This is a genomic window from Methylobacterium currus (genome assembly GCF_003058325.1).
Lineage (GTDB): Bacteria > Pseudomonadota > Alphaproteobacteria > Rhizobiales > Beijerinckiaceae > Methylobacterium > Methylobacterium currus.
In genome coordinates this window covers 3407501-3522158 of the sequence record NZ_CP028843.1, presented here as the reverse complement: position 1 = coordinate 3522158, position 114658 = coordinate 3407501, and the positions used below count along the sequence as shown (strand labels likewise).

At 71.3% G+C, this 114658-nt stretch carries 94 protein-coding genes, 2 tRNA genes, 1 rRNA gene, 1 pseudogene and 1 riboswitch (2 of these 99 cut by a window edge); of the genes and pseudogenes, 48 read left to right on the top strand and 50 right to left on the bottom strand.

What is annotated here, in order from left to right; all coding sequences use genetic code 11:
- Positions 1 to 1337, top strand: the 3' portion of a protein-coding gene (gene mqo, locus DA075_RS16420; RefSeq protein ID WP_099954142.1) for a malate dehydrogenase (quinone). Its footprint begins 379 nt before the window's first position; only the last 1337 of its 1716 coding nucleotides appear in the window; its start codon lies beyond the left edge, outside the window; its stop codon occupies positions 1335 to 1337.
- A 116-nt stretch (positions 1338 to 1453) separates the two neighbouring features.
- On the opposite strand, the gene DA075_RS16415 is transcribed toward mqo, so the two are convergent.
- Positions 1454 to 2305 carry a LysR substrate-binding domain-containing protein gene (locus DA075_RS16415; RefSeq protein ID WP_099954141.1) on the bottom strand — a complete coding sequence of 284 codons (852 nt, stop codon included), beginning with the start codon at positions 2303 to 2305 and terminating at the stop codon, positions 1454 to 1456.
- A gap of 136 nt (positions 2306 to 2441) precedes the next feature.
- Here DA075_RS16415 and DA075_RS16410 point away from each other — a divergent pair, with 136 nt between their 5' ends.
- From DA075_RS16410 to hisG, 6 genes are all read left to right on the top strand, one after another.
- Complete coding sequence (locus tag DA075_RS16410; protein WP_099954140.1) at positions 2442 to 3479, top strand: bile acid:sodium symporter family protein; 1038 nt, start codon at positions 2442 to 2444, stop codon at positions 3477 to 3479.
- A 356-nt stretch (positions 3480 to 3835) separates the two neighbouring features.
- Positions 3836 to 5071, top strand: a complete 1236-nt coding sequence (locus tag DA075_RS16405) for an O-antigen ligase family protein (protein WP_099954139.1) — start codon at positions 3836 to 3838, stop codon at positions 5069 to 5071.
- 131 nt (positions 5072 to 5202) lie between these two features.
- The gene (gene hisS, locus DA075_RS16400; RefSeq protein WP_099954138.1) at positions 5203 to 6738 is read left to right on the top strand and encodes a histidine--tRNA ligase; all 1536 of its coding nucleotides are present in this window, start codon (positions 5203 to 5205) and stop codon (positions 6736 to 6738) included.
- 417 nt (positions 6739 to 7155) lie between these two features.
- Positions 7156 to 7485 (top strand): helix-turn-helix domain-containing protein, encoded by a 330-nt coding sequence (locus DA075_RS16390; RefSeq protein WP_244936154.1) that lies wholly within the window; start codon positions 7156 to 7158, stop codon positions 7483 to 7485.
- A gap of 203 nt (positions 7486 to 7688) precedes the next feature.
- A complete protein-coding gene (locus DA075_RS16385) occupies positions 7689 to 8819 on the top strand; it encodes an ATP phosphoribosyltransferase regulatory subunit (RefSeq protein WP_099954137.1) in 1131 nt (376 codons plus the stop codon).
- A gap of 11 nt (positions 8820 to 8830) precedes the next feature.
- Positions 8831 to 9817 carry an ATP phosphoribosyltransferase gene (gene hisG / locus DA075_RS16380; RefSeq protein ID WP_099956633.1) on the top strand — a complete coding sequence of 329 codons (987 nt, stop codon included), beginning with the start codon at positions 8831 to 8833 and terminating at the stop codon, positions 9815 to 9817.
- A gap of 167 nt (positions 9818 to 9984) precedes the next feature.
- Here hisG and DA075_RS16375 read toward each other — a convergent pair whose 3' ends face one another.
- The 4 genes from DA075_RS16375 to hemA all read right to left on the bottom strand — a co-directional run bounded on the left by DA075_RS16375 (position 9985) and on the right by hemA (position 14928).
- Complete coding sequence (locus tag DA075_RS16375) at positions 9985 to 11691, bottom strand: TadE/TadG family type IV pilus assembly protein (RefSeq protein WP_099954136.1); 1707 nt, start codon at positions 11689 to 11691, stop codon at positions 9985 to 9987.
- Complete coding sequence (locus DA075_RS16370; RefSeq protein WP_244936152.1) at positions 11675 to 12301, bottom strand: TadE/TadG family type IV pilus assembly protein; 627 nt, start codon at positions 12299 to 12301, stop codon at positions 11675 to 11677. The genes DA075_RS16375 and DA075_RS16370 overlap by 17 nt, the downstream gene beginning before the upstream one ends.
- Entirely contained in the window at positions 12295 to 12951 is a 657-nt protein-coding gene (locus tag DA075_RS16365) for a TadE/TadG family type IV pilus assembly protein (RefSeq protein ID WP_099954135.1), read from the bottom strand. The genes DA075_RS16370 and DA075_RS16365 overlap by 7 nt, the downstream gene beginning before the upstream one ends.
- A gap of 705 nt (positions 12952 to 13656) precedes the next feature.
- Entirely contained in the window at positions 13657 to 14928 is a 1272-nt protein-coding gene (gene hemA / locus DA075_RS16360; protein ID WP_099954134.1) for a 5-aminolevulinate synthase, read from the bottom strand.
- A 510-nt stretch (positions 14929 to 15438) separates the two neighbouring features.
- Between hemA and murA the strand changes: the two genes are divergently transcribed.
- Positions 15439 to 16728 carry a UDP-N-acetylglucosamine 1-carboxyvinyltransferase gene (gene murA, locus DA075_RS16355; RefSeq protein WP_099954133.1) on the top strand — a complete coding sequence of 430 codons (1290 nt, stop codon included), beginning with the start codon at positions 15439 to 15441 and terminating at the stop codon, positions 16726 to 16728.
- 179 nt (positions 16729 to 16907) lie between these two features.
- Here the strand turns inward: murA and DA075_RS16350 are convergent, their stop codons facing one another.
- From DA075_RS16350 to DA075_RS16335, 4 genes are all read right to left on the bottom strand, one after another.
- Complete coding sequence (locus DA075_RS16350) at positions 16908 to 17951, bottom strand: PAS domain-containing protein (RefSeq protein ID WP_099954132.1); 1044 nt, start codon at positions 17949 to 17951, stop codon at positions 16908 to 16910.
- A 140-nt stretch (positions 17952 to 18091) separates the two neighbouring features.
- A complete protein-coding gene (locus DA075_RS16345) occupies positions 18092 to 21511 on the bottom strand; it encodes an acyl-[ACP]--phospholipid O-acyltransferase (protein WP_099954131.1) in 3420 nt (1139 codons plus the stop codon).
- A gap of 168 nt (positions 21512 to 21679) precedes the next feature.
- Complete coding sequence (locus DA075_RS16340) at positions 21680 to 21952, bottom strand: YiaA/YiaB family inner membrane protein (protein WP_099954130.1); 273 nt, start codon at positions 21950 to 21952, stop codon at positions 21680 to 21682.
- 41 nt (positions 21953 to 21993) lie between these two features.
- On the bottom strand, positions 21994 to 22707 hold the full coding sequence (locus DA075_RS16335; RefSeq protein WP_099956631.1) for a PspA/IM30 family protein: 714 nt from the start codon (positions 22705 to 22707) through the stop codon (positions 21994 to 21996).
- 116 nt (positions 22708 to 22823) lie between these two features.
- Here DA075_RS16335 and DA075_RS16330 point away from each other — a divergent pair, with 116 nt between their 5' ends.
- On the top strand, positions 22824 to 23447 hold the full coding sequence (locus tag DA075_RS16330) for a TetR/AcrR family transcriptional regulator (RefSeq protein WP_099954129.1): 624 nt from the start codon (positions 22824 to 22826) through the stop codon (positions 23445 to 23447).
- Positions 23448 to 23684: 237 nt separating this feature from the next.
- Here the strand turns inward: DA075_RS16330 and DA075_RS16325 are convergent, their stop codons facing one another.
- The 3 genes from DA075_RS16325 to DA075_RS16315 form a co-directional block, all read right to left on the bottom strand.
- Complete coding sequence (locus DA075_RS16325) at positions 23685 to 24371, bottom strand: SDR family NAD(P)-dependent oxidoreductase (RefSeq protein ID WP_099954128.1); 687 nt, start codon at positions 24369 to 24371, stop codon at positions 23685 to 23687.
- 79 nt (positions 24372 to 24450) lie between these two features.
- Positions 24451 to 27558, bottom strand: a complete 3108-nt coding sequence (locus DA075_RS16320; RefSeq protein ID WP_099954127.1) for a PAS-domain containing protein — start codon at positions 27556 to 27558, stop codon at positions 24451 to 24453.
- Between the two features lie 307 nt (positions 27559 to 27865).
- Positions 27866 to 28444 (bottom strand): MarR family winged helix-turn-helix transcriptional regulator, encoded by a 579-nt coding sequence (locus DA075_RS16315; protein WP_099954126.1) that lies wholly within the window; start codon positions 28442 to 28444, stop codon positions 27866 to 27868.
- A gap of 194 nt (positions 28445 to 28638) precedes the next feature.
- Between DA075_RS16315 and DA075_RS16310 the strand changes: the two genes are divergently transcribed.
- From DA075_RS16310 to DA075_RS16300, 3 genes are all read left to right on the top strand, one after another.
- Complete coding sequence (locus tag DA075_RS16310) at positions 28639 to 29442, top strand: creatininase family protein (RefSeq protein WP_099954125.1); 804 nt, start codon at positions 28639 to 28641, stop codon at positions 29440 to 29442.
- Positions 29443 to 29506: 64 nt separating this feature from the next.
- Positions 29507 to 30469 carry a CobW family GTP-binding protein gene (locus DA075_RS16305; RefSeq protein ID WP_099954124.1) on the top strand — a complete coding sequence of 321 codons (963 nt, stop codon included), beginning with the start codon at positions 29507 to 29509 and terminating at the stop codon, positions 30467 to 30469.
- A gap of 88 nt (positions 30470 to 30557) precedes the next feature.
- Positions 30558 to 30663: riboswitch (glycine riboswitch) on the top strand.
- A gap of 132 nt (positions 30664 to 30795) precedes the next feature.
- Positions 30796 to 32073, top strand: coding sequence for a D-amino acid dehydrogenase (locus DA075_RS16300; protein WP_210206986.1), 1278 nt, complete (start codon positions 30796 to 30798; stop codon positions 32071 to 32073).
- A gap of 87 nt (positions 32074 to 32160) precedes the next feature.
- Here the strand turns inward: DA075_RS16300 and DA075_RS16295 are convergent, their stop codons facing one another.
- From DA075_RS16295 to DA075_RS16280, 4 genes are read right to left on the bottom strand one after another with little or no spacing between them, the layout of a single operon-like run.
- A complete protein-coding gene (locus DA075_RS16295) occupies positions 32161 to 33360 on the bottom strand; it encodes an MFS transporter (RefSeq protein ID WP_099954122.1) in 1200 nt (399 codons plus the stop codon).
- Positions 33350 to 34417 carry an ACR3 family arsenite efflux transporter gene (arsB, locus tag DA075_RS16290; protein WP_099954121.1) on the bottom strand — a complete coding sequence of 356 codons (1068 nt, stop codon included), beginning with the start codon at positions 34415 to 34417 and terminating at the stop codon, positions 33350 to 33352. Before arsB ends, DA075_RS16295 begins: the two co-directional genes overlap by 11 nt.
- A gap of 11 nt (positions 34418 to 34428) precedes the next feature.
- A complete protein-coding gene (gene arsC, locus DA075_RS16285) occupies positions 34429 to 35265 on the bottom strand; it encodes an arsenate reductase (glutaredoxin) (RefSeq protein WP_099954120.1) in 837 nt (278 codons plus the stop codon).
- On the bottom strand, positions 35262 to 35618 hold the full coding sequence (locus DA075_RS16280) for an ArsR/SmtB family transcription factor (protein WP_099954119.1): 357 nt from the start codon (positions 35616 to 35618) through the stop codon (positions 35262 to 35264). Before DA075_RS16280 ends, arsC begins: the two co-directional genes overlap by 4 nt.
- 60 nt (positions 35619 to 35678) lie before the next feature.
- Between DA075_RS16280 and DA075_RS16275 the strand changes: the two genes are divergently transcribed.
- A complete protein-coding gene (locus DA075_RS16275; RefSeq protein WP_099956630.1) occupies positions 35679 to 36197 on the top strand; it encodes a DUF6428 family protein in 519 nt (172 codons plus the stop codon).
- 60 nt (positions 36198 to 36257) lie between these two features.
- Here DA075_RS16275 and DA075_RS16270 read toward each other — a convergent pair whose 3' ends face one another.
- Both DA075_RS16270 and DA075_RS16265 read right to left on the bottom strand, forming a co-directional pair.
- Positions 36258 to 36845: a helix-hairpin-helix domain-containing protein gene (locus DA075_RS16270; RefSeq protein WP_099954118.1), complete on the bottom strand. Its 588-nt coding sequence runs from the start codon at positions 36843 to 36845 to the stop codon at positions 36258 to 36260.
- Positions 36846 to 37063: 218 nt separating this feature from the next.
- Entirely contained in the window at positions 37064 to 37954 is an 891-nt protein-coding gene (locus DA075_RS16265) for a C40 family peptidase (RefSeq protein WP_099954117.1), read from the bottom strand.
- 354 nt (positions 37955 to 38308) lie between these two features.
- Here DA075_RS16265 and DA075_RS16260 point away from each other — a divergent pair, with 354 nt between their 5' ends.
- The 4 genes and pseudogenes from DA075_RS16260 (at position 38309) to DA075_RS16245 (ending at position 41076) form a co-directional block, all read left to right on the top strand.
- Positions 38309 to 38656 carry a hypothetical protein gene (locus tag DA075_RS16260; RefSeq protein ID WP_414468121.1) on the top strand — a complete coding sequence of 116 codons (348 nt, stop codon included), beginning with the start codon at positions 38309 to 38311 and terminating at the stop codon, positions 38654 to 38656.
- Positions 38657 to 38842: 186 nt separating this feature from the next.
- Positions 38843 to 39304 carry a MarR family winged helix-turn-helix transcriptional regulator gene (locus tag DA075_RS16255; RefSeq protein ID WP_099954116.1) on the top strand — a complete coding sequence of 154 codons (462 nt, stop codon included), beginning with the start codon at positions 38843 to 38845 and terminating at the stop codon, positions 39302 to 39304.
- A 320-nt stretch (positions 39305 to 39624) separates the two neighbouring features.
- Positions 39625 to 40104 (top strand): annotated as a pseudogene (locus DA075_RS16250) (NUDIX hydrolase); the annotation flags it as partial.
- A gap of 255 nt (positions 40105 to 40359) precedes the next feature.
- Positions 40360 to 41076, top strand: a complete 717-nt coding sequence (locus DA075_RS16245; RefSeq protein ID WP_099954114.1) for an MgtC/SapB family protein — start codon at positions 40360 to 40362, stop codon at positions 41074 to 41076.
- A 214-nt stretch (positions 41077 to 41290) separates the two neighbouring features.
- Here the strand turns inward: DA075_RS16245 and DA075_RS16240 are convergent, their stop codons facing one another.
- A complete protein-coding gene (locus DA075_RS16240; RefSeq protein WP_099954113.1) occupies positions 41291 to 42250 on the bottom strand; it encodes a LysR family transcriptional regulator in 960 nt (319 codons plus the stop codon).
- A 106-nt stretch (positions 42251 to 42356) separates the two neighbouring features.
- On the opposite strand from DA075_RS16240, the gene DA075_RS16235 reads away from it, so the two are divergent.
- Entirely contained in the window at positions 42357 to 43079 is a 723-nt protein-coding gene (locus DA075_RS16235; protein ID WP_099954112.1) for an SDR family oxidoreductase, read from the top strand.
- A 93-nt stretch (positions 43080 to 43172) separates the two neighbouring features.
- Positions 43173 to 43574, top strand: coding sequence for a nuclear transport factor 2 family protein (locus tag DA075_RS16230; RefSeq protein WP_099954111.1), 402 nt, complete (start codon positions 43173 to 43175; stop codon positions 43572 to 43574).
- A gap of 42 nt (positions 43575 to 43616) precedes the next feature.
- Here the strand turns inward: DA075_RS16230 and DA075_RS16225 are convergent, their stop codons facing one another.
- From DA075_RS16225 to DA075_RS16190, 8 genes are all read right to left on the bottom strand, one after another.
- Positions 43617 to 45563, bottom strand: a complete 1947-nt coding sequence (locus tag DA075_RS16225) for a glycosyltransferase family 2 protein (RefSeq protein ID WP_099954110.1) — start codon at positions 45561 to 45563, stop codon at positions 43617 to 43619.
- A gap of 10 nt (positions 45564 to 45573) precedes the next feature.
- Positions 45574 to 46749 (bottom strand): hypothetical protein, encoded by a 1176-nt coding sequence (locus tag DA075_RS16220; protein WP_099956628.1) that lies wholly within the window; start codon positions 46747 to 46749, stop codon positions 45574 to 45576.
- 62 nt (positions 46750 to 46811) lie between these two features.
- Entirely contained in the window at positions 46812 to 48464 is a 1653-nt protein-coding gene (locus DA075_RS16215) for an HlyD family secretion protein (protein WP_099954109.1), read from the bottom strand.
- Positions 48465 to 49030: 566 nt separating this feature from the next.
- Positions 49031 to 50701, bottom strand: coding sequence for a porin (locus tag DA075_RS16210; RefSeq protein WP_099954108.1), 1671 nt, complete (start codon positions 50699 to 50701; stop codon positions 49031 to 49033).
- 150 nt (positions 50702 to 50851) lie between these two features.
- A complete protein-coding gene (locus DA075_RS16205) occupies positions 50852 to 51748 on the bottom strand; it encodes an ABC transporter permease (protein ID WP_099954107.1) in 897 nt (298 codons plus the stop codon).
- A 4-nt stretch (positions 51749 to 51752) separates the two neighbouring features.
- Positions 51753 to 52706 carry an ABC transporter permease gene (locus DA075_RS16200; RefSeq protein ID WP_099954106.1) on the bottom strand — a complete coding sequence of 318 codons (954 nt, stop codon included), beginning with the start codon at positions 52704 to 52706 and terminating at the stop codon, positions 51753 to 51755.
- Positions 52703 to 53986 carry an ABC transporter substrate-binding protein gene (locus tag DA075_RS16195; protein ID WP_099954105.1) on the bottom strand — a complete coding sequence of 428 codons (1284 nt, stop codon included), beginning with the start codon at positions 53984 to 53986 and terminating at the stop codon, positions 52703 to 52705. The genes DA075_RS16200 and DA075_RS16195 overlap by 4 nt, the downstream gene beginning before the upstream one ends.
- 27 nt (positions 53987 to 54013) lie before the next feature.
- Positions 54014 to 55003, bottom strand: a complete 990-nt coding sequence (locus DA075_RS16190; protein WP_099954104.1) for an ABC transporter ATP-binding protein — start codon at positions 55001 to 55003, stop codon at positions 54014 to 54016.
- Positions 55004 to 55210: 207 nt separating this feature from the next.
- Between DA075_RS16190 and DA075_RS16185 the strand changes: the two genes are divergently transcribed.
- Both DA075_RS16185 and DA075_RS16180 read left to right on the top strand, forming a co-directional pair.
- Positions 55211 to 55285 (top strand) — tRNA-Thr (locus DA075_RS16185).
- A gap of 85 nt (positions 55286 to 55370) precedes the next feature.
- Positions 55371 to 55445, top strand: a tRNA-Thr gene (locus tag DA075_RS16180).
- A gap of 123 nt (positions 55446 to 55568) precedes the next feature.
- Here DA075_RS16180 and DA075_RS16175 read toward each other — a convergent pair.
- Positions 55569 to 55766 carry a DUF2283 domain-containing protein gene (locus DA075_RS16175; protein ID WP_099954103.1) on the bottom strand — a complete coding sequence of 66 codons (198 nt, stop codon included), beginning with the start codon at positions 55764 to 55766 and terminating at the stop codon, positions 55569 to 55571.
- Positions 55767 to 56055: 289 nt separating this feature from the next.
- Between DA075_RS16175 and DA075_RS36620 the strand changes: the two genes are divergently transcribed.
- The 3 genes from DA075_RS36620 to DA075_RS16165 all read left to right on the top strand — a co-directional run bounded on the left by DA075_RS36620 (position 56056) and on the right by DA075_RS16165 (position 57587).
- Complete coding sequence (locus DA075_RS36620; protein WP_164712354.1) at positions 56056 to 56214, top strand: hypothetical protein; 159 nt, start codon at positions 56056 to 56058, stop codon at positions 56212 to 56214.
- Positions 56215 to 56739: 525 nt separating this feature from the next.
- Complete coding sequence (locus DA075_RS16170) at positions 56740 to 56970, top strand: hypothetical protein (RefSeq protein ID WP_099954102.1); 231 nt, start codon at positions 56740 to 56742, stop codon at positions 56968 to 56970.
- A gap of 209 nt (positions 56971 to 57179) precedes the next feature.
- Positions 57180 to 57587 (top strand): hypothetical protein, encoded by a 408-nt coding sequence (locus tag DA075_RS16165; RefSeq protein WP_099954101.1) that lies wholly within the window; start codon positions 57180 to 57182, stop codon positions 57585 to 57587.
- Between the two features lie 133 nt (positions 57588 to 57720).
- Here DA075_RS16165 and DA075_RS16160 read toward each other — a convergent pair whose 3' ends face one another.
- Positions 57721 to 59457 (bottom strand): sensor histidine kinase, encoded by a 1737-nt coding sequence (locus tag DA075_RS16160; protein ID WP_099954100.1) that lies wholly within the window; start codon positions 59455 to 59457, stop codon positions 57721 to 57723.
- 112 nt (positions 59458 to 59569) lie between these two features.
- Positions 59570 to 62065 (bottom strand): PAS domain-containing protein, encoded by a 2496-nt coding sequence (locus DA075_RS16155; protein ID WP_099954099.1) that lies wholly within the window; start codon positions 62063 to 62065, stop codon positions 59570 to 59572.
- Positions 62066 to 62348: 283 nt separating this feature from the next.
- On the opposite strand from DA075_RS16155, the gene DA075_RS16150 reads away from it, so the two are divergent.
- Entirely contained in the window at positions 62349 to 62594 is a 246-nt protein-coding gene (locus tag DA075_RS16150) for a (2Fe-2S)-binding protein (RefSeq protein WP_099954098.1), read from the top strand.
- A gap of 138 nt (positions 62595 to 62732) precedes the next feature.
- On the opposite strand, the gene bfr is transcribed toward DA075_RS16150, so the two are convergent.
- Positions 62733 to 63230 carry a bacterioferritin gene (gene bfr / locus DA075_RS16145; RefSeq protein WP_099954097.1) on the bottom strand — a complete coding sequence of 166 codons (498 nt, stop codon included), beginning with the start codon at positions 63228 to 63230 and terminating at the stop codon, positions 62733 to 62735.
- 132 nt (positions 63231 to 63362) lie between these two features.
- Positions 63363 to 64481, bottom strand: a complete 1119-nt coding sequence (ribA, locus tag DA075_RS16140; protein ID WP_244936145.1) for a GTP cyclohydrolase II RibA — start codon at positions 64479 to 64481, stop codon at positions 63363 to 63365.
- A gap of 197 nt (positions 64482 to 64678) precedes the next feature.
- Here ribA and DA075_RS16135 point away from each other — a divergent pair, with 197 nt between their 5' ends.
- Both DA075_RS16135 and DA075_RS16130 read left to right on the top strand, forming a co-directional pair.
- Complete coding sequence (locus DA075_RS16135; RefSeq protein ID WP_099954096.1) at positions 64679 to 65215, top strand: cytochrome b; 537 nt, start codon at positions 64679 to 64681, stop codon at positions 65213 to 65215.
- 732 nt (positions 65216 to 65947) lie between these two features.
- Positions 65948 to 67378, top strand: coding sequence for a mannose-1-phosphate guanylyltransferase/mannose-6-phosphate isomerase (locus DA075_RS16130; protein WP_099956626.1), 1431 nt, complete (start codon positions 65948 to 65950; stop codon positions 67376 to 67378).
- 560 nt (positions 67379 to 67938) lie between these two features.
- Here the strand turns inward: DA075_RS16130 and DA075_RS16125 are convergent.
- Genes DA075_RS16125 through DA075_RS16110 form a run of 4 tightly spaced genes read right to left on the bottom strand, consistent with a single transcriptional unit; the run spans position 67939 to position 71246 of the window.
- Positions 67939 to 68799 carry an SAM-dependent methyltransferase gene (locus DA075_RS16125; protein WP_099954095.1) on the bottom strand — a complete coding sequence of 287 codons (861 nt, stop codon included), beginning with the start codon at positions 68797 to 68799 and terminating at the stop codon, positions 67939 to 67941.
- Positions 68800 to 68806: 7 nt separating this feature from the next.
- Positions 68807 to 69850, bottom strand: coding sequence for a glycosyltransferase family 4 protein (locus DA075_RS16120; protein ID WP_099954094.1), 1044 nt, complete (start codon positions 69848 to 69850; stop codon positions 68807 to 68809).
- Positions 69850 to 70251, bottom strand: coding sequence for a 6-pyruvoyl trahydropterin synthase family protein (locus tag DA075_RS16115; protein WP_099954093.1), 402 nt, complete (start codon positions 70249 to 70251; stop codon positions 69850 to 69852). Before DA075_RS16115 ends, DA075_RS16120 begins: the two co-directional genes overlap by 1 nt.
- Before the next feature lie 11 nt (positions 70252 to 70262).
- Entirely contained in the window at positions 70263 to 71246 is a 984-nt protein-coding gene (locus tag DA075_RS16110) for a zinc-dependent alcohol dehydrogenase (protein WP_244936144.1), read from the bottom strand.
- On the opposite strand from DA075_RS16110, the gene mdoH reads away from it, so the two are divergent.
- Positions 71238 to 73034, top strand: coding sequence for a glucans biosynthesis glucosyltransferase MdoH (gene mdoH, locus DA075_RS16105; RefSeq protein WP_099954092.1), 1797 nt, complete (start codon positions 71238 to 71240; stop codon positions 73032 to 73034). The genes DA075_RS16110 and mdoH overlap by 9 nt on opposite strands.
- A 208-nt stretch (positions 73035 to 73242) precedes the next feature.
- Here mdoH and DA075_RS16100 read toward each other — a convergent pair whose 3' ends face one another.
- The 3 genes from DA075_RS16100 to DA075_RS16090 form a co-directional block, all read right to left on the bottom strand.
- Positions 73243 to 74739 carry a PAS domain-containing protein gene (locus DA075_RS16100; RefSeq protein ID WP_099954091.1) on the bottom strand — a complete coding sequence of 499 codons (1497 nt, stop codon included), beginning with the start codon at positions 74737 to 74739 and terminating at the stop codon, positions 73243 to 73245.
- Between the two features lie 339 nt (positions 74740 to 75078).
- Entirely contained in the window at positions 75079 to 76194 is a 1116-nt protein-coding gene (locus tag DA075_RS16095; RefSeq protein ID WP_099954090.1) for a D-alanine--D-alanine ligase family protein, read from the bottom strand.
- 111 nt (positions 76195 to 76305) lie between these two features.
- Positions 76306 to 77208, bottom strand: a complete 903-nt coding sequence (locus DA075_RS16090) for a LysR family transcriptional regulator (RefSeq protein ID WP_099954089.1) — start codon at positions 77206 to 77208, stop codon at positions 76306 to 76308.
- A 280-nt stretch (positions 77209 to 77488) separates the two neighbouring features.
- Between DA075_RS16090 and DA075_RS16085 the strand changes: the two genes are divergently transcribed.
- The 5 genes from DA075_RS16085 to DA075_RS16065 all read left to right on the top strand — a co-directional run bounded on the left by DA075_RS16085 (position 77489) and on the right by DA075_RS16065 (position 86225).
- Positions 77489 to 78805 (top strand): allantoate amidohydrolase, encoded by a 1317-nt coding sequence (locus tag DA075_RS16085; RefSeq protein ID WP_099954088.1) that lies wholly within the window; start codon positions 77489 to 77491, stop codon positions 78803 to 78805.
- Between the two features lie 40 nt (positions 78806 to 78845).
- Complete coding sequence (locus DA075_RS16080; RefSeq protein WP_048450618.1) at positions 78846 to 79259, top strand: DUF3830 family protein; 414 nt, start codon at positions 78846 to 78848, stop codon at positions 79257 to 79259.
- A gap of 166 nt (positions 79260 to 79425) precedes the next feature.
- Positions 79426 to 82260, top strand: coding sequence for an ATP-binding protein (locus tag DA075_RS16075; RefSeq protein WP_099954087.1), 2835 nt, complete (start codon positions 79426 to 79428; stop codon positions 82258 to 82260).
- 390 nt (positions 82261 to 82650) lie between these two features.
- Positions 82651 to 83712 (top strand): SDR family oxidoreductase, encoded by a 1062-nt coding sequence (locus DA075_RS16070; RefSeq protein ID WP_099954086.1) that lies wholly within the window; start codon positions 82651 to 82653, stop codon positions 83710 to 83712.
- Between the two features lie 131 nt (positions 83713 to 83843).
- Positions 83844 to 86225 (top strand): methyl-accepting chemotaxis protein, encoded by a 2382-nt coding sequence (locus DA075_RS16065; protein WP_099954085.1) that lies wholly within the window; start codon positions 83844 to 83846, stop codon positions 86223 to 86225.
- Between the two features lie 165 nt (positions 86226 to 86390).
- Here DA075_RS16065 and DA075_RS16060 read toward each other — a convergent pair whose 3' ends face one another.
- The gene (locus DA075_RS16060; protein ID WP_420813053.1) at positions 86391 to 87185 is read right to left on the bottom strand and encodes a 2-keto-4-pentenoate hydratase; all 795 of its coding nucleotides are present in this window, start codon (positions 87183 to 87185) and stop codon (positions 86391 to 86393) included.
- A complete protein-coding gene (locus DA075_RS16055) occupies positions 87182 to 88000 on the bottom strand; it encodes an SDR family NAD(P)-dependent oxidoreductase (RefSeq protein WP_099954084.1) in 819 nt (272 codons plus the stop codon). Before DA075_RS16055 ends, DA075_RS16060 begins: the two co-directional genes overlap by 4 nt.
- 128 nt (positions 88001 to 88128) lie before the next feature.
- On the opposite strand from DA075_RS16055, the gene DA075_RS16050 reads away from it, so the two are divergent.
- Positions 88129 to 88800, top strand: a complete 672-nt coding sequence (locus DA075_RS16050) for an RraA family protein (RefSeq protein ID WP_099954083.1) — start codon at positions 88129 to 88131, stop codon at positions 88798 to 88800.
- Positions 88801 to 88887: 87 nt separating this feature from the next.
- Here DA075_RS16050 and DA075_RS16045 read toward each other — a convergent pair whose 3' ends face one another.
- Both DA075_RS16045 and DA075_RS16040 read right to left on the bottom strand, forming a co-directional pair.
- Positions 88888 to 89511 (bottom strand): flavin reductase family protein, encoded by a 624-nt coding sequence (locus tag DA075_RS16045; RefSeq protein WP_099954082.1) that lies wholly within the window; start codon positions 89509 to 89511, stop codon positions 88888 to 88890.
- Between the two features lie 4 nt (positions 89512 to 89515).
- The gene (locus DA075_RS16040) at positions 89516 to 90466 is read right to left on the bottom strand and encodes an acetamidase/formamidase family protein (protein WP_099954081.1); all 951 of its coding nucleotides are present in this window, start codon (positions 90464 to 90466) and stop codon (positions 89516 to 89518) included.
- A 110-nt stretch (positions 90467 to 90576) separates the two neighbouring features.
- Between DA075_RS16040 and DA075_RS16035 the strand changes: the two genes are divergently transcribed.
- Both DA075_RS16035 and DA075_RS16030 read left to right on the top strand, forming a co-directional pair.
- Positions 90577 to 91479, top strand: coding sequence for a beta-keto acid cleavage family enzyme (locus DA075_RS16035; protein ID WP_099954080.1), 903 nt, complete (start codon positions 90577 to 90579; stop codon positions 91477 to 91479).
- 224 nt (positions 91480 to 91703) lie between these two features.
- Positions 91704 to 93617: a potassium transporter Kup gene (locus DA075_RS16030; RefSeq protein WP_232388584.1), complete on the top strand. Its 1914-nt coding sequence runs from the start codon at positions 91704 to 91706 to the stop codon at positions 93615 to 93617.
- Between the two features lie 259 nt (positions 93618 to 93876).
- On the opposite strand, the gene DA075_RS16025 is transcribed toward DA075_RS16030, so the two are convergent.
- Positions 93877 to 94317: a bleomycin resistance protein gene (locus DA075_RS16025; RefSeq protein WP_099954078.1), complete on the bottom strand. Its 441-nt coding sequence runs from the start codon at positions 94315 to 94317 to the stop codon at positions 93877 to 93879.
- A gap of 122 nt (positions 94318 to 94439) precedes the next feature.
- On the opposite strand from DA075_RS16025, the gene DA075_RS16020 reads away from it, so the two are divergent.
- Positions 94440 to 95789 (top strand): NAD(P)H-dependent oxidoreductase, encoded by a 1350-nt coding sequence (locus DA075_RS16020; RefSeq protein ID WP_099954077.1) that lies wholly within the window; start codon positions 94440 to 94442, stop codon positions 95787 to 95789.
- Between the two features lie 18 nt (positions 95790 to 95807).
- Here the strand turns inward: DA075_RS16020 and DA075_RS16015 are convergent, their stop codons facing one another.
- Entirely contained in the window at positions 95808 to 98219 is a 2412-nt protein-coding gene (locus tag DA075_RS16015) for an EAL domain-containing protein (RefSeq protein WP_099954076.1), read from the bottom strand.
- Between the two features lie 323 nt (positions 98220 to 98542).
- Between DA075_RS16015 and DA075_RS16010 the strand changes: the two genes are divergently transcribed.
- The 7 genes from DA075_RS16010 to DA075_RS15980 all read left to right on the top strand — a co-directional run bounded on the left by DA075_RS16010 (position 98543) and on the right by DA075_RS15980 (position 105079).
- The gene (locus DA075_RS16010) at positions 98543 to 99754 is read left to right on the top strand and encodes an ABC transporter substrate-binding protein (RefSeq protein WP_099954075.1); all 1212 of its coding nucleotides are present in this window, start codon (positions 98543 to 98545) and stop codon (positions 99752 to 99754) included.
- A complete protein-coding gene (locus DA075_RS16005) occupies positions 99751 to 101013 on the top strand; it encodes a cytochrome P450 (RefSeq protein ID WP_099954074.1) in 1263 nt (420 codons plus the stop codon). The genes DA075_RS16010 and DA075_RS16005 overlap by 4 nt, the downstream gene beginning before the upstream one ends.
- A gap of 111 nt (positions 101014 to 101124) precedes the next feature.
- A complete protein-coding gene (locus tag DA075_RS16000) occupies positions 101125 to 102051 on the top strand; it encodes an aldo/keto reductase (RefSeq protein WP_099954073.1) in 927 nt (308 codons plus the stop codon).
- Positions 102041 to 102784, top strand: coding sequence for an NADPH-dependent F420 reductase (locus DA075_RS15995; protein WP_099954072.1), 744 nt, complete (start codon positions 102041 to 102043; stop codon positions 102782 to 102784). Before DA075_RS16000 ends, DA075_RS15995 begins: the two co-directional genes overlap by 11 nt.
- Positions 102781 to 104142 (top strand): NTP/NDP exchange transporter, encoded by a 1362-nt coding sequence (locus DA075_RS15990; RefSeq protein WP_099954071.1) that lies wholly within the window; start codon positions 102781 to 102783, stop codon positions 104140 to 104142. The genes DA075_RS15995 and DA075_RS15990 overlap by 4 nt, the downstream gene beginning before the upstream one ends.
- Positions 104135 to 104788, top strand: coding sequence for a class II aldolase/adducin family protein (locus tag DA075_RS15985; RefSeq protein WP_099954070.1), 654 nt, complete (start codon positions 104135 to 104137; stop codon positions 104786 to 104788). Before DA075_RS15990 ends, DA075_RS15985 begins: the two co-directional genes overlap by 8 nt.
- A 48-nt stretch (positions 104789 to 104836) precedes the next feature.
- Positions 104837 to 105079, top strand: coding sequence for a DUF4926 domain-containing protein (locus tag DA075_RS15980; protein ID WP_099954069.1), 243 nt, complete (start codon positions 104837 to 104839; stop codon positions 105077 to 105079).
- A gap of 247 nt (positions 105080 to 105326) precedes the next feature.
- Here the strand turns inward: DA075_RS15980 and DA075_RS15975 are convergent, their stop codons facing one another.
- Positions 105327 to 106310 carry an MBL fold metallo-hydrolase gene (locus tag DA075_RS15975; protein WP_232388084.1) on the bottom strand — a complete coding sequence of 328 codons (984 nt, stop codon included), beginning with the start codon at positions 106308 to 106310 and terminating at the stop codon, positions 105327 to 105329.
- Between the two features lie 413 nt (positions 106311 to 106723).
- Here DA075_RS15975 and hydA point away from each other — a divergent pair, with 413 nt between their 5' ends.
- Complete coding sequence (gene hydA / locus DA075_RS15970) at positions 106724 to 108223, top strand: dihydropyrimidinase (protein ID WP_099954068.1); 1500 nt, start codon at positions 106724 to 106726, stop codon at positions 108221 to 108223.
- A gap of 58 nt (positions 108224 to 108281) precedes the next feature.
- Entirely contained in the window at positions 108282 to 108686 is a 405-nt protein-coding gene (locus tag DA075_RS15965) for a carboxymuconolactone decarboxylase family protein (protein WP_099954067.1), read from the top strand.
- Between the two features lie 50 nt (positions 108687 to 108736).
- Here the strand turns inward: DA075_RS15965 and DA075_RS15960 are convergent, their stop codons facing one another.
- The gene (locus DA075_RS15960) at positions 108737 to 109489 is read right to left on the bottom strand and encodes a 2-keto-4-pentenoate hydratase (RefSeq protein ID WP_099954066.1); all 753 of its coding nucleotides are present in this window, start codon (positions 109487 to 109489) and stop codon (positions 108737 to 108739) included.
- 10 nt (positions 109490 to 109499) lie between these two features.
- Positions 109500 to 111077 carry a gamma-glutamyltransferase family protein gene (locus tag DA075_RS15955; RefSeq protein WP_099954065.1) on the bottom strand — a complete coding sequence of 526 codons (1578 nt, stop codon included), beginning with the start codon at positions 111075 to 111077 and terminating at the stop codon, positions 109500 to 109502.
- Positions 111078 to 111404: 327 nt separating this feature from the next.
- Here DA075_RS15955 and DA075_RS15950 point away from each other — a divergent pair, with 327 nt between their 5' ends.
- On the top strand, positions 111405 to 111647 hold the full coding sequence (locus DA075_RS15950) for a hypothetical protein (RefSeq protein ID WP_099954064.1): 243 nt from the start codon (positions 111405 to 111407) through the stop codon (positions 111645 to 111647).
- A 31-nt stretch (positions 111648 to 111678) separates the two neighbouring features.
- Here the strand turns inward: DA075_RS15950 and DA075_RS15945 are convergent, their stop codons facing one another.
- Together DA075_RS15945 and cysC are read right to left on the bottom strand one after the other, a co-directional pair.
- Positions 111679 to 111894 (bottom strand): hypothetical protein, encoded by a 216-nt coding sequence (locus DA075_RS15945; RefSeq protein ID WP_099954063.1) that lies wholly within the window; start codon positions 111892 to 111894, stop codon positions 111679 to 111681.
- A gap of 105 nt (positions 111895 to 111999) precedes the next feature.
- Positions 112000 to 112548: an adenylyl-sulfate kinase gene (gene cysC / locus DA075_RS15940; RefSeq protein ID WP_420813050.1), complete on the bottom strand. Its 549-nt coding sequence runs from the start codon at positions 112546 to 112548 to the stop codon at positions 112000 to 112002.
- A 672-nt stretch (positions 112549 to 113220) separates the two neighbouring features.
- Between cysC and DA075_RS15935 the strand changes: the two genes are divergently transcribed.
- A 16S ribosomal RNA gene (locus DA075_RS15935) occupies positions 113221 to 114658 on the top strand (it continues 46 nt past the right edge of the window).

The window sequence follows — 114658 nt, the reverse complement described above, 5'->3', positions numbered from 1 at the left end:
CGTTCCAAGTCACCCGCCAGTTCCTCGCCTGGCAGGTGAAGAACGGCGTCTTGAGGGACCCCAAGACCTTCATCAACTACACGCCCCACATGAGCTTCGTCTGGGGTGATGACAACATCGACTTTCTCAAGCGGCGCTACGAGGCGCTGAAGGCGAGCCCGCTCTTCGCCGGGATGGAGTTCTCGACCGATCCCGGGCAGCTGAAAAAGTGGGTGCCCCTGATGATGGAGGGGCGCGACCCGAACCAGAAGGTCGCCGCCACCTGGTCGCCGCTCGGCACCGACGTCGAGTGGGGCGAGGTCACCCGCCAATACGTCGCCCACCTGCGCCGCCAGCCGACCTTCCGCCTCGACGTCTCGACCGAGGTCCAGGGCATCGCCAAGAACGCCGACGGCTCCTGGCGCGTGACCTCGCGCAACCTCAGGGACGGGTCGCGCCAGGCGGTCGACGCCAAGTTCGTGTTCATCGGCGCCGGCGGCGGCGCCCTGCACCTGCTCCAGGCCTCCGGCATCCCGGAGGGCCAGGACTATGCCGGCTTCCCGGTCGGCGGCTCGTTCCTGATCAACGAGAACCCGGACGTCGCCACGCTCCACCTCGCCAAGGCCTACGGCAAGGCCTCGGTCGGCTCGCCGCCGATGTCGGTGCCCCATCTCGACACCCGCGTGCTCGGCGGCAAGCGCGTCCTCCTGTTCGGGCCGTTCGCGACCTTCTCGACCAAATTCCTGAAGGAGGGCTCGTATCTCGACCTGCTGACCTCGACCACGACCAGCAACGTCTGGCCGATGATGCGGGTCGGCCTCGACGAGTTCCCGCTGGTGGAATACCTCGCCGGCCAGCTGATGCTCTCCGACGACGACCGGCACGCGGCGCTGAAGGAATACTTCCCGGACGCCAGGAAGGGCGAGTGGCGCCTGTGGCAGGCCGGCCAGCGCGTGCAGATCATCAAGCGCGACAAGGACAAGGGCGGGGTGCTGAAGCTCGGCACCGAGATCGTCAACGCGCAGGACGGCAGCATCGCGGCGCTGCTCGGCGCCTCGCCGGGCGCCTCCACGGCGGCGCCGATCATGCTGCAGGTGCTCGAGAAGGTCTTTGCCAAGAACGTCGCCACGCCCGAATGGCAGGCGAAGATCCGCCAGATCGTCCCGAGCTACGGCCAGCGCCTGAACGACGATCCGGAGAAGGTCGCTCAAGGCTGGGCCTATACCAGCGAGCAGTTGCAGCTACCGGCCCCGCCGGCGATCGACCGCGCTCCGCTGAAGCCGGTTCCGGTGAGCGACACGGTGCTCAGCAGCAGCGACATCCCGGTCAAGGCCCCGGTCCACGACCTGGCGCCGTAAGGGCGCGCGTCCCGTCCCCGGGATCGCGCGGGCCGTCCCGGGCGGCAGGGCTGCCCGGGGAAATCAAGGCTGCCCAGAGGGCCCACCGGAGCCGCGCACGAGGCCGGGAGACCGGATCAGTCCCAGATATCCGCGTTCAGGATCTCGTGTGCCAGCGCCCGGCTCGGCTCGCGGTGGAGGCCGGGGCCGGACAGGACGAACTCGACGTCGGCGAGGCGCGGCAGGTCGGCGTGGGAGAGTTCCTGCAACCCGTCGGGGATCAGGCTGCGGGGCTGCGCCATCAGGCCGACGCCGGCGAGCGCCGCGGCGCGCAAGCCGCTGAGGCTGGCGCAGGTGCAGGTGATGCGGAAGGCCCGGCCCTCCTGCGTGAGAGCCGCGAGCGCCACCGCCCGGGTGATGCTGGGGGCCGGGAAGCTCGCGAGCGCCACCGGCTCGCCCCGCTCCGGCAGGGCGGTGGGCAACCCGACCCAGACCAGCCGGTCGCGCCGGACCAGCATCCCTTGCGTCTCGCCGACATGGCGCTTGCCCAGCACGAGGTCGAGCTCGCCCCTCGCCAGCGCGTCGTGGAGGAAGCCGGTCAACGCCACGCTTAGTTCGAGGTCCACCGACGGGTAGGCCTCGCGGAAATCGCGAAGCACCTCCGACAGCCGGCTCTGCACGAAATCCTCCGAGGCGCCGAAGCGGACCTTGCCCCGCACGGGACCTCCGGCCAGCGCCCGCTCCAGCCGCTCGTGGGCATCGAGCACCGTGCGGGCGAAGCCCAGCACCGTCTCGCCCTCCGGGGTCAGGGCCACCGAATGGGTGTCCCGGGCCACCAGCCGGCGCCCGATCTGGGCCTCCAGGCGCTGGACGTGCTGGCTCACCGTCGACTGGCCGAGGCCGAGCTGCTCGGCCGCCCGGCTGAAGCTGCGGCTGCGCACCACCGCCGCCAGGGTGCGCAGCAGCACGGGATCGATCAGGCGGGTCACGTCGGCTCTCCGCATCCTGCATGAGCGAAGCCTACGCTATCGCATTTCACGATAACTGTAATCCTGCGCTCCCGCGTACCCATCCGGGGCCTGTCCGATTAGGTAGGCGAGGTTCCTTCCAGACGCTCGGCCCGCCATGCTCTCGCGCTTTCGCCCCGATACCTTCACGCTGATGATCGTCGGCGCCCTGATCCTCGGCAGCCTGCTGCCGGTTCAGGACCGGCCGGCCGAGTGGCTCGGCGTCTTCGCCAACGGCATGATCGCGCTCCTCTTCTTCCTGCACGGGGCGCGCATCGACCGTCAGACGGCGCTCGCCGGGCTGGTGCATTGGCGGCTGCACCTCGTGGTCTTCGCCTCGACCTTCGTGCTGTTCCCGATCCTCGGCCTCGCCGCCGGCCTGCTCAGCCCGACCCTGCTGACCCCGGCGCTGGCCGCGGGCGTGCTCTTCCTCTGCGTGCTGCCCTCCACCGTGCAATCCTCCATCGCCTTCACGTCGGTGGCGGGCGGCAACGTGCCGGCGGCGATCTGCTCGGCCTCGGCCTCGAACATCCTCGGCATGTTCATCACCCCGCTCCTCGTCGCGGTGCTGCTCAACACGCAAGGCAGCCACCACGGCTTCGATTGGGGGGCGGTCGGCAAGATCATGGCCCAGCTGCTCCTGCCCTTCGCGCTCGGCCAGCTGCTGCAGCCGCGCCTCGGCCCGTGGCTGACCCGGCACAAGCCGCTGACCATGGTGGTCGATCGCGGCTCGATCCTGCTCATCGTCTACATCGCCTTCAGCCACGCGGTGGTGACCGGCCTGTGGAGCCGCACGCCCCTGCCGGCGCTGGCCACCATGCTGGTCGTCGACCTGGTTCTGCTCGCCGCGGTGCTGGCGATCACGACCGCCGCGAGCCGCCTCCTCGGCTTCTCGAAGGAGGACGAGATCACCATCGTGTTCTGCGGCTCGAAGAAGAGCCTGGCTTCCGGCGTGCCGATGGCGAACGTGATCTTCGCCGGTCAGGATGTCGGCGGCATCATGCTGCCCCTGATGCTCTTCCATCAGGTCCAGCTCATGGCTTGCGCCGCGCTCGCCCGCCGCTACGCCGCGCGCACGCAAGACGCGCTCGCCGCCGAGGAGGGCCCGGCCCGGGCCGGCGTCGCGCCGGCCGCCGCGAAGCTCGCGGCGCGCTGATCCAAGCTCGCGGCGCGCCGATCCAAGCTCGCGGCGCGCCGATCCAAGCGGCGCTGATCCAAGCGGCGCCGACCCGACTGGCGCTGATCTGGCGGCGTTGACGAAAGATTCACGTCGTCGCGCCATTCTCATGGGGAGCCAAGTTGCGTACCGGCTCTCCCGAATGTCCGGCCCCGTCGCGCGTTCCGCGGCGGGGCCGCGCCGTTTCTTCGGGGCTCTACGACGGGATGACGGTCGGAGAACGTCCGGGAATCGACCGTCGATCGTTTTAAGCCTTCATTCACCTTGTCGCTTCAGCCGGCGCACACCATCCCGCCTCTAGTTTTACCGGGTGCCGTCACCCGAGGAGGCGCCCGATGACCACGTTCGTCCTGCCGCGCCGCGACCTCGCCGCGGTGCCGGTCCTGTCGCTGCTGCGCGGCTTCGGCCACGTCCTGATGGCGGCGTTCATCTTCTTCGCCTGCTTCGCCTTCTCGGACACATCGCCCTACGACATCGTGGCAATCCCGACCATCGTGCTCTGGGTCCTGCTCGGCGTGCGGCTCTACCGCGGGGCGGTGCCCGTCGTCATGGTGCTCCTCGTCTTCGTGGGCGCGACGGTCGTCGCCCTGATGCCCTATCTCGACGAGGACCTCTCGGCGATCTGGACGCTGCAGCTCTGCTACCTCGCCGTCACCGGCATCTTCTTCACGATGTTCTTCTCGGACGGCAGCGACCGCCGGATCGAGGCCGCCCTCAAGGTCTACACCGCCAGCACGCTGTTCAGCGCCGTCCTCGGCATCGGCGGCTATCTCGAGCTGATCGGCAACGAGGAGCTGTTTTCCAAGTACGGCCGGGCCTCCGGCACCTTCCAGGACCCGAACGTGTTCGGCTCGTTCCTGACCCTCGGCGCGCTCTACCTGATGCACAACCTGCTCACCGGCCGCGCCCGGCATCCGCTGCTCTCGGGCCTCGGCCTCGGGATCCTGCTCACCGGCGTGTTCCTGTCCTTCTCCCGCGGCTCCTGGGGCGGAACCCTGGCGATGAGCGGGCTGATGGTCCTGATGCTCCACCAGACCAGCGCTCCGTTCTTGCGCCGCCGCATCGTGCTGCTCGCCGCCCTCACGGCGGGGTTCGGGGCGGTCGCCCTCGTGGGCCTGCTCTCGGTGGGCAATGTTGGCGAGACCTTCGCCAAGCGTGCCGCCGTTACCCAGGATTACGACGAGGGCGAGACCGGCCGCTTCGGCAACCAGCTGCGCGGCATCGGCATGCTGATCGAGGACCCGCTCGGCATGGGCCCGCTGCGCTGGCGCCGCACCTTCAACCTCGAGCCGCACAATTCCTATATCGGCGCCTTCTCCAACGGCGGCTGGGTCGGCGGCGTCGCCTTCGTGTTCCTGGTGCTGATGACCACCCGGGTGGGGCTGCGGCTGATGAGCCAGGACACGCCTTACCGGCGCCACGCCCAGATCGTGGTGCCGGCCCTCCTGATGTTCTTCCTCCAGGCGATGCAGATCGACATGGAGAAGTGGCGCCACGTCTACATGATGCTCGGCATGGTCTGGGGCTTGGAGGCGGCGCGGGTGCGCTGGCTCGCCGGCGGGGAGGCGTGAGGGCAGCATCGGTTTGCAGGCGCCGGCAAATGGGCTAGAGCCCGGCGGACCCCGCGCCCGCCCCTTGCCGGGCCCGTCCCCCGCGACGGGCGCCCGAGGCCGCGCCGCCGAACGCTGCTCTGCGAGACCCGATGTCCAAGCCCGCGAAGGCCGAGAAGGCCGCCACCCTCAAGCCCCGCCTGCCGCGCGGCCTCGTCGACCGCGGGCCGGCCGAGATCGCCGCCACCAACCGGATGCTGGAGAAGATCCGCGAGAGCTTCGAGCTCTACGGCTTCGAGGCGGTGGAGACCCCCTTCATCGAGTACACCGAGGCGCTCGGCAAGTTCCTGCCTGACCTCGACCGGCCGAACGAGGGCGTGTTCTCGTTCCAGGACGACGACGAATCCTGGCTATCCCTGCGCTACGACCTGACGGCGCCGCTCGCCCGCTACGTCGCCGAGCATTTCGACGCCCTGCCCAAGCCCTATCGCAGCTACCGCGCCGGCTACGTCTTCCGCAACGAGAAGCCGGGCCCGGGCCGCTTCCGCCAGTTCATGCAGTTCGACGCCGACATCGTCGGGGCGCCAACCGTCGCGGCGGATGCCGAGATCTGCATGATGGCCGCCGACACGCTGGAGAAGGTCGGCATCGGCCGCGGCGACTACGTGGTGAAGGTCAACAACCGCAAGGTCCTCGACGGCGTGATGGAGGCGATCGGGCTCGGCGGCGACGACCAGGCCGGCCGGCGCCTCACCGTGCTGCGGGCGATCGACAAGCTCGACCGCCTCGGGCCCGACGGCGTGCGCCTGCTGCTCGGCCCCGGCCGCAAGGACGAGAGCGGCGACTTCACCAAGGGCGCCGGCCTCTCGGACGATGCGATCGAGCGCATCCTGCGCTACGTCTCGTTCCAGGCCGCCCCGACCGACGGCGGCGACCGCCTCGCCTTCTGGGAAAGCTTCTTCGGCGGCTGGGGCGAGGTCGTCGGCTCCTCCGAGACCGGGCGCCAGGGCATCGCCGAGCTGCACGCCATCATGAAGCTGTGCGAGGCGGCGGGCTACGGCCACGACCGCGTGCGGGCCGACCCGTCCGTGGTGCGGGGCCTCGAATACTACACCGGCCCGGTCTTCGAGGCCGAGCTGACCTTCCCGGTCGTCAACGAGGACGGCCAGACCGTACGCTTCGGCTCGGTGGCGGGCGGCGGGCGCTATGACGGCCTCGTCGGCCGCTTCCGCTCCGAGCCGGTGCCGGCGACCGGATTCTCGGTCGGCGTCTCGCGCCTGTTCTCCGCCCTCCAGCTGGTCCGCAGCCCGATCGTGTCGGGTCAGGCCGCGCCCGGCCCGGTGGTGGTACTGGTGCTCGACCGCGAGGAGACCGCCGCCTACCAGGCGCTCGTCGCGGCCTTGCGCCAGGCCGGCATCCGCTCCGAGCTCTATCTCGGCGCCTCCGGCATGAAGGCCCAGATGAAGTACGCCGACCGCCGCGGCGCCCCCTGCGTCGTCATCCAGGGCAGCGACGAGCGGGCGAAGGGCGAGGTCCAGATCAAGGACCTGATCGAGGGCGCGAAGGCGGCCGCGGCAATCGACAGCAACGCCGAGTGGAAGGCCGCCCGGCCGGCTCAGTTCTCCGTGCCGGCGGACGAGATGGTCGCGCGGGTGCGCGAGGTGCTGGGGCGGCATTACGGGAGGTGAGACGGGTTCGCCCTCCGGAGACTACGTCATTGACATAGCTTGCCGCCAGGCTCAGCTATGAGTGGCGGATCTCCGTTGCATACGGTCGCAGAGACCTCGGAATTCGTCAGGGACGCCGAGGCCGAGCGCATGCCGCGAGCGAGCCGGCTCGCGCTCAAGCCCATGCTCGCGGCCGATCCGGAGGCGGGCGATCTCATCGTTGGCTCCGGTGGGCATCCGTAAGGTGCGGGTTGCTGGTCGCGGAAAGGGGAAGAGCGGAGGATATCGTGTGCTGACGGCCTCTGTCGGACCTGATGCCCCGGTCTACCTGTTGGCCGTGCTGAGCAAGAGCGACCGGGATACCTCCAGCGATGCCGAGGTGCTGCAGCTTGCCAAGCTGACATCTTCGATCAGAGCGTATTGGCAGCATCGGCGGCAATGATCCGCCTCAGCACCGGGTTCGAGCGCGTGGCCAGAGACATATTCGAGAGGACTTTGCCGGCCTTGAAGGAAGCCGAGGCTCACGCACAGGGTGAAACGCCTCCAGGCCTGATCATCCGTGTTCCCGATGCGATTGACGTCGCCGAAATCCGTCGTCAGACCGGAAAGGCACAGACGGCCTTCGCGGCAAGCATCGGGGTTCCGGTCGCGACGCTTCGGCAGGGGGAGCACCATCGGCGGCAGCCGCAGGGCCCTGCGCGCGTGCTGCTGGCCCTCATCGAGAAAAATCCGAGGTTGGTGGAGGACATGCTCGGCCAGCCGGAGTGAGCGGTTCATCATTCGTGATGCGCTCACTCGAGCGGAGTTGAGATGGCTCTAGGGTTCCACGGAGGGAGCAGGTTGCGAGCGGATACCGTATCCGGCACGTCCTGGCCGGCTGTCATCTGCGCACATGTCCCCAACAGCGATCGGTCGCCAAGCCCGTCTGGTGCTGCTACACGGCCGTCCAAGAAATTTGGATATTGTGACCAATGACGGGTAACGGAGCCGCGGCCCCCCGGCCGGCGGCGGCGCACGAGGCGCTCCTGGCGCTGTTCGAGGACCGGGGCTACGCGCGGGTCGAGCCGCCGGTGCTGCAGCCGGTCGAGCCCTTCCTGGAGCTGTCCGGCGAGGACATCCGCCGCCGCATCTTCATCACCCAGGACGGCGCCGGGGCGGAACTCTGCCTGCGGCCCGAATACACGATCCCGGTCGGGCGCCACCACCGTGCCGTCGCCGACGGGCAGGCGGCCGATTACAGCTATCTCGGCCCGGTCTTCCGCCTGCGGGCCGCGGAGCCCGACGAGTTCCACCAGGCCGGCATCGAATCGATCGGCCGGGCCGACGTGCCGGCGGCCGATGCCGAGATCCTCGGCCTCGCCCTCGACGGGCTCGACCGGCTCGGGCGCCGCGACGGCCAGGTGCGCCTCGGCGATATGGGGCTGATCACCGCGCTCCTCGACGCGCTGAACGTCCAGCCGGCGGCCAAGCGCCGGACGCTGCGGGCAGTGGCCGCCGGCCGCTCCCTCGACGAGATCGCCACCCCCGTGGCGGTCGACGCGGCCCATGCGGGCCTTCTCTCCGCCATCCAGGGCCAGGACCCGCAAGGCGTCCGCGCCTTCGTCGAGGACGTGCTCGCCATCGCCGGCATCAGCCGGGTCGGCGGCCGCACCGCCGGGGAGATCGCCGAGCGCTTCCTCGCCAAGGCGGCGGCCCATGCCGAGGGCGGCGCCGGGCTCGGCGGACGTGCCCGCGAGGTGCTCGATTCCTATCTCGCCCTCACGGGTGACCCCGACGCCGCGGCGGCGGCCGCCCGCGACCTCGCCCGCCGGGCCGGCCTCGACGATCCGCGGCTGGAGGCGGCGCTCGCCCTGTTCGAGGAGCGCAACGGCTTCATCGCCGCCCGCGGCCTGCCGCTCGAGCGCTTCGTGTTCACCGGCAGCTTCGCCCGCAACCTCGACTATTATACCGGCTTCATCTTCGAGGTCGCGGAGGCGGCGGGGGACAAGCCCCTCGTCGGCGGCGGGCGCTACGACGGCCTGCTCCAGCATCTCGGCAGCCGGGACGCCCTGCCCGCCGTGGGCTGCTCGTTCTGGCTCGAACGCTTAGGGGGCGCGTGCTGATGAGCGACACGATGACCGCAAGCCCCCTCGACGGCCCTCTGGTCCTGGCGGTGCCCTCGAAGGGCCGCCTGCAGGAGAACGCCGCCGCCTTCTTCGGCCGCGCCGGCCTGACGCTCGCCCAGACCAGCGGCGCCCGCGACTATCGCGGCCGGCTGAAAGGCGTGGACGGGGTCGAGGTGCGCTTCCTCTCGGCCTCCGAGATCGCCGGCCAGCTCGCGAGCGGGGCAGCCCATCTCGGCATCACCGGCGAGGACCTGATCCGCGAGACCCTGCCGGACGCCGCCGGCCAGGTCGAGCTCCTGACGCCGCTCGGCTTCGGCCAGGCCACCGTGGTGGTGGCGGTGCCCCAGGCCTGGATCGACGTGCGCTCGATGAGCGACCTCGACGAGGTGGCGAGCGACATGCGGGTGCGCCATGGCAAGCGCCTGCGCATCGCCACCAAGTACGTCAACCTGACCCGGCGCTTCTTCTACGAGCACGGCATCGCCGATTACCGCATCGTCGAGAGCTTAGGGGCCACGGAAGGCGCGCCCGCCTCCGGCAGCGCCGAGATCATCGTCGACATCACCACCACGGGCGCCACGCTCGCCGCCAACGCGCTGAAGATCCTCGACGACGGGGTGATCCTGCGCTCGGAGGCGAACCTCGTCGCCTCGCTCGCTGCCTCCTGGAGCGAGACCCCGCGCCGCGCCGTGCAGGCGGTGCTCGGCCGCATCAGCGCCGAGGAGCGGGCCCGCACCACCCGCGAGGTCCGGGCCGGGATGCCGGCCTCCGGCGAGATCGACCTCGCGGCGCTGGCCGCCCTGCACGAGGCCGAATTGCCCTACGGGGCCCCGGAAGGACGGGGTGAGATCGTGCTGCGCTGCCCCGCCGACGCAGTGTTCGGCCTCGCCGACGCGCTGGTGCAGGCCGGGGCCCAGGCGGTCAGCGTGCGCCGCATCGACTACGCCTTCGCGGCGGAGAACCCGCTGGTGGAGCGGCTGCTCGGGCGGCTCTGACGGCCTGCTCGCAGCGGGAGGCCGCTCTCCCGCTGCGGATCGGCGGCGTTATACCGCCGCGCCTCCGAACGGACTTGTTCCAAGGCGCTGGCCAAGCCCCAACGGGCGCCGGCGCTGATGCGCCGGACGCCTTCGCATCGACACGTCGAGGCGAAGGCGCGATGGTCTTACTGCGTCAGCCGCAGCTTGCCGATGCTCGCCGCGATCGCGTTGAAGGCCCCGATGAGGCTGCTCGAATCGTTGGCCTGGAAGTACTGGTTCTGTGATGCGCAGGTCTTGAGCAGGTCGATGCCCTGCGAGTCGATCGGATCCGACGAGACGCTGAAGCCGATCGTGTAGATCGCGATGTTGGCCGGATCCGCCTTCGCGTTGGCGCAGGCGAGCTTCGTCAGGGCGTCGAGGGCGGTGCGCGCCTGCGCGCTGGTCGACACGTTCTGGTTCGCGGGCGGGAAGTGGATGTCGGGATCGCTCCCGTCCGCATTGATGAAGTACCCGTTCGAGGAAATCAACGACTTGCTGGAGGAGGAGCCGTTCGCCAGCCACGTGTTCGCGCCATCGGTCATCAGGACGATGATCTTGTTGACGGTGTTGCCACCATAGGCGGCGCCGTCGGCGAAGACGCTCTTGGGGGAGATGGTGCGCCAGCCCCACATCAGCCCTTCGTGAATGTTCGTCGTGCCGCCGGCGACCATGTTATCGATCAGTCCCGTGAGCACGGCCGCGTTTCGCGTCAAGCGCTGCAGCGGCTGGGTCGTGCAACCGAAGTTGGGGCCGTTCGCGCCGAGTTCGCCCAGGCTGCCTGGCCGCGCATTGCGGGGGGCGCTGTACTTGCAGGCGCGGCTCAGCGCCGTCGGGTACCCGTCGGTGCTGGATAGCTTGGGGCAGGTGCCGGTGGTCGTCCCATCGTCGTCGTCGATATAGCTATTGACGCTGTAGTTGCCGTTCCAGACCGCGTAATAGCCGGCCGGCGTCCCCGCGCCGCCCTCATCGGGCGCGAGGTAGGGCATGTAGAGCGAGGCGTTGCCGTTCGTCGCCATGTCGCTCACGTTCTGCGGATAGGGCAGCGACTCGAAGCAGCCGGCCCATTTCCAGCTCGGCACCACCCCTTGCAGCTTCGCGAAGAGGTCGAACCGGCTCTGGAATCCGGCGGCGGCGGTCCCGGAGAAATTCGTCCAGTGATAGGGGGACTTGCCCTGCGTATCGACCCAGCTCGCATTCCTGTACGTGGCGGCATCGACCGCGACCGCGGAGGAGAACGGGACGATCGCGATTCTAGTATCCGCGGCGAAGCTCTTGTTGTTGAGCACGTAGGTGACGAATTGCTTGGCCGCCGAGCGGAGCGCGGAGATCTTCGAGACGCCGTCGTTGCCGGAGTTGCTCATCGATCCGGTATTGTCGAGGACGAGGGCGATCTCGAAGGTCCGCGGCATCGGCGTGGCGCAGCGCGCCTGGGCGCCTGGATTGATGCTGCGCGTGCCGGTGATCCGACCGAAGAACACCGTCGAGAGCTTGTGCGTCGTCAGCGTGATCTGGCGCGGGTTGCTGGTGATCGACAGCGGATCCACCACGAGGCCGTCCGCCCCCATCTGCCCGGTCATGGTCGTGCGGGCGAGCGCGTCGAGGTCGTCGTTCGTCGTGGTCAGCGGCGTCTGGCACAGGAGAAGCGCGGTCGCGTCGGTCGCGGCCTGCAGCTTGGTCTCCATCCGCATCGCCGCGCCGTAATCGATCGCCGCGCCGGCGAAGATCAGCATCGGCAGCAGGAGGACGCTGAACAGGATCGTGAGGTTGCCTCCGCGATCGCCGGGAAAGCCGCGCGCAGGATGCCGGACGCGCCGCCACGCCGCCCGGGCCGCGGCCTCAAGGCGCGGAGCCATCGCAGGCTTTCGGGTTCGTGCCGGGCAGGACGACTTCCGTGAAGGTGTTCGTTCCATAGATCTGGCCGCCTCGAACGGGCCATGGGACACTGGCGGAGAGCGTGATCTCGCTGCTGACGCCGTTGACGAGCTTGACCAGGGCGCCGCCGATCATCGGGGCGTAGGTGCCCTTCACCTCGACGAGGACGTAGCGCATGCCCGGCGTCTGGTAGCCGGGCGGCACGGTCAGGTCCTTGGCGGGACCGAGCGCGCGCGCCGCGGTTCCGGAGGCCGTGGCCGAGCAGACCTGCGGCACGAGCTGGAACTTGGCGGGGTCGACGCCGAGCGCGCTCACGGCGATCTGCACGCCGGAGGCGCCGAACGGGCGCAGCACCCGCGGGGCGACGGCGAGGATGTCGGTCATCGCCGCCGTGGCGAACGGGTTCTGCGAATCGCCCTGGGACACGAGGTCGGCGACGGTCCGGGCGAGCAGCGTGAGCTTGCGCCAGTGGTCGAACGCGCGGGACAGCTCCGACATGCCGGCGAGCAGGGCCAGCATGACCGGCAGCAGCAGGGCGAATTCGGTCATGGCGGTGCCGCGCCGGTCGCGCAGGAAGGCGGATCTCAGCACGCGCCCGCCCCGGTCACCTGGTATGGCTCGGTGCGAAGCACGGCCGTCGCGGTCAGGAGGCCCGATCCGTTGTCGGCGCCGCTGGTGAACTGCCGGGTGACCAGGCCGAGCAGGTTGAAGAAGGCTGGGAACGGGACGGCCGCCGTGACGACGACGATGGTCCCGGGCTTGGCGCAGGCGTAGTTCGTTCCGAAGCTCGTGCTCCAGGAGCCGGTGCTGGTATCGATCGGCTGGACCGGTGCCGCGCCGGCGAACGTGCCCGCCGTCGCCACCTCGATCCTCACCTTGCTGCAGTCGAAGACGGTCACGATGTTGGCCGACGCCGATCCGCACATCGTCGCCCTGAGATTGGCGAGCAGCGTCGGCGCATCGGTCTTCCCGGCATTGGCGAGCTGGAACTGGCCGGTGAGGACCGTCCGGACGCCGTTCTGGACCGCGCGATCGAAGTTCTGGGCGGCCCAGATCTGGAACGCGACCTGGATGATCGCCCCGACGAGGGCGAGGAAGGGCATGGCCACGAGGGCGAACTCGACCGCGGCGCTGCCTCGCCCATCGGCGGCGAGGCAGCGGACCCGTCGCCATGCCCGAGCCGTTCGGCGGCTCTCCCGGAGTCTGCCTGCGAAAAGAGATGCGATCGCGTGTTGCGGCATCCGGATCCACTGCCGTGGTTGCCATGTCTGCTTGGGGACAAATCCAGCCGGTCTCGCTGGGCGATTGAGACAGCGAGCCCTTTCGGCTCGGCATCGATATCCTCTAGGCGGGTACAATTGCCCGCAATTCTAAATGAAACGATAAATTTCCTAGTGATTTTCAGTTGTATGTGAATTATTTATGCAATCTAAAGGCGATTAATCACGCGATGCAATGTATAGGGACCCGACATCGCAAAAGTCCGATTGCCGTCCGCCCCGGATATACGATGCTCCGTGTCAGACCTAGCGGGAGGGGCGCCGGGCCGGACTCCTGCGGCCTTCTACTCCCAGACGCGCCGTGCGCGAGACGGGGGCGATGCGAACACCCGCCCTGCGCCGCGCCAAGCCTGCGCCGCGTCGAGCCTGCGCCGCGTCGAGCCTGCGCCAGCGTCCAACGCGGCTGCCGCCGACTCGCGGCCGGTGGTTCGATCGGGATTGTCGGAGGTGCCGACCGCACGGTCGACGGCCGCGAGGTGCGGACGCGGCGACTCTTCGACCAAGCGGCCGGGCGCCGATCCGCTCCCGGGTTCGGATCCGTCCCGGATGCGTGCCGCCGTATCGGTCTCGGGACGCGATCCGGCCGCTCACGCGCCAGCCGGGCGCATCCGCCGCTGGATCGGGTCTCCGGTGCCTCGCCGGCCGAAGCCGCGCGGCGGAGGAAGCCTACTCCGCCGCCTCGACGAACACCGTCCCGGCCCGCGGAAGGGAGAGCGCGTCCCACACCTCCACCAGCGCCTCGGTCAGCGCCGCGATCTGCGCCTCGCCGTGGAACGGGGAGGGGGTGATGCGCAGGCGCTCGGTGCCGCGGGGCACGGTCGGATAGTTGATCGGCTGGATGTAGATGCCGTGGCGCTCCAGCAGCCGGTCGGCCGCCGCCTTGCAGGCTTCCGCATCGCCCACCATCACCGGCACGATGTGGGTGTCGGTGGCGAGCACCGGCAGGCCGGCGTCGAGAAGCGCCGCCTTGGTGCGGGCGGCCTGGCGCTGGTGCGCCTCGCGCTCGGTGCCGGATTGCTTCAGGTGGCGGATCGACGCGATGGCGGCGGCGGCGATGGCCGGGGGCAGGGCGGTGGTGAAGATGAAGCCGGGGGCATGGCTGCGCACCGCGTCGCAGAGCGCCGCCGAGCCGGTGATGTAGCCGCCGACGCAGCCGAAGCCCTTGGCGAGCGTGCCCTCGATCACGTCGACCCGGTGCATCACCCGGTCGCGCTCGGCGATGCCGGCGCCCCGCGGCCCGTAGAGGCCGACCGCGTGGACCTCGTCGAGGTAGGTCATGGCGCCGTAGCGTTCCGCGAGGTCGCAGATCCTGCCGATCGGCGCCACGTCGCCGTCCATCGAGTAGACGCTCTCGAAGGCGATCAGCTTCGGCCGGTCGCCGGCCGCGATCAGCAGCTCTTCGAGGTGGGCGAGGTCGTTATGGCGAAAGATCTGCTTGTCGCAGCCGGACTGGCGCACGCCCTCGATCATCGAGTTGTGGTTGAAGGCGTCCGACAGGATCAGGCAGTCCGGGATCAGCTTGGCGATCGTCGAGATGCCGGCCTGGTTCGAGACGTAGCCGGAGGTGAAGACGAGGCCCGACTCCTTGCCGTGAAGGTCGGCGAGCTCGCGCTCGAGGTCGACGAGCGGCGAGTTGTTGCCGGCGATGTTGCGGGTGCCGCCGGCGCCGACGCCGCAGCGCCGCGCCGTCTCGGTGAGCGCGCTCACCACGGCCGGGTGCTGGCCCATGCCCAGATAATCGTTCGAGCACCACACGGTGATCTCGCGGGTGGAGGCGTCCGGCCGGCGCCACAGGGCGGTGGGGAAGCGGCCGTTGATGCGCTCGATATCGGCGAAGACGCGGTAGCGGCGCTCGCCGTGCAGGCGCGCGAGGGCGCCGCGGAAGAGGGCCTGGTAGTCGGTCGCGCTCTGACGGGTCTCGGGCCGGGTCTCGGGCATCGTGGTCCTTCGCGGGGCTGGCCGGACGGTCGTCCGGGGCGGGACCGGGCGAGGCCCCGGGGAGGAGCCCGTCCGCGCGGCGGGGCACGGATCACCGATCCACCGCTGGTCGCGCCTTGATCTCGCTCAAATGCGACGGCTTTGTCTTTTGAAAAAGTCGAGGGCGAGACCGGCGTTCTGCCGCCTCCCGCACGGGCACGGAAGCTGGAAATTGGTCATGGCGACGAAGGGTCGCGCGCGATGAGCGGGCAGGGCGAAGGAAGCCGGCAAGGAACCCGAGAGGAGCGGCTGAAGGCGGCGCTCCGGGAGAATCTGCGGCGGCGCAAGGTGCGGGGGCGCGAGGCGGCGGAGCCGGAACCGGAACCGCCCGCGGATCGAAAGGCCGGGGATGAGCGTTGACGCCCAAGCGTAGCGGTTGCATCGCTGCGGTGCAATAAACAGGTTTCGGAACCGAAAGCGCGTCAGTCGGGCGCGGGGAACGCGCCACGTTGCGCGAGGGACGTTGTCACCATGGATCGCATCCACATCGTCGGCGGCCAGCCGCTTCACGGCATCATCCCGATCTCGGGCGCCAAGAACGCGGCCCTGCCGCTGATGATCGCCAGCCTGCTCACCGGCGAGACGCTGGAACTGTCGAACGTGCCCCGGCTCGCCGACGTCGCCTCGCTCCTGCGCATCCTCGGCAATCACGGCGTCGACCACATGGTGGTCGGCAAGCGCCCGGGCCAGACCACCGAGGCCGGCCAGACGATCCGGCTCACCGCCTCGAACGTCATCGACACCACGGCGCCCTACGACCTGGTCTCGACCATGCGGGCGAGCTTCTGGGTGATCGCGCCGCTGCTCGCCCGCTTCGGCGAGGCGCGGGTGTCGCTGCCGGGCGGCTGCGCCATCGGCACGCGCCCGGTCGACCTCCTGCTGATGGCCCTGGAGACGCTCGGCGCCACGATCGAGATCGACGGCGGCTACGCGGTGGCGCGCACGAAGAACGGCCTGCGCGGCGGCGAGATCATTTTTCCGAAGGTCACGGTCGGCGGCACCCACGTCGCCCTGATGGCGGCGGTGCTGGCCCACGGCACCACGGTGATCGAGAACGCCGCCCGCGAGCCGGAGGTGGTGGACCTCGCCGCCTGCCTCTCCCGGATGGGCGCCCGGATCGAGGGCGCCGGCACGCCCCGCATCGTGATCGAGGGCGTGTCGCGCCTCTCGGGCGCCCGCCACGCGGTGCTGCCCGACCGGATCGAGACCGGCACCTACGCCATGGCGGTGGCGATGACCGGCGGCGACGTGACGCTCGAGAACACCCGCGCCGACCTCCTGCACAGCGCCCTCGACATCCTGGCCACCACCGGCACCGAGGTGACGCCGCTCGATCACGGCATCCGGGTGCGGCGCAACGGCCACGGCGTGGCGGCGGTCGACGTCACCACCGATCCGTTCCCGGGCTTCCCGACCGATCTCCAGGCCCAGTTCATGGCCCTGATGACCAAGGCGAAGGGCCAGTCGCGCATCCGCGAGACGATCTTCGAGAACCGCTTCATGCACGTGCAGGAGCTGGCGCGCCTCGGCGCCAGGATCCGGCTCGAGGGCGACGTCGCGGTGGTCGAGGGCGTCGAGCGCCTGAAGGGCGCCCCCGTGATGGCGACCGACCTGCGCGCCTCGGTGTCGCTGGTGATCGCCGGCCTCGCCGCCGAGGGCGAGACCCAGATCAACCGGGTCTACCATCTCGACCGCGGCTTCGAGGCGCTGGAGGCCAAGCTCGTGCGCTGCGGCGCCGAGATCCGGCGCGAGCGGGTGTAATACCGCAGCGCCTTCGAACGGACTCGTTCGAAGGCGCTGGCTAAGCCCGAATGGGCGCCGGCGCTGATGCGCCGGAGTCTTTCGCATCGACGCGTCGATGCGAAAGCGCGATGGTATAACGACCACGCTCGACGGTCCGGCGCCATCCCGGGACGGCGTCGGACCGCCTGCGGATCCGGCTACTTCCGGTACACAGCCACCGCGTTGCCGTCCGTCAGCATGAACACGATCCCGGCCTTCCGGAGCGCCGCGATGGCGGCGCAGCGCGTGCGGGTGGTCAGGGCCTCGCCGTCGTCCTCCAGGCGGCGGACCGAGGAGAGCGACAGGCCGCTGAAGGCGGCGAGATCCTGCATCGACCAGCCGAGCAGGCCCCGGGCGGCGCAGAGATGCCGGCCGCCGATCCCGCTCTCGAATCCCTGCTGCACCGGCTCGTCCATCGCCGCATTCATCGGGCCGTCGAGGCGCGAGGCCATGATGGTCCAGTTCTGGATCGTGCCCCGCTCGTCCCGCATCGGCGCGTAGGCGAAGCGGAAGCGGCCCTGTCCGCCCTCGGCGAGGAGCAGCATCTTGCTCATCGCGAAGGGCCGGCCGGCCTGCAGGAGCGTGCGGACCTGCTCCCGGGCCCGGGCCCGGTCGTCGGGGGCGATCACCCGGCAGCAATCCTCGCGATACTCCTCCTGGGTGAGGCCGGTCAGGGCCAGCACCTCCTGCGACCCGACCCGCTGCGCCGGGTCGTCGATGGCGGCGTGGGTCCAGGACTGGGTCTGCTCGAACAGCGCCCGCCGGCGGCGGCGCTCCTCCGCCTGCAGGGCGACCAGGCGCTCGCGGTCGGTCACGTCCAGCACGCTGCCGGCGGCGGCCCGCGGGCGTCCGTCCGGGTCGTGGTAGACCTCGCCGCGGAAGGACAGGATGCGCAGCGACCCGTCCGGCCGGATCACGCGGACCGTCTGGTCGCGCAGGGTTCCGCCCTGGATCATCTGCGCGGCGGTAGCGAGGTCGAAGCGGTCCTCGGGATGAACCATCGCCAGGAGGTTGGCGTAGCTCGGCCGGACCACGCCCATGTCGAGGCCCAGCAGGCGGTACAGGCCGGGCGACCAGACGTGCTCGTCGGTGGCGAAGGTCCAGCCCCAGCTGCCGGTCAGCCCGCGGCTCTCGAGCAGCCGCAAAAATTCGCGCGAGGAGAAGACGGGCCCGTCCGGTGCGCTGGGAACAGGGATGGACATGCAGCGATCCTGACAGCCGGGTGGTGCCGGACGGAGCTTAGTCAACTCCTAGACAAATCGATGCCTGGATCGAACCAGTCAGCGACGACCCACCGTCGATGCGAGACTGGCGAATACGCTGCATGTCCATTGTCGCCGGGTCAAGCCGCCGCCTCCGCCGGCCGCGTCCGCTCGGCGGCGAGCCGCGTCACCGCCGCGGCATCGACCTTGCCGGAGCCGAGCTGCGGCAGCTTGTCCACCGTCACGATCTCGGCCGGCACCGCCAGCTCGCTCATGCCGCTGGCGCGGGCCTTCGCCTGGAAGGCGCTGCGCGTCGCATCGGCCTGCTCGGTCACCAGCACCAGGCGCTCGCCCTTGCGCGCATCGGGCAGGGCCGCGACGGCGCTGGCGGCATTCGGGTAGAGCTCGGCGGCCAGGGCCTCGATTGCGGCGAGCGAGATCATCTCGCCGCCGACCTTGGCGAAGCGCTTGGCCCGGCCGCGGATGGTGACGAAGCCGTCCGGATCGATCGTCACGATGTCGCCGGTATCGTGCCAGCCTTCCGCCGGCGCCTCCAGCACCCCGGGGTTTTCGGCCCGCAGGTAGCCCAGCATCACATTGGGGCCGCGCACGAACAGGCGCCCGCCCTCGCTCACCCCCGGCACCGGCTCCAGCCGCGCCTCCATGCCGGGCATGATCCGCCCGACCGTGCCGAAGCGGTTGAACATCGGCGTGTTGAGGGCGAGCACCGGCGCCGTCTCGGTGACGCCGTAGCCCTCGAGGATGCGCAGGCCGAACTTTTCCGCGTAGGCCTTGCGGGTCGCCGGCTTCACCGGCTCGGCCCCGGCCAGGATGTAGCGCAGCGACCGGAAATCGTAGGCGTGGGCGGCCCGCGCGTAGCCGGCCAGGAACGTGTCGGTGCCGAACAGGATGGTGCTGTTCGAGCCGTAGACCAGCTCCGGCACCACCCGGTAATGCAGCGGCGAGGGGTAGAGGTAGACCGGCACGCCGGAGACCAGCGGCAGCACCAGCCCGACGGTGAGCCCGAAGGAGTGGAACACCGGCAGGACGTTGAACACCTTGTCGGTGCGGCCGAAATCGATCCGCGCCTGGGCCTGGGCGGCGTTGGCCAGCATGTTGCGGTGGGAGAGCACCACGCCCTTCGGCGTGCCTTCGCTGCCCGAGGTGAACAGGATCGCCGCCGGGTCGTCGGGCTTCCGGGGATGCAGCGCCTGCCGCCAGCCCAGGAGGCCGCGGAGCTTGTCGAGCCGGCCGACCTGCTGGCGGACATCCTCCAGGTAGACGATGGTCAGGCTCCGGCTCAACGCCTCCAGAAGGGTGTCGAGGCGGCCCTTCTGCACGAAGGCCCGGGAGGTGACGATCGTGTCGACCTCCGCCGCCTTGCAGGCGTTGAGGATGTTGGCCGGGCCGGCCGTGAAGTTGATCATCGCCGGCACCCGTCCCGCCGACATCACGCCGAGCACCGTGACGGCGGCGGCGTTGGCGTTCGGCAGCATCACGCCGATGGCCCGGCCCTGCGGCGCGAGCGGCCCGAGCTTGCCCCCCAGCACCCGGGCGCCCATCAGCAGGCGGCGGTAGGTGAGCCTGCCGGAGACCGGATCCTCGACCGCGACGCGGGCCGCGCCCTCGCGCTCGGCCGCCTCGACCACGGCGTCGAACACCGTGCGGTCGATCGGCGCGGTGCGGAAGATCAGGTCCGACATCACGCCGTAGAGCGCCGCCCCCGCGGCCTGCCGGCGGGCCTTGCCCTTGAGCGCCGGATCGACTTCGAGCCGCACCGGCTCCAGCACCGTCACGGTGAATTTCGGCCACCAGCGCCGGCGCACCTGGGCGCGGGACAGGCGCGAGAACACCGTCTGCTCCGGCCCCTCGATCTTCACCGGCACCACCGGCACCCCGGACTTGTCGGCGATGAGGCCGGCGCCGTCATAGACCTTCATCAGGCTGCCGGTGACGGTGAGCCGCCCCTCGGGGAAGATGATCAGCGTCTCGCCCGCCTTGACGGCGTTGATGAGCGTGCGCGTCGCCATCGGCTTCGTCGGGTCGAGGGGGAGCGCCCGGGTCAGCCACAGGAACGGCTTCACCCACCATTTCTGCGCGATGGCGTGGTCGATCGCGAAGGTCGGGTCGCGCTCGGTCAGCGACAGGGCGAGGCCGGCATCCAGGAAGCTGACATGGTTGAGGGCGATGATGGCGTTCGGCCCCGCCTTCTCGACGTTCTCGATCCCGCGCACCTCCAGCCTGTAGAAGGCCCGGAACAGGATCGACAGGAAGTCGCGGAATCCGCTGGTCGGCAACACCGCCAGGATCGCGAGTCCGGCCAGGATGTTGGCGATGCCGACGATCAGGAACTGCCCCGCCGAGGACAGGCCCGCCTTCTGCAGCACCGCCAGGCCGACGGCGCCGAGCACGATGAGGGCGGCGGCGAGCACGTTCGAGGCGGCGATGACGCGGGCGCGGCGCTCCTTCGGGGTCCAGGCCTGGAGCGCGGCGAAGGACGGCACGATGAACAGGCCGGCGGCGGCGGCGAGCAGCACGAAGTCGAGGGCGATCCGGGCGCCGCGCCAGGAACTCAGGAAATCGAGGGCGCCGATCGCGGAGGGGGGCGGCACGCTGGTGGCAGCGACATGGGCCAGATCCAGCGAGACGAGGCCCATGATGAGCGCCGCGATCGGCGTCGGCAGCATCACGATCCGCCCGGCGCAGAGCCAGGAGGCGAGGCCGGAGCCGAGCGCCACGCCGACCGAGAACATCGCGAGGAGCGCCGTCACCACGGTCTCGTCGCCCCCGAAGGTGCCCTTCACGAGCGCCGGCAGCAGGGCCAGCACCACGGCGCCGACGAGCCAGAACCAGCTGGTGATGACGCCGGTGCGCCACAGCCGCGTGTCCTCGTAGAGGTCGCGCATCAGGCTGCCCGTGGAGCGCAGCACGTTGCGGTCGATGGTGAGGGAGGGCGCCGCCTCGCCGGTCTTCGGGATCAGGAGGCTGGCGAGCCAGCACAGGAATGCGAAGCCCATCACCAGGAGCCCGAAGGCGTGGGCGCCGCCATGGGTGACGGCGAGCCCGCCCGCGATGGTGCCGGTGAGGATGGCGAGGAAGGTCGCGGCCTCGATGAGCGCGTTGCCGGCCGGCAGCTCGGCGCGCGCCAGGTGATCGGGCAGGATGCCGTACTTGATCGGCCCGAACAGGGCCGCCACGATCCCGAACAGGATCAGGGCCACGAACAGGACCGGCACCGAGGCGAGCCAGAAGCCGAGCACCGCGACCCCCGCCGCCACGATCTCCCCCGCCTTGAGGCGGCGCGCGATCAACGCCTTGTCGTAGCGGTCGGCGAGTTCGCCGCCGAGGCCCGAGAGCAAGAAGAACGGCGCGATGAAGGCCGCGCCCGCCAAGGTCACCAGGGCCGCCGAGCCGCCATCCGCCCCGCCGCCGACCCCGCCCGCCCCGAACATGATCAGGAACACCAGGGCGTTCTTGAGGAAGTTGTCGTTGAAGGCGGAGAAGAACTGGCACCAGAACAGGGGCGCGAAGCGCCGGCTGGCCATCAGCGATCCGGACATGGAAGGCGTTCCTCGCTCGGTGACGGGTGTGCGGAATGGCCGGGCGCCGCCGCGGCAGGAGACGGATGCTTAGCCGGTAAACCCTAACCGGCTTTGTTGCCGTGGTCTTGTGGCGATCCGATGTCTGGCGATCCGATGTCGAGGAGCGGCCATCCCGGTGGAGACGGGCTACTCCTTGCCCATCTCCATCAGCAGGCGCTCGGCCCGGGCATCCTCGATGCGGTTGACGAGGCGCTTGCCCTCGTGGACGTCCCGCACGGTCTTGACCAGGGTGATGCAGGATTGGACCAGCATCGTCACCCCCATGGCGAGGTAGCCCTTGGTCCAGAGGTCGAGGGGCAGGAACAGGATGCCGCCCGCCACCATGGTGGCGGCGCCGATGAAGGAGGCGTAGGTGAACGCCACCCAGGCGGAGGTGTGCTGCGGGGTCTGCGGGGTCATGGATGGGGTTTCCTCGGGATTCCGATGCGGGTCCGGTGCGCTCAGGCGGCGCTGGTCTCGGCTTGGTGCCGGGCCTCGGCGGCCTTGGCGCGCAGGCGCTCCATCACGCTGCCGGCGCTCGGCCGGGCGCGCGGGCCGAAGCCGGCCTCCTCCAGGCGCTCGCACAGGGATGCGGGCGCCGCCGCCTCGATGATCGCCAGGGCCTCGTCGGAGGCCGCCTCCGCGGCCTGGGCCTCCCGCAGGCGCCGCAGGTTGGCCTGCGCCTCGGCCAGAGCCGCCGGGCTTCCCAGCCCCTGCCCGCGCCGGGCCCGCAGGCGGTGCACCGCCTCCGCCGCCCGGGCGATGCGCTGGCCGCGCTCCAGCTCGGCGAATTGCCGGGTGCCCTTGCGGACCGCCCGGCGCAGGGCCGCGACCTCCGCCCCATAGGCCGCGCGGGTCACTTCCAGGGCCTGCGCCTCCTCCTCCATCTCGGCCAGGGCCTCGGCGGCCTCCTGCGCCAGGTCCTCGCGCCCGCCGGCCAAAGCCGCGACGGCGCTTCCCTCCAGCTCGGCGATCCGGGCGGCGAGGGCCGCCTGCCGTTTCGCGTCGGCGGCCTCCTGCGCGAGGGCGCGCGCCAGCGTCCGGCGGCTGTCGTCGAGGGCGGCGGCCGCGTCGCGCAGCTGCTGCTCCAGGATCAGGAAGGCGTGCCGGTCGTGAAGGTCCTCGGCGGCCCTGGCGGCGGCGCCCCGGACGAGGGTGGAGATCAGGTTGAGCATCATCCGCTCCGTTGGCGTGAACGTTGTTCACAATCGCATCCTTCCACAGCTTTGAACGTTGTTCAAGCGCAAATCTGAACATTGTTCAGCGATCAGTTCAGGGAGAGGCCGGACGCATGCGGAACGAGGAGCGACGGGAGCGGCTGAAGGCGGCCCTGCTCGATGCCGCCGAGCGCACGATCGCGGAGAGCGGCCTCTCGGCGCTGAAGGCCCGCGACCTCGCGAAGGACGTCGGCTGCGCGCTCGGCGCGATCTACACGGTGTTTCCCGATCTCGACGCGCTGATCCTGGCGGTGAACCTGCGCACGCTCGCCCTGTTCGACCGGGCGATCACCGCCGTGCGCATCGAGCCGGAGCCGGAGGGCGCGGCGTCGCCGGCCGAGCGGGACGCGGCGGTGGAGACCCTGGTCCGGCTGGCGGTAGCCTACCTGCACTTCGCCGCAGGCAATCCGGCGCGCTGGCGCGCCCTGTTCCAGCACCGGGTCACGCACGCGCTGCCCGGTTGGTACCTCGTCGAGCAGGTGCGCCTGTTCCGCTACATCGAGGCGCCGCTGCGGGTCCTGCGGCCGGACCTCGCGGAGGGGGAGCGGGCGCTGCTCGCCCGTTCGCTGTTCTCCGCCACCCACGGCCTCGTCAGCCTCGGCCTCGACGAGAAGCTGATGGTGCTGAGCGAGCCGGTCCTGCGCGGGCAGATCGAGATCGTGGTGGGGGCGCTGGGGCGGGGATTGGCGGGGGAGTGAGGCGGGCCATCCATCCCGCGAACCGGCCGGATAGGCACGATTGTCCGCTTCGGAGGGTCATCCCGGGGCTCGCCGACGGCGAGAGCCCGGGATCCAGAAACTCTGATCGTCCAGGAGAAGCGGAGCGCCGTCCTGGTTCCTTTTCCCCTGGTGTCTGGATTCCGGGCTCCGGTTTCACAGCCCCGGAACGACCCCGCGGATATCAGGATCGCCGCGTCGATCGACGGTGCCGCTGTCCTACCACGGCACCGTCTCGCCCCGATAATCCAGGTACGCGCAGCCCCGCTGCCCGAGCCGCCCCTCCACCACCTCCGCCATCCCCTCGGCGCTGGTGGCGACGTCGATGTCGGCCTCCGGGCCGCCCATGTCGGTGCGCACCCAGCCCGGATGCATCAGCACCGTGCCGAAGGGCGCGTCGCGGTGGCGGGCGGAGAAGGAGCGGGCGAGGGTGTTGAGGGCGGCCTTGCTCGCCCGGTAGCTCTCCCAGGTGCCGCCCTCGTTGAGCGAGACGCTGCCGAGGATCGAGCTCATCAGCACCATCAGGCCGCCGGGGGCGATCCGGTCGGCGAAGGCCTCGGCGAAGCGGATCGGGCTCACCGCGTTGGTCTCGTAGACCTTGAGCGCCGTCGCCCGGTCGCCCTGCGGCAGCGGCACATGGGCGCCGTCGGCGATGCCCGCCACCACGAACACCACGTCGAAGCTTCTCTCCACGAGGTCGTCGTGCAGGCGCGCCACGCCCGCGTCGTCGTCGATGTCGACCCGCCGGATCTCGGGCGCGACGGGGCTCAGGGCGGCGAGCGCCGGCGCCTCGCCCCGGGCGGTGGCGGTGACGGCCCAGCCGCGGGCGAGGAAGGCCCGTACGAGCCCGAGCCCCAACCCCCGCGAGGCCCCGACGATCAGCACGCTGCGGTCCTGCTTGGCCATGACGGCGTTCTCCGTGTCGGTTTCGGCGCAAGACATGGAGGGCTCATGCTGCCGCGGCAAGCGGCCGGTCCCCATGCTTTCAAGCCGCGTCGGCCGTCCGCGGCACGCTCCAGCGCTCCACCGTCGCCAGGAACTCGTCGGGACGGAACGGCTTGCCGACATGGTCGTCCATGCCGGCGGCGCGGAACTGGGCGATCTGCTGCGGCAGCACGTTGGCGGTGAGCGCCACGATCGGCAGGCGGCTCGCCGGACGGTCGAGCGCGCGGATGTGGCGCGTCGCGGTCAGCCCGTCCATGCCGGGCATCTGCACGTCCATCAGCACCACGTCGTACCCGCCCGCCTGCACGGCCAGGATCGCCTCGGCGCCGTCGCCCGCCACCGTCACCTGGTGGCCGCGGCGCTCCAGGATGGCGCGGGCGATGTCCTGGTTGACCGGGCTGTCCTCGACGAGGAGGATCCGGGCCGGCCGCGCGAGCGGCGCGAGCGGGGGCCGCTCCCGGGCCGCCTCTCCCTCCGCCGCCGCCGGCAGCGGGACGGCGAACCAGAAGGTCGAGCCCGCGCCCGGCCGGCTCTCGACCCCGATCTCGCCGCCCATGGCCTCGATCAGCTGCCGGCTGATCGCCAGCCCGAGGCCGGTGCCGCCGAAGCGGCGCTGGATCGAGCCGTCGACCTGGCTGAAGCGCTGGAAGAGCTGGCCGAGCCGGTCGGCCGGGATGCCGATCCCGGTATCGCTGACCGCGACCCGCAGGGCGTGACGCCCGCACGCGAGCGGCGCGCTCGACAGGTGCAGGGTGACGCGGCCCGCCGGCGTGAACTTGATCGCGTTGTTGACGAGGTTGAGCAGCACCTGGCGCAGCCGGTCCGGGTCGCCCACCAGGCGCGAGGCGAGGCCCGGCGCCGTCTCCACGCTCAGGGCCAGGCGCTTGGCGTCGGCCGCGGTCCGGACGATCGAGACCGCGCTGTCGGCGAGCGCCGCCGGCCCGAAGGGCTGCGGGTCGAGGTCGATCTGCCCGGCCTCGATCTTCGAGAAGTCGAGCACGTCGTTGACCACCGTCAGCAGGGCCTGGCCCGCCTCCTGGATCCGCTCGGCGCTGCGGCGCTGCTCCGGCGACAGGTCGCCCTCCCGGACGAGGAGCTCGGCGTAGCCGATCACGCCGTTGAGGGGCGTGCGGATCTCGTGCGACATCGTGGCGAGGAATTCGGTCTTGGCCGCGCTCGCCGACTCGGCTTGGCGCCGCGCGGCTTCGGCCTGCAGCCGCGCCGCCTCGGCGACGCGGTTGGCCTCCAGCACGGCGAGCTCGCGCCGCTTGCGCTCGGTCACGTCCGAGAAGGTGCGGATCGCCCCGCCCTCGGCGAGGCGCACGGTGCGCACCTCGAGCACGGTGCCGTCCGGGCGGGTGCGCTCGTAGACCGGCGGGGCGGCGAGGAGGTCGCCCCTGAGCTTGAGCCACGATTCGCGCTCCACCCGGGCCCCGGCGAACTCGCCGCTCGCGCTCTGCCAGGCCACGAGGTCGGCGAAGGCCGGGTGGTCGTGTCGGTAGTCCGGCGGCAGGCCGAGCAGGTCGATCGCCCGCTCGTTGCAGAGCTGGACGAGGCCGGCGGCGTCGATCACCAGCACCCCCTGGTCCATGTTGGCGAGGGTCGCGTCGAGTAGGGCCTTCTTGCGCTGCAAGGCCGCTTCGGCGGTGCGGCGCGCCGTGATGTCGGTGACCGTGCGCAGCACGCCCCCGTCGGCGGTCGGCGCGTTGTGGACCTCCAGGATGGTGCCGTTCGGCCGCGTGCGCTCGTAGCGGTCGCCGATGACCGCGAGGTCGCCCATCGCGATCGCGCGCTCGAAGGCCGAATCGAGCCCCGCATATTCGCCGGCCGCCGTCAGGACCTGCCGCATCTCCTGCCGCGACGGACGCGAGGCCAGGAAGGCCGGGTCGAGGTCGAGGAGCTCGGCGAGCCGGCGGTTGGTGACCGCGACCCGCCCTTGCGCATCGACCATGATCAGGCCCTGGTCCATCGCGTCCAGGGTCATCTTGAGGACCGCCTCCTTCTCGACGAGCTCCCGGGTGCGCTCGGCGATGCGGTCCTCGAGGTCGGCGTTGCTCTTGCGCAGGGCGTCCGCCTGCCGCTGCAGGATCGCCGAGGTCTGCGCCAGCACCGCCCCGACCTCGTTCACCTCCCGGATCGGCGTCACCGGCATCCGCAAGCTGACGCCCCGGCTGAGGTCGTCCGCCGCCTGGGACAGCAGGGCCTTGGCGAGCAGGATCCGGCGGCCGACGAGCAGCGAGGCGACCAGCGCGATCAAGAGGAGGCCGAGGACCACCGGCGCCAGCACCAGGACCGAGGTGACGAAGGGCGCCCGCAGGGCCGCCTGCTCGATGCCGATCGTCACCACCCAGCCCGAGAGGCCGGAGCGGTGATGGGTGCCGAAGACCGGGATGCCGCTGAGGTTGCGGCCCCACCACTGCCCCGTCGTCCCGCCGACCGAGCGGAAGCCCGGGAGCGGCCGGCCGGCCGCCGCCTCGGTGTCGACGGACCGGCCGATGATGAGGCCCTGCCGGTCGGCGACCGAGCCGGAATAGGGGGCGGAGACACCGGCGGCCCGCAGGATCTCGCCGAAGAGCGGGGCCGGCAGGGTGGCGTTCAGGAAGTAGGCCAGCGCACCGCCGCGCCGCACCGGCACGGTGACGACGACGATCGGCTTGCCGGTGACGGTGCCGGGAAACAGGTCGGAGATCGCCGGCGCGCCGGTCTCCTCCACGGCCTGGTCGTTGCCGAGCACCGCCAGGGGCAGGGGCGTTCCCCAGGGCAGCCGGGTGTTGACGCGCTGCTGCCCGTCGCGGTCGCGCAGCACGATGTTGATGCCCTGCAGGCGCACCACCTCCCGCGCCTGGCGGTCGAACCGGGCGAAATCCTCCGTCTCCAGGGCCGGCGAGGTGGCGAGCGCCTGCAGCATCGCGATCTGGCCGCTGAGGAAGCGGTCGATCTGCTCCACCGCATGGGCGTTGAGGGTCGCGGTCCGCTCCTCCATCCGCGTCTGCTCGGCCTGGACCCAGCGTTGCGCGATCAGCCCGATGATGAGGAGCGCCGGCACCAGCAGCGCGGCCGCCAGGGCCGTGACATGGGTCCGGAGCGGACGCGCGCGGAAGCCGGACGGCCCCGCCACGCTCGCCTTGTCATGGTCGTGATCGGACACTCGTCTGCACCGGCCCAACGGCCTTGCGCCCGTCGCAAGCCGATTGTCTGCAAGGCAGATGAATGAGGAACGATGTCCTTGATAAGGAAATAACTGTTACGCGATGCCTGATCTTTCACGTTAGGTCGTATGGCGTCGGAACTAATCCATCCGGCGGATCGGGATAGGCTGTGCGTCGATCCCGCGCGTCATACCATCGCGCTTTCGCATCGACGCGTCGATGCGAAAGCGTCCGGCGCATCAGCGCCGGCGCCCGTCCGGGCTGAGCCAGCGCCTTCGAACGAGTCCGTTCGAAGGCGCGGCGGTATCAATCCATGTCCCGGCCGGCATCGGCGCCGTCGAGCCCGCCGTCGAGATCGTCCTCCGCCTCGGCGTCGGACTCGTGCGCCTCGAGGCCGGCGGCCTCGGCGAGGTTGCGGGCGGCGCGGCGCAGGAGCTTGCGCAGGCGCCGGCGCTCCTTGTTGTCGAAGCCTTCCAGCATCTCGGCCTCGACCTCGTCCCAGATGCCCTCGATCGCCGCGGCCTTGGCCAGGCCCGACTCGGTCAGGCGCACCCGGACGATGCGGCCGTCCCCGGCCTCGGTCCGGCGCTCGACCACCCCCATGGCGGCGAGCCGCGTGATGGTCTTCGAGGCGGTGGGCGGGCGCACCCGCAGGGTGGCGGCGAGATCGCCCATGGTCATGGTGCCGGCGGCGGCCAGCGCCTGCACCACCTGCTCCTGGCCGGCGAAGAGATCGAGTTCCGCCAGGCGGTCGCCGATGCGGCCGCGATGGAGGCGCGCCGCCTGCATCAGGGCCCAGCCGACGCTCTTGGCGCCGGGGGGCCGGAGGCGCTTGGCCGCCCGGCGCGGCGCGTCCACGGCCAAAGCCTGCTCGCCCGTTGCCATGGCACCCGCCCCTGTTCTCGAGACAAATCCTGCCGCGCCTGCACCGTGAGCGCAAGGGCGGCCGGCGGGGCGCCGCATGGTGCCCTTGAGGGCGCACATGCCAGCCGGCCTGTGACGACTGGATGACGCGAGGCCGGTTCCGGCCCGTCCGTCCGCGGCTTATGGTCGGCCGCGCGAGAGACGGAGGATGCGCGATGCCGGCCCGGCCCTGGGGCGACCTGACCACCGAGGAATGCCGCGACGGCGCGCTCGCAGCCACCGTGGCGGTGCTGCCGGTCGCGGCCGTGGAGCAGCACGGCCCGCACCTGCCGCTCGCCACCGACGTCGTCATCGCGGAGGGCTACCTGGCGCGGGTCGCGGACCTCGTGCCCGGCGACCTCGACGTGCGGGTTCTGCCGGTGCAGACCGTCGGCCTGTCGCCCGAGCACACGGATTTTCCCGGCACCCTGACGCTGACGCCCGAGACGGCGCTCAGGGCCTGGACCGAGATCGGCGACGGCGTGGTGCGGGCCGGCTGCACCCGGCTCGTCATCGTCTCCTCGCATGGCGGCAACAGCGCGCTCATGGACCTCGTGGCCCTGTCGCTGCGCGGCCGGCACGGGATGGTGGCGGTCACCACCGCCTGGAGCCGCTTCGGCACGCCGCCGGGGCTGTTTCCGGACGGTGAGGTGCGCCACGGCATCCATGGCGGCGGGATCGAGACCGCCCTGATGCTGGCGCTCCGGCCCGACCTGGTGCGCCGCGCGGCGATCCGCGACTTCGTGCCGGCAAGCCGCGCGATGGAGCGCACCTACACCCACCTGCGCGCCGGCCGCCCGGCCGCCCTTGCCTGGCACGCGCAGGACCTCAACGCGGCCGGCGCCATCGGCGATGCGAGCCTCGGGACGGCGGAGGCCGGCCGCGCCCTCCTCGATCACGGCGCCCGGGCCTTCGTCGACCTTTTGCGCGACGTCGCCCGCTTCAGCTTGGACGGACCGGTCTCGCGCCGGGCGGAGTGACACACTATATCACCCGTCGCGGCGCCCCCCGGCGCCCCGCTCACCTGCGAACAGACGGCCCCGCATGTCCGACAAGATCCCCGTCACGGTGCTCACCGGCTATCTCGGCGCCGGCAAGACCACGCTCCTCAACCGCATCCTCACCGAGCCGCACGGCAAGCGCTACGCCGTGATCGTCAACGAGTTCGGCGAGATCGGCATCGACAACGACCTCGTCGTGGGTGCCGACGAGGAAGTGTTCGAGATGAACAACGGCTGCATCTGCTGCACCGTGCGCGGCGACCTGATCCGCATCATGGACGGGCTGATGAAGCGCAAGGGCAAGTTCGACGCGATCATCGTCGAGACCACCGGCCTCGCCGACCCGGCGCCGGTCGCCCAGACCTTCTTCGTCGACCAGGATGTCGGCGAGGCCGCCACCCTCGACGCGGTGGTGACGGTGGTGGACGCCAAGTGGCTGTCCGAGCGCCTGAAGGACGCGCCCGAGGCCAAGAACCAGGTCGCCTTTGCGGACGTGATCCTCCTGAACAAGGCCGACCTCGTCGACGAGGCCGGCCTCGACGCGGTGGAGCGCCAGATCCGCGCCATCAACCCCTCGGCCGAGATCCACCGCACGCAGCATTGCGCCGTGCCGCTCGACAAGGTCCTCGGCCGCAGCGCCTTCGACCTCGCCCGCATCGTCGAGATCGAGCCTGAATTCCTCGAGGAGGGGCACCATCACCACCATTCCGACGAGATCCAGTCGATCTCGGCCCGGCTCCCCGGCGCGGTCGATCCCAACAAGTTCATGCCGTGGATCTCCGACCTGACCCAGGTCCAGGGGCCCGACATCCTGCGCTGCAAGGGCATCGTGAGCTTCCCCGACGAGCCGCGCCGCTTCGTCTTCCAGGGCGTGCACATGATCCTCGACGGCGATTTGCAGGACGAGTGGAAGCCGGGCGACCCGCGGGAATCCCGCGTCGTGTTCATCGGCCGCCACCTCGATCCGGAAGCCATCCGCAAGGGCTTCGAGGCCTGCCGCGCGTGAGCGTGAGCGGCCGATCCTGCCTGCGCGGGGACGACCGATCTTTGCGCTTTTGCGCCCCGTACGGCCGTGCTACAGGCTCGGCCGTCCGTTGACGATCGCGGGAGAGACCGGCCTTAGGGTCGGCACCGAAGGGGAAAGGCGTGCCAGCCGTGCTGCGCGCCGAAGCTCTCAGGTAGAAGGACCGCGACCGAGAGGGCACTCTGGAGAGGGCGCATGTCGCCCGCCGATGGAGCAAGCCGGGTGCGAGCCCGGCGAATCTCTCAGGCCACCCGAACAGAGTTCCAACTCCTGCGACCTGCCCTGAACCGGCGGGAAGGATGGAACGCGTGTCGGGACAACAGACCTCCTTCGATCTCATCGTGCTCGGCGCCGGCGTCGTCGGCACCGCCACTGCCTACTGGGCGGCGCGTGCCGGCCTGTCGGTCTGCGTGATCGACCGCCAGGGCGGGGCGGGGCTCGAGACCAGCTACGCCAATGGCGGCCAGATCTCGGTGAGCCACGCCGAGCCCTGGGCGAATCCGAGCGCCCCCCTCAAGGTGATGAAGTGGCTGTTCGACGCGAAGGCGCCGCTGCTGTTCACGCCCCGCCTCGACCGGCATCAATGGTCGTGGATCGCCGGCTTCCTGCGCAACTGCACCCCGGAGCGGGCGCGCCGCAACACCGTCGAGATCGTGCGGCTCGGCGCCTATAGCCGGGCGAAGCTCCAGGAGATCCGCGCCGCCGAGAACCTGGCCTACGCCGAGAAGACCCTCGGCATCCTGCATTTCTACCGTGACGCCAAGGAGTTCGAGGCGGCCAAGCCCGTCGCCGAGCTGATGCGCCAGCACGGCTGCGAGCGCCGGGTGGTCTCGCGCGACGAGGTGCTGGCCCTCGAGCCGGCCTTCGCCCACGCCATCGACGACGTGGTCGGCGCCACCTACACCGCCGAGGACGAGAGCGGCGACGCCCGCGCCTTCACCCAGGCGCTCGCCGCCCGCACCGCCGCGATGGGCGCGACCTTCCTGTACGGGTCCGAGGCGACGCGCCTGCTGCTCTCAGCCAACGGCGATCGCATCACCGGCGTCGAGGCGATGGTGGCGGGCGGGCACCAGCGGCTCACCGCCCCGAACGTCGTCGTCTCGCTCGGCGCGTGGTCGGCGCCGTTCCTGCGCCGCTACGGCGTGAACCTCGCGATCTACCCGGCCAAGGGCTACTCGGTCTCGATCCCGATCGAGGGCCATAACGGTGCGCCGCAGGTCAGCCTCACCGACGACGAGTACAAGCTGGTCTATTCGAACCTCGGCACCCACCTGCGGGTCGCCGGCACCGCCGAATTGTCGGGCTATACCCGCCACCTCGACGCAGAGCGGGTCGCGGCGATCCTGGAGAACGCCCGGCGCACCTTCCCGAATGCCGGCAATTTTTCCGCCGCCACCGCCTGGAGCGGCCTGCGCCCGACCACGCCCTCGAACGTGCCCTATCTCGGCCGCACCCGGATCCGCGGCCTGGTGCTCAATACCGGCCACGGCACGCTGGGCTGGACCATGGCGGCGGGCTCCGGCCGCATCGCCGCCGACCTGGTGACCGAGCGCGAGACCGAGATCCCGGCGCCGATGGCGGCGTGACCGGCGGGTCCTCGTCGGTCCGGCCCCTGGTGCGGTGCGCCGGGGGCCGAGACTCCGGGGCGTGATCCCGGCGGCCCGGCCGGAACGTCACGCGCCGAGCGGTGCGGTCGAGGGCGATCGGGTCCGCCACAGCGCCCCGATCAGGCCGAGATTGACGAGGGCGCAGGCGAGCAGCAGCCCCCATAACGGGCCGGCGCCGGCCTGGGTGAGCACGAACGCCCCGGCCGGCGGGGCCAGGGCCTGGGCGATCAGCCCCGGCCGCGCCAGGCGGCCGGCGAGCAGCGGGTAACGGTCCGGGCCGAACAGGGCCAGCGGCACCGTGCCCCGGGCGATCGAATAGATCCCGTTGCCGCCGCCATAGAGCACCAGCCAGAGCCCGGGGCCGGGCACGCCGCCGGCGAGCAGCGCGAGGCCGAGGGCGACCAGGCCGAAGGCCGCCGTCAGCGTCCAGAGCGGGTGGTGGCGGCCCTTGAGCGCCATCTCCACGATCCGCGCGCCGACCTGCGCCGGCCCGATCAGCGCCCCGTAGGACACCGCCGAGGCGAGGGCGACGCCGCGCGTCTGCAGCAGGGCGATGAGGTGCACCGACACCAGGGACATGATCGCCCCCCCGAGCACCAGCACCCCGGCGAACAGCAGGAACACCCGCCGCTCGCGCGCCGAGAGCGGCCTGTCCGCCCGATGGGCGTCGGTCGTCGTCGCTAGTGCCGGGGCGGGCGGGACGAAGAGGAGTGCCAGCGGCAGCGTGACCAGCAGATGCAGGGCGGCATAGGCGAGGCACGCGCCCCGCCACCCGGTCTGCGCGACCAGGAAGGCCGAGAGCGGCCAGCATACCGTGCTGGCGAACCCGCCCCACAGGGTCAGCGTGGTGATCGCCGGCCGCGCCGCCGCGCCGTAGAGGCGGGCGAGCGTGGCGAAGGCGGGGTCGTAGAGGCCGCAGGCCATGCCGAGGCCGAGGAGCAGCCAGCCGGCCAGGTAGACCGGCAGGACAGGCGCGAGCGCCAGGGTGACGAGGCCGGCCGCCAGCAGGCAAGCCGCCAGGGCGAGGACCGGCCGGCCGCCATGGCGCTGGATCGCCGCGCCGACATGCGGCGAGGCGAAGGCGGCGACCAGGAGGCCGAGGGTCAGGCCGCCGACGATCCCGGCGAGCGGCCACCCGGTGCTGTCCGCGACCGGGCCGGCGAGGATCGCCGGCAGGTAGAAGGACGAGCCCCAGGCGAGGATCTCGACGACGCCCAGGGCGGAGACGACGGCGAGGCGGCTGCGCCCGCCCGGCTCAGGCGTCACGGGAGGCGGGCTCGAGCGCCGCGCCCCTGCGCAGGGCGCCGCGTTCGTACCAGCCCTGGCTGCGGTTCACGATCCACACCACCGTCAGCATCACCGGGACCTCGATCAGCACGCCCACGACCGTGGCGAGGGCCGCGCCCGAGTGGAAGCCGAACAGGCTGATCGCCGCGGCCACCGCCAGCTCGAAGAAGTTGCTGGCCCCGATCAGCGCCGAGGGGCCGGCGACGCAGTGCTGTTCCCCGGCCAGGCGGTTGAGCAGGTAGGCCAGCCCGGCATTGAGGTAGACCTGGATGAGGATCGGCACGGCCAGGAGGGCGATGATCAGCGGCTGCGCCAGGATCTGCTCGCCCTGGAAGCCGAACAGCAGCACCAGCGTGGCGAGCAGGGCGACGAGCGAGACCGGGCCGAGGGTGTTCAGCAGCCGGTCGAGGGCCGCCTGCCCGCCGGAGGCCAACAGGCTGCGCCGCACGAGTTGCGCCACGATCACCGGAACGACGATGTAGAGCACCACCGAGAGCACCAGGGTGGACCACGGGACGGTGATCGAGGACAGGCCGAGCAGCAGGCCGACGATGGGGGCGAAGGCCACCACCATGATGCTGTCGTTGAGCGCGACCTGGCTCAGCGTGAAATGCGGCTCGCCCCGGGTCAGGTTCGACCAGACGAACACCATGGCGGTGCAGGGCGCGGCGGCCAGGATGATGAGGCCGGCGATGTAGCTGTCGATCTGGTCCGCCGGCAGGAGGGGCTTGAACAGCCAGCCGACGAACAGCCAGCCGAGCAGCGCCATCGAGAACGGCTTGACCGCCCAGTTGACCAGGAGGGTGATCCCGATCCCGCGCCAGTGCCGGCCGACCTGGCCGAGCGCGGCGAAATCGATCCTGAGCAGCATCGGGACGACCATCAGCCAGATCAGCACAGCCACCGGCAGGTTGACCTTGGCGATCTCGGCCGCGCCGACCAGGTGGAAGAATCCCGGCATCGCATGGCCGAGCGCGACGCCGGCGACGATGCAGAGGGCGACCCACAGGGTCAAGTAGCGCTCGAAGGTGGACATGGGCCGGGCTTTCAGAAGGTGATGCGCTTGGTCAGCAGCGTGGCCGAGGCCGGGCACAGCCCGCTCGCCTGGCGCGTGGTCCGGATGGCGGCCGGGGCCGCCGCGCGGTCGCAGGCCGAGAAGCCCAGCCGTTCGAAGAAGGCGCGGGCTTCCGGGCCACCGGTCAGCGCGTAGGCCTGGCGTGCGCCCTGATCGTAGGCCCGCCGCATCAGCAGGGCGGCCAGGTTGCGCCCGCCGCCCTGCCGGCGACACCAGGGCATCACCATCATGGAGCGCAGCAGCACGTCGGCGCCGTAGCGCTCGAACCCGCCCCAGCCGACGTCCTGGCGGTCGAGCGTGGTGTAGCGGAAGACGATGCGGCCGGGATCGGTGAGGTCGGCCGTGGGCAGGCCGGCCGCCGCCAGGGCCTCCACCAGGTCGGGGTCGTCGCCGCGGGCCCGATGGTCCCGGAGAAAGGCCGTGCCGTCGTCGCGGGCCGCGGCCATGGCGGGCCGCCGTCCCGGGAGGAGGTCCAGCACCACCTCCGAGGGACGGCAGAGCTTCGCACCCGCCGCCGTGACCACGATCGGTCGGTTGAGCAGGATCGGGTGCGCCTGGATCGCGGCGTGCAGCGCGGCGTCGGTCCTGGCCGGATCGCCCAGGCCCATGGCCGCGTAGGGCGTGTCCTTCTGGCGGAGGATCTCGCGCACCGGCACGCCCATGCGGTCGAGCAGGGCGACCAGCTCCGGCGTGGAGGGCGGCGTGCGAAGGTACTCGATGACCGCCGGCTCGACGCCGCAGGCCCGCAGGAGCGCGAGGGTGCTGCGCGAGGTGCCGCAATCCGGGTTGTGGTAGAGGGTGACCGTCACGCGCAGGCTCCTGCCTGGGTGCCGCAGCCGGACGTGAGGGCCGTGACCGCCGGCGTGCAGACCTCCGGCCGCCCCTGGCAGCAATCCTTCAACAGGAAGGCGATCAGGCCGGACAACGCCGGATAGGCGGCCTTGTAGATGATCGAGCGCCCCTCCCGCCGCGAGGCGACGAGGCCGGCCTGTTCCAGCTCCTTCAGGTGGAACGACACGTTGGAGGCGGACACGCCGGCCTCGCTCGCGAGCGTGCCGGCCGCCACCCCCTCCGGGCCGGCGGTCACGAGATGGCGCAGGAGGCGCAGACGGGTTTCCTGCGCCAGGGCCGCGAAGGCCAGGAGGGCTTGACGTTCGTCCATGCTTCGACAATCCTAAAATTATCGAAATATGAGGTAGCAAAGATGCTCGACGTTGCCAAGATGGACGCGACCCTGCCGCCGCCGGTCGCCGTCGAGGATGTTTCGCTCGGCACGCTGCTGGCCGCCTGCGACGCCCAGACGGCCGCGCCCCTGGTGTTCTCGTACGAGGGCCGGACGATCCGCCCCGGCTACCACGTCACCGAGGTGAAGGCCGGGCAGTTCGCCGCCCTCGATTGCGGCGGCAATCCCGAGGCCTGGTCGGAGATCTTCGTGCAGCTCTGGGACGTGATCGACGGCGACCGCACGCATATGAACGCGGGCAAGTTCGCCGCGATCATCCGCAAGGTGTCCGAGCATGTCGGCCTGGACCTGAGCGCCCGCCTGACCTTCGAGGTGAGCGACGGGGTGGCTCCGATGCAGCTCCACTGCGCCGGCCACCCGCGGATGGCGGAGGGGAGGCTGGCCGTCGACCTGTCACCGCGTGCGGCGAGCTGCAAGCCGCGCGACCGCTGGCTCGAGGAGCAGAAGGCGAGCGCCTGCTGCGGCCCCTCGACCAGCAAGCAGCCTTGCTGCGGCTGAACGGCTGTTCGCGGCCCCAGGCCGACGCGGAGAGGCGGGGCCGATCGGCCCGATCGCGCCCTACCGCACCGTGATCTGATCCTTGATCCTCTCGTAGGTCGCCCGGCTCAGCACCCGCTTCGACAGGAGGTCGCCCGGCGAGGCATAGGGCCGCTTGGCGATGATCGCCTTGCCGATCATGCCGCCGCCGCGCAGGCCGTTCAGCTCCGCGAGGCTCGCGGTGTTGAGGTCGACGGTGCCGGCCGTGGGCTGCGCGGGTGGCTCGGCGGGCTCTGTCGTCTCGACCGGCGGGGTGAAGGCCGGCGGGCTGAAGACCGGGGGAGGGGAGGGCGTCGGGACCGGTGCCGGCGCTGGCGCCGGAGCCGGCACCGGGGCGGGGCTCGTGACGGGAGGCGCCTCCGCCACCGGCGCTGCGCGCGACGCCGGCGGATCGGCCGGGCGCGGGCCCGGATAGACCGAGCGCACCTGGTCCCCGGTCTCGCTCGTCGGCGCGGGCGGCGCCACGCTGCGGCCGGCCTCGGTGCGCTTGGGCGGCTCCGACAGGTTGGGCCCGGTGGCCCGCGGCATCAGGAACTGCCACAGCCCGGCGAGGCCCGCCGCCAGCACGACGATGACGAGGGCGCGGGTGATGGCCGAACCGGTCAGCATCGCGGGCTTGTGTCCTCAGGGTTCGAGACGGGGCCGCCGGCGGCGGCCGTCATGCGCATTCTACCGCGGGTTATGGCCGGCGCGAGGCACGACCGGTCGCGCACCGCCAAGATCCTGCCAGATGTCCACGGATTTGCGCGCGGAATCCCCGTCCCACAGGGCAGGATTGCCGCAGGGTTATCGGAACTGTCCTCGCGCCGAACCGCCGGGGAGCATCGTCAGGCGGCGGGCTTCAGGCGCCGGATCGTGCGGATCGCCCCGTCCCCCGTGCCCGGTCCGGTCCAGCCGGCGCGGATGCGCGCCTCGGCCTCGGCCAGGGGCTCGACCGCCACCGCCATGTGATGCCCGTTGGCGTGGATCAGGCGGGTCTCGTCCAACATCATCCCGACATGGCCGCGCCAGAACACGAGGTCGCCCCGCCGCAGGCCGGCGAGATCGGGGGAGAGCGCCACCGCCCCGCCGAGGGCGGCCTCCTGCTGGTCGCTGTCGCGGGGGGCGGGGATGCCGGCCGCGGCGAGCGCCGTCTGCACCAGCCCGGAGCAGTCGAGCCCGAGGCTGCTGCGCCCGCCCCAGAGATACGGCGTCCCGAGGAAGCGCAGGGCCGTCGCGGCGACGTCCGGCTCGATCGCCTCGACGGGCGCGAGGTGCCCGGCCCAGACGAAGCGCCCGTCGGCGAGGCGCGCATAGGCGCCCTCCCGGGCCGCCACCGCCACCCGGGCGCCGAGGCTGAGCGCGCCGAGGACCGGGCGCTTCAGGTCGGCGGCGGGGTAGAGGAAGGTGCGCAAGGCCGAGACCCGGTGCGTCGGGGCCGGATCGACGGGGCCGAGCGCCTCGGCCGGGAGGTAGCCGACATAGCCGTCGGCCGCGAGCTGCGCGAAGGCCCAGCCGTCGCGCACGTCGTAGACCGTGGCGGCCTCGCCGAGCAGGGCCTCGCTGTCGAGGGCGGCGGCCGGATCGGGCGCGCGTCGCAGGGGCGCGACGGGCCGGGCGATCCGGCACGGCCGGCCGGGGACGTAGCGCGCCGCCTCGACACGGCCGCGCAGGCGCTCGTCGGCGAGGTCGGGCCGGGCGGGGGTCAGGCGCGGGTCGAGGCGGGGGAGATCGGTCATGACCGCGCCACTGTCTCAGGCCCGCCGGGTCCGGGCAAGCCGGCCGTCCGGGCCGGCCTGATTCAGGCAAGCCGACCGGTCCTGGCAAGCCGGCCGTCGGGCCGGCCTGATCCAGGCAAGCAGGCCGTCGAGGCCGGCCGGGCCCGTGTCGGGGCGGCCGCTGCCTCGTGGTGCGACCTTATGCCCGACCTCATGCCGTAACGTCAGAATGTGCCGGATTTCCTTTCCGCGAGCGGGTCCTAACCGTGAGGCCGGCGCAACCATTCCAGCGGTGCCGGGTTGGACATGCGCGTGTTGCACTGCAACAATCGCGGCGCCTGCGCTATGCTCAGCCTCATGATGATGAGCCGCCCCGTGAAGAAGCCGACCGACAAGCCCCGCAACCTGCCGCCGATCCGGGTGCGCAAGGAGCCCCCCACCGTCTCCGAGGCGGTGGCCGCTGCGCAGGATCTCGCCGACGACATCGAGCAGCAGGTCGAGATCGCCGCTGGCCTGATCGGCCTGCCCCCCGAGGAGGTGCGCCCGCACGTGCTCCAGGCGGCCCAGGTCCAGGCGGCCAAGCCGAGGACCGAGCGCGCGCCGGAGCGGATCATCAGCACCGGCAGCGGCCTGCGCGGCCCGCGCACGGTGATCGTCGAGCGCCGGGCCGGCCGGCCCCTGGTCGAGCGCCGCACCCGCCCGCCGCTCGACGGCCGGCGCTGAGGTTTCGGACGGCCGCGATCCAGTCGCCCATCTTATGCTGTTGCGGATAGATCCCTATCCGAGAGATGATCGTTCACCATCGAACGCATCCGCCTGGATTTCGGTGGTCCGCCCGGCGTGCTAGGCTGGCGGCATGAGGATCCTGCGGCGAGGGCGGCGCCCGGGTGCCGTCGGTATGGTGTGCATATGAACTCTCTCAAGCCTGTCCCGTCAGGTGTGGAAGCGCTGCGGCTCGACAACCAGCTCTGCTATGCGCTCTACGCGGCCTCCCACCGCATGACGAAGTGCTACCGGCCCCTGCTCGAGCGGCTGGGCCTCACCTATCCGCAGTACCTCGTGCTGATCGTGCTGTGGGAGCATGACGGGCTGACGGTCTCCGATATCGGCCGCCGCCTGCGCCTCGATTCCGGCACGCTGACCCCGGTGCTCAAGCGGCTCGAGGCCGCCGGCTTCGTGCGCCGCACCCGGCGGCAGGCCGACGAGCGCGAGGTCGAGATCAGCCTGACCGAGGAGGGCCAGGCCCTGCAGGACGAGGCGGTCGCGGTGCGCCGCTCCGTGGTCGACACCCTGAAGATGTCCGAGGGCGAGATCGCGGAGCTGCGCGGGCGCCTCGACGCGCTCATCGCCACCCTCGGCAGCGAGGCCTGACGGCGGCAGCCGGCGTGGAAGTTGTTTGCCGGTTAACAAATCGCGCTTGAGTGCCACGGCCCACCCCGCTTAAAGGGACGGGAGAGGTGCGTCGTCCGCCGCGAGGGAGTCCGGACCGCGGAGCGTGCCCGAAGGATCTTTCCCGAGGCAGAAGACCTCTCGCAAGAGAGCTTTGCACAAGGGATTTCTCCCAGGGGATGATCTCGGGCACGGTGCTCGGGACCGGACCAGCGAGTGCGCCGCGACGTGACATCCGTGACCTGCCCCGAGCTTCGCCCGAGCCGCGCCCTCTGCCGTTCCGCCGCGGACCGCGCCGGATCATGAAGAGCCTGAGGTCCCTGGCGGGTCTCCTGACCGGCTGGTCGGAGCGGGGCGGCGAGCCGCGCCGGCAGGTCGCCGTGCTGCCGGTCCGGCCCGGGCCGGGCGGCAGCCTCCAGGTCATGCTCATCACCTCCCGGGAGACCCGGCGCTGGGTGCTGCCCAAGGGCTGGCCGATGAAGGGCCTGAAGAACTACGAGGCCGCCGCCCGCGAGGCCTACGAGGAGGCGGGCCTGATCGGCCGGGTCGGCCGGCGGGCCCTCGGCAGCTATTTCTACCACAAGCGCCTGAAGAGCCGCGACGCGGTGCTGTGCCAGGTCCAGGTCTTCCGCCTGGAGGTGCGCAAGCAGCTCAAGACCTGGCCCGAGCAGCACGAGCGCGAGTGCCGCTGGTTCAGCGTGCCGGAGGCGGCCGAAGCGGTGACGGAGGCCGGGCTCGCCGCCCTGATCCGCGCCGCCGGGGCCGAGGGCGCGAAGGCCCGCAAAGCCAAGGCGAAGGTGGGCAAGGCTCCGGATCCCAAGGCTCCGGATCCCAAGGCGCCCGACTCCAAGGCGCCCGACGCCAAAAATCCTGCCTCGAAGAGTCCTGCGTCCAAAAATCCCGCGTCGAAGAACCCGGCATCCAAGGCCGTGCCCTGACTCCTCCGCTATCCGGCCGTCACACGGCCCCGCTATAGGCTCGGGGTTTCGGCGCGGGCTGCCACGGCCCGCGCCTTCCCTCACGAGCGGCGCGACGCGATGGCGATCATCCAGGCCTTCCAGCCCGGCGAATTCCTGAACTCGGCCTTGAGCCTCCTCTGCGCCTTCGTGCTCGGCACCCTGATCGGGGCGGAGCGCCAGTACCGGCAGCGGACCGCGGGCCTGCGCACCAACGTGCTGGTGGCGGTGGGGGCGGCGGCCTTCGCCGATCTCGGCATGCGCATCGGCCACGCCGACGGCGCGATCCGCATCGTCGCCTACGTGGTCTCGGGCGTCGGCTTCCTGGGGGCCGGCGTGATCATGAAGGAGGGCATGAACGTCCGCGGCCTCAACACCGCCGCGACGCTCTGGTGCTCGGCGGCCGTCGGCGCCCTGTCGGGCGTCGATCTGGCGGCGGAAGCCACCCTCGTCACCGCCGCGGTCCTCGCCGGCAACACGCTGCTGCGGCCCCTCGTCAACGCCATCAACCGCATCCCGATCGACGAGCGCGACGCGGAAGCGACCTACGAGGTCCGCGCCACCACCGACACCGACCGGCTCTCGGAGGTGCGCGACCTCCTGGTCGAGCGCCTGGAGGCGGCCCATTACCCGGTGAGCGAGGTCGATGTCGAGGAACGCGGCGAGGACGACGTCGAGGTGGTCGCCACCCTGGTCAGCACGTCGATCGAGCCGGAGGAGATCGACGCGGTGATCGCCCGGCTCGGCGCCGCCGAGGGCATCCGCCGGGCGACCTGGACGGTGCGGACGACGGATTGATACCGCAGCGCCTTCGAACGCACTCGTTCGAAGGCGCTGGCTCAGCCCGAATGGGCGCCGGCGCTGATGCGCCGGACCTTTCGCATCGACGCGTCGATGCGAAAGCGCGATGGTATGACGGGTGGCCGACGCTCACTCCGCGTGATCGTGCGCGCGCCGGTTTCCCGCCTCGTCCACCGTCCCGGACCGGGGGCCCAGGGACGGGGCTCCGCGCTCAACCGGCGGGTGAGGCGGGCATCCCATCCCCGATCACCCGGTCCCACGGGGCCGGCGAAGCAAAAATCTCGTCGAGGAAGGCGAGGAAGGCCTTCACGTTCGGGCTGCCCCGTCGGCTCTCCGGCCAGAGCGCCGTGAAGGCGGACCGCTCGACGGAAAAATTTTTCAGGACCGGCACCAGCACGCCCTGCGCGACATGCGGCGCGGCAATGTAGGTCGGCGAGATGCCGATGCCGCCGCCGGCGACCAGCACCGCCGCGACGGCATCGCTGAAATCGGTGACGATGCCTGCATCCGGCGTGAGTTCGATCGTGCGGCCGCCCACCCGGAACGGCCAGCGCAGGGCCTGGCCGGTGCTCTGGAAGCGGAAATTCACGCAATCGTGGTGGACGAGATCGTCCGGATGCCGCGGCACGCCGCGCCGCTCCAGATAGGCCGGCGCGGCGAAGGCGCAGACCCGGTGCGGCGCGAGGCGGCGGGAAATCAGTCGCGAATCCGAGAGGTCGCCCACCCGGATCGCGACGTCGATGCCCTCCTCGATCAGGTCCGTCATGCGGTCGCCCAGGCGCAGGTCGATCGTCAGCCGCGGGTGGCGGGCGCGGAACCGCGGCAGCGCCGGCGCGAGCAGGTGCAGGCCGACCGGGAGCGGCGCCGTCACCTTCAGGGTTCCGGCCGGCTCGGAGCGCGCCGCGACGGCGGCCTGCTCGATCGCCTCGGCCTCGCGCAGGAGGCGCAAGGCCCGCTCGTGCAGGTCGCGGCCCTCCGGCGTCAGGGTGAGCGAGCGCGTGGTCCGGGTGAACAGGCTCAAGCCCAGCCGTCCCTCCAGGCGCTGCACGCTCTTGCTCACCGCCGAGGGCGTGAGGCCGAGCGAACGGGCCGCGGCCGTGTAGCTGCCGAGCGAGGCGGCCCGCGCGAACGCGATGAGGCCGGTGAGGCGGTCGAGGCCGATCTGTTCCATGACGGCATGATTGAAGCGAGGGCCGGCCCGATTATCAAGGTCCAGGTCAGGCGCCATTCTCCTCCTCACCGGCGCGGCACGAGCGCCCGCGAGAAGGACCGTCGTCGTGAGCAGCACCCTCCAGGACCGCATCGCGGTCGTGTTCGGCGGCACCTCGGGCATCGGCCTCGCGGCTGCCCGGCAGGCCAGGACGGCCGGGGCCGCGGTCATCGTGGTCGGCCTCGACGCCGAGGGCGCCGAGCGCGTCGCGGCCGAGAACGGGTTTGCCGGCTGGCGCGCCGCCGACGTGACCCGGCCCGAGACCATCGCGGCGGCGCTGGCCGACATCCCCCATGTCGACCACCTCGTCCTGCTCGCCGGCACCTTCGTGGCCGGCAAGATCCGCGACGCCGAGGTCGACCACCTGAAACGGGCCTTCGACGAGCGGATCTGGGCTGCGATCCACGCCCTTCGCGCCCTCGGCGACCGGCTGGCCGAGGACGGATCGGTCACCTTCATCTCCGGCGCCCTGGCGGATCGCCCCAGCGCCCAGGGCACCGCCGTGCTGGCCGCCGCCTCGGCCGCGATGGAGGCCTTGGCCCGCGGCCTCGCGCTCGAACTGGCACCTGTGCGGGTGAACACCCTGTCGCCGGGCACCACCGACACCCCGCTGCTCGCCCGCACGCTCGGCGCCCACCGCGACGCCTATGTCGCTGCGCTCACCGAAACACTGCCGCTGCGGCGCCTCGGCACGGCCGAGGAGGCCGGCGCGGCGGTCGTCTTCCTGATGAGCAACGGCTTCATGAACGGCGAGACCCTGCACGTCGATGGCGGCGCCCGCCTCGTCTGATCGCCCGCATCCCCGGCGCGGTCCTTCGGGACCAGCCGCACGCTGCCCCTGCATTCCGTCTCACGAGTCCCACCCTGGAAGGAGGACGATCCGATGTCCGAGACCACGCAGACCGACGGGCCGGCGCCGGACCCCGACTACGACCGGCTGCTGCGCGCCAACCTGGAGCGCGTCTTCAACGAGCGCGACCCCGGCAAGCGGGCGGCGGCGTTGGACGAGCTTTTCGTGGCCGAGCCGGTCATGTTCGAGCCGACCAACGTCGTCGCCGGACGGAGCGCCATCGCGGCGGTCGCCGGCACGCTGCTGGCGCAATTCGGACCCACCTTCCGGTTCACGCCCGTCGGCCCGGCCGTCGGCCACCACGGCCTGGCGTGGCTGCCGTGGCAGGCCGGCCCGGAGGGCGGTCCGGTCGCGGTCACCGGCGCGGACGTGGCCGAGGTCGTGGAAGGCAGGATCGCGCGCCTCTGGGTGCTGCTCAACCCACCGGCCTCCTGAGGCGGTCACGGCGATTCCGGGCCGCGACGTTCCGCTCGGGTCTCACGACAGCCCGAATCCCCGCCGCACCAGCCCGGCCATCGCCCCCGACAGGCGGGCCTGGCGGGCGATCGTGTCCCGTGGCGCGCCGTAGAGCATCAGCACCAGGGCGCGGCGCTGGGCGAAATCCGGTTCGAGCCGCACCAGGCCCTCGCCGAGGGGCGAGGCCGGCACGGCGCCGATGCCGGGCAGGTGGAGCACCGCGCCGTCCGGGACCGGCACGTCCGGGTCGAAGGTGGCGCGGTCGGTCGACAGATGGGTGATCCGGGCGGGCACCGACAGGCCGCCGGCCTGAAGCGTCGCGTCGAGCTCGCAGGGGAACAGCAGGTCCCCGCGCGGGTACTCGAAGCAGACCAGGAAGGCCACGAAGGTCAGCACCATGGCGACGCCGGCCCAGACCAGGTTGAAGTAATCCATCGAGGACACTTCCGTCGCGGCGTCCGGCGCCACGAAGGCCCAGACGATGCTGAAGGCCGAGAGCAGCGAGAATCCGCCGAACAAGGCGGCGAGGCGCCAGCGCACCGTCATCCGCGAGCGGTCGCCGCCCTTGTCGGTCACCTTGAACGGTCGGCCGAACGGCTTCACGGCGGCCACCGCCAGCGTCACGGTGATCGGCAACGCCGTCATGGTGTGGGTGACTTCCATGAACAGCGGCAGGGTGCGCGAGCCCGAGATCCAGCCATTGTAGGCCCAGACCGCGAGCAGCATCGGCAGGCCGAAGCGCAGGAACGACAGGTAATCGGCCTGGAAGGCCGGCAGCCCGGCGAACCAGTAGATCGACGGCGCGATCAGCATCAGCACGATGAACGGCTTGCACAGCCAGTTCAGCACGCCGTGAATGAAATGCAGCCGCTGGACCAGGGTGTAGCCGGAGCCGAAGAGCGGGCCAGAGCGCAAAAGCGCCACCTGCATCGTGCCGAGGCACCAGCGGGTGCGCTGGGTGATGTATTCCGGCAGGCCCTCGGCCGAGAGGCCCATGCTGAGGCGCTCGTTGAGCCAGTGGGTGCGGTAGCCCGCCCGCATCATGCCGCAGGAGAGGTTGAGGTCCTCGCAGATCGCCGCGTCCGGGAAGCCGCCGATCTCGTTCAGCCGGTCGCGGCGGACCAGGAACGAGGTGCCGACGCAGAACGAGCAGCCCCAGGCGTCCTTGGCCGGCTGGAACACGTCGAAGAAGATGCGCTGGTCGTCGACCCAGCTCTCGGAGGCCGAAAGGTTGTGCTGGATCGGGTCGGCATTGAAGAAGAATTGCGGCGACTGCACCACCGCGGCGCGGGGATCGTCGAACAGGCCGACCATGCGGGTGAGGATGTCCGCCTGCGGCGCGAAATCGGCGTCGAGCACCAGGATCAGGGGGGCGTCGGTCTCGGCGGCGGTGGCCCGCAGGCCGTTATTGAGGTTGCCCGCCTTGGCGCCTTTGTTGTCGGGCCGGCGCAGGTAGCGCGCGCCGACCGTCTCGCAGTAGTCGCGCAGCCAGTCGCGCCGCGTGTCGTCGAGCACCCACACGGTCTTGTGCGGGTAGTCGATGGCGAGCGCCGGCAGGATCGACTTCTCGAGCACGTCGAGCGGCTCGTTGTAGGTGCAGATGAAGACGTCGACCGCCGGCCAGTCATCCGCGGCCGCGTGGCGGGCTTGCGCCCGATCGGCCTCCGCCGAGCGGTCCTTGTAGCGCATCAGGATCGCGATCGACATCAGCGTGTAGGTGATCGCCACCGCCTCGAAGGTGAAGAACAGGTACGGCCACAACGCCTCGGCCGAGAGCTCGAGGGGCGGCAGGGTGTCGGTCCAGCGCCAGGCGAGGTAGGTGACGACGAGCGCCGCCGTGAGGCCGCCGAAGACCCAGCGATCGTAGGCGCGCTGCGGCACCAGCAGGGACGGCAGGGCGTAGAGCGCCAGCGCGACCGCGAGGTTGAGGGCGAGCACCGTCGAGACGTCGCCGGGAGTGCTGAACATGCGTGCGACCTCAAGGGTTTGCCGGCAGACTCTTGCCGTCGAAGGGGTTCCAGCCCGCCTGCGCCAGCACGGCCCAGGCCGTGGCGCCGAGATGCGGGCGGCGGAAATACAGGAAGTCCGGCCCGGTGCTGGCGGGGCCGATCATCAGGCCGGTCGTCACCTTCGCCTCGCGGGTGGCGTAGAGGAGGCCGGAGGGCGCCCGCTCCCGCATCGCGCCGGCCAGCAGCGCCGCGCTGCGCTTGCCTTCGCCGACGGCCCGATAGGCGAGGGCGGCCTGCGCCGTGCCCTCGACCCACAGCCCGTCGCGGTCGTCGTTGAAGTCGAACCCGCCCGTCACGGCGAGGCGGGCCTCGGCGCAAGGCAGAGCCCGGCGCCAGGACGCCGGCGGCTCGGCCACTGCGAGGAGCGGCCAGAGCTGGGTGTCGAGGGCGATCTCGGCCGTGCCGCGCATCCGCCCGTCCGGCCCGGTCCCCATCCGGAAGCAGCCCGCCTTCGCGTCGAACGCCGCGTCGACGAAGGCGCGGGCGGCGCGCGCCGCTCCGGCACCCTCGGGTCCAAGCCAGGTTCCCAGCGCCACGACGTCGAGGTTGTGCTCGGTCGAGGCCCAGGGCAGCGGCGCCTGCTCGGGGTCGTAGCCGTCGCGGCCGCCGGTGAAGCCCCGCCCGTCCGCGGCGGCGGCGTTGGCGGTGATCCAGGTCAAGAGCCGGACGGCGCCGGCCCGGTAGCGCGCCTCGCCGGTGGCGTCGTGCAGGGTCATCAGCGCGAGGCCGACCCAGGCGACGTTGCCGGTAGCGCTGCCGACCTGGTAGCGGTCCTCGGACCAGCCATTCCGCTCCGTGTCCCACCAGCCCGGCAGCAGCACCGGGCGCGCGGTCACCGGGCCGGCCCGGTAGGCGTTGCGCACCCGCCCGTCCGCGAAGGTGCGGTCCGCGGCGAGGGCGGCCAGGAACGCGTCGCCGATCCGGCGGGCGCGGGCCTCGTCACCGCAGGCGGTGAGCGCCATCACCGCCAGGGCGTTGTCATACGCGAAGGCCGCGTTGCGCAACGGCGCCGGCACCTGGGCCTCGCCGGGGCCCGGACCGTAGCTCGCCGCGAAGGCGGGCCCTCCGTCGGGCGCCGCCGCGTCGAGGGCGGAGCCGACCGCCCCGCACAGGGCGGGTGCGGCCTGCGCCGGAAGGGCCCTCATCGGCGCCGCGAGGCCGGTCGCCAGGGCGAGGGCGGCGAGGAGGGCTTTCACCCGCCGCGCCCTCAGCGCTCGGCCCGCTGCTCGCGGCGCGCCCGCTTCGGCTCGGCCGGGGCCTGCCCGAATTCCTGGGGGCGCTGGGGCGGCAGCGGCATCGCCTCGGCGCCGGGCCCGGCGGCCTGCGGCGCGGCGCGCGCCGCCGGTACGGTCGAGGCCGTGGTCTCGGGCGCTGCGATCGCCGGGAGCTGGGTTGACAGGACCTGGGGCGACGGGACCGCAGGCGCCTGCGGCGACGTTTTCGCTTGGTCCTGCGGCGGGGGCCCGGCCGGAGCGGCGGGGGCCGGCTCGGTGGCGGCGATGACGGTCTCGGCGGTAAGGGGCTTCAATGCCGCCGTCACGACGGTGCTGGCCTGGGTGACGAGGCTGGCGGCGTGGTCGCCGACCGAGCGCCACAGCATCGAGGTCGAGGGCACCCAGCCGGCCTCGCGGGTCACGCTGACCCAGCGGCCGACGCCGCAGCTGTTGGCGGGAAGCGCGCTGCTGGCGGTGGCCGGAGCCGGGGCCGGGGCCGGATCGGGCTTGACCAGGACGTAGAGCTCGCGCCGCTCGGTCTGCGGGAACGGCACCGCGTAGGCGGCGTCGGCCTTGTCGCTGGTCTTCGGCAGGATCTCGGTCACCGTGCCGGGCTGGGAGCCCGCCGGCCCGCCATCGATCGTGACGCGGCTGCCGACCTGCAGGTTCTGGCCCTGGCGGTAGGAGAAGATCGCGACGACGAAGCTCTGCTCGCAATCGACGAGGGCGGCGAGGCTGTCGCCGGCGGTGACGTGGCGGCCGACGCTCGCCCCGACATTGAGCACGAAGCCGCCGCCGGGCGCACGGATCTCGGTGCCCGACAGGCTGTCCATGCGGGTATTCTCGCGCGCGAGCAGCCGCTGCTGCTCGGCGAGCGCCGCCTTCAGCTCGGTCTCCTCGATCTCGAGGCGCTGCGCGTCGTAGAAGATCGCCATGCGCTTCTGGGTGATCTCTGCCAGCCCGCTCAGCTCCTCGCCGGCATAGACCTTGCGGCTCAGGCCCTCGAGCTGGGTCGTCTTCTGCAACAGCTTGGCCTCGGCCGCCTTCTGCTCCTGCTGCGCCGCCGCGTAGGCCTGCGAGGTCGACTTGACCATGTCGGGGCTGGCGACGTTGCGCGACACCATGTTGACCTGCCGGTCCATCAGGACCTTCTTCTCCTCCGCCGAGGCCTGGGCCGAGGCGATCTTGGCCCGCAGGCCCTCGATCTCGGAGCGGAACATCTGGGCGATGCCCTCCGACTGGAGCTTGATCGCGCCGTCGAGGCTCTCGAGATAGGCGAGGTTCGACAGGCGCTTGCGCTCGGCCGAGAGCGCCCGCTCGCGCAGGTCCGTCACCTTGCTGTCGAGCTGGATCGCCGTCGTGCGGTCGACCCGCGGATTGGCGATCCGCGCCAGCAGCGCGCCCGGCTCCACGCTGTCGCCGGCCTTCACGGGGATCGCCGCGATGTCGCCGGCGATCGGCGCGGTCAGGAGCGCCACCGGCGCGTTGACGACCGCCCGGTCCGATTGGTCGGCCACCAGCGGCGGCAGGACGGAGGTCCCGATCAAGAGGGCGAGGACCGAGGCCAGGCTGACGCTCGAGAGCCGGACGAGGCCACGGTGCCGATGCGGCGCCTGCGGGCGCGAGCGGGAAGACGACTGGGTCACCGGGACCTCCGATCGAAGCGTTGCGGTTGTGCACCCACGATCACGGGCCCGCCCGGAGGCGGCCCATGTCACTCGTTGATGCGGTTGTTCTTGAAATACCGCACTGCGAAATTGGATCAAATTTTTTAACTGATCCTTTGTAGTTGATTCTGGCCCGACTGGATTTTCACGCGGCCGTGATGGAACGGTTTTGCGGTGGTCCGTTTCACCAGTCGGAACGGCGCAACGCCGTGGTCTCGATGGTTTTGCTGCATTGCAGCAAAAACCAGAATGCGGCTGCAATCGGGCGAGCGAGTTGTCGGGAAAACATACCGAGATGCGCCGGGGACGAAGACTGGACGGTTTCGTCGCCCGTAGTCCGGCTCGGCCGCAGAGGTGACTTCGGTAGAGTTTGGCGAATGACACAGGATAATATGGCGGCGGTGCCCGGAAGACGGACGCGCCGCGGCTGAGCGATGCCCCGGACGGCCTCGCAGGGCCGATCCGGCGCCCGGAACGGCGTCCGGCGGCGCAGGTCATGCGGCATAATGCCTGCCGCCGGGGGGCGCGGCGCGGCCTTCTGGCGGTCAGAACTCGCGCTGGACCCGCATGCGGAACTGGAACACGTCGGTGCTGCTCACCGTCCGCAGCGGGGCGCCGGTCGCGGTGACCGGCACGCCGTCGACCACGTCGGCGACGACGGCACCGGGCGTGCGGCCGAGATCGATCGTGCGGCCGGACTGGAGCCCGACGCGGCTGTAGAGGCCCTCGAGCCCGATATCGAGCTCGCGCACGGGCGACCAGATCAGGTTGAGGCCCGCCACGAGCTGGTTGGCGTCCCGCAAGGTCCCGTTGAGCGCGAAGGCCCCGGGCCGCAGGGCCGGGTTCGGGATGCCGGCGAAGTTGAGGAGGCCGAGGCCGGTCCGCGCCGCCTTGCCGAACGCGATCTCGCCGTAGCTGCCGAAGGCCGCCGAGCGCCAGTTCGGGTTCCAGTTGTGCAGGTAGGAGGCGAGGATCGTCCAGCTCGTCGAGCGGTCGAGGCGGCCGGTGACGGGATCGAGCACCGCGTCGACGAAATCCTGCGGCACCGCGGTGCCCTGGCCGAGCGAGGCGGTCGCGGTGTAGCTGCCGGTGTAGTTGGCGTAGCCGGTATAGAGCGTCGCGCCGTCGCCATAGGCGCCCTGGAGATAGAGTGCGTCGCCGGCCGCGATCGTCGGCAGGTTGAGCTTGAGGCCGCCCTGGACCGCGAAGCCGTAAGCCGTCGCCGGGCGCGGGGTCGCGACGGCGCCCGTCGGCGCGCCGGAAAAGCGCGTCAGCGACGCGGCGTTGCCGGTGTTGATCTCGTGCAGGGCGGCCGAGGCCTGCACCGAGCCCCACGACCCGTCGTAGCGCAGCACGGCGACGATGTCGGGCAGGCGCGAGCGCTGCGCCACGTCGTAGAACGCCTCGCCCACCGGCAAGCCGGCGGCGTCGGTGACGACGAGCGGGGCGAAGTTGCCGTTGCTGGGGGCGAAGATCTGGAACTGGCTCGCGGTGTTGCCGGCGATGCCGTTCCCGAAGACCGGGTTCTTGCGGTAGATCGGGTCCTCGATCGACAGCGTCGCCGAGACGCCGTCCGCGACCTTCGCCGTGTAGGCAATAAGGTTGGTGGAGAACAGGTCGGAGCCGAGCGAGGCCGCCGCGATCTCGAAATCATGGGCGTAGAAGTCGTAGAACGACGCGGCGCGGCCGGCGGTGAGGCCGGCGAACTGGATGAAGGCCTTGTCGACGTTCACGAATTGCTGCGCGCGGCCGAACGTGTCGACGCCGAGCGCCGGGAACGCCCGGGCGATGCGCTGCTGCGAGCCCGAGGTGACGTAGTTGCCGGTGCGGCTGACGAGGTCGACGCGCACGAAGGCGCGTAAGGTGCCGTAGGCGGTCTGGGTGCGGGCGTCGAGGTTGAGGCGGCCGGCGCCCCAGTAATTGGTGAGATCGCCGTTGACGCCGGAGCGGCTGTAGGACTGGACGTAGCCGGCGTGGAACTGCGCCCGGCCGGAGACCCGCAGGCAGGTGTCCGTGCCGGGGACGACGAAGAAGCCGGTGCCGTGGGTCGTGCAGACCCGGACATACTCGACCGGCGTCCGCGGGTGCGCGGCCAAGCGTGCGGCCAAGTCCGCAGCCAAGTCCGCGGCCAAGTCCGCAGCCATGACCCCATGCCCGGCCCCCTGCAGGGCGGCGAGCCCGGCCACCGACCCGAGAAGCCGCCTGCTCGCCCGCATCCGCTGCTCCCCCGGTCCGTCCGCCGATGCGGATCCTTGACGTTGGGGAGAGTGCGCGACCCAGGGGCAGGCTTCAACGGCGCCGGGCGCCGGCTTGCCGGGCTTTTGCTGGATTGTGACGGAGGTGTGTCTGCCGGGCCACCGCCTGGGTCAGGTGCCCGGCAGCGTCACCCTCCGGGCGCGCCGGCGCTGGATCGCGAGGAAGCTGCCGAAGGCAAGGCCGATGACGAGGAGCGAGACGCCCGTCGTGACGGTGCCGAGCGCGTAGATCTCCGGCGTCGTCACGGTGGTGGTGAGGCCCTGGAGTTCCAGCGGCAGGGTGTTGCGCCCGCCGATCGCCTGGCTGGTGCGGGCGAGCTCGTCCCAGGACAGGGTGAAGCCGAACAAGGCGACGCCGACCAGCGACGGCAGGATGATCGGGACCACGACGTGGCGCAGCGACTGCGGCCCGGTGGCGCCGAGGTCGCGGGCGGCCTCTTCGTAGGCCGGGTTGAAGCGGTTGAACACCGCGAACATGATCAGGAGGCCAAAGGGCAGGGTCCAGGTCAGGTGGGCGCCCAAGCCTGAGGTGAACATCCCCATCACGGTGCCGTGGTCCTGGAGGAAGCCCCAGCCGATCCGGGCGGCGAGCGCCTTGATCCCCTCGTCGATGAGCCGGAACTCGAGGCCGATTCCGAGCGACACCACGATCGAGGGCACGATCAGGCTCGCCACCGCGGTGTAGAAGAGCGGCGTCTGGCCGAGGAAGCCCTTGCGGAAGGCCAGCCCTGCGAAGAACGCGATCGTGACCGTGAGCCCCATCACCACGATTCCGAGCGCCAGCGAGCGCCGGAACGCCGCCCAGATGTCGACCACGCCGAGCCCGGCCCAGAGGCGCGAGAACCAGAAGGTCGAGACCCCGTTCATCGGGAAGGTGAGGCCGCCCTGCGGGCCCTGGAAGCTGAGCGCCAGGATCGTCAGGGTGGGCCCGTAGAGGAAGAGCACGAACAGCCCGAAGAAGGCCGCGAGCACGTAGAACGAGAAGGAGCGGGGCCCGTCGCGGCGCATCTCTCTAAAGCTCCCGGCGCAGGTCGATCAGGCGGGTGAGCGCGGCGATCAGCACCATCACGGCGCCGAGCAGCACCACCGCGTTGGCGGCGGCCGCGGGGAATTGCAGGTAGGCCATCTGTACCTGGATCACCTTGCCGACCGAGGCGATCTGCTGACCCCCCATGACGCCCACGGTGACGAAGTCGCCCATGATCAGGGTCAGGACGAAGATCGACCCGATGGCGATGCCGGGCTTGCAGAGCGGCACGATGACGTTCCACAGCGTCTGCCAGGGCGTCGCGCCGGCATCGGTGGCGGCCTCGATCAGCGAGCGGTCGATCCGCATCATCGAGTTGAAGATCGGCACGATCATGAACACCGTGTCGAGGTGGATGAAGGCCAGCACCACCGAGAAGTCGGAATAGAGCAGCCCCTCGATCGGGGTGCGGATCAGGCCGAGGCCGATCAGCGTGTCGTTGACGAGGCCGTTGCGGCCGAGCAGCGGGATCCAGGCGATCATCCGGATCACGTTCGAGGTCCAGAACGGGATGGTGCAGATCAGGAAGAGCACCGTCTGCATCGCCGTCGAGCGGACGTGGAAGGCGACGAAATAGGCGACCGTGAAGCCGATTCCCAGCGTCGCGGCCCAGCCGAGCAGGCAGAACTTCAGCGTCGACAGGTAGGTCCGGAAGGTGGTGCAGAGGTCGCCCCCCGACAGGCAGCCCTCGAACACGTCGGCGTAGTTCTGGAGCGTGAAGGCCGGGATGATCTCGTACTCGTTGTACTCCCAGAAGCTGACGACGAGCGTCAGCGCCAGCGGCACCAGGAAGAAGGCGAGGAAGACCAATCCCAGCGGCATCGCCTGCCAGTAGGCGAGGCGGCGCTGGCGCCGCGTCGCGGCGGCGAGGCCCGGGAGGGCCGGGGCGGCTTGCGCCGCCTCCGGCAATGCGGGGACGCGAGCCGTGGCCGTGCTCATGCGGCGATGAACTCGTTCCACTTGCGCACCATGTAGGTGTTCTCGTCCATCACCGAGTTCCAGCAGGCGACGGCGCCCATGCGGGTCTCGAACGAGCCGCCGTCGCGCACTGCGCCGGCCTTCTCCATGATGGTGCCGTCCGGGGCCTTGATGTCCTTCTCGGCCGGCTTGCCCTCCATCCAGAATGCCCATTCGTAGGGCTCCATGTGGGCTTTGGCCGTCTCCAGCACCGCCGAATAGTAGCCCTGGCGATTCAAATAGGCACCGGCCCAGCCCGACAGGAACCAGTTGATGAAATCATAGGCAGCGTCGAGCTTCTTCCCGGTCAGGGTCTTGGGCAGGCCGAAGCCTGAGGCCCAGGCGCGGTAGCCTTCCTTGAGCGGCTGGTAGGTGCAGGCGACGCCCTGCGAGCGCACCTTGGTGACGGCGGGCGACCACATCGACTGGATCACCGTCTCGCCCGACGCCATCAGGTTCACGGATTCGTTGAAGTCCTGCCAGAAGGCGCGGAACTGGCCGGCGCGCTTGGCCTCGATCAGCACCTTCATGGTGCGGTCGATCTCGGCCTTCGTCATGTTGCCCTTGTCGGGATAGGTGTAGTCGCCGGTCGCCTCCACCACCATCGCGGCGTCCATGATGCCGATCGACGGGATGTTGAGGATCGAGGCCTTGCCCTTGAACTCCGGGTTCAGGAGCTCCTTCCACGAGGTGATCGGGCGCTTGATCAGGTCGGGACGGATGCCGAGCGTGTCGGCGTTGTAGGTGGTGGGGATCAGGGTGATCCACTCGGTCGGCGCGCTCGCGAACTTGGTCGAGGTCTGGCCTTCGAGGTAGAAGACTTTCTTGGGCGCCGTGCCCTGGTCGCCGATCTTTTTTCCGGCGACCTCGCCCTTGGTGAAGACCGGGGTGATCTTGTCGGCGTTCTTGATCCGGCGCGCATCCATGCCGACGAGGTTGCCCGACGGCATCAGCTTCTTGAGGCTGAAATACTCGGAATCGACGATGTCGAACGAGTTCGGCTGGGTGACGACGCGCTTCGATACCTCGTCGGTCACGACCGGGATGTACTCGATCGTGATGCCGAGATCCTCCTTCACCTTGCGGGCGATGTCGCCGCTCTGGTTCACGGCGGTGCCGAGATAGCGCAGGGTCACCGGCTCGGCGGCGATGATCGCCGGGAAGCCCGTGACGACGCCGGAGCCGGCGGCGAGGCCGGCCGCGGCGCCGGCCCCTTGCAGCAGCGTGCGGCGGGACAGGCGGGGTGTCTTCGTCTCGGTCACGGCGGAATCTCCCTTGTCGGATCGGGGTCAGGCGTCGAGGCGGTGGGCCTCGTCCGCCGGCCAGCCCACCCGCACCGTGTCTCCGAGGGCGAGGGGGTGGCCGGCATAGGCGTGGTCGCTCAGGATCGCGGTGAGGGCTGCGCCGGCTTCGGCCGCGAGGTCCGGCGCCTCGAGGCTCACATGCACCGTGCTGCCCTGGTACTCGACCGCGACGACGCGGGCGCTGAGCCCCTCCGGGCCGGCCTCGGGGCCGAGGCGCATCCGGTCGGCCCTGACCGCGATGCGCCGGTCGGGCAGCGCGATGACGTTGTGGCCGCCGATGAAGCGGGCGACGAAGGCGGTGGCCGGCCGCTCGAACACCGTGCGGGGATCGGCCGCCTGCTCGATGCGGCCGCCATTCATCACCACCACGAGGTCGGAGAGCGCCATCGCCTCCTCCTGGCTGTGGGTGACGTGCACGAAGGTGATGCCGAGCTCGCCCTGGAGGCGCTTCAGCTCCGTGCGCATCCGCACCCTCAGGAACGGATCGAGGGCCGAGAGCGGCTCGTCGAGGAGCAGCACCTTCGGCCCGGTGACGAGGGCTCGGGCCAGCGCCACCCGCTGCTGCTGACCACCCGAGAGCTGCGCCGGCAGCCGGCCGGCGAGGTGGTCCATCTGGACGAGCGCCAGCATCGCCTCGGCGCGCTTCACGCGTTCCGCCTTCGGGACGCCCCGCATCTTGAGCCCGAAGGCGACGTTGTCGCGGCAGGTGAGGTGGGGGAACAGCGCATAGCTCTGGAACATCATCGCGGTGCCGCGCTGCGCCGGCGGCAGGTCGCCGACCGCCTTCGGGCCGATCACCACGTCGCCCGAGGTGACGGTCTCGTGCCCGGCGATCATCCGGAGCGTCGTGGTCTTGCCGCAGCCCGACGGCCCGAGCAGGCAGCAATACGAGCCCGAGCGGATCTTCAGGTTGATCCCATCGACCGCGACGGTGTCGCCGTAGCGCTTGGTCAGGCTGGCGAGTTCGATGTCCACGCGCGCTCCCCTCGGCGATTCTCCCTGCGCGAGACGTAAGCAAGGGGCGGGCCAGGGAAGGTGAGCTTGGCCGTCCGGACGGGGTCGCGATTCTGGCCCGCGAGCCTGTTGCAATGCGCCGGGCGATCCGCTATCCCCCCGCTCGTCTTCGGCGCACCACGGATCGCCCGGCCACGAGGCCATGGGCGAGACGAGCGGCGCCGACGGGCCGTTGTAGCTCAGTGGTAGAGCGCATCATTGGTAATGATGAGGTCGGGAGTTCAATCCTCCCCAGCGGCACCATCCTTCACCGTGAGATCTTGAGATTTCGCTCGGTGTGTCTGAAGGTTGTCTGATCCCGATCGGGAGGGCAGCGCGGCACCGGCGCGCCGTTGTAGCTCAGTGGTAGAGCGCATCATTGGTAATGATGAGGTCGGGAGTTCAATCCTCCCCAGCGGCACCATCCATTTCTTGCGATAAGTCTTCGGGAAAACCCGGCGTCTGAGCTGGATCAGCCGAGCGGCCATTCGGCTCGGCCGACGGGCTCCACGCGGGTCACGCCGCGCGGCGCCATCTCCCTCGGCGTTCAAGCCGTCGTCATAGGCCGGAGGTCCGCATCCGGGGCGATAGGCGTCGACGCGTCGAGGATGTCGTTGGCGACGATCCGCCCGTCGGCATCGAAGTCCAGGATCAGGCCGGGTCGAATCTCCTCGCTCGCCACCACGGGGGCGTCAGCAAAACGCACATGCGGCGCGTCCGTCTCTGCATCGTACCGTGACGTCACCGGGGCCGTCTCCTGGCGTCCGTACAGGTCGCCCCAACGATCGCGCGCGGGGGCTCTTTGGGCCCTCGGGATTCAACGATGCTGGGCGACCCCGGAGGCGCCGGCGGGGGCCAACTCATGGCGGACCGCCGTCCCGGCGGACATGCCGCGGTGAGCGCACGCCGCCACGTGGAGTCTCCAGCCCGTCCGTGGATCAGGCCGGGCCGAACGTGCCGGCGCATGACCGACGCGCCCGGACTCCCCAACTCCGGTAACGAAGCGTTAACCATAACGGTGCAGTGAGCCGGCTATGTACTCGCAGCTTCGCCACTACGGCTGGCCTCCGCTCCAGGCGGTCGGCCATATCGCGTTCGGGATCACCCTGCTGGCCCTGGGCCTCGCCTGTGCGGGGGCCGAGCTTCTCGGCGGCTGGGAGCAGGCGGGCCGGCTCCTCACGGGCAGGGGTTGATCCTCCGAAGGGCGGCCGGGCGCGGTGTAACGCGCCAGACATCGCGGCGACTGCGATTGCCCCCGGGGCGATGCGCGGCGGTGTTCGAGGCGCGGATGGCTTGAAGTCCGAAGACGACACACAGGCCGCCGCCCCGACGCAGCAGCATTCACGGCCTTCATCGACTTGTCGCCGCGATCATCCCCCGACCGCGTTGCACGTGGCGTGCGGCCGTCCCGGCGGTGGACGTCGCGGCTGCGACGGGCGGATACGATCTCGAAACCATCCGGGTTGCATCCCGGGGCTCAGCTGCTAAGCTTGGCCGTGCCGGTCCAGTGCGTGCCTGGGCCACCGCGCCGCCCGACGGAGGGCCGCGCCACACGTCTCCTGCGCCGCCGAGGGCGGCGCCGGCTGTCCTCGCGCCGCCGATCATGATCCCGGCCGCGGGCGATTCCCATTGATCCGGACGCGGCTCCCGCGTGCCGCCCGCCGCTCCCGCGCCGGGCCCCGTGCGCATGGTCGCACCAACCCGAAGGATCCGACGCGATGATCGATCACCGCCGCCGCCTCCTGAGCCGCGCCGCCCTCACGGCGGAGGGCCGCATCACGCTCCGGCGCGAGCCCGACCGGTCCTGGCCCGGCGACCACAGCCGGCTCTGCGCCCTGGAGAATGACGGACACCTGCTGTTCCTGGGCGAGCAGCCCGGCCCGCTGCCCGGCGGGGCCTCGGCCGCCTGGCGCATCACCGCGCAGGGCCGCGCGGCCTTGCAGGGCTGAGGACCGGCGGCCGGTCGCCCGGCGACGCAAGGGTTTGGTGTCTCTCACGAAACTCCCGATCGACGACACCGTTCACCGTAGCGGCGTCGGCGCAATGGGAGTTTCGTGAGGTGGGCTTGAGCGCCGCGCCGGCGCTTCAAAACCAGCCTGTTCGCGCCTACATTGGAGAGGGCAGGGCCCATGGCCCGAACAGGCCGCCGAGGTGAGCGATGGACTATGTCTGCGACGTCACGGGCGGAAAGACCTGGTTCCAGATCGAGACCGAGGCGGAGGCGATCCAGGAATCGGCCCTGATGGGCCACGCCGTCGAGAAGCACTTCCGCCAGGCGCAAGCCCGGGCCGAGGCCTCCTACGTGCCGCCCGCCGGCCCGTTCATCGAGCAGCAGATCGGCCTCAAGGCGCATCTGCGCCGGACCATGCCGCGCTTCTTCACCCTGCGCGACCCGGAGGGCAACGGGCTCGCCACCGCCATGGTGCCCTGGGGGGCGGGCTGCCCGATCATCGTCGGCATCGGCAACCGCGACCCTTACGTCGAGCATGCCGAGGCGATCCGGGTACTGGCTGCGCATCTCGGCATCCCGCTCGACCGCGGCCGCTGCTACCCCTACGGGCGATGACCCCGCCTCCGGTTTCCGATCGGTTGCTTCAGGCGGTCCTGTCGGATCGCTCGCGCCATGCGGAAGCCGGCTCCGCTCGAATGCCGCGCGGGCTCCTGTCACCGCTTCCGGAAGTCATCGTCCGGAGACGGAATCACGCGGCCTCGCTCCGGGCCGCGAGCGGCACCGCGATCCGGCATGTGAGGCCGGCGGCGGCGTAGTCGAGCCGCACCTCGCCCGCGAGCTCCCGCTCCAGGCTGGTGCGGATCAGCCGTGTGCCGAAACCGGTCCGGGCCGGCGGCACCACGGCGGGGCCGCCGCTCTCGTGCCAGAGCAGGGAGAGCATCTGAGACCCGGTCCGCCACTCCACCCCCCATTCCACCGCCACCTGCCCGGTCTCGACCGAGAGCGCGCCGTACTTCGCCGCGTTGGTGGCGAGTTCGTGGATCGCCATCCCGAGAGGCAGGGCCACGGCGGGGGTGAGGGAGACCGCCGGTCCGTCGAGACGGATGCGGTCGTCCCGCCCGCCCGCATAGGGCTCCAGCTCCGCCGACAGGATGCCGCGCAGGCCCGCCCCCTCCCAGTGGTTCGCGGTGAGCACGTTGTGGGTCTGGGACATCGCCAGCAGCCGGGCCTCGAAGCTGCCGGTGAAGTCGTCGAGGGAGGCGGCGCTACGAGCGGTCTGGCGCGCCATCGACTGCACCGTGGCGAGCGTGTTCTTCACCCGGTGGTTGAGCTCGTGGATCAGCAGCTCCTGGCGCGCATCGGCGGCCCGGCGCTCCTCCTCCTGCTGCCGCAGGGTCCGGGCCGCGGCGGTGAAGGCGTGGCTGATCGCCTGCGCCTCGCGCACGGCGGAGGCCGGCACCTCGACGGGCTCGCCCCGGCCGAGCGAGGCGGCGGCGACCGCGAGGCGGCGCAGGGGCCGGGCGAGCAGCCCGGCGGCGAACCAGCCGATGCCCGCCGCCACCGTGGCGACGACGAGGCCCCAGAGCAGGATCTGCCGGCGCAGCTCCGCCACCGCCGCGAAGGCGGTGCCCGCGTCCTGGCGCACCAGCACGGTCCAGCCGAGGCCCGGGAAGCCGCGATAGCCCCGGGTCGGCCGGTAGCCAGTGAGGTAGCGCCGCCCGTCCGGCCAGGTCTCGGTCTTCGTGCCGGCCTGGCCCGCCCGCGCCGCCGCGGCGCTCGGCAGGTCCGCCGGCAGCCGCGTGCGGCGCAAATCCTCGGGGCCGAGCAGCACCGTGCCGTCGCGGGAGAGCACCAGGGCGGTGACGTCGCGCGCGCCGGCCGAGGTCTCGCGCAAGGACGCCTCGACGCCCCGGGCCCAGGCCCAGTCGAGATGGCCCGAGACGACCCCGACGAGGCGGCCGTCGTCGCTCCGCACCGGGGCGGCGATGTCGAGCACCCGCGGCGGGTCGGCCGGGTCGTGGCCGGGCGTCAGCCGCGCCAGCAGCTGGGCGTCGTGCAGGTCGCCGACGAAGGGCCCCTGCTGCCCCTCGGTGAAGTACTCCCGGTGCGCGACGTCGATTCCCTCGAGCGCTCCCGTGCTGGTCGCCGCGACTCTTCCGGCGGCGTCGATCAGGCCGATGATCGCGTAGTCCGGATAGGTCTCCTGCGCCCGCCGCAGCACCCGGCGCTTGCGCTCCACCGGGGCGTCGGGATCGCGGATGGTGTCGTTCTCGGCCAAGATCACCATGTCGCGCCAGCGCTCGAACAGGCCGCGGTCAAGCCGGCCGGCCATAGAGGTGGCGACGTCGGCGAGCTCGGCTTCGATACGTGCTTCGAGCCGCTGGCTCGCCACCCGGGAGGCCACCAGGGCGAGCACCAGGGTCGCCACCAGGCCCGCGGCCCCGAGACCGAGGGCCAGGAAGACGCGGAGCGGCGGCTGGGGCAAGGGGAATCCGGGTCTGCTCTGGGCGGGAGGCCCCCGTCCGATGCGGGCCGAATCCTACCTTATCGCAATCTGCGCGAGAAAGCCTCGCAGTTTCCGATCCTTCGTTGAATCGTCAGTCCCGTGTCGGCTCGATCATCGCCCGGACCTTGGCGGCGAAGACCTCGATGGCGAAGGGCTTGGTGATCATCCGCATGCCGGGCGCGAGGTGGCCGTTGCCGAAGGCGGCGTTCTCGGCGTAGCCGGTGATGAACAGCACCCGCAGGTTTGGGCGCGCCGCCAGCGCCTCGTCGACCATCCGGCGGCCGTTGAGGCCCGGCAGGCCGACATCGCTGACGACGAGGTCGATCCGGCCGGGGGCTTCGAGGAGACGCAGGCCAGTCTGCCCGTCCGGCGCCTCGATCACCCGGTAGCCGAGATCGGTGAGGGTCTCGCCGATCAGCGCCCGGACGGTGGCATCGTCCTCCACCACCAGCACGGTCTCGCCGTGCTCGGCTCGCGGCACCGGCAGGCCCGTCGCCGGCGCCGGCTCGTCCGCGGCCCGGCCGAGATGGCGCGGCAGGTAGAGCTTGACCGTCGTGCCGGCGCCGACCTCGGAATAGATCCGCACGTGCCCGTCGGATTGCTTGGCGAAGCCGTAGATCATGGACAGGCCGAGGCCCGTGCCCTGGCCGATCGGCTTGGTGGTGAAGAACGGGTCGAAGGCGCGGGCGATCACGTCCGGCGGCATGCCGGCGCCTGTGTCGCTGACGCAGACGCAGACATACTGCCCCGCCCGCACCCCGATCTCGCTCGCCACGTAGGCGTCGTCGAGATGGGCGTTGGCGGTCTCGATGGTCAGGCGCCCGCCCTCCGGCATCGCGTCGCGGGCGTTGATGGCGAGGTTGAGGATCGCGTTCTCGAGCTGGTTGGGATCGCAGAGCGTCAGCCACAGGCCGCCGGCCACCACGATTTCGAGCTGCACCCGCTCGCCGAGCGTCCGGCGCAGGAGCTCGTCCATCGCGCTCACCAGCCGGTTGGCGTCGACCGCCCGCGCCTCGAGCGGCTGGCGCCGGGCAAAGGCGAGGAGCCGGTGGGTCAGCGCGGCGGCGCGCTGGGCCGAGGCCATGGCGAGGCCGGCATAGCGGGTGAGGTTCTGCGTTCGGCCCTCGTTGATGCGGGTCTGCATCAGGTCGAGGGAGCCGACGATGCCGGTGAGCAGGTTGTTGAAGTCGTGGGCGATGCCGCCGGTGAGCTGGCCCACCGCCTCCATCTTCTGCGCTTGGCGCAACGCCTCCTCGATCCGGGTGCGCTCCTCGATCTCGGCGGTGAGCCGCGCATTGGCCTCGGCCAAAGCCGCCGTGCGCTCGGCCACCTGCGCCTCCAGCGCCTCGCGGCCGCGCGCCAGGGTCTCGCGGGCCCGGACCTGGTCGTCGATGTCGGTGCAGGTGCCGAACCAGCGCTCGATCGCTCCGGTGCGGGGATCGCGGATCGGCATCGCCCGGCCCAGCACCCAGCGATAGACCCCGTCGTGCCGGCGCAGGCGGTACTCGATCTCGTAGGGCTCGCCGGTGGCGAGCGAATGGCGCCAGCGCCGCCAGGCCTCCGGTTGCTCGGCGGGGTGGAAGATCGCGTTCCAGCCCTCGCCGTCGGTCGAGCCCTCCGGCATGCCGGTGAATTCGTACCAGCGCGGATTGTAATAGTCGTGGTAGCCGTCCGGCAGAGTCGACCACACCATCTGGGGCATCGATTCGGCGATGGCCCGGAACTTCAGCGCGTTGTCGGCGAGCGCCGCCCGCGCATCCGTCTCCGCGGTGATGTCGACGCCCAGCAGGTGCAGGTCGAGGACCGCGCCGTCGGGCCCGCGATGGGGCACGTAGCGCACCAGGGCGTGGCGCCCGTCGCCCCCGGGATGGGGGGATTCGAACGTGACGGTCTCGCCCGCGAAGGCCCGGGCCAGCAGCGGGCGCCGCAGGGCGTGATCCGCCTCGCCGATGATCGCCTGCAGCGGGCGCCCGACGGCCTCGTCCGGCGCGAGGCCGAACCAGCGCGCGAAATGGCCGTTGGCGAAGCGGCAGACCTCGTCGCGGTCGAGGGCGGCGATCAGGGCGGGAGCGGCCTCGGTGATGCTGCGCAGGTCGTCGCGGTCGGCCCGCGCCGCGGCGAGCGCCCGGGCGAGGCGGAGCTCCCGCGCCGCTTGCGCCGCGAGGGCGACGAGCCCTTCGGCCTCGCGCGCCGTCAGCCCCGCCGGACGCGCCTCGGGATCGAGCACGCACAGGGTGCCCAGGGGCCGGCCGTCCGGGCCTGCGAGGGCGACGCCGGCATAGAAGCGTAAGGAAGGCGAGCCGACCACGGCGGGGAGAGCGGCGGTGCGCGCGTTCCGCGCCAGGTTCGGGATGATGACGGGTGTGGTGCCGGCGAGGCGGCCGAGCGCCGCGGCGTCATGCGGGGACAGGCCGGGCGGGACGAGCCCGGCGAGCGGCGCACCCGGCCGGTGGATCAGCGCGAAGGCGCTGCCGCAGACCGCCCGGGCGAGGCGGGCCGTGTCGGCGAGGTCCGCCTCGTCGGCCGCGCGCGCGACGGCATCCCCTCCAGCCGATTCTCTCTGTCCGCTCGCGTCGTGGCTGCTCATGGCTGATCGTTGCGGCTCCCCGCGGGACCCTGCGGAATGGCAGCCGTTAGACGGAGGTTACCGCGCAGGCAACCGCCAAGACGGCGCAGGGTTTCCTCGCGCTCTCCGCTCGCTCCGCGGACCTGAGCCCCTGCGGCGCGATGACCGCATCCGGCTGGGTTGCGGTGACTGTCCCGAATCGGTAAGCTGTTGATTATGTTGTAGTTTTCAAAAGTTCTAATCTGAGAGCGGTCAGCGGGAGCGATCCCCAGGCGCTCCGCGGATCGGGTGCTCCAGTCACAACATGATCGTCTGTTCCTGCAACGTGCTCTCCGACGGCCAGGTGCGCGCGTGCCTCAATCCCGGCCCGGGCTGCCCGCGTACGCCCGCCCAGGTCTATGCCTGCCTCGGCTGCAGCCCGAAATGCGGCCGCTGCGCCCGCACGATCCGGGGCATCCTCGACCGGGCATTGGTTGAGGCGCACGCCGCCTGCACCACCACCTGCGGGGCGGCCTGCACCTTGAAGGACTTGAAGGAGGAGGCCGCCTGAGGCGGCCCCGCTCCGGTTCAGGACCTCAGCGGACGAAGCGTTGGCAGGTCAACGCTTCGTCCGCTGGGGTTTTTGCCGTGTCGCAGATCTTCGTCGCCAAACCGGCGACCGCTTTCGCGACCTCTGCCGAGGGACGGCTCACTCGGCCTCGGGCTCGATCTTCTCCAGGCCGCCGATATGGCGCTGGGCGTAGAGCGGCAGACCGACCTGGCGGATCAGCTCGAGCTGGGTCTCGAGGAAGTCGATATGGCCCTCTTCATCGGAGGCCAGGTCCTCGAACAACAGCTTCGACACCCGGTCGTTGATCGAATCGCAGTATTGCGCGGCTTCGAGATAGAGGCTGCGCGCCTCGACCTCGGCGGCGAGGTCGCACTCGATGATCTCCTGCACGTTCTGCCCGATCCGCAGGGGGTCGAGCTCCTGCAGGTTCGGGAAGCCTTCGAGGAACAGGATCCGATCGACGAAGCGATCGGCGTGGTTCATCTCCTCGATCGATTCCTTGCGCCAGAATTTGGCGAGATCGATGTAGCCCCAATCGTTCAGCATCCGGAAGTGGAGCCAGTACTGGCTCACCGCGGTCAGCTCGCTGCGCAGGCCGCGGTTGAGGTACTCGACGACCTTGGCATCACCCTTCATCGCTCGATCTCCCGTATCGATCGTCCATCGGGGCCGGGCGAGTGCCGGCCCAACCGGCGCCCTAGCTACCAGCGAACGTGCCGCAGGGCCACAGGAAGCGAGGGAGAACGCCGGGATCTTGACGTAAGGTGATCACGCGTCGAGGCAGGCGAAGGCGTCGAGGTCGAGGGCGTGGCCGGCCCGGTCGCGCTTGGCCGTCAGGTAGCGGATGTTCTCCGGCGTGATCCGGCCGAGCGCCCGCTGGGTCTCGACCACGGTGAGCCCGGCGGCCTCCAGACTCGCGGCCTTCTCGGGATTGTTGCTCAGGAGCCGGACCCTGCTCACGCCGAGGGCCTTCAGCATCGCGGCCGCGAAGTCGAACCGGCGCTGGTCGAGGCCGAAGCCGAGGGCCTCGTCGGCCTCGTAGGTGTCGAGCCCGCGAGCCTGCAGGTCGTAGGCGCGGATCTTGTTGGCGAGCCCGTTCCCGCGGCCCTCCTGGTCGAGGTAGAGCACGATGCCGCCGCCATGCTGCGCCATCCAGCCGGCGGTGCCCCGCAGCTGGTCGCCGCAATCGCATTTGAGCGAGCCGAACAGGTCGCCGGTGAGGCAGGCCGAGTGCAGCCGGACCGCCACCGGCTCCGACAGGTCCGGCTTTCCGATCACCACCGCCACCTGATCGCGCAGGCCCTCGCCGCCGCGGAAGACCACGAACTCGCTGTCCGGCGCGCTTGCCAGCGGCACCGGCGCCCGGCTGACCGGCCGCAAGGCAGCGGCCTGCCGGCCCGGATAGCGGGCGACCGCCTCCGCCGCGACCGCGAGGGTGCCGGGCGGCACGTCCTCGCCCGGCACCACCAGGACGGCCGGCAGCACCTGGGCCAGCGCCATCAGGGCGAGCGCCGCGGTATCGCCGGCGGAGGCCGGCGCCACGGGAGCGTCGATCCGCCCGTCGAGGCGCAGGGCCAGGGCCTCGATCCGGGCGGGGTCGATCTCCGGCAGGGCGACCGCGCCGGCTTCGGTCCGATCGGTCAGGCCGAGGCGGCGCAGGCGCGGCGCCGGCAGGACCAGGCGGGCGCCTTGCCCTGCCGCTTGTCCCGTCCCTAGCGCCGCGAAGGCGGCGACAGTGTCGGCCTCGAGCGCCTCCGCCGACAGGGCGAGCACGGGATCGCGGCCGCTCAGGGCCACCGGGCGGCCGGCGCGGATCTCCGCCAGGGCCCGCTCGACGTCGATCTGGTCCCGGCCCGCGGCCGGGTCTACACTGCTGCTGCTCTGCATCGTGACCGACATCATCGACCCTGAGAGAGGCGGCCCGTCGCCGTCGCGGCGGACCATGAGGGAGAACCGGCGAGGGGAAGGCGCCACGGTTCGACAACGAACGGCATGTGGTGCCTGCGGCCCCGCTTCGCCGCGGATCCCTCCATCAACCTTTCGCGATTGTCCAGATCGACCATACGCCCCGGGAGTGAGGCCGCATGACCCCGCGCAGTTACGCCCCGTCCCAGAAGGTGCTGCACTGGGCCGTCGCCGCCCTGATCGTCGCCCTGGTGCCGATCGCGCTCGCCATGGCCAACCTGCCAGACGGGCCTCTGAAGAACGCGCTCTACGAGTGGCACAAGTCGTTCGGGCTCACCGTGCTGGCGCTGGCGCTGGCGCGGATCCTGGTGCGCGCCGCCCGCGGCGCCCCGCCCCTGGTGGCTGGCCTGCCCGCCTGGCAGCGGCGGGCGGCCCACGCCTCGCACCTCGCGCTCTACGTCCTGATCGTGCTGGTGCCGCTGCTCGGCTGGGCCGGCACCTCGGCCTGCTGCGCGCCGGTGATGCTGTACTTCACCCTGCCCCTCACCCTGCCGGTCTCCGGCGGCATGCCGGTGGGCGAGGCGATCCTCAGGGTGCACCAGGTCGCGGCCTTCACGCTGGTGGCGCTGGTGGCGCTGCACGCGGGTGCGGCCCTGCACCATCATCTGGTGCGGCGGGACGGGACCTTGCGGCGGATGTGGCCGGGGCGGGGATGAGCGGGAGGGCGCCCGTCTCCTCACGCGCCCTCCCGCGCCCGGCACGGATCCGAGCGCCGGCATCCGGCCGGAGCGGGGTCCGACGACCCGGATCCCGGTTTGACGCGGAGGGCACGGCGCGCTCGCGGACCCGAAGCGGCGCCCGGGCACCGCTCTCCGTCGCTTCGACCCGTCGCCCGCCTCGACCGACGCTGACGCGCCCGGCGCTCCCGTCAGCGTCCGTAAATCGACCCGGGATCGAAGCTCAGGCGATGCTTGGAACGTCGAGCATGAGTGCCGCGCCACGCTCGCGCACGCGTCATTTCCGAATTCGGCCATATCGATATTGTTGCCGTGCTGATGGTCGCCGTGCAGAGATCAATCGCGGGCTCAAGGGTCGCGTCTGCCGAGCCGTCCGTGGCCGTGCCGTGGTGATCCGCAGCGGCCTTGGTCGCGGCGCGCGGCCGGCCGCTGCCGCGCGTCGATCGGCATGTCTAGATCGGGCTCCGAACGAGCAACGGGCCCCTCAACGTTGATCAGTCGCCGCGCCCACACAGCGCCCGAGAGCGGCCGATCACTGGCGTCAAGGCATCCGCCGGTGTACATGCTTCGCCTGTGTGCCGAAGCTGGGAACCAGGGTTCAGTTGGGCAAAGCCATGAATCGACGATCATCGAATCGTCTGTGGCTGAAACGAGGCGATGCAACATCAGCGCGGTCAATTCGCGCAGATTTGAAAGAGAAGCGCAGTTATGATGTTTGAGAAGGACTGCCTGATCCACCCGGTGATCCTGTGCGGCGGATCGGGGACGCGGTTGTGGCCGGCCTCCCGCGAGAGCTTCCCCAAGCAGTTCCTGCCGCTGGCGGAGCCCGGCCGGTCGTCGTTCCAGGCCACCGCCGCGCGGCTCACCGACGGCGCCTCGTTCGCCCGGCCGGCGGTCATCTCCGCCAACGACGCCCGCTTCCTCGTCGCCGAGCAGCTCGCCCAGGCCGGGGTCCAGGCCGACATCCTGCTCGAGCCCTGCCGGCGCGATTCCGCCCCAGCCGTCGCCGTCGCGGCGCTCCACGCCGCCGCCCGCGATCCCCAGGCCCTGGTGCTGATCCTGCCCGCCGACCACGCGGTCGGGGACGACGCCGCCTTCGTGCGTGCCGCGCGCGCCGCCCGGGCCGGGGCGATGGCCGGGCACATCATGACGCTGGGCATCACGCCGACAGGCCCGTCCACCGCCTACGGCTACATCCAGCCCGGCGCGCCCTTGCCCGGCGAGACCGGCGCCCACACGGTCGCGCGCTTCCTGGAGAAGCCGGACGCCGCCCGCGCCGCCGGCCTGATCGCCGACGGCGCCTTGTGGAACGGCGGCTATTTCCTGTTCCGCGCCGACGTGATGCTGGACGAACTCGAGGCCCACGCGCCGGCGGTGCTGGAGGCCGCCCGCGAGGCCCTCGCGACGGCCGCCTGCGACCTCGACTTCGTGCGCCTGGGCGAGGAGGCGTTCGGGCGCGCGCCGCAGATCTCGATCGACTACGCCGTCATGGAGCGGACCCGCCGCGCCGGCGTGCTGCCGGTGGACTTCCCGTGGTCGGATATCGGCACCTGGGGAGCGCTGTGGGAGGTTTCACCGAGGGATGCCGATGGCAACGCGCTGCGCGGCCGGACCGCTGTGCGCGACACCCGCAACAGCCTGGTGCACTCCTCCGGCGAGATCCTGACCACGGTGGTCGGCCTCGACGATGTGGTGGTGGTGGCAACCGACGACGCGGTGCTGGTGACGAGCCGGAGCGCGGGCGCGGAGGTGAAGGGCCTGGTCGAGACCCTGCGGCGGCGGGGCGATCCGGAGGCGGATGCCCACCGGCTGATGTACCGGCCCTGGGGTTCCTACCAGCGCATCGATATCGGAGGACGCTTCCAGGTGAAGCGGATCACCGTGAAGCCGGGCGGACGGCTGTCGCTGCAGAAGCATCATCACCGGGCCGAGCATTGGGTGGTGGTGCGCGGGACCGCCGAGGTCACCGTGGATGGTGCGGTGCGCCTCGTGCACGAGAACGAGGCCGCCTACCTGCCGATCGGCTGCGTGCACCGGCTGGCCAATCCGGGCAAGATTCCGCTCGAGCTGATCGAGATCCAGGTCGGCAGCTATACCGGCGAGGATGACATCATCCGCATCGAGGATGTCTACGGTCGTTAAATCACAATATGTACAGTGCCGCCAAGCAAAAGTCCTGATGTAGGCGGTTATCAATTCGCCGTTCGATGCGGTTAATTCGAGCGGCGGAAAAACCTGAACTCGCATCGAAAGAGGCGAAGTTTTCGGGATCAAGCGATCGAAGAGGCGTTCGAGAAGCGCGGCAAATATCTCGATCTCGTCTCCCAGGCGCGCTACCCTGTGGCTCGTGACCGCATCGCGGCGGCGCAAGGATGCGCCTCGCAGGCCAAGTCGATCGTGAACGACGCGGATCTGCATGTCCTGCGCGAGCTGCGCGCCGCGATCACCACCATCGACGGAAGCAATCCGGGCCAGGACGTCAACCAGCTGGCGTCTGACGAGGTGGTCGTGCGCGGCGACGTCGAGACGGTGGACACGGTGTTCGACACTTGCCGCGTCATCGGCGCCCCCTCGTCAGCGGGGCCGGCATCAAGGGCAAGGTCCTCGCGGGGGCAAGGTCCTCGCGGGCCCTGGCACACGGCACGGCGACGACGGCCTGATCGCCGAAACGCCGGCCGACCGGGTCGAGTGCATCCCGGCCGTCACCGTCCGGATGACGCCACGCCCCGGGCCGGCAGCGCCAGGAGATCGCGATGCCCGATCACCGCCTCGGTGCCCGGCGCCAGCCGTGCGGTCATCCAGGCCGCCGCCTCCGCTGCCCCGACGCGCCCGGTCTCCTGCGCCGCCCGCGCCGTGCCCTCGGCGAGCGGGTGCCGCAGCGCTGCCGCGTCCGATCCGAGCCGCCAGGGGCTCGCGGCGGTCTCGACCGCGTAGCCGTGGCTCCGGAAGGCGGTCTCCAGCGCCGCGGTCGCGCCCGGGCCGGCCGCGGGCCCGAACCCCTTGTCGCCGGCCTGATGGGCCAGGAAGGCGGCGTGGATCGCGGCATCGGCCGGGTGCGGCGGCGCCCAGCGCTCCTGGCCGTCATAGGTCAGGGCGGTGTAGAAGACGGCGCCGGCCCCTGCGACCGCCTCCGCGACGGCGGCGATCCAGCGTTCCGAGGCGAGGTCGAACAGGGCCGCCGCGGTGACGAGGTCCGGCCGCCCCACGAGAGCCGCCTCCGGATCGGCCGCGAGATCGAGGGCGCGGAACCGCACGGCGATCCGCGCCCCGCCGCGATGCAGGATCAGGCCGTCCCCGGCCGCCTCCGTCCCCTCGGCCCAGGCGGCGAGGCGCAGCCGCGCGGCAGAGAGCAGGGCGGGATCGTGATCGACCAGCACCCAGTCCTGCCGGGGACCCAGATGGGGCGCCAGCGCCCGCAGGTTCGAGCCGGTGCCGCAGCCGAGATCGACCGCCCGCACCGGCTCCGGCAGCGCCCGTGCCAGGGCGGAGACGAGGCCCGCGTCGCGGGCGGCGTGGTCGGCGGGCTCGCGCAGGGCGAGCCAGTCGGGGCTGAAGCCGCTCATGCTGTCCTCAGGCGGAAGTTCTCAGGAAGGCGGCGATGGCCGCGGCGGTGTCGGGCCAGCCCGGCAGGCGCCGCCCGGCGGCCCAGGACGCGGCGGCAGCCTCGGCCCGGCGGGCCGGATCGGCGATCAGCGCGCGCAAGGCGGCGGCGAGGGCGGCCGCGTCGCCGGGCGGCACCGTGAGGCCGGCGCCCGCCGGCGCCGTCTCGGCGGCAGCGCCGCCTGAGGTGGCGACGAGGGGGAGCCCCCTTGCCAGGGCTTCCGCCAGCGCCATGCCGTAGCCCTCGAACAGCGAGGCCGAGACCGCGAGGTCGGCCTCGGCAGAGAGCCGGTCGAGCGCCTCCGGCGTCACCGTGCCGGCCAGCGTGATGCGGTTCCGAAGATGCGACGCGGCGATCTGGTCGCGCAAGGCAGCGGCGCAGTCCGGCGCCCGGTCGAGGCTGCCGGCGATCGTCAGCGACCAGTCGAGGTCGGTCAGCGTCGCGAGCGCCCGCACCAGGACGTCGTAGCCCTTGCGCGGAGAGACGGTCCCCACCGAGAGGAGCCGGACCTGCGGGCCCGGCCGCGGCGCCACCCGTGCGGCGGGCGCCGTGCCCGGCTCGGCGACCGCGATCCGCCCGGACGGCACGCCGAATTCGGCCGCCAGCAGCCGCGCGGTGTAGCGGCTCGTCGCGACGACGCGGGAGGCCAGTGCCAGCGCCGTGCGCTCGCCGGCGACCAGCGCCGCTGCCCGCTCCGGCGGCAGGCCGGTCTCGTAGCCGAGGGGATGGTGCACGAGCGCCGCCACCGGGCGCCCGGCGGCGCGGATCACCTCGGGCGGCAGCGCCCCGTAGGCGAGCCCGTCGACGAGGAGCGCGGCGTCGGCCGGCCCCTCCCCCAGGAGCGCGGCGGTGCGGGCGAGGTCGTCGGGGGTCGGGTCCGGGAACCCGCCCGGCAGGGCGAGATGCGTCACCGCCACCCCCTGCGCCGGCAGGTGCGCCAGGAGCTGGCGGGCATAGGCGTAGCCGCCGGTCGGCGCCGACAGGTCGCCCGGAACGGCGAGGACGAGGCGCATCAGGCGAGCGGCGCCTCGAACCAGGCCCGCGCCAGATGGGATTCGTGCAGGGTCACGCGCAGCCGGCTCACCCCCTCGCCCCCGGGGCCGAGAGCGCCGGCCCGCGTGGCGGCGGCCATCGCCCGGTGGATGTGGCCGCACAGGAACTCGGTGGTGGTGTTCTCCCCTGAGAATTCCGGCAGGTCGTCGAGGTTGCGGTAGTTGAGCGGCGCCAGGATCGCCTTCAGCGCCTCGCTCGCCCGGCCGATATCGACCACCACCCCGTCCGGGGTCAGGCTCTCGCGGAAGAACGCCACGTCGACCACGAAGGTCGCCCCGTGCAGCCCCTGCGCAGGCCCGAACAGCTCCCCCCGGAAGCTGTGGGCGATCATCACGTGGTCGCGGACCTCGACGGCGTACATGGGCGGCTTCCTCAATAGCGGATCACGGTGCACAGGCCCGGCGCGCCGGGGCCAAGGAGGCGCGGCAGAGCGGCGGGCAGGTCGTCGAAGGCGACCTCCTCGGTGAGGAGGGCGTCGAGGCGGTCGTCGCGCAGCAGGTCGAGCGCCTTGAGGAGGCGGCGCCGGTGGCTCCATCGCGGGCGGCGCGAGGCCGCCACCGCCCCGACCTGGCTGGCGACGAGGCGCAGGCGCTTGGCGTGGAAGGCGAGGCCGAGCGGCGCGGCGACGGCTGTCTCGCCGTACCAGCTCAGCTCGACGATTCCAGCCTCCTCCCCGGCGAGCGACAGGGCGAGCGCCAGCCCGGCCTCGCTGGCGCTGGCATGGAAGACGATGTCGGCCTCGGGCGCCACCGCCTCCGGCAGCGCGAAGGCGAGACCGAGGGCCCGCGCCGTCCCGGCCCGGGCGGGATCGCGGTCGATCAGGCAGACATCCGCTCCCGGAAGGCCGGCGCAGAGATGGGCGACGAGGAGCCCGACCACCCCGCCGCCGACCACCGCGATCCGGTCCCCCGGCCCGGCGCCGGAATCCCACAGGGCGTTCAGCGCCGTCTCCATGTTGGCGGCGAGCACGGCGCGACGCGGCGGCAGGCCCTCCGGCAGGGGGCAGAGCGCCGCCCGGGGCGCGACGAACGCTTCCTGGTGCGGCTGGAGCGCGAAGACGCGCTCGCCGTCCTCCGTCTCGGCCACCGCGCAGTAGCCGTACTTGACCGGGAACGGGAACTCGCCGCTTTGCGCCGGCGCCCGCATCCGCCCGGCCACCGAAGCGGGCACGCGGCCCTCGAAGACCAGCCGCTCGGTGCCCCGGCTCAGAGCCGTCCACAGGGTGCGCGCCCGCACCCCGTCCGGACCCGGTGGGGACAGGCGCTCTTGCCGCAGCTCCGCTTGACCGGCTGCGCTATACCAGAGCGCCCGCACGATCTCCGCGGTGCCGCTCCCGGATGCCTGACGATGCCGCAAACCGACTCCTCGGTGGTCACCCTCGCGGAAGGGGCCTCCCGCGCTCCTCTCACGACGCCGACGGGCCTGCAAGCCTGCATCACCCTGCGTCGCCGGCGCTGGCTGGTGCTCGGGCTCTGCCTCGCCACCGTCTTGGGCCTCGCGGCGGGCCTCTGGGCGGTGCTGGCGCAGGACGGGTTCGACGGGCTCGACCTGGCGCTCCTCGCCTGCGGCCTCGCCACCCTGCCCTGGACGGTGTTGGGCTTCTGGAACGCCGCGATCGGCTTCCTGCTCCTGCGGGCCGGCCGCACGGGCGTGCTGGCGGCCGCGCCCCACGCGGCGGCGGGCGAGGGGGAGGCTCCGCTCCATCTCACGACCGCCGTGGTAATGACCCTGCGCAACGAGGACCCGGGCCGGGCCCTGTCGCGCCTCGCCCTGGTGCGCGAGAGCCTGGAGCGCACCGGCCACGGCAGCGCCTTCCAGTACCACGTGCTGAGCGACAGCGACGATCCGGGCATCATCGGGGCCGAGGAGGCGTGGGTCGCGGCCTGGCGCGCCGGTCTGCCCGGGACGGGAGCGGCCCGGATCCACTACCGCCGGCGCCGCGACAATGCCGGCTACAAGGCCGGCAACCTGCAGGACTTCTGCGCCCGCAGCGACGCCGACCTGATGCTGCCCCTCGACGCCGACAGCCTGATGACCGGACCGGCGATCCTGCGCCTCGTGCGGATCATGCAGGCGCATCCGCGCCTCGGCATCCTGCAGAGCCTGGCGATCGGCGCGCCGGCGTCGAGCGCCTTCGCCCGGCTGTTCCAGTTCGGCATGCGCCACGGCATGCTGCCCTACACGCTCGGCGCCGCCTGGTGGGGGGCGGAATGCGGCCCGTTCTGGGGCCACAACGCGCTGGTGCGCATCGCCCCCTTCTCGGCCCATTGCCGGCTGCCGCCGTTGCGCGGCGGCGGGGCGGTGCTGTCGCACGACCAGGTCGAGGCGGTGCTGATGCGCCGGGCCGGCTACGAGGTCCGGGTGCTGCCGATCGAGGAGGGGAGCTTCGAGGACAATCCGCCGACGCTGCTCGACCACCTCACCCGCGACGCCCGCTGGTGCCGCGGCAACCTGCAATACCTGCGCCTGCCCGCCCTGCCGGGCCTCGAGCCGATGAGCCGGTTCCAGCTCGCCTGGGCGGTGATGATGTTCCTCAACCCGCCCGCCCTGACGCTCGTCCTCCTGCTCCTGACCTGGCGCGCCGCGACGCACGCTGGCCCGGCCGCCGGGGCCGCGGAACTCTACCTCGTCTGGCTCCTCCTGTCGCTTGCCCCGAAGCTCGCCGGCTATGCCGCCGTGCTGGCGCACGGGCGAGCGCGGGCGGCCCATGGCGGGGGCGTCCGCTTCCTCGCCGGGATGATGGCGGAGATCGCCGCCTCGTTCCTGCTGCTCGGCGCCGCGTCGGTGCGGCTCACGGCCGTGATGATCGGGCTCGCGCTCGGTCGGGCGGGGCTGTGGACGGCGCAAGACCGGGACGCAAGGGGCGTGCGCTGGGGCGAGGCGTTCCGCGCCTTGGGCGGCGTCACGCTGTTCGGCATCGTCGTGTGCGGGGCGCTCGCCCTCGTCTCGCCGGTGCTCCTCGCCTGGAGCCTGCCGCTCACCCTCGGCAGCCTGCTGGCGGTGCCGTTCTGCGTCCTCACGGCGGCGCCTGGGACGGGCCGCGCCATGGTCCGGGTAGGGCTCTGCGCGACGCGGGAGGAGATCGCGCCGCCTTGGGAGATCGCGCGGCTGGGCGAGGAGAGGGATGGGTTGGTGTCGGGGTGATGTGAACTCGGTGACGGGGTGGCCGAGACATCTCTGCGCCACCTCGCGACCGGCCTACCGGACCGACCAGCGCGACGGTATGAGAAGCATGGCCTGAGGGTGGGAACCGGTCGTCGGCCCAGCAGAAATGCATGGTGCGACCCTGCTCGGGCTCTTGTTCTTGCATCATCGTCGTCGCCGAACCGGTGACCGCTTCGGCGAATGATGCTCAGCGACCCTGTTCGGTCTGACGGCGGACATCCGGGTTGGCCTTCGCCAGCGGGGCGACGGCGGTGAAGTCGACGCCATCGGAGCGGTAGTCGATGTCGGCCCGCCCACCGATCTCCGTGGCCAGAACGCGCTTGATGAGTTGCGTCCCAAAGCCCGTCTGGCGCGGGGCGACAACCGGGGGGCCTCCCCGCTCCCGCCAGAGCAGATGGAGGAGCGGATGCTCCTCCTCGCCCTTGATGCTCCAATCCACGGTGACGACGCCTGTGGCGACAGACAGCGCGCCGTACTTGGTCGAGTTGGTCGCTAGCTCATGAAGCGCCAGGGCGTAGGCGACGACAACCTGTGGAGGTAGGTGCAGGTCCGGACCCGAAAGATGAAAGCGGTCGGCGTCCTCGACGCCGAAAGGAGCGAGCGAACGCATGATGAGGTCGCGCATGGAGGCGCTGCCGAAATCCTCGGCGACCAAAAGGGCGTTGGCGGCCGACATAGCCTGGATGCGCGCCGTGAGCGTCGCGGCGGCGTCCTGCAGCGAGGTCGCGTGCCGCATGGTCTGCGAGACGACGGCTTGCAGCGAGGTCAGCGTATTCTTCATGCGGTGATGGAGTTCGTGGGTCACCAGCGCGCGATGGCTCTGGACCACCCGCCGTTCCGTAATGTCCTGCGACGTTCCCGTGATGAGGATCGGCGTTCCGTCCGCACGGTAGTGTGCTTTCCCTCGAATCTGGACCCATCGCTCCTGACCGGCAGGCGTTGTCAGGCGGTACTCGGCGTCGAGGAGCGAGCGGTTCGCGATCGCCTGCTCGATCGCGTCCTGCTGGACCGCACGATCGTCCGGGTGGATGGAGGCGCGCAGGTCTTCGAGGCTGAGCGGGTCGCCGGGCTGGCGTCCGCAGATGACCTTGCAGCTGTCGGATGCCGTCAGATGCCCGGTGTCGAGGTCGATGCTCCAGCTGCCGAGCTGCCCCGCCTCCAGAGCAAAGCGCAGGCGCTCCTCGCTCGCCTGCAACTCGATATTGCGCTGCGCGACCTCCGCCTCCAATCCGTCCCGGTCACGCTGGAGTCGTGCCAAGCGTTCGCGCTCCAGCGTGACATCGAACTGGGACGCGAAGAAGTAGGTGAGCTGACCGTCTTCCCCGAACACGGGCGAGACGAGGAGGCGGTTCCAGAACGTCGAGCCGTCCTTCTTATAGTTCAGGAGGTCGAGTTCGATCGGCGTCCTGCTCTCGATCGCGGCCCGCAAGCGCGCCACGTCGGCGCGGTCGGTCTCAGGTCCCTGCAGGAACCGACAGTTCCGCCCGAGAACGGTGTCACGATCGTAGCCCGTCAGCCGAGCGAAGGCCGCGTTCGCGAAGACGATCGGGTTGTCGTCTCGGCGCGGGTCGGTAATCAACATCGGCATGCGTGTGGCGCGAACGGCCGAAGAAAAAGGGTCTGGCCCGGAATCCGCCCGCGTCAACTCGCGAACGATGCGGGCCTCTTCCCGATAGTCCGGCACCTCGATACTTCCCGCACGCCTTGCCCCTCGAGCCTCATAGATAGGGCGCAGGAGCCTGGCCATGAAGAGCACGGGAGACCCGAGACATAGCCCCTGGCCACCCATTCGGAACCACGACCAGTGGAAGCCACGGAACGCAGATTGGCCGACCAATGGCGACCGAACGCCATGCCCCGTCACGGTCCGCCACGCTTCGATGACCCGCCCACCCGTCGCCGATGTCCGAGTGGCGTCGCAAGCAGCCCCTCGCAGGGTTGCGCCGGTCAGGCTCCGATCCCATCCGTCGCAGTCCGCGGGCCGGGAGAGGCGGCCCCTCTCCCGCTCACGGACCGACACCCCTCACCCCGCGAAGTCCCGCTTCAGCCCCCGCCGCGTCCGGTGCCGCTCCAGCGCCAGGTCGACCAGACGGGTCAGCAGCTCCGGATAGGGGATTCCGGAGGCCTCCATCATCTGCGGGTACATGCTGATCGACGTGAAGCCCGGCAGGGTGTTGACCTCGTTGAGGTAGAAGTCGCCGCTTCTCCGGTCGAGGAAGAAGTCGACGCGGGCCATCCCGCTGCATTCGAGCGCCTCGAAGGCCTGGAGCGCGAGCGCGCGCACCCGCTCCATCTGCTCGGGCGCGATATTGGCCGGCAGGTCGACGCTGGCGCCCTCGGGGTCGAGGTACTTGGCGGCGTAGGAGTAGAAATCGTGGTGCGGCTGCGGGTTCAGCTCGCTCGCGACGCTGACGAAGGGCGGATCGCCGTCGAGCACCGCCACCTCGACCTCGCGGGCGTCGATGCCCTGCTCGACCAGCACCTTGACGTCGTACCGGAAGGCGTCGGCGAGGGCGGCGGGCAGGTCGGCCCAGGCCTTGACCTTATGGATGCCGACGCTGGAGCCCATGTTGCAGGGCTTGACGAAGACCGGGAGCGTCAGGGAGGCCGCGATGTCGTCGAGGGAGACCGCGCCGCGCTCGTAGGCGCGGCGGGTGAAGGCGCGGTAGGGCGCGATCGGGATGCCGGCGAGGCCGGCGAGCCGCTTGGTGACGTCCTTGTCCATGCCGACCGCCGAGGCCATCACGCCCGAGCCGACATAGGCGGTCTCGGTCAGCTCCAGCAGGCCCTGCAGGGTCCCGTCCTCGCAGAGCGGCCCGTGCAGGACCGGGAACACCACGTCGATCTCGGCGCGTGCCGGCTCGCCGTCGAGCGCGACCACGGCGGCGCGCCCGCCGCTCCCTTGCGCCAGGCGGATTTCGGGGCTCTCCGGCGGGATCGCCAGGCTCTCGTCCCCGGTCTGGGTGATCCGGCGCAGGTCGTGGCGCTGCCAGCGCCCGGCCTTGTCGATGCTGACCGGGATCACCTCGAATCGGTCGCGGTCGAGATGGCGGATCACCGAGGCGGCGGAACGCAGCGAGACCTCGTGCTCGCCGGATCTGCCGCCATACAGGACGGCGACGCGGGTCTTCTCGGTCATGCGCGAACCCTCGATCACCTGGAATCCGAAAACCCCAGGAACCCAAAACCCCATGCCGCGCGAAGCCCGCGCGGCGGCCCTGATTATCGCCGGATGAAGATTTCAGAAACCCTACGGGGCGGCCGAGCCCCCTGAGGGGCCGCCGAGTTCGTCGCGCAGCAGGCCCAGAAAATTCTCCGTCACGGCGCCGGCCGGCGCCCGGTAGAGGGCGCAGACATCGGCGACCGGGGCCGGTCCGGCGAGGGGGCGGTAGGCGATGTCCGGCCGCTTCAGGGCGCCGATCGAGTCCGGCACCAGGGCGACGCCGAGGCCCGCCGCCACGAGGTTCACGAGCGAGGCCGATTCGACTACCTGCTGCATGATCCGCGGCGCGAAGCCGGCCGCGAGGCAGGCCTCCCGCAGGTAGGTGGCGAAGCGCGAATCCCGCAGGCGCAGCGAGACGAAGGGCTCGCCGGAGAGATCGCCCAAGGCGATCGCGGCGCGGTCCGCCAGAGGGTGGCCCGCCGGCAGGGCGACGCCGACCGCCTCGGGCCAGGCCCGCACCACCCGCAAGGTGGGATCGTCGGGCGGCCGGCGCAGGAAGCAGAGATCGGTGCGGTGGGCGTGCAACGCCGCCGGCTGCTCGCCCGGCGGCATCTCGTGCAGGCGCACCAGCACGTCGGGGTAGCGCTCGCCGAAGCACCGGATGAGCCGCCCGAGGGGCCCGGCCAGGATCGAGCCGGTGAGCCCGAGATCGAGGGTGCCGGTGCGCCCGGCCCCGACCGCCCGGGCCTCGCCGGAGGCCTCTTCCACCTCCGCCAGGATGCGCCGCGCCCGGACGAGGAAGGCGGTGCCGGCGGGGGTGAGAGCGACGCTGCGGCTGGTGCGCCAGAGGAGGGCGGTGCCCAGCTCCGCCTCGAGGTCGCGGATCTGCTGGCTCAGCGGCGGCTGCGAGACGCCCAGGCGCTCCGCCGCCGCGGTGAAGCTCAGGGAGTCCGCCACCGCCACGAAGTAGCGCAGGTGCCGCAATTCCACGACGGTTGGCCGGGCCGGATCCAGACGAAAGACGACTGGACCATACGCAACGGAATATTGGACGTCCAGCGGCGCCGGCCGCAAGGATGAGCCCGTGGTCCCGGCCGCGACCGGCGCGGCTCGACCTTCCAAGCCGACCTTTCCAAGTCGATCTCTCCAGGTCGACCAAGGGGCGGCTGGACAGCCCTCCGCCTCGGCCATACCCCAAGGCCACCGAACTCTAAGCCTACCAGATCCCAGGGCCACCGAACCCATTGGGCATCGATCGGACCCGACCGCCATGCAGCACGACCGGCCGCCCATCGACCCGTCCCTCGGCCAAACGTCCCTCGGCCAAATGTCCCTCGGCACTGCCGTGATGGCGCGCCTCGACGACCTCGCGCGCTTCAGCGCCGATGCGGACGGGCTCACCCGCCTCTATCTCACCCCCGCCCATGCGGGGGCCGCCCGGCAGGTGGCGGCCTGGATGGAGGAGGCCGGCATGTCGACCCGGCTCGACGCTGCCGCGACGGTGGTCGGCCGCTACGAGGCCGCGACTCCGTCCGCCCCGACCCTGCTCCTCGGCTCGCATATCGACACCGTGCGCCATGCCGGCCGCTACGACGGCAATCTCGGGGTCGTGACGGCGATCGCCGCCGTCAAGGTGCTGCACGAGGCCGGGGAGCGCCTGCCCTTCGCGGTCGAGGTGCTGGCCTTCGGCGACGAGGAGGGGGTGCGCTTCCCCGTCACCCTGACGGGCTCGCGGGCGCTGGCCGGGCTCGTCCGGCCCGACGCCCTCGCATGCTGCGACCGCGACGGGGTGAGCCTGGCGCAGGCCCTGCGCGACTTCGGCTGCGACCCCGACGGCGTGAGCGGGCTCGCCCGCGATCCGGCCGCGGTGCTCGGCTACCTCGAGGTCCATATCGAGCAGGGGCCGGTCCTGGAGGAGGCGGAGCTGCCGGTCGGCATCGTCACCGCCATCGCCGGGGCGAGCCGCCTCGTCGTCACGGTCGAGGGCCGGGCGGGCCATGCCGGCACGGTGCCGATGGGCCTGCGCCACGACGCCCTGGCGGCGGCGGCCGAGATGGTGCTGGCGATCGAGGCCGAGGCCAAGGCAAACCCGGACCTCGTCGCCACGGTGGGCCAGATCGAGGTGCCGCGGGGCGCCGTCAACGTCATCCCGGCGCTGACCCGGTTCAGCCTCGACCTGCGCAGCCCGAGCGATGCCGTGCGCCACGCGGCCCTCGCGCACCTGCACGCCGCCTTCGACGCCATCGCCGAGCGCCGCGGCGTGAGGGTGAGCGCTCAAGGCAGCTACGACGAGCCCGCCGTGGCTTGCGCGCCCGGGCTGATGGACGCCGTCGCCGACGGCATCTCGCGCCTCGGGTTGCGCCCCCTGTCCCTGGCGAGCGGGGCCGGCCATGACGGCCTGGCGCTGGCCGGCCTGTGCCCGATCGGCATGATCTTCGTGCGCTGCGCCGGCGGGCTCAGCCATTCCCCGGCCGAATCCGTCACCGCGGCCGATGTCGACGTGGCGACGCGCCTGCTCGTCGACGTGCTGCGCCATCTGCGCCCCGAATCCTTGCGCCCCGAATCCTTGGCCCGGCTCTCGCTTTAGGGCCCGGGTCCGCTTCCCGGCACCAACCAGGAGACCCACCGTGAAGGAACTGAAGATCAAGGCCGGCCCGTTCGACCTCGTCGGCCGGCTCGAGCTCGAGAAGGCGCCCCAGACCTGCGCGGCCTTCCTCAAGGCCCTGCCCTTCGTGAGCGAGGTGATCCACGTGCGCTGGAGCGGCGAGGGGGTGTGGATGCCCCTCGGCGATCTCGATTTCGGCGTCGGCTACGAGAACCACACCAGCTACCCGGCCCCGGGCCAGATGATCCTCTATCCGGGCGGCATCAGCGAGACCGAGATCCTGCTCGCCTATGGCGGCGTGCATTTCGCCAGCAAGGTCGGCCAGCTCGCCGGCAACCACTTCCTGACCATCACCACCGGCATCGAGCACGTCTACGATCTCGGCCGGATGACGCTGCTCAAGGGCGCCCAGCCGATCCGTTTCGAGGCGATGTAAGCCTCGGTGACGGCTCCGCCGCACTGGCTCTGACGAGATCCTCCCGGGCTCTGACAAGATCCTCTTGCGGCGGGGCGTCCCGCCCCGTACCCCTGACGGGGCGGCCGGCCCGGGTGAGGTCGTTCGCAGCTCCCGGACGGGGCGCGGGGCGCGGGGCGCTTGTGAGATGAACCTGAAACGGTCCTACCGCAGTCTCGTCGGCGGCGTCTGGGCGGGCGTGCTGACGACCTGCCTCGGCCTCGCCACGGTCACGGTCTGGACCGACACGCGCGACTACGAGCGCACGATCCGCGACGCGCAGAGCACCGCCGAGGCGGTGGTGCAGGCCCTGGGCCAGGAAGCGAACCGCCTCGTCTCCTCCGTCGACATGCTGCTCAGCGCCGCCGCCGCCCGGGTCGACGCGCATACCTTCGGGGCGAGCCAGAACTATACCCGCCAGCTCCTCTCCGGCCTGATGGCCCATATCCCCGCGGTGATGGCCGTGCGGGTGCTCGACGGCAGCACCTCCGGCGTGCTGTTCGGGCAGGGCGGGGCGGGCAGCGAGGGCCGGCCGAGCGACGCTGCGCTCATCCGCGCCGCCCTGTCGGTCGGCCAGTCCGAGCTCGCGGTCGGCGCGCCGACCCGGGTCGGGCCGGCCGATTCCTGGTTCGTCAGCGTGGCCCGCCTGGTGGTGCCGCGCCCGGGCGAGACGCCGCTCGTGGCGGTGGCCGACCTGTCGCTCACCGAGCTGCAGCGGCTCTACGGCCGGCTCGATCTCGGGCCCAACGGCGCCATCGGGCTCCTGCGCAGCGACGGCGTGATCCTGGTGCGCCACCCCTACGTACCGGACAAGGTCGGCCGCAGCGTCGCCGGCGGCTCCCTGATGCGGGCCGCCGCGGGGGCGCTCGGCGGCACCTTCGAGGGCAGCGCCTCGCCGATCGACGGCGTGCCGCGCTACGGCAGCTTCCAGCGCGTCGCCGGCGCGCCGCTCCTCGTCACCACCGGCGTCTCGAAGGACGAGACCCTGGCCGCCTGGCGCGAGGGCGTCCGGCAGGACGCCGCGGTGGTGCTCGGGATCAGCGCCGTGCTGGTCGGCCTCGGCTTCGGGCTGACCCGGGCCCTGATGCGCCACCGCGACCTCGAGGCGGAGGCCCGGCGCGCCGCCGGCATGCTCTCGGCCGGCGAGGCGCGCTACCGGCTGCTCGCCGAGAATACCAGCGAGCTGATCGTGCTCGCCCACGACGACGGCCGGCGCAGCTACGTCTCGCCGGCGGTGCGGCGCCTCCTCGGCTACACGGCGGAGGAGGCGGTGGCGATGCGCCTGCGCGACTGCGTCCACCGCGAGGACCTCGCCCTCCTGGTGACCCAGGCCCGCCGCCTCGCCGCCGGCGAGACGCAGGTCAGCGTGGTCTGCCGCGCCCGCCACCGCGCCGGGGGCTGGGTCTGGGTCGAGGGGGCGTTCCGGCGCATCCCGGGCGCCGCCCCCGGCGAGCCCGCCATCATCGCGACCTTCCGGGATGTCGGCGAGCGCCAGCGCCACGCCCGTGCCCTGGAGGAGGCGCGGATCACCGCCGAGCGGGCGAGCCAGGCCAAGACCGACTTCCTGGCCTCGATGAGCCACGAGATCCGCACGCCGTTGAACGGCGTCATCGGCTATGCCGACCTGCTCCTCGCCGACCGCACCCTGCCGGGCCGGCACCGGCGCTACGTCGACCGGATCGCCGCCGCGGGCGGGGCGCTGCTGACCGTCGTCGACGACATCCTCGACTTCTCGCGCATCGAGGCCGGCGGCATCGCCCTGGCCGAGGTGCCGTTCGCCCCCGCCGCCCTCATCGACAACGCCGCCTCGATCGTGCGCGGCCTGTCCGAGCCCAAGGGCCTCGCCCTCGACGTCGCCCTCGATCCCGCGGTGCCGGACTGGGTCCGGGGCGATCCCGACCGCCTGCGCCAGATCCTGCTCAACCTCCTCAACAACGCGGTCAAGTTCACCCCCGCCGGCCGGGTGGCGGTGCGGGTCGCGGCCGAGGGCGGGACCCTGCGCTTCTCGGTGTCTGACACCGGCATCGGCATCGCCCCCGAGCAGCACGGCCGCCTGTTCCAGCGCTTCAGCCAGGTCGACGGCTCGATCCGCCGGCAATACGGCGGCAGCGGGCTGGGGCTCGCCATCTGCAAGGGCCTCGTCGACCTGATGGGCGGCACGATCGGGGTCGAGAGCCGGCCGGGCGCCGGCTCGACCTTCTGGTTCCGGGTGCCGCTCACGGCCTGCGCGGCGCCGGCGGCGGAGGCCGCGGAGGGCCGTCCCGCCCCGGTGCGCCCGGCCCGCCTGCTGCTGGTCGAGGACGTGCCGATCAACCAGGACCTCGCCCGGGCGGTGCTCGAAGCCGAGGGCCACAGCGTCGACGTCGCCGGCGACGGGGCGATGGCGATCGAGGCGGTGCGGGCGACAACCTACGACCTCGTGCTGATGGACGTGCAGATGCCCGGGATGGACGGGATCACCGCCACCCGGACGATCCGCGGCCTGCCGGCTCCGACCGGCACCGTCCCGATCGTCGCGATGACTGCCAACGTGCTGCCGGCTCAGCTCGAGACCTTCCGGGCCGCCGGGATGGACGGCCATGTCGGCAAGCCGTTCAAGCGCGCCGAGCTCGCCGCGGCGATCGCCCGCCACCGCGCCGATGGCGGCGGCCCCGCGCCGCTCCCGGCGCTGATCGATGTCGAGGCCTTCGCGGCGGCCCGCAGCCTGATGGGCCCGGAGCGGATCGACGGCCTGCTCGGGATGCTCGCCGCCGAGCTGGAGCAGCGCTTCCGCGCCCGCAGCGGCGACCGCACCGGCCTCGCCCAGGACGCCCACGCGATGATCTCCGCCGCCGGCCTTCTGGGCTTCACCGGCCTGTCCGACCTCTGCCGCGAGATCGAGCAGGCCTGCCTCGCCGGCGCCGACCTGCCGGAGCTGCAACAGCGGATCGAGGCGGCACGGGCGGCGGCGTTGGAGCAGATCGAGACGTTGCGGGCGGCCTGAGGGGCATCACAAGGATCGGTCACCTCCCGTCTCGCCCTCATCCTGCGGCGACCGGAGATCGCAGGTCGCCGCAGGACGAGGGCGCGGGTGGGATTCGGCGCGGAGGCTGGCCGAATCCGCGATCCTGGCGGCGGGTTGCCGTGGGGACAAGCCGCGCCGCCGGGCGCGTTCGCCGTCGGGGACACTCTTGTCGCCGGACCCGCCATGCCGGTCTCTGAGGCGGCTGAACGCTCAATCGTTTTCGATCGGGCCCTCCCCATCTCCCGAACAGGAGCGAGCCTGCGGCCGGCCACGGCCGGGACGTCGCCGCACGGCCGCACCTCCCCGGGGGGAACCCACGCGCCCCCCGGCGTTGTCCCGTCGGACAGGACCTAACGAGGGAAACCGGACATGACGGAAACCGTGCTGATCGTCGGCGCGAGCGGGATCGTCGGCAGCGCCGCAGCGGGGGTGATGCGGGAGGCCGGCTGGACGGTGCTGGGGCTCGCCCGCACTCCGCCGGCGCAGGACGGCGTCGTGCCGGTCGCCGCCGACCTGCAGGATCCCGACAGCCTGACGGCGGCGCTGGCCCCGCACCGGCCGACCCGGGTGGTGCTCGCGACCTGGATGCGCCGGCCGACCGAGGCCGAGATGATCCGGGTCAACGGCGCGATGGTGCGCAACCTCCTCGACGCGCTGCAACCGGCCGGCAGCGTGCGCCACGTCGCCCTGGTGACGGGGCTGAAGCACTATCTCGGGCCGTTCGAGGCCTACGGAAAGGGGGCGGTGCCCCAGACCCCGTTCCGCGAGGAGCAGGGCCGGCTGCCGGTCGAGAATTTCTACTACGCTCAAGAAGACGAGGTCTTCGCGGCAGCGAAGCGCGATCGCTTCTCCTGGAGCGTCCACCGTCCGCACACCATCATCGGCAAGGCGGTCGGCAACGCGATGAACATGGGCACCACGCTCGCGGTCTACGCCACGCTCTGCCGCGAGACCGGCCGGCCGTTCCGCTTCCCGGGCTCGCCCATGCAGTGGAACGGGCTCACCGACATGACCGACGCGCGGCTGCTCGCCCGCCACCTGCTCTGGGCCTCGACCGCGCCCCAGGCGGCGAACCAGGACTTCAACGTGGTGAACGGCGACGTCTTCCGCTGGAGCTGGATGTGGGGCCGCCTCGCCGCCTGGTTCGGGCTCGAGCCCGCGCCCTTCGACGGCACCGTCCAGCCGCTGGAGCAGCAGATGGCCGGCGACGCACCCCTCTGGGCCGAGATCGCGGCGAAGCACGGCCTCGCCGAGCCGGAGCTGAACCGCCTCGCCTCGCCCTGGCACACCGATGCCGATCTCGGCCGGCCGATCGAGGTCGTCACCGACATGAGCAAGAGCCGCCGTCTCGGCTTCCTCGACTACCAGCCCACCGACGACGCCTTCTTCGCCCTGTTCGAGCGCCTGCGCGCCGACCGGCTGATCCCGTGACGCGGGTCCGGCGCCCCGGCGCCGGGCCCTCACAAGCAGAATATGTTGAATCAACCAAAGGTTGTATAAATATAGTAGGAATTGCTTCAGAACCTCTCATTATCGTGCCCCCGACGAGGAGATACGAGAGAATGTCCATCAGGGCGCGCGTATTCGGGGGGTTCGGTCTCATCCTCCTGCTGACGGTCGCGGTTGCAGCGATCGGGTGGCACAGCCTGACGGGTTTCGCCCGGCGGGTCGACACGGCCAACGCGGCGCAGATGCTGGCGGGCGAGATCGGGGATCTCGCGCTCGCCACCGACCGCGCCCTCAAGAGCGACGAGGCGCGCCGGGACGACGCGCTCCGGGCGGCGATCGGCCGGGTGCGGGCCAGCGCCGGCGCCTTCTCGGGCCGCCTCGCGGACGACCCGCAGGCCGCATCGTCGGCCGCCGGCATCGTCGGCGCCCTCGACGGGTTCGAGGCGGCCGTGAAGGCGTTCGGCACGCAGAAGGCGACGACGCGGGCGTTGCAGGACCGCCACGCCGCCCTGATCGCGGAGCTGCAGACGAACGTGGCCGGCATCGGCGCGGCGCAGGAGACGCAGCTCGCCCAGGCCGGCAAGGACCTGGAGCGGGCGCTGGCCGACCAGAAGACCGCCACCAACACCGCCGTCGTCGTGGCCTTCGCGATCCGCTCGGCGCTCGAGATGCAGGTACTGCAGGTCGGCTACCTCGCCGGCGACGGCGACGAGGGTCGGATGGAGATGGAATCGAAGGTCAATTCCGTCGCGGTGCTGATCCGGCGCCTCGGCGCCATGACCTCGACCGAGGCCGTCGAGCCGGCGCAGACCGCGATCGACGCCTACCACGCCAAGCTCGACGAGCCGATCGGGCCGGGCGGCAAGGCGGAGCGCGGGGCCGAACTCTCCTCCGTGTTCGGCAGCCTGATCGTCGGCCTGCGCCAGATCGAGCAGGCGCAGAACAACGCCCAGACCGCCGCCCAGGTGAGTCTACGCCAGCAGCAGGACAAGGTCGCCTCGGGCACGAGCCTGCTCGTCGCCAGCGGCAAGGCGATCAGCGCCGCCAAGGAGGCCGAGAGGCTGGAGCAGCGCCTGATCCTGGCCCGCGACGCCGAGGCCGCCAAGGCCCTCGACGTGACCGCCGCCGCACTGATCGATCAAGCCGAGACGATCCTGTACGGCGACATCGATTCCGCCGCCCAGGCCGTGCTGCGCGACCTCGGCGCCAAGGTGCGCGCGTTCAAGGACAGCATCCCGGACATCGTGAAGGCCAACGAGGCGCAAGCCGCGATCTTCGCCGATCTCGACCGGCGCTCGGCCGAGCTGGTCTCGGCTGCGCAGGGCATCGGCGCGAGCGAGCTCGCCCAGCTCACCGCCGAGCGCAACCGGGCGCTGTGGCTGCTCGCCGGCGGCGTCGGCCTCGCCTGCGCCATCGGGGCGGCGCTCGCCCTCCTGATCGGGCGCGGCATCACCCGGCCGATCGACCAGCTCTCGGGAGCGATGCGGGCGCTGGCCGGAGGCGACCTCGCCACCCAGGTCCCGGCGCAAGGCCGCCGCGACGAGATCGGCGCCATGGCGGGCACCGTGCAGGTGTTCCGCGAGGCGCTGCTCGCCAAGGACGCGGCCGACCGGGCGGCGGCGGCCGAGACCGCCGCCAAGGCCGAGCGGGCCGCGCGGCTCGAGGCCGTGACCCGCTCCTTCGAGGCCAACGTGGTGGCAATGACCGAGACCCTGGCCGAGGCCGCCGCCGGCATGGAGACGACCGCCCGGACGATGACCCGGGCCGCCGAGACCACCAACGGCCGCTCGGCCGAGGTGGCGGGCGCCGCCGAGCAGACGCTCGCCAACGTCCAGATGGTGGCGGCGGCGAGCGAGGAGCTTTCGGTCTCGATCGGCGGCATCGCCGCCCAGGTGGCGCAGTCGTCGGACATCGCCCGCGACGCGGTCGACCAGGCCCGCCGGACCGACGAGACGGTGCAGCGCCTGGTGAAGTCCGCCGACCAGATCGGCGACATCGTGGCGCTGATCTCCTCGATCGCCTCCCAGACCAACCTGCTGGCCCTCAACGCCACGATCGAGGCGGCCCGGGCCGGCGAGGCGGGACGCGGCTTCGCGGTGGTGGCGGCCGAGGTCAAGGACCTGGCGAGCCAGACGAGCCGCGCCACCGCCGAGATCGCCCAGCAGATCGGCCACATCCAGGAGACCACCGGCGGCGTCGTGCAGGCGATCCGGGACATCTCCGGGGTGATCGAGCGGATGTCGGAGATCGCCGAGGGCGTGGCCGGCGCCGTCGACCAGCAGGGCTCGGCGACCCAGGAGATCGCCCGCAACGTCCAGCACGCGGCGCAGGGGACGCAGGTGGTGACGACCGGCATCGTGGCGGTGCAGCGCGAGGCCGGCAGCACGGGCGCAGCCGCGGCCGAGGTGCTCGGCGCCGCGGATCGGCTCGGCCGCTACGCCGGGGAGCTGGAGCGCGAGGTGGCGGAGTTCCTGAATGGGGTGAAGGCGGCCTGAACCCCGACCGCTCCCGCTCGGACGCGAAACCAAACGAAGGGGGCGGACGGGGTGAGCCCCGTCCGCCCCCTCGCTGCATGTCGGAATGCCGGGACGGACCGGCGGGCCGCTCGCCCCTTCGCCGGTCCTGACCGCGAGCCCGACGAAGCGTCCCCGCGAGACGGGTCAGGACCCGACCCGCACCGTCATCTCGCCCAATCCCCCCAGCTCCGCCCGCACCACGTCCCCCGGCCCGACCGGCAGCGGCACCGTGGTGGTGCCGGTGGTCACGACCGCCCCGGCGCGCAGGGTGATCCCCTGACCCGACAGGGCGTTGGCCAGCCAAGTCAGGGCGAGGCGCGGATCGTCGAGGGCGTTGCCGCCGCGGCCCTCATGGGGCGTTCTCCCCTCGGCGCTGATCCGGGTCGGCATGGCGGCGAGGTCGATGGCGCGCCAGCCCTCGGGCGCCTCGGGGCCGAGGACGAAGAGGTGGGCGCAGGCATTGTCGGCGATCAAGGCCGCCTCGCCGGCCCTCTCGAAGGCCTCCAACCGCGAATCCGGGAACTCGATCGCCGGATGGGCCGCTTCCACCGCCGCCATCACCTCCTCGACCGTGTAGGGCTCCCGCCTCGGCGGCAGGTCGGCGCCCATCCGGAATGCCACCTCGGGCTCGGCCACCCGCATCTGGTTGCCGGCGAGCGGCACGGCCGCGTCCGCCGGCAGCACCTGCTCGGCGAGGAGCCGCCCGGCCAAGGGCCCGTCGGCGCCGATATGGCGCTGGCCGGCGAGGCTCGTCGCGGCGATCTTCCAGCCGTAGAGCGGCGCGGCGCTGCGCGGCTCCAGGAGCGCCTGGATCCGGTAGGCGTGCCCGCGGTCGGCGGGGGCGAGATCCGGCGGCAGGGCGGCGAGCAGGCGGCCCTCGCGCCAGTGGCGCCAGAGCAGGTCGGATGTCGTTTGCAAGGACGGAGTTTGCAGGCTCACGCGACCCTCCCGGTCAGGCCGCCATCGACGGGGAGCGCCACGCCGGTGATGTAGGCGGCCTCGTCGGAGGCCAGGAACAGGGCCGCGTTGGCGACGTCCCAGGCGGTGCCCATCCGGCCCATCGGGCAGGCGGCGTCGCGGGCGCGCACCATCTCGTCGGAATCCTGGTACTGGCCGGAGATCTGCTGGTGGATCAGCGGCGTATTCATCAGCCCGGGCATGATCGCGTTCACCCGGATCCCGTCCTTCGCGTATTGCAGCGCCAGCCCGAGGGTGAAGTTGTTCACTGCGGCCTTGGCGGCGTAATAGGCCGCGTACGGATAGCCGGTGTAGCGGATCGCCGCCGCCGACGAGATGTTGACGATGCTGCCCGCGCGCTGCGCCAGCATGTGCGGCAGCACGTGCTTGCAGGTGAGGAAGCAGGTGGTGAGGTTGAGGTCGAGGGTGCGGTGCCAGTCGGCCTCGCTCAGCTCGACCGGACCGCCCATCTGCGCGTAGCCGATATTGTTGTGCAGCACGTCGATGCGGCCTTGCGCCGCCATCACCTCGGCGACGAGCGCCGCGACCGCGGCCGAATCGGTGGCGTCGCAAGCCGCCGCCGTGGCGGCGCCGTCCTCGCGCCGGATGATCTCGGCCGTCTCCTCCGCCGCCTCGCGCCGCAGGTCGACGCAGACCACCCGGGCGCCGTGGCGCGCGAAGGTCACCGCCGCGGCCTTGCCGTTGCCCCAGCCCGGCCCCACCGAGCCGGCACCGAACAGCAATGCCACCTTGCCCTCGAGCCGCCGCGAGCCCGGGGCGCTCCCGCCCTCCGCCATGTCGTTCCTCCCTGCGCCCCTCGTCGAGGCCATTCTTCCGTCGCGCCTGTCGGCGCGTTGCCGACCAGCCTATAGAGATCGGCGACCGGCCGCAAAGCGAAGACGGCCGGGCCCGACGAGGAGACGCCATGCCGACCCGCATCATCGCCGAGACCCCGCCCCGCCTGTCCGCCGACCTGATCGCGCGCTTTGCCGCCGTGCCGGTGGCGGTGGTGGTCGACCTCCTGGAGGGCCGGACCCAGGTCGACCCGGCGATCCGGCCGCTGCGGCGCATCGCCGGAGGCCCGGTGCTGCTCGGCAGCGCCGTCACCGCCCTCTGCGATCCGAAGGATTACGGTGCGGTGCACCACGCCATCGCGGTGGCGCAAGCCGGCGACGTGGTGGTGATCGATGCCGGCGGGCGCGGCGACGTCGCGATGATCGGCGACCTCCTCTCCACCGCGGCGCGGCGCAAGGGCATCGTCGGTTTGCTGGCCGATGCTGCCGTGCGCGACACCGGCATCCTCGGCGGCTGGAGCGACTTCGCGGTGTTCACCCGCCACGTCACCGCCCGCGGCCCGGCCTCGAAGGAGGGCGGCACGGTCGACGCGCCCGTCACGATCGGCGGCGCCCCGGTCCGCCCGCGCGACCTGATCCTCGGCGACGACGACGGGGTCGTGGTGATCCCGCGCGAGGCGGCCGAGGGCCTGATCGCCAAGGCCGAGGAGCGGGCCCAGGCCGAGATCGGCTGGGAGAAGCGGCTCTCCGCCGGGGAGAGCACGCTCGCGGTGTTCGGGGTGCCGGACGCGGTCAGGGGCTGAGCATCATTCGCCGAACTGGTCACCGGTTCGGCGGCGAAAATGATGCGAAACCGACGAGCTGAGCAGAGTTGCCCTAGGCAGCTCTGCTCAGCGCCCCTTCACCTCCTCCGGCGTGACCCGGGGCACCGCGAAGCGGTCCCCGGTGCGGGCGTAGAGGTCGCCGTAGAGCCGGGCGACCGGCAGGAAGGCGCCGTCGCGCAGATGGCGCCCGTCCGGAGTGAAGAGCTCGTCCCTCGCCTGCAGCGACACCACCTGCCCGAGCACGATCCGGCGCTCGGGCGAGAGGTCGATCACCGTGTGGGTGCGGCAGCCGAGGCTCGCCGGCGCCTCGGCGATCCGCCCCGGCGCCACGCCGGTGCAGGGCAGGAGCGTCAGCCCCGCCGCCGCGATCTCGCTTTCTCCTCGAGGGAACTCGGCGGCGCAGAGATTCATCGCCGGGACCAGCGCTTCGTCGACGAGGTTGACCACGAACTCGCCCGTCTCGGCAATGTTGCGGGGCGTGTCCTTCAGGGTGCCGTCGGAGCGCAGGTTGAAGCTCAAGGCGACGATCGGCGGCTCCTCGGCAAGCACCTGGAAGAAGCTGATCGGCGCCGCATTGTCGATGCCGCCGGCCGAGCGCGTGGTCACGAGGGCGATCGGCCGCGGCGTCACCAGGGCGGTGAGCAGCCGGTAGCGGTCGCGGGGCGGGAGGTCGTCGAGGCGCAGGTCCATGCGCTCACCGCGTCCCGGGAAGCGCAGCTTTCGGCAGCAGCATATGGACTCCCTTGTTGCCGTCGACCGTCTGCGTGATGCGCAGGTTGCCGGCGAGCGAGCACAACATGTAGGCCTGGTTGCGGGTGAGGCGAGTGCGGGCACAGACGTGGCGGATCATCTCGCGCACCGCCTGGCGCATCGCCTCGTCCAGGCTCTCGTGCAGGCCGATGGACATCAGGTCGGTCGGCGTCTCGGCGAAGGGCCAGTCGTAGGCGAGGTCCTTGCGGACCGTGAGCCGGAACGTGCCGGTCAGGCCGGTCTCGAGCGCGGTGATGCAGACCTCGCCGTCGCCCTGCACGCCGTGGCCGTCGCCGGCAAAGAAGCCCGCGCCCTCGGTAAAGACCGGCAGGTAGAGGGTGGTGCCGGTCTTCAACTCCTTGTTGTCCATGTTGCCGCCGAAGCGGCGCGGCACCGGCGAGGTCACCCGGCCCCAGGACGGCGGCGGTGCCGTGGCGAGGATGCCGAAGAACGGGTCGAGCGGCAGTTCCGTGCCCCAGGGCAGCACCGCCACGCCGCGGCCTGCGTCGATGTCCGGGTGGATCGTCTCGTAATCCGTAAACTCGTCCGGCAGGGTGCCGAGCAGCGGCATGATCGCGACGAAGCCCCAATCCATCCGGAGCTTGAGGTCGAGGATGTCGACCTGCAGCACGTCGCCCGGCCTCGCGCCGCGGACATGGACCGGCCCGGTGACGAAGTGCGGGCCGATCCCGGGCGAGAGCGCGTCAAGGGCGGCGAGGTAATCGGCCGGATGGCGGGAGGGATCGGGGTGGAGCGTCGCGCGCCCGCCGGCCGGGTGGGAATGCAGCGTGACGGTGTCGCCGGATTCCACCGTCAGCACCGGCGTCAGGGCGGCGTCGAAATAGCCCAGCACCATCGTGTCGGGCGTGGCGGGGATCTCGTGGTGCGTCGGCATGGATCCTCCCGAGGGCGTTAGCTCTTCGGAGACTGCAAGAGCCGAGCCGACACGGAAGACATCGGCGCGCAGGCAGCGCATGATGCCCTCACAATCGCGGGAGGCCCGTCATGGCGGAGATCTGGATCGAGGCGGCCCTGAACGGGCCGTGGGGGCGCGAGCGCCAGCCCGGCATCCCGATCACCGTCGACGAGGTGGTGGCGGACGGGCTCGCGGCGGCCGCGGAAGGGGCGGCGATCGTCCACGTCCACGCCTACGATCCGGAGACCGGGCGCCAGAACGATGCCTGGGAAACCTATGCCCGCATCATCGAGGGCATCCGCGCGAAGGCCGACGTGATCGTCTACCCGACGATCCCGCTCGCCGGATCGGACTACGCCGCGAGCGCGGCGAAGCGCTACGCCCATACCGAGGAGCTGGCCCGGCGCGGCCTGATCGAGTGGGCGGTGTGCGATCCCGGCTCGACCACCTTCCTGCGCTACGACGAGGCCTCGGCCGAGGAGAGCGGCTTCCTCTACCAGAACCCGATGGCCGATATCCGCGAGGGCCTGCGGATTGCCCGCACCCACCGCATCCGCCCGGGCTACGCCATCTACGAGCCGGGCTTCACCCGCCTGGGCGCGGCCCTCGCGGCCCTGGAGCCGCGCCCGCCGGTGCCGGTCTATCGCTTCATGTTCTCCGACGAGTTCGCCTGGGGGTTTCCGCCGCGGCCGGCCTATCTCGCCGCGCATCTGGCGCTGCTGGCCGAATGCGCGCCGGGCGCGCCCTGGATGGTGGCGGGCCTCGGCGTCGACATCCTGCCGCTGGTGCCGGCGGCGGTGACGCGGTGCGGCCATGTCCGGGTCGGGCTGGAGGATGCGCCGTGGGGGAGCCGGCGGGGCAACCGGGACTGGGTCGCGGCGGCGCGGCAGGCGATCGAGGCGGCCGGGGGGCAGGTGGTGGGGGCGGAGGCGGTGCGGCGGGACCTGGCCTTGCGGGACGGGGAGGCCTCGCCGCCGGGCTCGCAGCGGTGACGCGCCCGGCCAGGATCAGCCCGGTCGTCAGGATGCGTCGTCCCGCCCGCGACCTCATCCTGGGGCCTGCCGGTCGCCAGAAGACCTGTCGTCAAGGCATAGCGTCTTCGTCCTAAGCCATGAGCCCGGCGGAGCCCGACGGGGAGATCCGCGTTCCTAGACGCGGCAGAGGGGCAGCGAGCCCGGGCCTGCCGGTGGAGGCGCCCGTGGGTCAGCTCGCGACGGTGGACGAGGATACGTCATCGCAGGCAGCCGCGCGGGAGCCGGCCCGGCGCCTGAAGCCCGCCCTGCTGCTGGGCGCCCTCGGGGTCGTCTATGGCGATATCGGCACGAGCCCGCTCTACGCCTTCAAGGAGGCGGTGCGGGCGGCCGGCCACGGCCAGGCCGAGCCGGCCGCGGTGATCGGCGCGGTGTCGCTGATCCTCTGGGCGCTCCTCATCGTGGTCTCGCTCAAGTATGCGGTGCTGATCCTGCGGGCCGACAACCACGGCGAGGGCGGCATCGTGGCGATGCTGGCGCTGCTCGGCGCCCGCCACGCCGAGCCGCGCAGCTGGGCCGGCTTGCTCCTCATCGTCGGCCTCGTCGGCGCCGCGCTCCTCTACGGCGACGGGGCGATCACGCCGGCGATCTCGGTGCTCAGCGCCGTCGAGGGCCTGAAGGTCGAGGCGCCGGGCCTCGCCCATGCGGTGGTGCCGATCACGCTCGTGATCCTGGTCGGGCTGTTCCTGATCCAGAGCAAGGGCGCGGCCTTCATCGGGCGGATCTTCGGCCCGGTGATGCTGGCGTGGTTCTTCATCCTGGCCCTGCTGGGCTTGGGCGGCATCCTGCAATCGCCGCAGATCCTCGGCGCCCTCAACCCGTTGAAGGCCGTCGACTTCCTCACCCATGCGGGCTGGCGGATCAGCTTCGCGATGCTCGGCGCCGCCTTCCTGGCGGTGACCGGCGGCGAGGCGATGTACGCCGATCTCGGCCATTTCGGCGCCCGGCCGATCCGGCTCGCCTGGTTCGGCCTGGTGCTGCCGGCTTTGGTCATCAACTATTTCGGACAAGGAGCGGTGCTGCTCGCCGAGCCCGACGCGATCGAGAACCCATTCTACCGCCTGAGCCCCGACTGGGCGCATTACCCGCTGATCGGGCTCGCCACGCTCGCCACCGTCATCGCCTCGCAGGCGATCATCTCGGGCGTGTTCTCGCTGACCCAGCAGGCGGTCCAGCTCGGCTTCCTGCCCTATATCCGCATCGTCCACACCGCGCGCGAGGAGCGCGGCCAGATCTACGTACCGGTGGTGAACTGGCTGCTCGCCGCCGCGACCCTGAGCGCCGTCCTGATCTTCGAGACCTCGGACGCGCTCGCCGGCGCCTACGGCATCGCGGTCTCGCTCCTGATGGCGATCACGACCCTGCTCGCCGCCCTGATCGCCCGGCGCTGGGGCTACAACCTGCTCCTCATCCTCCTGGTCAACGGGCTGTTCCTGGTGATCGACCTCGTGTTCCTGGCGGCCAACAGCGTGAAGGTGTTCGAGGGCGGCTGGTATCCCCTGGTGCTCACCGCCATCGTCGCCGTGACGATGCTGACCTGGCTCCAGGGCACCCGGCTGATCGAGGCCTACCGGGCCGGCGCCCGCCAGGACGAGGCGGTGTTCCTGGCGCGCCTTCGCGACGACCCGCCGATCCGCCTGCCCGGCGCGGCGGCGTTCCTGTCGGCGGCCACCAAGGGCATCCCGCTCCACATGACCCGCTTCCTGGAGCGCAGCCACGCTTTGCCGTCCCGCTGCACCATCGTCACCGCCCTCTACGAGGAGCTGCCGGTGGTGCCGGAAGCCGAGCGCGCCGAGGTGACCCGGATCGCCCCCGACCTCTACCGCGTGACCTTGCGCTACGGCTTCATGGAGGACGCCTCGATCCCGGAGGGGCTGGCCTGCGCGGTGGCCCATCGCGGCCTGCCGGCCGACTTCGTCGAGGACGTCACGGTCTTCGTCGGCCACGAGACCGTGATCCCCAAGCGCGACCACAAGGGCATGGCGGCGTGGCGCGAGGCCCTGTTCGCCTTCATGATGCGCAACGGCGAGCGCACCGGCGCCTTCTTCTGCGTGCCGACCCGGCAGGTGGTGGAGGTGGGGACGGAGATCGAGATCTGATACCATCGCGCTTTCGCATCGACACGTCGATGCGAAAGCGTCCGGCGCATCAGCGCCGGCGCCCGTTCGGGCTTAGCCAGCGCCTTCGAACGAGTCCGTTCGAAGGCGCGGCGGTATGAGGGGGCGCGTCCGGCCCGCTCGTCTCCCTCGACAGAATTGATACCCGCCGCGTCATTCCCGGGCCGCGAGAGCGGAGCCCGAAATGACGTGGTGAGCATGAAAACCGCCCGTTGGATGGCTCGAAAGAGGCTCGAACCGTCTATCGCTCACCCGCCGGCCGCTCCCCCAGCTTCGCGCCGAGGCGCAGCAGGTAGCCGTCCGGATCCTGCACCAGGAACTGGCGCTGCCCGACCTCGATGGCGCCGGCCCGGTACCACGCATCCTCGACCGCCATGAACAGCGGCCACCCGGCTTCCTCCAGCCGCGCCAGGATCGGCTCCACCGACGCGACCTCGATCTGGAGGTTGATCCCGCGGCCGAAGGGACGCTCCATCGGGCCGGTCAGCCAGTGCCGGGCGGACGGGTTGTACTGGTTCAGCATCACCTGCGCCCCGTCGCGGTCGAGATAGGCGAAGTTGTTCTCCGGCCGGTCGTAGGCGACCCGGAAGCCGATCAGGTCGATCCAGAACCGCAAACTCGCGGCGAGGTCGGCGACCACGAGTTCCGGAACCAGCGTCGCGCGGGTAAGCGTATCCGTCATGCCCGTTCCTATCCCGGCTCCGGTTGACCTTATGCTGCCGATCCCCGACGGTTCACGCAACGGCGCCCGCTGAGCGCCGAAAGATCAACCTGGCGGCCGAAAAGGCCCCAAGGGGAGGGGACATGAGCCTGTACCACAAGCTCGCGGCGCGGGCGGAAGCCGGCCATCCGGTGCGGATCGGGGTGATCGGCGCCGGCAAGTTCGGCTCGATGTTCCTGTCGCAGGCGCCGCGCACGCCGGGGCTGCACGTCGTCGGCATCGCCGATCTCGATCCGCAGCGGGCGAAGGCCGCCCTCGCCCGGGTCGGCTGGCCGGCGGAGCGCTCGGAGGCGAGGAGCATCGCCGAGGCGATGCGCCAGGGGACGACCTTCCTCACCGACGATGCCGAAGCCCTGATCGCCGCCGACGGCATCGAGGTGATCGTCGAGGCGACCGGCCATCCGGGCGCCGGCATCCGCCACGCGCTGGCCTGCTGCCGCCACCGGCGCCACATCGTGATGGTCAACGTCGAGGCCGACGCGCTCGCCGGACCGCTGATCGCCCGCCGGGCGGCGGAGGCCGGCATCGTCTATTCCTTCGCCTATGGCGACCAGCCGGCGCTCATCGCCGAGATCGTCGACTGGGCCCGCACGGCGGGCTTCCGGGTGGTCTGCGCCGGCAAGGGCACGAAGTACCTGCCGGTCTACCACGCCTCGACCCCCGACACGGTCTGGGGCCATTACGGCTTCACCGAGGCGCAGGTCGCCGGCGGCGACTTCAACCCGCAGATGTTCAACTCCTTCCTCGACGGCACCAAGTCGGCGCTGGAGATGGCGGCGGTGGCCAATGCCTGCGACCTGACGCCGCCGCCCGCCGGCCTCGCCTTCCCGGCTTGCGGCGTCGATGACCTGCCGACCCTGCTGCGGCCGGAATCCGCCGGCGGCATCCTGCCGGTGGACGGGACGGTCGAGGTGGTGTCGTCGCTCGAGCGCGACGGCCGCCCGGTCTTCCGCGATCTGCGCTGGGGCGTCTACGCCACCTTCGAGGCGCCGTCCGACTACGTCCGCAAGTGCTTCTCGGAGTACGGCCTGAAGACCGACCCGAGCGGGCGCTACAGCGCGATGTACAAGCCCTATCACCTGATCGGGCTCGAGCTCGGGCTCTCGGTCGCCAGCATCGCGGTCAGGGGCGAGCCGACCGGCGCCACAAGGGGCTTCTCCGGCGACGTGGTGGCGACGGCCAAGCGCGACCTCGAGGCCGGCGAGCGCCTGGACGGGGAGGGGGGCTACACCGTCTACGGAAGGCTGATGCCGGCGGCGGACTCGCTCAAGGCCGGCGGCCTGCCGATCGGGCTCGCCCACGGCCTCACCCTCACCCGCCCGGTCGCCGCCGGCCGGCCGGTCTCCTGGGACGACGTCTCGTTCTCGGCCGACGACCCGGCGATCCGCTTCCGGCGCGAGATGGAGGAGGTGTTCCGGGGCGAGTCGGGGTGACGCGACGGGCCGGCGCGGTCACCCCCCGGCCCGCACATCCTCCCCGTGCCCCTCGCCCAGGGGCACCGGCCGGCCGAACAGGTAGCCTTGGGCTTCCGTGCACCCCGCCTGCTGCACCGCCGCGAGCTGCGCCTCGGTCTCGACGCCCTCGGCGGTGACCGTCGCGCCGAGCTGGGCCGCGATGCCGACCACCGCGCGCACGATCGAGGCGGTGTCGGGGTCGGCGATGTCGGCGATGAAGGAGCGGTCGATCTTGATCTTGTCGAAGGGAAAGCGGCGCAGGTAGCTGAGGGACGAGTAGCCGGTGCCGAAATCGTCGAGCGCGCTGCGCACCCCGAGGCGGCGCAGGGCGAGCAGCAGGTCGGCGGCTTCGCCGCCGTCGATCAGCAGGCTCTCGGTGATCTCGATCTCGAGCCGGTCCGCGCTTAAGCCCGATTCGCGCAACGAGGACTGGACGGCGGCGACCAGGGCCCCGTGCCGCACCTGCGCGGCCGAGACGTTGACGGCGACCCGGGCGCCGTCGGTCCAGGCGGCCGCATCGCGGCAGGCCCGACGCAGGATCCAGGTCCCGAGCCGGCCGATCAGGCCGGTCGCCTCGGCGAGCGGGATGAAGGCGGCCGGCGGCACCAGGCCGCGGGTCGGGTGGCGCCAGCGCACCAGCGCCTCGCGGCAGACGAGCCGCCGCTCGGCCGCCGTGACGATCGGCTGGTAATGCAGCTCGAACTCGCCGCGCTCGAGGCCGAGGCGCAGGTCGAGCTCGAGGCCGTGCTGCTCGGCGAGCGCCGCGTCCATGTCCGGGTCGTAGAGCCGGAAGGTGCTGCGGCCGGCGGCCTTGGCGCTGTAGAGCGCCCGGTCGGCCCGGGCCATCAGGGTATCGGCATCGGCCCCGTGGCAGGGGGCGAGCACGACGCCGATGCTGACGCCGACATGCATCGACCGGCCGGCGACGGTGAAGGGCTCCTGCATCGCCTCGATCAGGCGGGCGGCGGCCTGCGACGCCGCCAGCGGGTCGCCGTCCTCGAGGAGCACCGCGAACTCGTCGCCGCCGAGCCGCGCGACGGTGTCGCGGGGGCCGAGGGCGGCCCGCATGCGCCGGGCGACCTCGCACAGGAGCGTGTCGCCGGCGGCATGGCCGAGCGTGTCGTTGACCACCTTGAACCGGTCGAGGTCGAGCCACAGGATCGCCCCGGCCCCCTGCCTGAGCAGCGCGTCGAGCCGGTCGCGGAACAGGGTGCGGTTCGGCAGGTCGGTGAGGGCGTCGTGGCGCGCCATGTGGGCGATCTGCCGCTCGGCCTCGCGCCGGGCGGTGATGTCCTCGACCTGGAGCAGGGTCGAGACCGGGTCCGGCGGCAGGTGCAGGCGCACCGCCGAGACCCGGGCCCACATCGGGCTCCCGTCCGCGCGCGGCAAGCGCATCTCGCGCACCGCCGGCCCGCGATCCCCGGCCGCCAGGGCCGACACCTGCGCCAGCATCTCCGCCAGCACGCCGGCATCCTCCGGCAGGACGAGGGCGGCGAGCGGCCGGCCGACCGGGTCCGCTCCGTCGCCGAGGGCGGACCGGAAGGCACGGTTCGCCTCGACCAGCCGGCCTTCGGCACCGACCACCAGCATCCCGGCGGGCGCGTGCTCGATGATGCCGCGGAAAAGGCTCGCGCTGCGCCGGGCCTCGGCCCCTTCGGCCCTGAGCGCCGCCTGCTCGCGCTTGAGCGCGCTGATGTCGAAGTGGAAGCCGGTGCGCGCCCCGCCCTCGCGCACCCGCTCGATCACCCGGATCCAGCGCTCGCCGGGCAGCGGCACCTCGAACGGCGCCCCCGTGAAACGCTGGGCTTCGCGTAACTGCGCCAGGAGCTGGTCCGGCGCGGCATCGTCGGCATCCTGCCACGCCCGGGCCACCACCGCCTCGAGGGTCAGGCCCGCGGCCTCGCCCGGGGGCAGGCCGTAGAGCTGGCCGAACTGCCAGTTGGCCGAGACGATGCGCCCGTCGGCATTCGCCGCCGCGATGCCGTCCGGCGCCCCGGTGCGCGTCTCCGCGGTGCCGCGGCCCGGAGACGATCCGGCCTCCCGGGTGATCTGGCGCCACAGCCGCATCCGGCCGAGGCCCGGGATGGTCTGGGCCGAGACCTGCAGCCAGGTGCCGCGATGCTCGAACTCGAACGGCCGGGTCTGGGCCTGGTGGCGGGCGATCCCGCTCGCGACGTATTCCTCGATGTAGCGCAGCTCGTCGGAGTTCAGGCGGGTGCGATAGAACCGCAGCAGGTTCTCGCGGTAATGCTCGCCGACATGGACGAACCCGTCATGCTCGGGGAAGAGGTACAGGAAGGTCTGGTTCCAGGCGAGCGCCCGGTCCTCGGCGTCGAACACGCACAGGCCGATGTCGAGGCCGTCGAGCAGGTCGCCGAGGAGGCCGAGGCTCGGCTTGGGCTTCTGCATGCGGGCGACCTCGATGGTGTCCTGCGTCGATGCCGGCCGTCACGACCGGCTGCATGGGATGTCGCCGCGGCAACGGACCGTATCGCGCTTCCCGTCTCCGCTCCAAGATCCCGGGTCCCGGGATCGCACGGACAGATTGACATCGTCCTTACTCGCGCACCGGTCGGTGCGGGACATCCGGCGCCGGAGGCCCTTGTCGACGAATCCTGACCGACGATCCTGGCCGAAAACCATTGCCATGTCGGCGCGGATCGGCTGTGAAGGCAGGCGTGACGACAGGGCGACCACGCGCGGATGACGCGGGCGCCGGGAGGAGCCGACCGATGAACCGTTTCGCCACCCGCCTGTGCGGGGCCGTCCTGACGCTCGCGGCTTTTGCCGGCCCGGCCGCGGCGCAGATCTCCGACGACGTGGTGCGGATCGGCGTGCTCACCGACCTCTCGGGCCCCTACGCCGATAGCGGCGGGCGCGGCTCGGTGGCGGCGGCCGAGATGGCGGCGAAGGATTTCGGCGGCAGCGTCCGCGGAAAGCCGGTCGAGATCGTCTCGGCCGACCACCAGAACAAGCCGGACGTGGCATCGAGCATCGCCCGGCGCTGGTACGACGTCGACAAGGTCGACGCCGTCGTCGACCTGCCGGTGACGGCGATCGCGCTCGCCGTCCAGGCGGTCGCCAAGGAGAAGAACCGCACGGTGATGATCACCGCGGCGGCGACCTCCGACCTCACCGCCAAGACCTGCTCGCCCGTGAGCTCGCACTGGACCGACGACACCCACGCGCTCACCGCCGGCACCGCCCGGGCGGTGTTCGAGCGCGGCGGCAAGTCCTGGTACTTCATCACCGTCGACCATGCCTTCGGCCACGCCCTTCAGAAGGAGGCGACCACGGTCGTCGAGTCGCTGGGCGGCAAGGTGGTGGGCACCTCGCGCCACCCGATCAACACCGCCGACTATTCGTCCTTCCTGCTCCAGGCCCAGAGCTCGGGGGCTGACGTGGTCGCCTTCGCCAGCGTCGGCGACGACTTCACCAAGGCGGTCAAGCAGGCCGACGAGTTCGGCCTGACGAACGGGCGCCAGACGCTGACGGGCTTCCTCGTCTACGTCACCGACATCAAGGGCCTCGGCCTGCCGGTGGCGCACGGCCTGACCTTCTCGGAAGCCTTCTACTGGGACCAGAACGACGCTGCCCGCGCCTTCGCCAAGCGCTTTTATGAGCGCACCGGCGCGATGCCGACGAAGAACCAGGCGCTGATCTACACCGCCGTCACCCACTACCTGAAGGGGATCGACAAGGCCGGGACCGACGAGGCGGTGGCGGCGAACGCTGCCATGCGCAGCCTGCCGGTGGCGTTCTTCGACCATCCCGCCACCCTCAGGGCCGACGGGCGGCTCCTCTACGACCCCGTGCTCTACCGGGCGAAGGAGCCGAGCGCCTCCAAGGGCCCGTGGGACCTCTACGAGGTGCTGCGCACCATCCCGCAGGGCGAGGCGTTCCTCCCGATGAACCCGGCCTGCGCGCCCAACGGGCGCGGATGATGAGCGATCCCGCCCTCGCGGAAGGGTTCGACCTCCGGCGCCTGCCGGAGGGCTTCATCGAGAACCCCTATCCGGTCTACGCGGCCTTGCGCGAGCACGCCCCGGTCCACGCGATGGGCAGGAATCCTTCGGACCTGGGGCCCTCGGGCGAGAGCCAGATCCTGCTGTCGCGCTACGCCGACCTGGAGCGGGTCTACAAGGACGCCGCGACCTTCAGCTCGGACAAGACCGTCGAGTTCGGAGCCAAATTCCGGGTGGCGGAGGAGGGGGCCTGCCCGCTCTACCGGCACCACACCACGAGCCTCGTCTTCAACGATCCGCCGCGCCACACCCGGGTCCGACGGATCATCGCCGGCGCCCTCACCCCCCGGGCGGTCGCCGCGATGGAAGCCGGCATCGTCGCGCTGGTGGACGGTCTCCTCGCCGCGGCCGAGGCGCGCGGGACCATCGACCTGATCGAGGATTTCGCCGCCGCGATCCCCGTCGAGGTGATCGGCAACCTGCTGGGCGTGCCGAAACCTGAGCGCGGGCCGCTGCGGGACTGGTCGCTGGCGATCCTCGGTGCCCTCGAGCCCGTCCTGTCGCCGGAGGTCGAGGCCGCCGGCAACCGGGCGGTGACCGAGTTCCTGGCCTATCTCGACCGTCTCGTCGCGGATCGCCGCCGGCACCCGGGCGACCCGGACAAGGACATCCTCACCCGCCTGATCCAGGGCGAGGTCGGCGGCGAGCGGCTCTCGCCGGAGGAATTGCTGCAGAACTGCATCTTCATCCTGAATGCCGGGCACGAGACCACCACCAACCTGATCGGCAACGGGCTCCATCTCCTCGACCAGCACCGGGACGCGCGGGCCCGGCTCCTCGCCGAGCCGGACCTGATGCGGAAAGGCGTCGAGGAGATCCTGCGCTTCGAGAGCTCGAACCAGCTCGGCAACCGGGTCGCCAGCACCGCCTTCTCGATCGACGGGCACGATTTCCCGGCCGGCACCCAGATCACGCTCTGCATCGGCGCCGCCAACCGTGATCCGGCGCAGTTTGCCGATCCCGACACGTTCGACGTCGCCCGCGACCCCAACCGCCACCTCGCCTTCGCGAGCGGCATCCACCAATGCGTCGGCATGGCGGTGGCCCGGCTGGAGGGCCGGATCGCTCTCGGGCGCTTCCTCGTCCGCTTCCCGGATTACCGCCTCGACGGTGCACCGGTCCGCTCGCAGCGGGTGCGCTTCCGCGGCTTCCTGCGCCTGCCAGCCCGGCTCGGCTGAGGTTTCCCCGGCCGCCTTCCCTCAATCGTTTGTGTGCGGGCGCGGCGTGGGCAGGCACCCCGCCGCGCCCTAGTCTTGCGCCGGCGATCGACGAGCCGAAGGGATCTTTGCATGCCGCTCCACCGCCGCGCCGTGCTGGCCGGTACCCTGGCCGCAGGCCTGATGCCGGGCGGCGCCTTCGCGCAAGCCAAAGCCGCGACGGACGAGCGCGGCCTGCTCCGCCGCCCGATCCCGTCCACGGGCGAGACGGTGCCGGCGGTCGGCATCGGCACCTCGCGGCGCTACGACGTGGCGCCGGATTCGGAGGCCCTGGCGCCGTTGCGCGAGACGGTGGCCAAGTTCGTGTCCTCAGGCGGCACGGTGATCGACACCGCGCCCGATTACGGCCGGGCCGAGGAGGTGCTGGGACGGATCCTGACGGATACCGGTCTTCGCGAAAAGATCTTCCTGTGCAGCAAGGTGGCGGCCAAGGGGCGCGAGGCGGGCCAGGCGCAGATCGAGCGGTCGTTCCGCCGCCTCGGCACCGACCGGATCGACCTGATCGCGGTCCACAACCTGATCGACCCGGAGGCGCAGCTGCCGCTCCTGCGCGAGCTGAAGGCGCAGAAGCGCATCCGCTACCTCGGCGCCACCACCTGGGCCGAGACGCAGTACGGCGACCTCGAAGCCCTGATGAAGGCGCAGACCCTCGACGTCATCCAGGTCAATTACGCCGTCGATGCCCGCCGGGCCGCCGAGCGCATCCTGCCGCTGGCGCGTGATCGCGGCATCGCCGTGATGGTCAACGTGCCGTTCGGGCGCGAGCGGTTGTTCAACCTGGTGCGCGGCCGCGAGCTGCCTCCTTTCGCGGCGGAGTTCGACTGCCGGAGCTGGCCGCAATTCTTTCTCAAATACGTCCTGTCGCACGAGGCGGTGACCTGCCCGGTGCCGGGCACCGCGCAGGTCCGCTACGTCGAGGACAATCTCGGCGCCGCCCGCGGCCGCCTGCCCGACGCCGCCACCCGCCGCAAGATGGAGGAGTTCATCGATGGCCTGTGATCGCCGCACGCTCTTGCGCGCCGGGGCGTTCGCCCTGGCGCTCGCCGCCGCCCCCGCCGTCGCGCAGGATGCCAAGATGCAGGGCACCAAGGCGGAGGGTGCCAAGATCCCGATCGCGGTGATCGGCGGCGGCAATATCGGCGGCACCATCGGGGGGCTGTGGATCAAGTCCGGCCACCCGGTGATGTTCGCCTCGCGCCACCCGGACGACCTGAAGCCGCTGGTCGAGACGCTCGGGCCGCTCGCCAAGGCCGGCACCGTCGAGCAGGCGCTGGCCTTCGGCGATGCGGTGCTGATCGCGGTGCCGTACAAGGCCTATCCGGAGCTCGGCCGGACCTATGGCGGCCTCCTGAAGGGAAAGGTCGTGCTGGACGCCGGCAATGCCACCAAGGCGCGGGACGGGGACCTCGCGGCGGAGGCCGAGAGCGCCGGCATCGGCGCCACCTCGGCGAAGTACCTGCCCGGCGCCCGGCTGGTGCGGGCCTTCAACGCCGCGAATTACCGGCTCTTCGCCCAGAACGCCCATCGCAGCGGGCTTGCGATGGCGGTGCCGATCGCCGGCGACGACAAGCAGGCGCTCGGCGTCGCGGCGGCTCTCGTGCGCGATGCCGGCTTCGACCCGGTGGTGGTCGGCGGCCTGGACGCGGCGCGGCAATTCCAGATGGGCAGCCCCGGCTTCCAGCGCGACGCCACCGGCCCCGAGGCGCGCAAGGCCTTCGGGGTCACCGAATGAGCCCTATTCCGGGCGCCGCCGCCGAGGCGGCGCAGGCCGGCCTCAAGGTTCCGGCTTGGCTGCGCCGGCTCACCGACGTGCGGCCGGAGGAGGTGCCGGCCCTCGGCTGGGCCTGGCTCTACATCTTCGCGCTGCTCTCGTCCTACTACGTGATGCGGCCGATCCGCGACCAGATGGGGCTGGCCGGCGGGCTCGAGAACCTGCCCTGGCTGTTCACCGCCACGCTCGTCGGCATGCTGGTGCTCAACGTGCCGTTCGGCTGGCTGGTCCGCCGGCTGCCGCGGGCCCGCTTCATCCCGATCACCTACCGCTTCTTCGCCGCCAACATCCTGGTCTTCGCGGTGATTCTCTACCGCAGCGGGCCCGGGGAGGCGGTGTGGATCGGCCGGGTGTTCTTCGTCTGGCTGTCGATCTTCAACCTGTTCGTGGTCTCGATCTTCTGGGCCACCATCGTCGACGTGTTCGACACCGAGCAGGGCAAGCGGCTGTTCGGCTTCATCGCGGCCGGCGCGACGCTCGGCGCCATCACCGGCTCGGCCGTCACGGCGGTGCTGGCCCGCGACGTGCCGACCCCCTTCCTGCTGCTCGCCGCCGCGGCCTTGCTCGAAGTCGCCGTAATCAGCATGCGGGGCTTGGGCCGGATCTCGGACGCCCTGTCGCGCGAGCCGGGGGCGGCCACGCAGGCGATCGGCGGCAGCCCGTTCGCCGGCATCAGCCGGGTGCTCGGCTCACCCTATCTGCTGGGCATCTGCCTGTTCCTGCTCCTGTTCTCGATCACCTCGACCTTCCTGTATTTCGAGCAGGCGGGCATCGCGAAGCGCAGCTTCCCCGATCGCGGGTCGCAGACGGCGTTCTTCGCCTCCGTCGACCTCGCGGTGAACGTGCTGACGCTGGGCGTCCAGCTCTTCCTCACCGGGCGGATCGTGCGCCGGCTCGGCGTCGGGCTCACCCTGGCGATCCTGCCGCTCGTCAGCGCGCTCGGCTTCGGGCTGCTCGCGGTGGCGCCCACCATCGCCAGCGTGGTGGTGTTCGGCGTGCTGCGCCGGGCCGGCAACTTCGCCATCGCCCGGCCGGTGCGCGAGGTGCTGTTCACCGTGCTGCCGCGGGAGGACCGCTACAAGGCCAAGGCCTTCATCGACACGGTGGTGTACCGCCTCGGCGACCAGGTCGGCGCCTGGTCCTACGGCCTCGTGGGGTGGCTGGGGATGAGCGCTACCGCCCTCTCGGTCCTGGCGGTGCCGCTCTCGCTGGCCTGGCTCGTCAACGGGCTCTGGCTCGGGCGCCGTCAGGAGGCTATGGCGAAGGATGCCCCGGCAAGGCAGAGGGGCGACGCGCCGGCGGAGGCGGAGCATGGCTGAGACCGAAGCGAGCTTGCGTGCGGCGATCGTCGCGACCTGCCGCAGCATGGCCGAGCAGGGCCTGAACCAGGGCACCTCCGGCAACGTCTCGGCCCGGTTCGGCGACGGGCTGCTCATCACCCCCTCGGGCCTCCCCTACGAGGAGATGAGCCCGGCCGACATCGTCCCGATGACGATGGACGGCCGGACCGACCACCCCCTGTCGCCCTCCTCCGAGTGGCGCTTCCACCGTGACATCCTGCGGGCCCGCCCCGACGTCGCGGCGATCGTCCACGCCCATCCGACCTACTGCACCGCCTTCGCGATGTGCCGGAAGGACATCCCGGCGGCGCATTACATGATCGCGGCGGCCGGCGGGCCGACCGTGCGCTGCGGCGGCTACGCCCTGTTCGGCACCGAGGAATTGTCGCAGCGGGCGCTCGAGGCGCTCCAGGACCGCACCTGCTGCCTGCTCGCCAATCACGGCATGATCGCCACCGGGCCGACGCTGGCGAAGGCCCTGTGGCTGGCGGTCGAGCTCGAGACCCTGTGCCGGCAATACGCCGTCGCGCTCCAGGTCGGCCGGCCGCACATCCTGAGCGAGGCCGAGGTGGCGGAGGCGATGGAGCGGTTCAAGTCCTACGGGCCGCGGCCGAAGGCGGGGTGAGGCGCTGCCTCGTCTTGCGGGCAAGCGTACCCTGAGGACATGAGTCACATGCCGACGACCTTCGTGCTGGCACCCGATGCCCCCTTGGCGATTCGGGAGCTGGACACGGCGCGGCTGCTCCTGGAGGTCACGGACGACGAGGGGCGCGAGGTGCCGGCCGGCTCGGTCGGCACGGTCGTCGGCGTGTGGAACCAGGGTGAGGCCTACGAGGTGGAGTTCGTGACGCCCTTTCAGGCTCTCGCCACGGTCGAGAGCGGGCAACTCGTTCGGGTGTCGGAAGCCACGCCGTGACGGGTGGACACCGCCGCCCGGCACACGGTCCAAACTCGATAGCGCGAAGATCACGGGATACCTTCTGGATCCCGACCATCCCGCCGGCATGAAGCATATCTACGAGGAGCCGACCCAGATGCCGGACGGGCGCGCTCCTTCCATCCGCACGGTCTGGCTCGTCGACCGCACCGGGTTCGCGAGCTTCGTCACGGCCTGACCGTTGAAGGAATGAGCCGGTGCGCTTCATCGCGCCGGCCCCAACCCCCTACAGCTCCATCTTCATCGCCTGCGGATAGTACCGGAACCCGCCCTGCCCGTTCTCCGCGACGTGGCCGATGCCCGGCCAGGCGAAGTGGTAGGCGAGCACCGGGATCCGGTTCTTGGCCAGCATCGTCAGCATCCGGAGCCGGGTCTGGGCCGATTGCTTCGGGTCGGTGTCGTAGGCGAACTCGGTCAGCGGCTTCTCCATCAGCAGCACCGGGTGGTGCGTCAGGTCGCCGAGGTAGCAGAGGCTGTCCTTGCCCGAGGTGATCATGAACATCGTGTGGCCGATGCTGTGGCCCGGCGCCGCCAGCGCCTGGATGCCGGGCAGGAATTCCTGACCGTCCTTGACGAAGACGAGCCGGTCGCGGATCGGCAGCAGGTTCTTGCGCGCCGTATCGAGGAAGGCGCTGAACTGGGCCGGCACCTTGGCCGGATCGGTCCAGTAATCGAAGTCGGCCTGGGAGATGTAGAACTGGGCGTTGGGGAAGTGCGGCGTGCCGTCGTCGCCGACGCAGCCGCCGCAATGGTCGACATGGGCGTGGCTCATCACCACGGCGTCGATGTCCTTCGGGTCGATGCCGGCCTGGCGCATCGTGGTCAGGAGCTTGCCGGTCGTCGGCCCGAACAGCTTGAGCGAGCCCATGCCGGTATCGAACAGCACCAGCTTGCTGCCGGTGTTGAGGATCAGGATGTTCTGCTCCAGCACCGCGTTCGAGAGCGGCAGGAAGTTGCTGTTGAGCTGCGCGTCCATCTCGGCCGGGCTGAGGCCGAGGAAGTTGGTATGGGGGTCGCCGAGCGGCAGGGTGCCGTCGGAGACCATCGTGGCCTCGGCATCGCCGAGGGTGAAGCGATAGAAATAGGGGCTCTGGCTGCGCAGCATCGGCGCCTTGGCGCCGGCGGCACCCGGGAGTCCTGCCGTCGCCGCGGCCGCCGCCGCGCCGAGCATCAGGCCGCGCCGGCTCACGCCATCCAACCGAATCGACATCTGGGGTTTCCTCCACGCTGGACCGCGGGCGCCCTTATGCGCGCGCTTGGTCGGCGGGATCCCCGTCGGCTCGAACGCGGCCGGAACCTCTACGGTGCCGTCTTTGTCCGCCGGCCCGGAAATCTTGTCAAACCCATCCTGGGTTCGAACCCGGTCCTGAGGTCGAAACTCCATCCTGAGGTCGAAACTCCATCCTGAGGTCGAAGCCCCATCCTGAGGTCGAAACCTCATCCTGAGGTCGAAACCTCATCCTGAGGTCACTTGCCTCCCGTGCGGGCACGAACCCGGTGCCGGCGCCCGAATTGCAGGCCCCCTGCCCAACCCTCCGGCACCCAGGCCGATCGGTGCCGGCGCCGGAATTGACACCGTTCCTGGGCGGTTCCTAAACCCCTCGCAACGAGGGAGGACCCGCGATGCCGAGCCATGATTTCGACTACGACCTGGTGGTGCGCGGCGCGACGCTCGCCGGCCCGGCCGAGGTGTTCGAAGGCGATCTCGGCGTGCGCGACGGGGTGATTGCGGCGATCGGCCGGGACCTGCGGCGCGGCCGCGAGGAGATCGACGCCAAGGGCCTCGTCGTCACCCCCGGCGGCCTCGACCCGCATTGCCACATCGAGGAGCCCTCCGAGGGCGGCGGCGTGCAGGAGGAGAGTTTTTCCAGCGGCTCCGCCGCGGCGCTCGCCGGCGGCACCACCTCGTTCATCTGCTTCGTGCCGCAATGGAAGGGTCACCCGATCGCCGCGACGGCGACCGGTTACGAGGCCCGCGCCCGGGCCTCGCGCGCCGATTACAGCTTCCACCAGATCATCACCGACCCGACGCCCGACGTGCTGGAGCGGGAGGTGCCGGCCCTCGTCGCCCGCGGCATCCGCAGCCTCAAGGTCTTCCTCACCTACGATCCCTTGCGCCTCACCGACGGGCAGTTCCTGGAGGTGCTGGCGACCGCGCGGCGCCTCGGCGCCTTCGTGACGGTGCATTGCGAGAATTACGACGCCATCGGCTGGCGCATCCGTGCCCTCTTGGAGGCCGGCCTCACCGACCCGCTCCAGCACGCCTGGGCCCGGCCGCCGGTGGTCGAGCGCGAGGCGACCCACCGGGCCATCGCGCTCGCCGAGCTCGTCGACCAGCCGATCCAGGTCTTCCACGTCTCCTGCGACGAGGCGGCGGAAGAGATCGCCCGGGCGCGAGCCCGGGGCGTGAAGGTGTGGGGCGAGACCTGCCCGCAATACCTGACCCTCTCCACCGACGACCTGGCGAAGCCCGATTTCGAGGGCGCCAAGGTGGTGTGCTCGCCGGCGCTGCGGGCGCCCGGCGAATCGGAGCGGATCTGGGCCCGTATCCGCGAGGGCACCCTCGACGTGGTCTCCTCCGACCATTGCGGCTTCTCCTTCGCCACCGCCAAGCGCGACCCCGGCAGCAGCGGCTACGGCCAGGGCGGGGCAGGAGCCCGGCCCGACGGGATGCCGGCCTTCAACGCGATCCCGAACGGCGTGCCGGGCATCGAGACCCGGCTGCCGGTGCTCTTTTCCGAAGGCGTCTCGGCCGGCCGCATCGACCTGCCGACCTTCGTGCGCCTGACCTCGACCAACGCCGCCCGCCTGTTCGGCCTCGCCGGCCGGAAAGGCACCCTGGCGCCCGGCGCCGATGCCGATCTGGTGCTGTGGAACCCCGACGCCGAGCGGGTCCTCACGAACGCCGACCTGCACCACGCCATCGACTACACGCCCTGGGAGGGGATGCGCCTCAAGGGCCTGCCCACCATGACGATCCGGCGCGGCGAGGTCGCGGTGCGCGAGGGAGTGGTCCTGGCCGAGCCCGGCTCCGGCCGCTTCCTCGCCCGCGGCCCCTATGCGCTTGCCAGGCCCTCGGGCCGGGTGCCGGACGGCTTCGACGCCGCGGCGGCGAGGCGCTGACGCCCTCGACGCGGAGCGCCGGCTGACGGACCATGCGGGCTCCATCGGGAGGAGCAGCATGGCGACCGTGAGACTCTGGAGCGACGCGGAGGCTGAAGGCGAGCCCCGCGTCAAGGCGGTGTTCGACGACATCCGGGCGGTGCGCCGCTCGGACTTCATCAACAATTTCTGGCGGGCGCTGGCCAACCAGCCGGCGGTGCTGGAGCGGACCTGGGCCGACCTGAAGCAGGTGATGGCCGCCGACGGCGCCCTCGACCCGCTGACCAAGGAGCTGATCTACATCGCGGTCTCGACCGCGAATGGCTGCAGCTACTGCATCCACTCCCACACCGCCGCGGCGCGGGCCAAGGGCATGACCGAAGCGCAGTACGGCGAGTTGCTGGCGGTGATCGGCATGGCGAACCACACCAACGCCCTCGTCACCGGCATGCAGGTGCCGGTGGACCGGGAGTTCCAGGTGTGAGGAAACGCGACGCCTGCGGGCAGGTGCCTGCGCGCAGGCGTCGCGCTCGCTCACTCGATCGCGAGCGTCACGCTGCCCAGCCCCGGGAAATCCGCCGTCATCCGCGACGGCGCCGTCACGAAATCCGTGCCGGTGCAGGAGCCGGTGGTGACGACCTGGCCGGCCTTGATCCCGCCCAGCGACCGCGCGCCCTCGTTGGCGAGCCAGACCAGCAGGCGCACCGGATCGACCGCCGAGTTGCCGCCGACCTTGTCGTGACGGATTTGGCCGTCGAGGGTGAGCCGTACGCGCTGGGTCACCGGGTCGAGGCCGCGCCACTCGATGAGGCCGGGCCCGAGCACCAGCACCCCGTGATTCTGCTGGTCGGCGCGCTGGCTGTGGGCATCGACGGCACCGAAGGTCGCGAAGCGCGTATCCGCGATCTCGATCGCCGGATGCAGCGTGGCGACCGCCGCCAGCACCGCGTCGCGGTCATAGGGCCCGGCCTCCGGCGGCAGATCGCGGCCGAACCGGTAGGCGATCTCGGCCTCCGCCCCGATCACGTGGAACAGCGAGGCTGGCAGTCTCTCGGTCTCGAAGATCGTGTCGGCGTGGAGCGCCGCGCGGGCCGGGGTGGCGGTGGCGCTCGGCGCGCCGACCTTCCAGCCGGCGACCGGGCCCAGCGCCCGGGCCACCGCGTCCTGCACCGCGTAGGCTTCCGCCTCGCTGCCCGGCCGGGCGCCCTCGGGGAGGGCGTCGAGGCGGGTGCCGGAGCGGCGGGCTCCGAGGAGCGCCGCGGCGGCGGCGTCGATGTCGAGCGTCATGACGGTCCCCTCAATAGCCGAGCGCGCTGCCGTCCTTGCGCGGGTCGGAGCCCGCCGCGAGCACCCCGCGCGCCCGGTCGATCCAGATGATCTGGCCGCCGCCGATCGGGCCGGAGGCCGGGATGATGCGGTGACCCCGCGCCTCGAGGCCGGCGACCACCTCGGGCGAGAAGCCCGGCTCCATCTCGACCCCGCCGCCATAGGCGAAGCTGCGCGGGGCATCGAGCGCCTCCTGCACGTCGAGGCCGCGGTCGAGGATGCCGGTCAGGAGCTCGACATGGCCCATCGCCTGGTAATGCCCGCCCATCACGCCGAAGGGCGCCACCGCCGCGCCGTCCCGCATCAGCATGCCCGGGATGATGGTGTGCATCGGCCGCTTGCGCGGCCCGATCGTGTTCGGGTGGCCGGGATCGATGCGGAAAGACAGGCCGCGATTGTGCAGCAGCACCCCGCTCTCCGGCGCGGTGATGCCGCTGCCGAAGCCCTGGAAGATCGAGTTGATCAGCGAGAGCGCGTTGCCGTCGCGGTCGACGACGCTGAGATAGACCGTGTCCTTGTGCGCGAGTTCTGGCCAGATCACCGGCTCCTGCGCGCGGGCCATGTCGATGGCGCCGTGGGCGCTCGCCCGCCAGGCCTCGGAGAGCAGGTGCTCCACCGGCACCCGGTTCAGCACCGGATCGGCGAAGAGCGCGTCGCGGTGGTGGTAGGCCTGCTTGCAGGCCTCGGCGAAGAGGTGGACGCGATCCAGATCCGACAGGCCCGCGACGTCGTGATGCGTCAGCACGTTGAGCATCATCAGCACCGCGAGGCCCTGGCCGCTCGGCGGGCATTCGTAGACGTCGTAGCCGCGATAGCGGGTCGTGACCGGAGTGACGAGTTCAGGCTGAGCCGCGGCGAAGTCGTCGAGGGTGTGCAGGCCGCCGAGATCGCGCAGGCGCGCGACCATGTCCTCGGCCACCGGCCCCTCGTAGAAGCCGCGCGGGCCGTGTTCGGCGATGCGCCGGAGCGTGGCGGCGAGGCGCGGGTGGCGCATGATCGTGCCGACGCCCGGCGCCGTCCCGTCGACCAGGTAGGTCGCGGCGGAGGCCGGATCGCCGGCCACGCGCTCGACGCTGCGCGACCAGTCGAGGGCAACCCGCGGCTGGACCGGGTAGCCTTCTTCCGCGTAGCGGATCGCCGGGAGCAGCAATTCGCCGAGGCTGCGGGTCCCGTGATCCTCGAGAAGCTTCGCCCAGGCGGCGACCGCTCCCGGCACCGTGACGGCGTGGGGCGAGGTCGGAGTCAGCGTGATGCCGCGCTCGAGGAACCAGGCATCATGCGCCGCCGCCGGGCTGCGGCCGGAGCCGTTCAGGGCGATCGGCGTGGTGGCGCCCTTCGGCGCGTAGAGGGCGAAGCAATCGCCGCCGATGCCGGTCATCAGGGGATCGACCACGCATTGCACCGCCACCGCGGCGATGCCGGCATCGACCGCGTTGCCGCCGGCGCGCAGGACCTCGATCGCCGCGAGGGTCGAGAGCGGGTGCGACGTCGCGACGGCGGCGTTGGCGGCGTAGACGGGCGAGCGCCCGGGCTTCGAGAAATCCCTCACCGTGACGTTTCCTCTTGATGCGTGAACCGGTTGCGCCACCCGATGGCGGGGCCGGCCTCTGATGGCGGCGCCGGCGGGCGCTCCGGTGTAGGGGCGGCGTCGATCCTCGTACAGGGTATCGCGGGTGGCGAGTCGGGTGCGCGGGCGGCCGCGATGCATCAGGCATACCACTGCGACATGACGCGGGCCCGGACCCCTAGATCCAGCCCCTCATGCGCCGCGGCCACGTCCGTGCTATGGAGCGCGCGGCGCGACCCCGGCACGGAGCCGGGCCCGCGCCGCGCGGCTCTCCCGCCGCGCCCTAAGACGAGGTTCCAGGGCATCGCCATGCAGGCTGAGATCCCGATGCGCCGCGTGACGGCGATTCGCTGCTATCCGTCCGGCGAGCGCGACGATCCCGATCAGCGGGTGCTCAACGTGCTCGAATGCGGTCACGTCGTCAGCTTCGAGGGCGCGAACGCGGTTGCCGCCCTGCTCGCCAAGCGCCAGCTTTGCCTCAAATGCGCCGAGGAGGCCAAGGCCGAGACCTCGGACGCGGCCTCGCCCGAAGCCTTGCCTCCTGGAGCCTGATCTTCTGGAGCCTGATCTTCTGGAGATGATCTCAGTACGTCGCCATCGCCTGAGTCATCATCGCGACGAGCTGGTCCGGATCGGCGGCGTTCTGGATGCCCGCGACGATCAGCAGGCAGACGGCCAGGGCGAAGACCAGGTAGGCGAGGATCGGCGTCAAGGTCTCGGCCCAGTTCCGGGCGGCGTGGATGGCGAGGCACCCTGCCGTGAACCCGGCCGCCTCCGCCACGGGGATCAGCTCGACCATCTCTTCGCTCCGCTCCGGCGCCACGCTATGTTGCAACGCAACATAGCGTGGCGCCGGAGGCGGGACCATTGATCGGCGCGCATCCGCCTCATGCGAGGCCGACGCTCAAGGCGTACGGGTCATGATGCCCTTGCGCCGCAACACGTCCAGAACCTGGTCGGACAGGGCATCGACGTCGTGCGCGTCGGTCCGCAGATGGACTTCCGGTGCCTCCGGGGGCTCGTAGGGCGAGGAGATGCCGGTGAAGTTCGGGATCTGTCCGGTGAGCGCACGGGCGTAGAGCCCTTTCGGATCGCGCCGCTGGCACAGCTCGAGCGGCGCATCGACGAAGACCTCCAGGAACTCGTCCGGGCCGACCCGCTGGCGCGCCAGCATCCGCTCGCGCCGGAACGGTGAGATCAGCGAGCAGATCACGATCAGCCCGGCCTCCAGCATCAGCTTGGCGACCTCCGCGGTCCGCCGGATATTCTCGACCCGGTCGGCATCCGTGAAGGCGAGGTCGCTGTTGAGCCCGAAGCGCAAGTTGTCGCCGTCGAGCAATATGGTGTGATGACCATATCGCCATAGCCGCTCCTCGACCCGGTTCGCGATGGTCGACTTGCCGGCTCCGGACAGGCCTGTCATCCAGAGGATCGCCGGCTTCTGACCCTTCAACTCCGCTCGCGCCTCCTTCCCGATCGTGGATACCGTTTGGAAGACCGCCGGAGCGGCGGGCCGCTCTGAGAAGGCTGCAGCGACTGGCTTGTTCATCGAGACGGCGACTTTCGCGATCGAGGCGGCCTGTCCTATGGCCTAGTTCGTTTGGCGGTTGCGGAGCCGTTCTTCCGGAAGTTGCAGTCGTCCGTCAAGCGGCACTCCCTCTGTGCATCGATCGGGCCGGCTGTCACGCCGTGCAGGCATTCGCAGGAGACCGATACCACCGGAACCGGCAGGGGAGGGACCCGAGGGACGACGGCTTTGTCGCGGGAGCTTCACAAAGGAGTTGACGGGGGAAAATGCGGGGCCTATACGACCACCCATCGGCGCCGGCCGCTCCCGCGGACCGGTCTCTGAAACGTCTTCTGCACAGTCTGGGCCGGCGAGCCTGACCTTGGTCAGGCGCGGGTCCTGTTGTTGCCGATAATCGCCGGGTCGACCGGCCTGCTCTTTGACAAGTTCATACGAGAAAGAGAAGCGTGGACGGCGTCGTCCCTGCGGATCCTGCCTTCGGGCGGGATCATGAGTAGGATGATGCTGGTCTGACGTTTCGGTGCTCACACGATCGTGCGGAAACGCCGGTCGGTCGTGAGCCTCCGTTACTATTGTGATCAGCTATGATCAGCTCTTCAACTTGAGAGTTTGATCCTGGCTCAGAGCGAACGCTGGCGGCAGGCTTAACACATGCAAGTCGAGCGGGCCCTTCGGGGTCAGCGGCAGACGGGTGAGTAACGCGTGGGAACGTGCCCTTCGGTTCGGAATAACTCAGGGAAACTTGAGCTAATACCGGATACGCCCTTATGGGGAAAGGCTTGACTGCCGAAGGATCGGCCCGCGTCTGATTAGCTAGTTGGTGAGGTTACGGCTCACCAAGGCGACGATCAGTAGCTGGTCTGAGAGGATGATCAGCCACACTGGGACTGAGACACGGCCCAGACTCCTACGGGAGGCAGCAGTGGGGAATATTGGACAATGGGGGCAACCCTGATCCAGCCATGCCGCGTGAGTGATGACGGCCTTAGGGTTGTAAAGCTCTTTTCTCCGGGACGATAATGACGGTACCGGAGGAATAAGCCCCGGCTAACTTCGTGCCAGCAGCCGCGGTAATACGAAGGGGGCTAGCGTTGCTCGGAATCACTGGGCGTAAAGGGCGCGTAGGCGGCTGATTTAGTCGAGGGTGAAAGCCCGTGGCTCAACCACGGAATGGCCTTCGATACTGGTTGGCTTGAGACCGGAAGAGGACAGCGGAACTGCGAGTGTAGAGGTGAAATTCGTAGATATTCGCAAGAACACCAGTGGCGAAGGCGGCTGTCTGGTCCGGTTCTGACGCTGAGGCGCGAAAGCGTGGGGAGCAAACAGGATTAGATACCCTGGTAGTCCACGCTGTAAACGATGAATGCTAGCCGTTGGGGTGCATGCACCTCAGTGGCGCCGCTAACGCATTAAGCATTCCGCCTGGGGAGTACGGTCGCAAGATTAAAACTCAAAGGAATTGACGGGGGCCCGCACAAGCGGTGGAGCATGTGGTTTAATTCGAAGCAACGCGCAGAACCTTACCATCCCTTGACATGGCGTGTTATCCGGAGAGATCCGGGGTCCCCTTCGGGGGCGCGCACACAGGTGCTGCATGGCTGTCGTCAGCTCGTGTCGTGAGATGTTGGGTTAAGTCCCGCAACGAGCGCAACCCACGTCCCTAGTTGCCATCATTTGGTTGGGCACTCTGGGGAGACTGCCGGTGATAAGCCGCGAGGAAGGTGTGGATGACGTCAAGTCCTCATGGCCCTTACGGGATGGGCTACACACGTGCTACAATGGCGGTGACAATGGGCAGCGAAGGGGCGACCTGGAGCGAATCCCCAAAAGCCGTCTCAGTTCGGATTGCACTCTGCAACTCGGGTGCATGAAGGCGGAATCGCTAGTAATCGTGGATCAGCACGCCACGGTGAATACGTTCCCGGGCCTTGTACACACCGCCCGTCACACCATGGGAGTTGGTCTTACCCGACGGCGCTGCGCCAACCGCAAGGAGGCAGGCGACCACGGTAGGGTCAGCGACTGGGGTGAAGTC

Bases quoted from the DNA above. Each gene is read 5' to 3' on its own strand.
- DA075_RS16410 (WP_099954140.1), top strand. From the start codon at position 2,442: ATGCTCTCGCGCTTTCGCCCCGATACCTTCACGCTGATGATCGTCGGC.
- DA075_RS16405 (WP_099954139.1), top strand. From the start codon at position 3,836: ATGACCACGTTCGTCCTGCCGCGCCGCGACCTCGCCGCGGTGCCGGTC.
- hisS (WP_099954138.1), top strand. From the start codon at position 5,203: ATGTCCAAGCCCGCGAAGGCCGAGAAGGCCGCCACCCTCAAGCCCCGC.
- DA075_RS16390 (WP_244936154.1), top strand. From the start codon at position 7,156: ATGATCCGCCTCAGCACCGGGTTCGAGCGCGTGGCCAGAGACATATTC.
- DA075_RS16385 (WP_099954137.1), top strand. From the start codon at position 7,689: ATGACGGGTAACGGAGCCGCGGCCCCCCGGCCGGCGGCGGCGCACGAG.
- hisG (WP_099956633.1), top strand. From the start codon at position 8,831: ATGACCGCAAGCCCCCTCGACGGCCCTCTGGTCCTGGCGGTGCCCTCG.
- DA075_RS16375 (WP_099954136.1), bottom strand. From the start codon at position 11,691: ATGGCTCCGCGCCTTGAGGCCGCGGCCCGGGCGGCGTGGCGGCGCGTC.
- DA075_RS16365 (WP_099954135.1), bottom strand. From the start codon at position 12,951: ATGCCGCAACACGCGATCGCATCTCTTTTCGCAGGCAGACTCCGGGAG.
- hemA (WP_099954134.1), bottom strand. From the start codon at position 14,928: ATGCCCGAGACCCGGCCCGAGACCCGTCAGAGCGCGACCGACTACCAG.
- murA (WP_099954133.1), top strand. From the start codon at position 15,439: ATGGATCGCATCCACATCGTCGGCGGCCAGCCGCTTCACGGCATCATC.
- DA075_RS16350 (WP_099954132.1), bottom strand. From the start codon at position 17,951: ATGTCCATCCCTGTTCCCAGCGCACCGGACGGGCCCGTCTTCTCCTCG.
- DA075_RS16345 (WP_099954131.1), bottom strand. From the start codon at position 21,511: ATGTCCGGATCGCTGATGGCCAGCCGGCGCTTCGCGCCCCTGTTCTGG.
- DA075_RS16340 (WP_099954130.1), bottom strand. From the start codon at position 21,952: ATGACCCCGCAGACCCCGCAGCACACCTCCGCCTGGGTGGCGTTCACC.
- DA075_RS16335 (WP_099956631.1), bottom strand. From the start codon at position 22,707: ATGCTCAACCTGATCTCCACCCTCGTCCGGGGCGCCGCCGCCAGGGCC.
- DA075_RS16330 (WP_099954129.1), top strand. From the start codon at position 22,824: ATGCGGAACGAGGAGCGACGGGAGCGGCTGAAGGCGGCCCTGCTCGAT.
- DA075_RS16325 (WP_099954128.1), bottom strand. From the start codon at position 24,371: ATGGCCAAGCAGGACCGCAGCGTGCTGATCGTCGGGGCCTCGCGGGGG.
- DA075_RS16315 (WP_099954126.1), bottom strand. From the start codon at position 28,444: ATGGCAACGGGCGAGCAGGCTTTGGCCGTGGACGCGCCGCGCCGGGCG.
- DA075_RS16310 (WP_099954125.1), top strand. From the start codon at position 28,639: ATGCCGGCCCGGCCCTGGGGCGACCTGACCACCGAGGAATGCCGCGAC.
- DA075_RS16305 (WP_099954124.1), top strand. From the start codon at position 29,507: ATGTCCGACAAGATCCCCGTCACGGTGCTCACCGGCTATCTCGGCGCC.
- arsB (WP_099954121.1), bottom strand. From the start codon at position 34,417: ATGTCCACCTTCGAGCGCTACTTGACCCTGTGGGTCGCCCTCTGCATC.
- DA075_RS16280 (WP_099954119.1), bottom strand. From the start codon at position 35,618: ATGGACGAACGTCAAGCCCTCCTGGCCTTCGCGGCCCTGGCGCAGGAA.
- DA075_RS16275 (WP_099956630.1), top strand. From the start codon at position 35,679: ATGGACGCGACCCTGCCGCCGCCGGTCGCCGTCGAGGATGTTTCGCTC.
- DA075_RS16270 (WP_099954118.1), bottom strand. From the start codon at position 36,845: ATGCTGACCGGTTCGGCCATCACCCGCGCCCTCGTCATCGTCGTGCTG.
- DA075_RS16265 (WP_099954117.1), bottom strand. From the start codon at position 37,954: ATGACCGATCTCCCCCGCCTCGACCCGCGCCTGACCCCCGCCCGGCCC.
- DA075_RS16255 (WP_099954116.1), top strand. From the start codon at position 38,843: ATGAACTCTCTCAAGCCTGTCCCGTCAGGTGTGGAAGCGCTGCGGCTC.
- DA075_RS16245 (WP_099954114.1), top strand. From the start codon at position 40,360: ATGGCGATCATCCAGGCCTTCCAGCCCGGCGAATTCCTGAACTCGGCC.
- DA075_RS16240 (WP_099954113.1), bottom strand. From the start codon at position 42,250: ATGGAACAGATCGGCCTCGACCGCCTCACCGGCCTCATCGCGTTCGCG.
- DA075_RS16230 (WP_099954111.1), top strand. From the start codon at position 43,173: ATGTCCGAGACCACGCAGACCGACGGGCCGGCGCCGGACCCCGACTAC.
- DA075_RS16225 (WP_099954110.1), bottom strand. From the start codon at position 45,563: ATGTTCAGCACTCCCGGCGACGTCTCGACGGTGCTCGCCCTCAACCTC.
- DA075_RS16220 (WP_099956628.1), bottom strand. From the start codon at position 46,749: ATGAGGGCCCTTCCGGCGCAGGCCGCACCCGCCCTGTGCGGGGCGGTC.
- DA075_RS16210 (WP_099954108.1), bottom strand. From the start codon at position 50,701: ATGCGGGCGAGCAGGCGGCTTCTCGGGTCGGTGGCCGGGCTCGCCGCC.
- DA075_RS16205 (WP_099954107.1), bottom strand. From the start codon at position 51,748: ATGCGCCGCGACGGGCCCCGCTCCTTCTCGTTCTACGTGCTCGCGGCC.
- DA075_RS16200 (WP_099954106.1), bottom strand. From the start codon at position 52,706: ATGAGCACGGCCACGGCTCGCGTCCCCGCATTGCCGGAGGCGGCGCAA.
- DA075_RS36620 (WP_164712354.1), top strand. From the start codon at position 56,056: ATGTACTCGCAGCTTCGCCACTACGGCTGGCCTCCGCTCCAGGCGGTC.
- DA075_RS16170 (WP_099954102.1), top strand. From the start codon at position 56,740: ATGATCGATCACCGCCGCCGCCTCCTGAGCCGCGCCGCCCTCACGGCG.
- DA075_RS16165 (WP_099954101.1), top strand. From the start codon at position 57,180: ATGGACTATGTCTGCGACGTCACGGGCGGAAAGACCTGGTTCCAGATC.
- DA075_RS16155 (WP_099954099.1), bottom strand. From the start codon at position 62,065: ATGAGCAGCCACGACGCGAGCGGACAGAGAGAATCGGCTGGAGGGGAT.
- DA075_RS16150 (WP_099954098.1), top strand. From the start codon at position 62,349: ATGATCGTCTGTTCCTGCAACGTGCTCTCCGACGGCCAGGTGCGCGCG.
- bfr (WP_099954097.1), bottom strand. From the start codon at position 63,230: ATGAAGGGTGATGCCAAGGTCGTCGAGTACCTCAACCGCGGCCTGCGC.
- ribA (WP_244936145.1), bottom strand. From the start codon at position 64,481: ATGCAGAGCAGCAGCAGTGTAGACCCGGCCGCGGGCCGGGACCAGATC.
- DA075_RS16135 (WP_099954096.1), top strand. From the start codon at position 64,679: ATGACCCCGCGCAGTTACGCCCCGTCCCAGAAGGTGCTGCACTGGGCC.
- DA075_RS16130 (WP_099956626.1), top strand. From the start codon at position 65,948: ATGTTTGAGAAGGACTGCCTGATCCACCCGGTGATCCTGTGCGGCGGA.
- DA075_RS16125 (WP_099954095.1), bottom strand. From the start codon at position 68,799: ATGAGCGGCTTCAGCCCCGACTGGCTCGCCCTGCGCGAGCCCGCCGAC.
- DA075_RS16120 (WP_099954094.1), bottom strand. From the start codon at position 69,850: ATGCGCCTCGTCCTCGCCGTTCCGGGCGACCTGTCGGCGCCGACCGGC.
- DA075_RS16115 (WP_099954093.1), bottom strand. From the start codon at position 70,251: ATGTACGCCGTCGAGGTCCGCGACCACGTGATGATCGCCCACAGCTTC.
- mdoH (WP_099954092.1), top strand. From the start codon at position 71,238: ATGCCGCAAACCGACTCCTCGGTGGTCACCCTCGCGGAAGGGGCCTCC.
- DA075_RS16095 (WP_099954090.1), bottom strand. From the start codon at position 76,194: ATGACCGAGAAGACCCGCGTCGCCGTCCTGTATGGCGGCAGATCCGGC.
- DA075_RS16085 (WP_099954088.1), top strand. From the start codon at position 77,489: ATGCAGCACGACCGGCCGCCCATCGACCCGTCCCTCGGCCAAACGTCC.
- DA075_RS16075 (WP_099954087.1), top strand. From the start codon at position 79,426: ATGAACCTGAAACGGTCCTACCGCAGTCTCGTCGGCGGCGTCTGGGCG.
- DA075_RS16070 (WP_099954086.1), top strand. From the start codon at position 82,651: ATGACGGAAACCGTGCTGATCGTCGGCGCGAGCGGGATCGTCGGCAGC.
- DA075_RS16065 (WP_099954085.1), top strand. From the start codon at position 83,844: ATGTCCATCAGGGCGCGCGTATTCGGGGGGTTCGGTCTCATCCTCCTG.
- DA075_RS16055 (WP_099954084.1), bottom strand. From the start codon at position 88,000: ATGGCGGAGGGCGGGAGCGCCCCGGGCTCGCGGCGGCTCGAGGGCAAG.
- DA075_RS16050 (WP_099954083.1), top strand. From the start codon at position 88,129: ATGCCGACCCGCATCATCGCCGAGACCCCGCCCCGCCTGTCCGCCGAC.
- DA075_RS16045 (WP_099954082.1), bottom strand. From the start codon at position 89,511: ATGGACCTGCGCCTCGACGACCTCCCGCCCCGCGACCGCTACCGGCTG.
- DA075_RS16040 (WP_099954081.1), bottom strand. From the start codon at position 90,466: ATGCCGACGCACCACGAGATCCCCGCCACGCCCGACACGATGGTGCTG.
- DA075_RS16035 (WP_099954080.1), top strand. From the start codon at position 90,577: ATGGCGGAGATCTGGATCGAGGCGGCCCTGAACGGGCCGTGGGGGCGC.
- DA075_RS16025 (WP_099954078.1), bottom strand. From the start codon at position 94,317: ATGACGGATACGCTTACCCGCGCGACGCTGGTTCCGGAACTCGTGGTC.
- DA075_RS16020 (WP_099954077.1), top strand. From the start codon at position 94,440: ATGAGCCTGTACCACAAGCTCGCGGCGCGGGCGGAAGCCGGCCATCCG.
- DA075_RS16015 (WP_099954076.1), bottom strand. From the start codon at position 98,219: ATGCAGAAGCCCAAGCCGAGCCTCGGCCTCCTCGGCGACCTGCTCGAC.
- DA075_RS16010 (WP_099954075.1), top strand. From the start codon at position 98,543: ATGAACCGTTTCGCCACCCGCCTGTGCGGGGCCGTCCTGACGCTCGCG.
- DA075_RS16005 (WP_099954074.1), top strand. From the start codon at position 99,751: ATGATGAGCGATCCCGCCCTCGCGGAAGGGTTCGACCTCCGGCGCCTG.
- DA075_RS16000 (WP_099954073.1), top strand. From the start codon at position 101,125: ATGCCGCTCCACCGCCGCGCCGTGCTGGCCGGTACCCTGGCCGCAGGC.
- DA075_RS15995 (WP_099954072.1), top strand. From the start codon at position 102,041: ATGGCCTGTGATCGCCGCACGCTCTTGCGCGCCGGGGCGTTCGCCCTG.
- DA075_RS15990 (WP_099954071.1), top strand. From the start codon at position 102,781: ATGAGCCCTATTCCGGGCGCCGCCGCCGAGGCGGCGCAGGCCGGCCTC.
- DA075_RS15985 (WP_099954070.1), top strand. From the start codon at position 104,135: ATGGCTGAGACCGAAGCGAGCTTGCGTGCGGCGATCGTCGCGACCTGC.
- DA075_RS15980 (WP_099954069.1), top strand. From the start codon at position 104,837: ATGCCGACGACCTTCGTGCTGGCACCCGATGCCCCCTTGGCGATTCGG.
- DA075_RS15975 (WP_232388084.1), bottom strand. From the start codon at position 106,310: ATGTCGATTCGGTTGGATGGCGTGAGCCGGCGCGGCCTGATGCTCGGC.
- hydA (WP_099954068.1), top strand. From the start codon at position 106,724: ATGCCGAGCCATGATTTCGACTACGACCTGGTGGTGCGCGGCGCGACG.
- DA075_RS15965 (WP_099954067.1), top strand. From the start codon at position 108,282: ATGGCGACCGTGAGACTCTGGAGCGACGCGGAGGCTGAAGGCGAGCCC.
- DA075_RS15960 (WP_099954066.1), bottom strand. From the start codon at position 109,489: ATGACGCTCGACATCGACGCCGCCGCCGCGGCGCTCCTCGGAGCCCGC.
- DA075_RS15950 (WP_099954064.1), top strand. From the start codon at position 111,405: ATGCAGGCTGAGATCCCGATGCGCCGCGTGACGGCGATTCGCTGCTAT.
- DA075_RS15945 (WP_099954063.1), bottom strand. From the start codon at position 111,894: ATGGTCGAGCTGATCCCCGTGGCGGAGGCGGCCGGGTTCACGGCAGGG.